A 115,343-nucleotide genomic window follows, 5' to 3' on the forward strand; every position below is an offset into this window, starting at 1 on the left:
TGGAAGCAATTTCTGAGTATATAGGATCACAGCGAGGTTATTCTTCTGCTTTTTTGTTGCCTGAGTATGTTGATGAAAATAGCAAAGGAACGGCATCCGATTCATTTGGAGAAGAAGACCGTGATTCATTGTTTGAAGATGCAGCTCGTTTAATTGTATTGCACCAACAGGGCTCAACCTCCCTTATTCAACGGAAATTGAAATTAGGTTATAATCGGGCAGGTCGAATTATAGATCAGTTGGAACAAGCTGGAATAGTTGGACAGTTTGAAGGAAGTAAAGCACGAGAAGTTTTATACCCAGATGAAGGGTCATTGGAACGGTATTTGGATACATTGCGTAAGGAGGGTTAATATTATTATGAAAGCTTCGTTTGTCCTTACGTTTATATTTTCGACTATTTCCTTTATTTCTACTGCTATTGCTCAGAATAATTCATCGGCAAAATCTGTTTTAGATAATGCTAGCAAGGTTTATTCGTCTTATAAAACTATAATGGCTGATTTCACCTTGCAAGGGAATAATAAGCAGGAGAATTCAAATTTTAGTGAAAAAGGGAAAGTTTATTTAGTTCCAGGTTCAGGGAAGTTTAAAATTGAAATGGATAACCACGCTATAATTAGCGATGGAAAGACTCAATGGAATGTTCTATTAGACTTAGGAGAAGCGCAAATTACAGATGTAAATCCAGCTGATAAATCCATCAATCCATCCAATATCTTTAACTTCTATACAAGTGGTTATCAGATGAATAAACTCGGTGAAACTAAAGTTGGAACGAATGTTTTGTCTATTATAGAACTTGTACCAACCGATCAATCTCAAAATATATCTAAGATACAGCTTCGAATAAATAATTCAAGCGGATTTATTTATGATGCCAGTGTATTTGATAAGAATGGGAATAAATACACATATACATTAACAAATATTGAGGTAAACAAAACTTTTTCATCAGGTATCTTTAGTTTCTATAAGCATAACTATCCTGATATTGAGATTGTTGATTTGCGTTAATAATTTTATTTATTATGCTTCCTTTTACACAACATAGCCTGCATAAGCTTGAAGATTTATTAAAAGCCAGCAATTATAAGATCCGCTATGAAAAGGGAAATTTCAAATCGGGTGTATGTGTTTTACTGCAAGATAAAGTTTTGGTCATCAATAAGTTTTCAGATATAGAAGTCAAGATTAATTCATTGATTGAAACTATTAGAGAATTAGATTTTTCTAATTCAATGCTGGATGATAAACAAAAGAAGTTTTTATATTTGGTTAAACAAACAAAACTAAACCTGTGACCATAACCTTTTTAGGAACTGGTACGTCTCAAGGGGTACCGGTTATAGCTTGTGAATGCCCGGTTTGTCTATCTACAGATAAAAGAGATAAGCGCTTACGATCTTCTATTCTAATTGAAATAAACGGGAAGAATATAGTTATAGATACCGGTCCGGATTTCAGGTATCAAATGTTACGAGAAAATGTGAAACATTTAGATGCTATTTTATTCACACATGAACATAAAGATCATATAGCAGGTTTAGATGACATACGTGCATTTAACTATAAACAGAAGGCTGCTATACCCATATATGCAAGTCAGCGGGTGATTAAAGCATTAGAACGTGAATTTTATTATATTTTTTCAAGTTTAAGCTATCCAGGTATCCCGCAAGTTCATATTCATGAAATAACGAATGATGCTTTTACAATTGATGATATAAAGATAAGACCTATTGAAGTACAGCATTTTAAATTACCTGTAATGGGATTTAGAATTAATGATTTTACATATATCACGGATGCTAAAACGGTTGATGATGATGAATTTCAAAAAATTATAGGAACGAAAGTTCTTGTTATAAATGCTTTACAACGAGAAAAACATATTTCACATTTTACGCTCAGTGAGGCTATTTCTTTTGCTAAAAAGATTAATGCAGAGAGGACCTATTTTACACATATCAGCCATTTATTAGGCAAGCATTCTGATGTTTCCAATGAGCTTCCTGAAGCGATTTTTCTTGCTTATGATGGCTTAAAGCTTACGCTATAAGAGCTTCTGTTTATATTTTTTCTATTCTGGTTAAAACTTTTATGGTGTTTTTTCCTTTATAATGTAATTATTAACATTAAATAGAAAAGATTATGGGAAACTTATTGTACATCATCGCCGTGATATTGGTTATCATTTGGGCGATCAGTTTTTTTGGAGGATATGCATCAGGAGGGATTATTCATATCCTTCTAGTTATAGCTATTATTGCAATTTTATTGAGATTGATTAGAGGAGCAGCTTAATTATTTCACCCAAATAGCCGCGATATCTATATCCGTGGGATAAGTTATCTTAATATTCCGGATATCCCCTTCAATTAAATGAATTGGATATCCGGATTTTTCAATTACTGAGGCATCGTCTGTAAAACTTTCTTCAAACTTATGCTTATAAGCTTCTTGGAGAAGGTCAGCTCTAAAAACTTGTGGCGTTTGTATTATTAATACTGAGTCACGATCAATTGCTTTATTCTCTTTTTTCGCATTGATAATGCGTATTGAATCTCTGCTCTTAATGGCTGGGATAGCTGAACCATTGCTTTCGGCAGTGCTATAGGCTCTGTTTATAACCTCTTGACTAATTAATGGTCTGACACCATCATGTATACCTATCAATACATTAGTTAAAAATGATTCTTGTTTGAAAATGAAATCCAGTCCATTTTTTACTGAATGGAAACGACTTTCTCCTCCATATACAAGATCATACGGGACTTCGAAGGCATATTTCTTGCAAAGGTCTTCCCAGAGCTTTTGATGAGCCTTATTAATTACTAATATTATTTTAATTGATTTATCGTTCCTGTAAAATGCATATAAACTATGCATAAGTATAGGTAAACCATTTAATAGATGAAATTGCTTAGGAAGTGAACTGTCCATTCTGGAACCTGTCCCTCCACTAACGATTATTACGTATTTCGATAATACCGCCACAATCTATCCGACTTTTGTTATATGATTAACATTGCGTCACCATAGCTATAAAAACGATATTTTTCTTTTACAGCAACTTCATAGGCATTCATCACATTTTCATAACCTCCGAATGCACTTACCATCATTAATAGAGTTGATTCAGGAGTATGGAAGTTTGTAATCATACTATTTGCTATACTGAAGTCATAAGGAGGAAAGATAAACTTGCTAGTCCAGCTATTTGCAGCTTTCAAACGAAGGTTTGCTGAAACTGCTGATTCTATAGCGCGCATACTGGTTGTACCAACAGCACACACTCTTCTTTTATTATCGATTGCTTCATTTACAAGTTCTGCTTCTTTTTCACCGACAATGAATTGCTCTGAATCCATTTTATGTTTGGTAAGATCTTCAACTTCTACTGTTCTAAAAGTTCCTAAACCAACATGAAGGGTTACTTCTGCAAACTCTACACCCTTTAATTCCAATCGTTTCATTAACTCCCGACTAAAATGTAAACCTGCAGTAGGTGCAGCTACGGCTCCTTCATGCTTAGCATAAATGGTTTGATAGCGAAATTTATCTTCCGGAACAGCTTTACGATTAATGTATTTAGGAAGGGGTGTTTCTCCCAATATTTCTATGTTTTTACGAAATTCTTCGTCAGTTCCATCAAATAAGAAACGGATTGTACGTCCTCTTGACGTGGTATTATCAACTACTTCAGCCACCAATAAATCGTCGTCTCCAAAATAGAGCTTATTGCCAACGCGAATTTTTCTGGCCGGGTCAACGAGTACGTCCCATAATCTTAATTCTTTATTTAACTCACGCAGCAAAAAGACTTCAATTGTAGCACCGGTTTTTTCTTTATTACCATAAAGGCGGGCAGGAAATACTTTTGTATTATTGAAGATCATTACATCTTTCTCATCAAAATACTCAAGTATATCTTTAAATATTTTATGCTCGATCTCTCCAGTATCTTTATGTAAAACCATTAAACGAGATTCATCACGAGTCGGAGTGGGATGTGATGCAATTAAGGACTGTGGTAAATTAAATTTGAATTGAGATAGTTTCATAATATATATTGAAATAGTATAACCTTTGAAACTCAAATAATAAGAATTTGTTTGTTCATTAATTATTTGATATTAGTGTATAAATCAGCGCGCAAATATACGATTTTTTAACGATTATTTTTAATACTTAATTCTTGATATATATTGTAAATATTTTATAGTATATACATGTAACTAATTTTACTTTTATACGTCTTAGTTATATATGATTGTTTTAAAACTACTAGGCGAAAGCTTTCGTTTTGCATTTTCAGCTTTGCGCGGCAATAAAACTCGTACTTTATTGTCCTTATTAGGCATCACGATAGGTATTATGACCATAATAGCTGTCTTTTCTGCTGTGGATACGCTTCGCTCCAATCTGGAGAGCAGTGTTGAGAAATTAGGCAGTAAGACAATTTATGTTGCAAAATGGCCATGGGATGGTGGACCTGATTTCCCTTGGTGGAAATATGAGAACCGTCCGGAACCTACTTTACGAGATTTTGAACAGTTGCAAAGTCGTTTAACTATGGTCGATGGAATCTGTTATTCAGTTTCTTTAGGAAATAGGACCGTAAAGTTTTTAAACAATAATGTAGAAGGAGCAACAATATCCGGTGCTTCTTATGACTTCTATAAAATAAGAGATCTTGAGTTTGAATCAGGGAGGTACTTTACTTCTTTAGAATCCGACCATGGTACACCGGTTTCAATTATTGGCTCTACAATAGCTGGTGCATTATATCCAAATATGGATCCTATTGGAAAAGAACTTGTAATTCTAGGACGGAAAACTATCGTGATTGGAATATTTAAAGAAGAGGGAGAGGGTATGCTAATGGATGTGTCTCTTGATAACAGTATTTTAGTCCCTTTAAACTTTATTAAAAACCTTATACATGTTGAAGATTACGGCCCTAACATTGTTATTCAAGCTGCAGTAAAATATCCATTAGAGGAAACTGAAAGTGAAGTACGTGGGGTATTACGCTCCATACATCGACTTAGTCCTATTCAAGAAGATGATTTCTCATTGAATAAAACAACCTTAATAACCGCACAGTTAGATGAACTGTTTACAATTATTAATGCTGCTGGTCTATTTATCGGAATCTTTTCAATTTTAGTAGGAGGTTTTGGAATTGCAAATATCATGTTTGTTTCAGTTAAGGAACGTACGCCATTAATTGGAATTCAAAAGTCTTTGGGAGCTAAGAACTACTTTATTCTGGCGCAATTTTTAATTGAGGCTATAATGCTTTGTATCCTGGGTGGCTTAATAGGGCTTGGAATAGTTTATCTTTTAGCATTTATTGTTAAAATGGGCTTCGATTTAGCAATTGTTGTTGATTTTAGCAAAGTTATCTTAACCCTTATATTATCAACTGTTATTGGATTAATAGCTGGTATTATACCTGCAGTAATGGCTTCCAGATTAGATCCTGTGGAGGCGATCCGAAGTTAACCGACTTTATTAGTTTTAGTTTTTAGTTTTAATGAGAAGGGCTGTTCAGATATAATCTGAACAGCCCTTCTTTATTGTTTTATTACATATCCTATTGCAATTTAGCTAAGGCGTTTTTAATTCTCTTTAGAGCTTCTATCAAATTTTCTTCTGATGCTGCATAAGAAAAACGAATGCAATCATTATTGCCAAATGAATCTCCACCTACTGTTGCAACGTGTCCGGTATTTAAAAGGTAAAGAACCATATCTGCTGAATCCTTTATAACTTCACCAGTTTCCGTTTTCTTTCCGAAAAAAGAACTGATATCAGGAAAGAAATAAAATGCACCTTCTGGAAGGTTGGTTTTAACTCCTGGAATATCTTTTAATAAATTATATACAATACCTCTTCTCTTTAAAAAAGCATCTCTCATAAGTAATACGCTTTCTAATCCTCCTTCGTAAGCTGCCAAGGCTGCTCTCTGAGCAATAGAGCATGTGCCAGAGGTGATTTGTCCTTGCAGTTTATCTGTGGCAGCTGCAATCGCAGCGTTTGCAGCTAAATAGCCAACTCGCCAGCCAGTCATTGCATAGGCCTTTGAGAATCCATTTACAACAATTACCCGATCTTTAATAGAATCAAATTGTGCAATAGATTCATGTTTACCTGTAAAATTGATATGTTCATAAATTTCATCAGATAATATATAGATGTTAGGATATTTTTCAAAAACTTTCGCTAATGACTCTAACTCATCCTTGCTATACATACTACCTGTTGGATTGCAGGGAGATGAAAACATAAATAGTTTAGTTTTCGGGGTAATTGCTGCCTCTAACTCTGCAGCACTGATTTTAAAATCGCTTTCAATGGTAGCATCGATAAATACCGATTCTCCATCAGCTAGTTTTACCATTTCAGAATATGAAACCCAATAAGGAGTTGGAATAATTACCTCATCTCCTGGATTTATCAAGCACATAATAACATTCGCCAAAGATTGTTTTGCTCCGGTTGATACTACGATTTGTGAAATATCGTAATCTAAGTTATTCTCTTCCTTTAATTTATTTACAATAGCTTTTCTTAGATCAGGGTATCCAGGTACAGGAGAATAGTATGTGTAATTATCGTCCATTGCTTTTTTTGCAGCTTCCTTTATATGATTAGGAGTAGGGAAGTCTGGTTCGCCAAAGCTTAGGCTGATTACATTTACACCTTTTGCTGTTAATTCTCTTCCTAATTTAGCCATTTTTATTGTGGCAGATTCAGAGAGGTTATTAATTTTGTCTGATAAAACGATTGTATTACTCATTATTATGATCTATATATGATTTACAAATTTACTGGATATGATTTAAATATTTAACTCATTAATAACATTTATCTTTTAAATTTTTCAAAAATATAGCTTTTTTTTAATAAATATAGCATCCTGCATTATTCTTAAACAATTCTCTATTTTTGTTTAAAATCTTTACGCATTGAACAATCAAAGGAATCTGATCTTATTATCGCTTGTCACAGGCATTGTATTAATGTTAGCTAAATTTTTAGCTTACTTTATCACAAACTCTAATGCTATTTTTACGGATGCTTTGGAAAGTATAGTGAATGTGGCAGCCAGTAGTTTTGCCTTCTACAGTATATATCTTTCCTCAGTTCCTCGCGACGAAAACCATCCATACGGACATGGAAAAATTGAATTTTTCTCGGTATTTGTAGAAGGAGGATTAATATTTTTAGCTGGTTCATTTATTATAGTTAAGGCAGTTTATAATATATTTTATCCCTCTGATCTTGAAAACATTTTGGAAGGTATTGGAATAATTGCAATCACAGGCATTGTGAACTATGCTTTAGGTGCTTTTTTGCTTAAAAAGAGTAAGAAACTAGATTCACTGACTTTAATGGCTGATGGAAAGCATTTGATTACTGATGCTTATAGTACTTTAGGACTATTGCTTGGTTTACTTTTATTATATTTTACTGGGATCCGGTTTATAGATACTTTGTTGTCTTTGGTTTTAGGAGTGTTCATCATATATAATGGTTATAAGCTTTTACGAAAATCAGTAGGAGGGCTGATGGATGAATCAGATGCAAAGATTGTAGAAGATGTTGTAGAAATACTCCAGCTTAATCGGAAAGATGCCTGGATTGATGTTCATAATTTAAGAGTGCAACGTTATGGAACAGAGCTGCATTTAGATTGTCATGTAACCTTGCCAAATTACTTTGATTTGAACCAAGTACATAGTGAGGTTTCTGAAATTGATAGGTTAATTAATGAGAATGTAACTTTAAAAACCGAATTTTTTATTCACGCAGATCCTTGTTTACCAAAATGTTGTCATTACTGTAGTGTACAAAACTGTCCTATTCGTTCGGAACCGAAAACGATTGATATAGATTGGAGTAAAGAGTTACTTGTTAAGAATCGTAAACATTTTGAGTATACGAAGCCTAATTAAAGCACATGCAGTTGAAATTTTTTAATATTCGGTCTTATGGCATTATGATTAATCATCGTAATGAGATTTTAATTAGTGATGAAATTTATCATGGACAGCTATTCTCTAAATTCCCAGGAGGAGGAATGGAACTTGGAGAAAGTCTCTCAGATAGTTTAAGGAGAGAATTTATGGAAGAGTGTCAGTTAAATTTGACGAGTTTGAATCTGCTTCATATAACGGATACTGTGGTGGCTTCAATATTTGATAATAGTCAGGTTATCGGAGTGTATTATCAGGTTTTTACAGATGAACTATTATCAATACCAACAAAAACTATAGCATTTGATTTCGAAGAAGATAGTCAGCAGTCTTTCCGTTGGGTTTCTTTACAGAATTTTAAAGCTGAAGATTTAACTTTTGAGATGGATCAGCATGCATGGAATGCCATCAAGGGAAAAATTATCACATAATAAATTATCTTGATATAAAACTAAATCTTTTATTAATATAGCTAAGTATCAGCTATTTGAACTTGTAAAACTTTTTATACCCATTAATTGAACTTAGCTTGCTCATAACACAAGGTTATGAGATTTTTAGTTCTATTTCTTATTTTATTCGCGGAAAAACTTAATGCTCAGATAAATTCTGGTGCCAGATCTATGGCTATGGCAAATGCTGCAACAGCCTTGAATGATGTTTATAGTTTAGGTAGTAATCAGGCTGGTATTGCCTCTTTGAAAAGGTCAGAATTAGCATTCGCATTTCAAGAACATAACTATTCAACTAACGTACGTAGTATTGCTGCTTTTCTAGTATTTCCAAGTAATATTGGTGTATTCGGACTGTATGCAAATAATTATAGCTTAAGTCAGAACTTCAATGAACTTAGAACAGGTTTAACCTTATCCCGTTTGTTGACATCAAAGCTTGCAATTTCCGGAACTCTGAATTATAATCAACTTTCAATTTCTGATTATGGTATAAATAGAACTTTATCATTTGATTTAGGTTTTCAATACCGATTATCTGAAGATTGGGTATTAGGAGTTCATCTTAACAATCCTGCGGCTTATGTGACCGTAAAGAAATCGTCTTATAACGTTCCAGCTCAAATAAGATTGGGTACAAGTTATGTGTTAAGCGATCAAATTTTATTGGCAATAGATTCTGAATATGATTTGGATGACTACTTTGATTTTCGATTTGGATTGGAGTACTCTATTATCAATAGAGTGAATCTGAGAGGAGGGACATCTCTTTTGCCTTTTAAGCAATATATGGGTGCTGGTATAGACTTTAATAAGATTAGTGTAGATGCGGCTTCATCATTTCATCCTCAATTAGGAATATCCTCACAACTCTCCTTAAATTATGCATTTTAGATATATAATATATGCGTTTGTATTAGGACAAATATCTGTGAAAGGTTCTTTTGCACAGCAGTTCTTTGATACTGAAACAATTGTTGAGAGTATTATTGGAGAGATGATTGAAGAGGCAGAGGATGAGTTTGATTATTCAGATATTTCAGAGCGGTTAGAATTTTATATAAGAAATCCAATTGATTTGAATAAGACGGACGAAAAGGAGTTAACTGAACTTTATTTTCTTTCATCTACTCAAATTAGTGAACTTTTGCTTCATAGAGAACTTAGCGGCAGCTTTATTTCGCTTTATGAATTACAGGCTATTGAAGGTTTTAGTGATCAAATTATTCAACGTTTATTACCTTTTGTAAGTATTCGGCAGAGTGTTGATCAATCTGCATTAAATTTTAAAGATGGTAAACACGATCTTATTCTCCGTTATGGCAGAGTCTTGGAAAAACAAAAAGGTTATTTAACTCCTGAAAGACCTGGTCAGTCACATTATCTTGGTACACCTGATCGTTTATTCGTTCGTTATCGATATCAGCTGGGAAACAAATTGCAGTTCGCTTTAAATATGAAGAAGGATGCTGGTGAAGATTTCTTTAAAGGAGATCAGCGATCTGGATTTGATTTCTACTCTGCCAGTTTTTTTATTAAAGATATTGGTAAAATCCAGAATTTAGCTTTAGGAGATTACTCCTTACAATTAGGGCAAGGTCTAAGCTTATGGAATGGGTTTAGTTTTGGGAAAGGGTCGCTTGTTCAGCATGTTGCTCGACAAAATATTGGTTTACGACCTTATACATCTGCTAATGAATCTCAATACTTGAGAGGAGTAGCAGCTACTATCAAATTCGGACAAATAGAAATATTGCCTTTTGTGTCTTATAAGAAATTTGATGGTACATTATCTAGCGATTCATTAAGCTTCAGCTCGATAGGAATTTCAGGTTATCATCGTACACCTGCTGAAAATAAAAACCGGAATTCTGCTTCTCAATTGCTTTATGGATTAAATGTTTTTTATAATTCACGTAATTTGAAGGTAGGTACCATGGCTTTTCAGACTGCATTTGATAAACCTATGTTGCCCAATCAACAGTTATATAATGCTTATGCATTTAGAGGAGAGCGATTAACAAATAGTAGTGTTTATTACCATTATACTTTTAGAAACATATATGCTTTTGGAGAAAGTGCTTATAGTTTTAATAGTGGTATAGGGTCAGTAAATGGTTTAATTGCAAGTCTATCTCATCAACTATCGCTGGTACTGTTACATCGTTACTATCAGAAAGATTTTCATTCATTCTTTAGTCAGGGTTTCTCAGAGAACACGAAGACGATAAATGAAAATGGTTTATATACTGGTCTAATTTTGAATTTGAGTCCTAGAGTTGAATGGGTTGGATATGCCGATTATTTTAGGTTTCCTTGGATGAAATATCAAGTTGATGGACCTTCAAGCGGTTATGACTTGTTTTCACAATTCGTTTATTCACCACGAAAAACATTAAATATTACACTTCGTTATCGATATCGGAATAAGGAGGAAAATGACGCTTTAAAAGGTCCAATTAATAAATTAGAGAACGTTGTTCGACAGCAAGCCAGAGTAGAAGTTAAATATGATATTAACGATGTTATCCAGTTTAGGAACCGGTTAGAGTTAATAGATTATTCTAAAGGAGAGAATCTGAAAGAGAAAGGATATATGGCTTACCATGATATTGTTTTCAAGCCTTTAGAAAAAGCCATAAGCGGAAATGTTCGTATAGCAGCATTTAAAACGGATGGTTATAATTCTAGAATATATGCTTTTGAAAATGATGTCTTATATGGATACTCATCTCCGTCCTATCATAATACGGGGATTCGTTTATATACAAACATACGATATCGTTTACAAAGGAATTTAGATTTTTGGTTGCGCTATGCTTCGTTTTTATATGCAGATAGAGGAATTAGCTCTGGTTTGGACTATATCGAAGGTAATATAAAGTCGGATATTCGCTTACAATTGAGAATGCAATTCTAGAGCAAATGGGTAGCCCAGTCATTCAATTTGGAACAGCTCCATTTGTCCGATTGCTGTTAGTTTATCTCCTTGGTATTGGAATAGGATATCGTTTTGATCCTAATGCCTATGTTTATCTTTGGTTAAATGCAATATCTATTGTATGTATTAGTTCTTTCTTTCTTATTGCTTTAATAAAGCGATTTGAGAATTTCAGACTATACAAATATCTTAGTGTTCTTTTTTATCTGTTTCTGGTTTTTCTTGGATGGAGCTCAGTATGGAAATTACAGCCTAGTATCCTCGCAACTCATTTTTCAAATCAGCAACCGCAAGCTTTAGTTGGCTACATAGATGATGAACCTAAAATAACAAAAACAACAGTCCGTTTTCCATTAAAGATTACTCAAATAATTAAAGATGGCACAAGTTCCGAAAGTGCAGGGAACTTGCTAATAAACATTAGGCTTGATACGCTTTCAGCTAAAATAGTTTCTGAATTTAAATATGGAGACGAGTTTTTGATCCCGTCTAATTATTCATTGATTAATCCTCCCTATAATCCAAACGAGTTTGACTATCAATCCTATTTGGCTAAGCATCTAATCTGGCACCAGGCAAATTTATTTGCCGATGATCTTATCCAGACGGGATCTGGAAGAGGGAGTTTTCTTATAAGCCATGCTTTGCTATTTCGTCAATTAATGATAGAAAAGCTTAGACAATCTTTTACCAATTCAGATGCTTTAGCTATTGTATCTGCATTAGTTTTAGGTTATAGAAATGAGCTTGATCAGGAAATTATCAATACCTTTTCTGCGACTGGTACTATTCATGTTTTATCAGTTTCCGGACTTCATGTAGGGATCATATTTTATGTTTTTTCAACATTGTTATTTTGGATGAAGAAAGGTTCCTGGAAAATAGTAAGAACGCTTATCTTGATTCTTCTAATATGGATCTACGCTTTTGTTACTGGTTTGCCGCCTTCTGTTTTACGTGCATCTATTATGATAAGTTTTGGAATAATTGCATTAACGGTTGCCAGAAGAAATAATATCTATAATACCATTTCTTCATCTGCTTTTTTCTTACTGCTTTATAACCCTAATTTTATTGCCGATATCGGTTTTCAATTATCTTATTTAGCCGTTTTAGGTATTGTCTATCTCTACCCCAAGTTAAATGCATTGGTGATTACTAAGAATAAAATACTTTCAGTGTTATGGTCTTACGCTGCCATCTCAATTTCAGCTCAGCTAGCAACTTTCCCCTTAGTTTTATTTTACTTTCATATTTTTCCCGTTTATTTTTTGCCGGCTAATATTCTAATAATACTACCAGCCACTTGGGTACTTTATTTAGGCATACTCGTATTGTTGTTACCTTTTGGCATAGTTCATTCCTGGTTTTCCTGGATACTTGAAAACTTAATTATGTTAATGAATAAAATACTTCTTGTATTTGAGAAGTTACCATACGCCATTTTAAAAGGAATATGGATAGCGCCATGGCAATATTTAGTAATATATGTTCTGTTATTTTGCTGCATCTCATTTCTATTCTACAAAAAGAGAAATACTATGTACTTCTTTGTTGGTTGTTTGCTTCTCTTAGTATGCAGTAGGGTCATTAAAATAATGGAAAATCAATCTTTGAGTGAAATCAGGATCTATAATGTATATAGAAATCTAGCTATTGGATTTTTCGATCACAGTGGAGTTGTTCTCTTTACAGATTCTCTAACCGAAAATAATAGTCGTTTTCAATATTCAGTAATGCCCAATATAGATAGTTTTTCACATTCATCGATGAAGATCGTAAATCAAGGAGATACGTTCATAGAGAATAATTTGTTAATAGCCGATAATATAATTCAATTTAACAATAAGAGTCTGTTGATTTACTCCGAAGACCAATTGTTGGTAGATTCTATTTTTATTGATTTACTCTATATAAGAAATAATCCCAAAATAAAGCTTCAGCAAGTGATAAAGAGTATCCAATTTAGGAAGATCATTTTGGATGCCAGTAATAATGATTGGTATATAAAAGAAATAGAAAAGGAAGCGGCAATCATAGGTATTCCGGTATATATTCTAAAAAATAATTTTGCTTATGTTTGGTAAGTCAATTGAGGCATAAGTATCCATGACTATTCATCAGATTTTACAGAAGTATTGGCACTTTTCTGCATTTAGGCCATTACAAGAAGATATCATCAATTTTGTCCTAGCTGGCAATGATGCTCTTGCATTATTGCCTACAGGAGGTGGTAAATCTATATGTTTCCAAGTTCCTGCCATGGCTAAACCCGGAATTTGTATTGTAGTAACTCCACTTATTGCTTTGATGAATGATCAGGTCGATGATTTAAAGAAGAGAGGGATTAAAGCAATTTCTATATTCTCTGGAATGAGCAAACGAGAAGTAGATATTGCTTTAGATAATTGTATTTACGGCGATGTGAAATTCCTTTATTTGTCGCCAGAGCGTTTGCGAAGTGAGCTGGTACAAGAGCGCATTCGATACATGAATGTGAACCTGTATGCTGTTGATGAAGCTCATTGTATTTCTCATTGGGGATATGATTTCAGACCTGCGTATTTACATGTTAGGGTTCTTAGGTCAATTCATCCTAAGGTTCCAATAATTGCATTAACAGCAACAGCGGTAGGCCGTGTTATAGTAGGTATTCAGGAAAAATTAGAGTTTAGGGTAAAAGGAAGCCAGGTTTTTAAAAAGAGTTTCTTTAGAGAAAACTTGAGCTATATGGTGCTGTTTGAGGAGAATAAAATGGGGAGGCTGCTAAAAATAATTCAGAGAGTTAAGGGTTCAGGCATTGTATATGTGCGAAATCGTAGAGAATCTCAAGAAGTATCCCGCTATCTGCTATTAAATCAAATAAGTGCTGATTATTATCATGCTGGTTTAAAAACTCCGGATAGAATAGAAAAACAGCGTAAGTGGATGAAAGGAGAAACATCTGTTATGGTTTCGACAAATGCCTTTGGTATGGGAATCGATAAACCAGATGTTCGCTTTGTTATTCATTTAGATTTACCAGATTCTCTGGAAGCTTATTTTCAAGAAGCCGGAAGAGCCGGACGAGATGGCAAAAAGTCTTTCGCTGTTTTGCTCTATCATGAAGCTGATAGGATTAAATTGGAGAAAACTTATAGTATGAGTTTCCCTACCTTAGAGGAAATTGCGCAAATCTATTTTCATTTAGGGAATTACTATCAGCTTGCTTATGGTGCAGGAGAAGGCTTGATAGTTGATTTTGATATAGGTGATTTTTGTAATCGATTCCAATTAAACGCACTTAAAGTGATAGCAGCATTAAAGTTTTTAGAGAATGATGAATGGATAACATTATCGGAGAGTGTGTTTCTTCCTTCCAGAATTCGGTTTGAAATAAATGCAAGTGAATTATATCGCTTTCAAGTTGAGCAAGCAAATATGGATGTTTTAATAAAAACAATCCTCAGAACTTATGGTGCAGCTTTTGATTATTATGTGAATATAGAAGAGACTGATTTAGCTCGGAAACTAAACGTTTCTATGTATCATATAATTACTCTCTTGCAAAAAATGGAAGAGTTGAATGTTATTTCATATTTGCAAAGGACAGATAGTCCTCAAATTCAATTTTTAAGGCCAAGGAGTGATAGTAATCACTTACAGATCGATCACAAATATATTGCTGAACGTAAAGGAATAATGAGACAGCAGTTGGACGGTATCTTTGAATATTTAGTGGATGATCAATGTCGTAGTCGAAAATTATTAGCGTATTTTGGTGAGCTGGATTCAAATGATTGTTTGATCTGCGATTATTGTATAAATGCAAGAAAGCAAGAAAACCTGAGAGATGCTCATATAATAATGAATACAGAAATAAAGAATCTGCTTTTAAATGGTCCTTTGACCATAGATGAATTAGTAAATGGGTTAAGCATAGGAGAGGAGAAAGATAGATTAGATTATATTCGCAAATTAATAGATTCAGGAGAGATAAAAATGAACAATGGGAAATATTATTAAAAACGACAAGCCAACAATCAGGGCTTGGGCAATGTTTGATTGGGCCAATTCAGCATATAATCTTGTTATAACCTCTACTATTTTCCCTGCTTATTATACCATTATTACTTTAACCGAAGAATATGGAGATCAAGTTAACTTCTTTGGCTTTTCTTTTATTAATACGGCATTAGCTAACTATTCTTTAGCTTTTTCCTATTTAGTTATGGTAATTCTTTTACCTATATTTTCTGCAATTGCAGATTATAAGGGAAATAGAAAAAGCATGATGAAAGTATTCACCTATATTGGTGGTATTGCTTGTATGGGCTTGTATTTCTTTAAACTAGAAACGCTTGAATGGGGTATTATTTGCTCAAGTTTAGCCGCAATGGGTTATATTGGAGGGGTATTATTTAATAATTCCTATCTTCCTGAAATTGCGACAGTTGACCAGCAAGATGCAGTTAGTGCCAAGGGTTTTGCTTACGGGTATATTGGAAGTGTCGTTTTACAATTGATTTGCTTTTTGTTTGTACTTAAACCAGAATGGTTTGGCATCGAGGATCCATCTTTTCCTGCAAGGTTATCATTTCTATTGGTTGGAATATGGTGGATTCTTTTCTCGCAGATATCTTTTAGAAAACTGCCGAATAAACCTAGAAATCAAAACAAACTGAACCACCACATTATTAAAAAAGGCTTCAATGAGCTTAAGAAAGTATGGTTTCAAATAAAGATACTCCCTTCTTTAAAAGGTTTCTTATTTGCTTTCTTTTTTTATGCAATGGGTGTGCAAACTATCATGCTTGTTGCAGCTGCTTTTGGCGAAAAGGTTTTACACCTGGGTGCTTCAAAATTGATTATAACTATCCTATTAATACAAATAGTTGCCATTGCAGGTGCCTATCTAATGTCTTGGTTAGCAAGCAAGATAGGTAATGTTAGAGTATTAATGATTGTAGTTACTCTCTGGATTGTAATTTGTATCTCTGCCTTTTTTATTAGTAATGAAATGCAATTTTATATATTGGCTATGTTGGTTGGCCTGGTAATGGGAGGAACACAATCTATCTCTAGATCAACATTTTCTAAATTGATACCCATAAATACAGAAGATAATGCATCGTTCTTTAGCTTTTATGATGTTACAGAAAAGATTGCGATTGTGATCGGTTTATTTTCCTTTGGGTTTATAGAAGAGCTCACTCATAATATTCGTTTATCTGCTCTGTTTCTTGTTTTATTCTTTTTAATTGGGTTAATATTATTATTCCGTATGCCCAAAGCTATTGTTCTTCAACAGAATGATATTCCTGGTTAATACAAAAACTATTTTCTGTAATGTATATTAATTATTATTTTAACTTTGTTTATCTATGATTAAGAGCAATACAGTAGAGCTTTTTATACCTTGTTTTATCGATCAGCTATATCCGCAAACTGCGTTTAATACCATTCGGATCCTTGAAAAAGCAGGTTGTAAGGTTATTTATAATCCGGAGCAAACTTGTTGTGGACAACCTGCTTATAATGCAGGTTTCTTTGATGAAGCGAAAACTGTAGGATCAAAATTTCTAAGTGATTTTTCAGGAGATCACCCAATTGTATCACCTTCAGCATCTTGTACCGGGATGATTAAGCATGGCTATAATGAATTGTTTACAAATACGATGGTTCATAACCATTGTAGGTCTATTCAGGGTAATATTTTTGAGTTGACCGATTTTCTGGTAAACGTTTTAAAAAAAGATTACTTTGGAGCAGAGTTAGAAGGTAAAGCTGTTTATCATGATTCATGTTCAGGTTTGCGTGATTGTCATATTAAAGATGAACCTCGGCAACTTTTAGCAAATGTAGACGGATTGGAGCTGGTTGAAATGAAAGACACAGATGTTTGTTGTGGTTTTGGAGGGACTTTTGCTGTTAAATTCAGTGGTATATCTTCTGCTATGGCAGAACAAAAAGTTAATAATGCTCTTGAAATGAATGCAGATTATATAATATCAACCGATTCATCCTGTTTATTGCATCTGCAAGGATACATAGATCAACATAAATTACCATTAAAAACGATGCATATTGTAGATGTCCTTACCCATGGTTGGGCAAATATTTGAAACGTTCAGTCGGTCGTCTCTGCTTATATCAATGCTTTTTCCTTATATTTGTATTATTAAAAACTAAACAAATCATATTTATTAATGATTGAAATAACTCTTCCTGATGGTTCTATAAAAGAATTTCCTAAGGGAACCAATGCATATCAGATTGCTTTATCAATTTCAGAGGGCTTAGCCCGAAACGTTTTAGCCGCCGAGGTTAATGGTCAGGTGTGGGATGCTAGTCGCCCAATAGAAAACAATGCTCATGTAAAGCTTTTAACATGGAATGACACGCATGGGAAATCTGCTTTTTGGCATTCTTCTGCACATTTAATGGCCGAAGCATTGGAGGCTCTTTATCCAGGAGTAAAGTTAGGAATCGGTCCGGCAATAGAAACAGGTTTTTATTATGATGTCGATTTCGGTGATTATGAGTTCTCTTCAGATGAGCTACCGAGTATTGAAAATAAAATGCTCGAACTTGCCAGAACTAAATCAGAATACATCAGAGAGTCAGTAAGTAAGGCAGATGCTGAAGCTTATTTTACTAATAAAGGAGATGAGTACAAGCTTGACCTAATCAAAGATCTTGAAGATGGAACAATAACTTTCTATAAACAAGGTAATTTTACCGATTTATGCCGTGGCCCACATATACCCAATACTGGTTTTATTAAAGCCATTAAATTAACAAATGTAGCTGGTGCATATTGGAGAGGTGATGAAAGCAGAAAACAACTTACCCGCATCTATGGGGTTAGTTTTCCAAAGCAAGGAGAGCTTGTAGAATACCTTAAGATGATTGAGGAAGCAAAGAAAAGAGATCATCGTAAGTTAGGAAAGGAATTAGAGCTATTTGCGTTTTCTGAAAAGGTAGGAATGGGTTTGCCTTTGTGGTTACCAAAAGGTGCGATCTTGCGTCAAAAACTGATCGACTTTTTACAGCGTGCACAAATAAAAGCCGGATATGAGCCTGTAGTTACACCTCATATAGGACATAAAAATTTATATGTAACTTCTGGTCATTACGAAAAATACGGAGCTGATTCATTTCAACCTATAAAAACTCCACAAGAAGGAGAGGAGTTCTTATTAAAACCGATGAACTGTCCGCATCATTGTGAGATATACAAGGTTAAACCTCGATCTTATAAAGATTTACCGGTTCGATTTGCAGAATTCGGAACTGTATATCGTTATGAACAAAGTGGAGAACTCCATGGATTGACACGTGTTAGAGGATTTACGCAAGATGATGCTCATTTGTTTTGCCGTCCTGATCAGGTTAAAGAAGAGTTTAAGAAAGTTATAGACTTAGTTCTATACGTCTTCGGAGCTTTAGGTTTTGATGATTACACTGCACAGATATCTTTACGTGATCCGGAAAATAAAAGTAAGTATATTGGTTCTGATGAAAATTGGAGTCTTGCAGAAACAGCAATCATTGAATCTGCAGCCGAAAAAGGATTGAAAACTGTAGTAGAATTAGGTGAGGCCGCTTTTTATGGCCCTAAGCTTGACTTTATGGTGAAAGATGCCCTAGGTAGAAAATGGCAGCTTGGAACTATTCAGGTTGATTATAATTTGCCTGAGCGATTTGAATTGGAATATACTGGAAGTGATAATATGAAACATCGCCCGGTAATGATTCATCGTGCACCGTTTGGTTCACTAGAACGTTTTATCGCAGTTTTGATTGAGCACTGTGCTGGTAAATTTCCATTATGGCTTGCGCCTGAGCAATTTATCATTCTTCCAGTATCAGAAAAATACGAAGAATATGCGAAAAAACTTTTGGAATCACTGAATAATAGCGATATTCGCGGATTAATTGATTTGCGTGATGAGAAAGTGGGGCGGAAAATTCGCGATGCTGAGCTCAAAAAAATCCCTTATATGATTATAATAGGGGAAAAAGAAGTAGAAACTGACACTTTATCAGTGCGTAAGCATGGCGATGGTGATTTAGGTACTATGAGTAAGCATGCTTTTAGCGAACAATTAACAAAAGAAATAACTGTTTAAAAATAAATAATTTGGCATTAAAAAGACCAGGATCCAGGGGCCCAAGGCCACCTTTTAAAAAGAAAGAACCCGATCATAGGATTAATAACCTTATACGAGCTACTGAAGTTCGCTTAGTCGGTGACAACATAGAACAAGGAATATACCCAACGCGGGAAGCTATAGCAATGGCTGATGAGCTTGACCTTGATCTGGTTGAAATTTCACCCAATGCTGTTCCTCCAGTATGTAAGATAGTTGACTACAGCAAGTTTGTTTACGAGCAAAAGAAAAAGCTTAAGGAAATTAAATCGAATGCAAAGCAAACGGTTATAAAAGAGATTCGTTTTGGTCCTAATACAAATGACCATGATTTTGATTTTAAACTTAAGCATGCTCAGAAGTTTTTAGAGTCGGGCGAAAAAGTTCGTGCTTATGTTCACTTTAAAGGCCGTGCTATTGTATATAAGGAACAAGGAGAGATTCTGTTATTAAGGTTTGCACAAGCCTTAGAAGACTATGGAAAGGTAGAATTACTTCCTAAATTGGAAGGTAAACGAATGTTCATTACGCTTTCTCCAAAAAATTCTCCAAAGAAATAATATTACCTTCTGGTAATTAATAAAGAAAATAGATAGATAAAAATAAATAGAATTATGCCAAAAATGAAAACCACTTCCAGTGCTAAAAAGCGCTTTAAGCTTACTGGAACAGGTAAAATAAAAAGAAAAAATGCCTACAAAAGCCACATCTTAACTAAGATGTCAACAAAACGTAAACGTGCTCTTGGTCAAACCAGCTTAGTTTCAGATGGTGACATGGGTAACGTTAAACGTATGCTTACAATAGGAAAATAATTAACAAAAATTAGAAACCAGGTAGAGGGTAGTAAGCCCGTTGTGAAACACGGCACCTAGTACCAAAATAATTAACATTATGCCACGTTCGGTAAACGCAGTTGCTTCGAGAAGAAGAAGAAAAAAGATTCTTAAATTAGCCAAAGGCTATTATGGATCACGCGGTAAGGTTTATACCATCGCAAAGAATACATTAGAAAAAGGTTTACAGTATGCTTATCGCGACCGTAAAACCAAAAAAAGAGAGTTTAGGGCACTATGGATTCAACGTATTAACGCAGGTGCACGTCAACACGGAATTTCATATTCTCAATTGATGGGTAAATTGTCTAAAAGCAATATCGGCTTAAACCGTAAGGTTCTTGCAGATTTAGCGATGAACCAACCAGAAGCTTTTAAAGCTGTTATAGACGCTGTAAAATAAATTGAATTTAATCTATCTATTATAAAAAGGGGGAAACGATTGTTTCCCCCTTTTTATTTGTTGTATAGTGTTTTAAATAAACCCTATTCAGCACCAATGATTTTAATTCGCATACCTTGTAACGCAGGAGTAATACGGATCTGGCATGATAACCTGCTATCTGATTGTGCATTATGCAGCGTATCTAACATATCTGCCTCATCGTCTCCAGGCTCAGGTAATTCAAAATCATCCAATACTTGAATGTGGCAGGTAGCACATAATGCCATACCTCCACATGTTGCCAAGATATCATATTCAGAGGCTTTTAAAACCTCCATTAGGCTTAAGCTTATATCGGTAGGGATTTCTAAATCACGTACAGTTCCTTCTTGATCTTCTACCGTAATGTTTATTAAATCGTTTTCCATTTATTAAAATTCGTTGATACCGTTTACTGTGGTGTATTTAAAACTTAATTTTTGATCAGGGAATACATATTTAAAAGCACTTTGAGCCATCAATGCAGCCTCATGGTAGCCACAAAGAATTAACTTAAGCTTGCCTGGGTAAGTATTGATATCGCCAATAGCAAAAATACCTTCTACATTCGTGCTGAAATCAAAAGTATCGACTTCAATAGCAGATTTATCGATGCTTAATCCCCAGTCAGCAATAGGGCCTAATTTGGGGCTTAAACCGAATAACGGAATCAATGAGTCTGCCTCGATAAATGTTTCAATTTTACTTTTATCAAGAACACCTACTTTATTGATATTCCCATTTCCGTGTACAGAATTCAGATTACACTGTAAAAGTAAACGAATCTTTCCTTGGCTTGCAAGGTTAAATACCTTTTCAGCTGAATCCGGAGCTCCTCTAAAGCTATCGCTACGGTGAATCAGAGTAACTTCTTTGGCTATATCAGCCAGGAATATAGTCCAGTCAAGGGCAGAGTCACCACCACCAGCTAATACTACTCTCTGATCACGATAGGCTTCCGGATTTTTGATCATATAGCTTACTCCCTTTCCTTCGAAATCTTCTAAACCAATAACAGCAGGTTTTCTTGGTTCAAAAGAACCTAAACCGCCTGCAATTACTACTACCTTACAAGCAATTACGGTACCTTCATTACTTGTAAGTATAAATGAGCCATCTTCCAGTTTTTCTAGTTTCTCAACACGCTCACCCAATGTAAATGTAGGATGGAAAGGAGCAATTTGCTCCATCTGGTTATCAATTAACTCTTGCGCTTTAATTGTTGGATAGCCAGGGATATCATAAATTGGTTTATGAGGATAAATCTCAGAAAGTTGTCCACCTATCTGAGGAAGCGCATCAATTAAATGACAGCGCATCTTTAATAAACCAGTTTCAAAAACAGCAAACAAACCAACGGGGCCAGCACCAATGATGCAGATATCAGTATTAATCATTATTGTTTAATTCTAAATTTTTATAAATAGTATTTAATATGCGCTGTAGATCTTCAAAATCATTTTCATCAAGATTCTCCCAAGCCTTCATTCTTATTTCACGAACATTCGGCTCTAATTCAGAGACTTTATTCCGGCCTTCTTCGCTTAATTGCACAATAAAAGAACGTCTGTCGTTTTTATGGATGGTACGTTCCACAAAGCCTTTCTTCACTAACAGATCAAGAATACGTGTTAATGTAGGCTGATCTTTCCCACAAAGTTTAGCTAATTCTTTTTGAGATATATTAGCTGTATTATTTAAGTTTTTTAAAACCGCCCATTGATCAACTGTAACTCCGTAGTTGCCCAAATTAAATTGAACTTGTGCGTATTGTTTAACGCGTCTTGCGGTACAGTCTAACAATAATGAATAACGATTAAAAGATTCTTTATGCATAGCAATAATTAGTGTGACAAATATATAAGTTTTTCTTTAATTATTGTTTAGAAGAATCTAATAAAAAACGCAAAAACAAAAAGGATAGTCAATTGACTATCCTTTAAAATTATCAAATATTATATAACTAAGCTTTTACAACTTTTGCTTTTTCTGCTACTACCTTAACTTCGTCTTCTTCATCCTTAGTTAAATCTCCAACAATAGGAGCTGCAGTAAAGATTGAAGAATAAGTTCCTATAAACAATCCTATAAGGATCGCAAATGAGAAGGATCTGATTACTTCACCACCGAATATAAATAAAACACCGATAACGAATATTACTGTTAATGATGTTATAATAGTTCTACTCAGAGTACTATTGATGGCCTCATTAATAATTTCTCCATGATCTTTTTTGCGGTTAGAAGGAATGTTTAAGTATTCACGCATACGGTCAAATACAACCACCGTATCATTTATTGAATAGCCCAGTACGGTTAATATTGCTGCAATAAAGTTTTGATCCATATCCAGCGAGAAAGGTAATATTCCATCAAATATGGAGAAAATACCCAATAGTATAATTGCATCATGCAATAACGAAGCAGCAGAAGCTAAACTGTACTGCCATTTACGGAAACGAATCAATACATAGATTCCAATACCTATGATCGCAAATATCATAGAATAAACAGCTGAAGTCTTGATATCATTAGCAATTGTAGGCCCCACTTTTTGTGAACTAACAATCTCATGAGGATTATTTTGAACCTGGCTAAGACCTTCGTTTAATTTAGCTAATACTTCATCATCAGCAGTATCGTTTGTTTCGTCTACTAAATAAGAGGTTGTTATTCTTAATTTGTCGTTTCCACCGTAGGTTTTAACTTCTGTTTCTTGTCCGAATGAAGTATTTAGATAATCACGAACTTCTTCTAAATTTACCGAATTTTCAAAGTCAGCTACATAAGTTCTACCTCCTTTAAAGTCAACACCTAAGTTAAATCCTTTGGTGAAAATGAAGATAAGACTGATAACAATAGCAATAGTGGAAATTGTATAAGATATCTTTCTATTCTTGTAGAACTTGTAATTCGCACCTAAGAAAGTATGACTGCTCCAAGGATAGGATACACTGATCTTCCAATCTTTTTCTAACATCCATTCGAATATTATTCTTGATATAAAGATTGAGGTAAACAGTGAAGAAATAATACCAATCATTAAGGTTGTTGCGAAACCTGCAATCGGTCCAGAACCAAAGATGAATAGAATAAGACCTACCAGGAATGTTGTTATCTGTGAATCCAGAATAGATGGCATGGCATGTTTGTAACCATCTGCCAGTGCTTGCCTAATCGATTTACCTAATCGCAGTTCCTCTCTAATCCTTTCATAGATCAGTACGTTTGCATCTACCGCAGTACCCATTGTTAACACAATACCGGCAATACCGGGTAATGTGAGTACGGCCCCCAGAGATGCCAGTATTCCCATAATAAAGAATACGTTAAACAATACAGCAATATTTGCAACAATACCAGCCTTGTTATAATAGCATATCATAAATACTAATACTACTATTAAACCAATTACAGATGAATTGATACCAGCATCAATTGCGGCTTGTCCAAGAGTTGGACCAATAATAGCTTCTTCAACAATTTTAGCTGGAGCAGGTAAACGACCAGCCTTTAATACGTTTGCTAAATCTTGTGTGTCTTGAATCTGGAAGTTTCCCGAGATAGATGAGTTACCACTTGGAATTTCATCCTGAACAGTAGGAGCAGAGTAAACCACATTATCTAAAACAATAGCAATTGCTTTCTTATTGTTTGGATCAGCAGAGGCCGCTGCTGTAATTCTTCTCCAGTCACGCGCACCTTCAGTATTCATCATCATGAATACTTGTGGGTTACCTTGTTGGTCAAAGTCTGCACGGGCGTCAGCAATTACGCTACCACCTAAAGCAGCCTGCCCATCAGAAGTAGATGGCTTCAATGCATATAATTCAAGTCTTTTATCTTCCTTACTGATAACTTTTACACTCCATGCTAATTTAACATTAGAAGGAATAATTGATTTTACACTTGGGTTTTGTAAGTAAGAATTTACCAGTGCTGTATCTTTTTGAGCTACATAGCCGATTACTGGTCCGGGTCTAAGAACTGTTTGGCCACCTTCATCTAATCCTACAGAAGGCTGTACAACATTAAAGAAAGGGTTGTTTTGTGCATCCTGTGTTACAGCCGCACTATCATTGCTTAAAGAATCAGTGCTTCCACCAGTAAGAGCTGCTAGCTGACTTTGTTCTGTACTGACTGCAGTAGTATCAGCAACAGCATTAGTGGTTGTTGCTTTTTGATTTTTTAAAGCACTTGCAAGAGTTGCATTAATATTTTCTAAAAGAGAGAAAATCTCTGTATTATCATAAGTTTCCCAGAATTCTAATTTTGCAGAGCCCTGTAATAAATTACGGACACGTTGTTCGTCTGTTACTCCGGGTAATTCAATTAGAATACGATTTGTTCCTTGTTGTTTCTGAATATTTGGGGCAGAAACACCAAATTTATCAATACGAGTACGTAAAATATTAAACGAGCGATCGATAGCACTGTTTGCTTCGGCTCTTAAAAAATCTAAGACCTCTGCATCACTTGACTGCGCATTAATGGTAGCAACATTATCTTTAGTAGCAAAGAAGGAAGCGAAAGAAACATTAGGGCTAAGTTTTTTGAATTCTTCTCCAAATAGAGTAACGAAATCAGTTTGGCTTTCTTTCGTACGGATCTCCGCATTTCTCAAAGCCTCGTCAAAATTTGTATCCTTAGGATTACCAGCTAGGTTACGGATCAATTCCTGTAAAGAAATTTCCATTGTAACGTTCATTCCACCCTTTAAGTCAAGACCAAGGGCAATTTCACGTTCTTTTGCTTCTTGATAAGTGTATTTTGCAAAGCCAAGATTAAACGCGGTTAAGTCAGCAACAGAGTCTAGGTAGGCTCTTTCTTTTTGCATATCACCATTAGCATATGCGGCCGCATCCTTTTCCACACTGCGAGCCACAAATGTGAATGATATAGAATACACACACGCAAGTGTTACTACTCCTATAAAAAATTGAATTATACCTTTCCCTTGCATCGTTTTTTAATTGTAAAAATTGTTGTATATAGTTTGTTAAGTCGGCAAATCTATGAAAAATTTGAATAATGATAAGTTTTATTTTTGGAATGTCATAATTTATGTTTCTTCTTTCTTTCGTAGATCATAAAATTATAATCGAATGGGTTTTTTTCATCGGCTTCATGGTAAGATTCTGAAGTTAATTGCCAGAATTCTTGCAATATAGGTGGAAAAAAGGTGTCAGCCTCAAATTCTCCATAAATTAATGTCAAATAAATACGATCACATTGATCTATACTTAAAGAATATATTTCAGCACCACCTACAATAAAGCTCTCTTCTTCGGGATTGCAGAGGCCTAATGCATCTTGAAGCGAATGAACTACTTCAGCACCTTCCACTTGATAGTCAGGTTTTCGGGTAATGATGATATTTCTACGGTTGGGTAATGGTTTACCGACAGATTCGAATGTTTTTCGGCCCATTATTACAGTATGCCCACTTGTTGTTTCTTTAAAAAACTTTAAGTCGGCTGGCATATGCCACAGTAATTTATTATTATTACCTATCGCATTATTCTGTGCCGCTGCAACTATTATAGAAATCATATTGGTTTTTTTAAACAGCAACAGGTGCTTTAATATGTGGATGGTATTGATAGTTCTCTAATTCGAAATCCTCAAATTTAAATCCGAAAATATCTTTTACCTCTGGATTTATCTTCATGGTTGGAAGAGGGTAGGGCGTTCTCAAAAGTTGAGTCCTTGTTTGTTCCAGATGATTGCTATATAAATGAGCATCACCCAATGTGTGAACAAAATCAGCAGCTTCCATATCGCAAACCTGAGCTATCATCATGGTTAATAAAGCATAGGAGGCAATATTAAAAGGTACACCTAAAAATATATCTGCACTTCGTTGGTAGAGCTGACAAGAGAGTTGTGCTTTTTTCTGTCCTTTAGCTGGATCTGCAGGAGCCACATAAAACTGAAAAAAAGCATGACAAGGAGGAAGTGCCATTTTATCTATCTCAGAGACATTCCATGCCGAAACAATAATCCTTCTTGAATCAGGGTTGGTTTTTAATTGATGGATTACTTGTGCAATCTGATCAATATTATCTCCATGAGGGTTTGGCCAGGAGCGCCATTGAGAGCCATAAACAGGTCCTAAATCGCCATTTGCATCTGCCCATTCATCCCAAATACGAACATCGTTATCCTTTAGGTATTTAATATTGGTATCTCCCTTCAAAAACCAGATAAGTTCATGAATGATGGATCTTAAATGAAGTCTTTTAGTAGTAATTAATGGAAATCCTTCTTTTAAATCAAAACGCATCTGATAACCAAAAATACTTTTTGTTCCCGTTCCCGTACGATCAAGCTTTTCAGTTCCTTCTTCGTACACCTTTCTCATTAGATCAAGATATTGCTGCATTTTGAATTTAAAATTTTATAAAATCTAAGTGTAAATGTAAGAATAATTAAACATTCTATCCAATTGAGCTGTTATTAATTAAAAATAAAGGTTATGGCAAAGTACTCAAAAAAGGCTGGCGAGAAGGTAGAGAAAACCATGCATGAAATGAAAGAGGGGAAATTGAAGTCAGGCAGTGGAGACAAAGTTACCTCAAAAAAGCAAGCTGTCGCAATCGGTCTATCAGAAGCTAGGAAAGAAGGAGCTAAGGTTCCTAAAAAGAAGAAATAGAAAGAATGTTTTATTATAACCTTCTAATTTAAAACCTGAAGATTATATAAAACATTCTTATTGTATATTATAGATGTCTTATTTTTTTAAGACAAAAGGAAGCTTTTAATCTTTCTCAGCGATGAAAACACCTTCTTGATTTAAAATTTCCCTATTCTCAATTAATTTAGAAAGGTTAATTGTACCAATTACATATTTGAAGTTATCTGCTTCATAGCGTTCGCTTATTGATTTAAAGCCAAGCTTTTCAATCAAATTATTATCTTCATAACGTAAATATACATTTAGATCCCAGTTAGAGCTATAGCCTTCTAAGTCTGAATCATCCGTTGTTAAATGCTTTTTATATTCGTAACGGTAATCATAGCGTAAAGCAGCAATATCTGAAAGTACAGCAGAGCCAGTAGGATGACCACCTGCACCTTTACCATAGAAAAATTGTTGATCAGCAAATGCTGCTTGAACCACCACACCATTATATTCATTCTCTACCTGATAGAGGATATTTTCCTTGTCTACCAATTTAGGAAGAACATACAAAATTACTTGTTTATCGTTTATTTTACGGGCAGTAGGAACTAATTTAATCTTTAAGTTTTTCTCCTTCGCAAAACGTACGTCCTTATCATTTAAGGTTTCAATTCCTATGTTTAAAACCTCTTCCGGATCAATAAACAAACCATAAGCATGTGATGCAGCAATTACCAATTTGTATTTAGCATCAAATCCTCCTACATCCAATACCGGATTAGATTCAGCGAAACCTAAGTCTTGAGCTTGTTTTAATGCAACAGCATACTCCAGGTTTTCATTAAATATTTTAGAAAGAATATAGTTAGAAGAGCCATTGAAAATACCACTTATTGAATGGAGTAATTCATTGTCATAATATTCTTCCAGATTACGAATAATAGGTATACTGCCACATACTGCTCCTTCGTATAAAAGAGAAACATTATTTGCCTGTTGCAGCTCAACTAATTCTTTCAAATGAGAGCCAATCATTTTCTTATTGGCAGAAACAACATTTTTCCCATTTTGTAGAGCTTTCGAAACAATTTCAAATGCTACTTCAGCATCATCTATTAATTCGATAACTGTATTTATTTCAGGGTCTTCAAGAATGTCGTTGGGGTTGGTATGAAACAGTTCCTGAGGCAGGGTTCTTTTCTTTTCCGGATGTTTAATAACGAATTTTTTTATTTCGAGATTAAGTTGTTTTGTTTTGATGATATCATAAAGTCCTTGACCGACTACACCGAAACCAAAGATACCTAGTCTTAACCGTTTTTCCATTTATATAAATATAGACGTTGATTGTTGTGTTGAATAATTTTTACTGACAAATTTCTTAATAATTTCAGTGAGCGCTTTAGTTTCAATTAAGAAACCATCGTGGCCATAAAAAGAATCAATTTCTGCATATTGAGCATAGGGGATATGCTCAGCCAGGAATTTCTGTTCTTCAGGTGGAAACAAAATATCACTTCGGATACCAATTACCAGTGTTTTAGCCTTTATGCTTTGTAAGGCTTCAACAATTCCTTTACGCTTTCTTCCCAAATGATGAGAGTCCATGGTTTTGCTTAAAAACCAATAACTATAGGCATTAAATCGTTTAATTAATTTCTCTCCCTGGTAGTTCTGATAAGAAGACGCACGGTAACTGTCTGTTATATCAGCATCCGTTTCAAGTTGTGTAAAACCGTAGGTTTCATAAGCCCGATAAGACAGTAAAGCAATTGAGCGAGCTGTTTTCAAACCTTTTAAGCCGCCTTCTGGCGTGTTTTCGTAAAAAGTCGGATCGCTTGCAATAGCTAAACGCTGACTCTCATTAAAAGCAATTCCCCAAGGAGAATGCTGTGCATTGGTAGCTAAAACAATTAATTTATCAATCTTATTTGGCTCCATTACAGCCCATTCCAATGCTTGTTGCCCACCTAAAGAGCCACCTATAAGAATGGATATTTTAGGAATTTGCAAGTGCTCAGCTAATAGCTGATGAGCACTTGCAAGGTCCCGGGTTGAAAATTGTGGAAATGACAAATAATAAGGTTCCTTTGTTGCTGGGTTAATGCTTAATGGGTTGGTTGTTCCATAAGGCGAGCCCAAAGTATTTGCACAGATAATGAAGTCCTTTTCCGGATTAAAGTAATCGTTTTCTCCAAATAAGCCAGGCCACCATTCCATTACATTAGAATTGGCTGTTAAGGCATGACATACCCAAACTACATTATCCTTTTGAGCATTCAGTTTGCCATAGGTCGTATAAGCTATCTCAAGATTTTCAAGACGCTTCCCATTTTCCAGCTCAAAGGGTTTATTATATTGAAACTTTTTTAAATTCATATTTTTGAAAATGCATATTCAAAATCTGCTTTAATGTCATCGATATGCTCGATTCCAACAGATACGCGAAGCAACGAAGGACTAATACCTGCAGCAAGTTGATCTGCATCACTTAATTGTTGATGAGTAGTTGCAGAAGGCTGAATTATCAGTGTCTTAGTATCACCTACGTTTGCCAAATGGCTGGTCAATTTTAAATTATCAATAAATGCAGTTGCTTTATCTTTTCCACCTTTAACTTCAAAGCTTAAAACAGCACCGAAACCATTCTTTAAGTATTTCTTTGCATTAGCATAGAAAGGACTATCAGGTAAGCCAGGATAATTTACTTTTTCAACCTGAGGGTGGCTTTGTAACCATTTTGCCAAAGCTAATGTATTATCAACATGTCTTTGAACACGTAATGATAGAGTTTCTAAACCTTGAATTAAAAGGAATGAATTGAAAGGTGAAAGAGCCGTTCCTAGGTCACGTAATCCTTCAACACGCGCACGGATGATAAATTGAATATTACCTAAGCTACTGTTTACTCCAAATACATCGCTAAAAACTAGGCCATGGTAACCTTCAGATGGTTCAGAGAATTGTTTGAATTTACCATTTCCCCAGTTATAGTTTCCACCATCTACGATCACGCCGCCAATGCTGTTTCCTTGTCCGCCAATCCATTTAGTTGCAGCGTGTACTACTACATTTGCACCATGATCAAAAGGTCTGAACAGATAACCGGCAGCACCAAAAGTATTATCTACAATTAACGGCAGGTCGTATTTTTTAGCAATCGCTGCAATTTTTTCGAAATCAGGAATACTGAAACTTGGGTTTCCGATAGTTTCTACAAAGATTGCTTTTGTTTTTTCGTTGATCTTAGCTTCAATACTTTCAGGAGAATCGTCTTTAGCAAAACGGGCTTCAATGCCAAATCTTTTAAAAGTTACTCTGAACTGATTGTGAGAACCACCATATAAATTAGGACTACTTACAAAGTTATCTCCATTCTCTAAAATGTTTGTTAATGCAACAAATTGTGCAGCCATACCTGAAGAAACAGCTAAAGCAGCAACACCACCTTCTAAGGCAGCAACGCGTTTTTCAAAAACGTCGGTAGTCGGATTCATGATCCGGGTATATATATTACCGAATTCTTTTAATGCAAAAAGGTTAGCTCCATGTTCTGCACTATTGAAAACGAAAGAAGTTGTTTGGTAAATAGGTACAGCTCTCGATCCGGTAGTAGGGTCTGGAACTTGTCCCGCATGAACTTGTAGAGTCTCAAATTTTAATGATTCTGTAGCCATAATGATTTTATAATTTATAAGTAAGTTAAAATGTAAAATGAATTGCTTGTTGGTTTTGTAAAGTCATCCTGCTAAAAACCTAGCAGAAATTAACTTTTCTATTGAATTTGCTTTGGGATGGCTTAACAGCAACAACAACCATCAAGGCATATACACATCTGAGGCATTCGAGGAATAACGAACGCAAAAGGAGATGTAGATTTAGCTTGTATGCTAAGTTTGGTTTGGTAGATATTGTTTTTTGTTTGCATGTCTTTAAAATTTATATGCTCCCATTAATTTGGGACAGGAATTGGCACCTTTTCTTTTCGGATGGTTGCCAGTGGTTCATCGAGCCAGTCTCTCGCCACTTCTTTATAAATCAAGACTCTTGAAGAGTAATGATCAATACATCTTTTGAATGTACTTCGCAAATATACAATCCATTCTTGGATTTGCAAAAGAGTTTATGTAAAAAACGATTTCTTACATAGATATTACAGGCTTATTAAAGGAATTGCTGACTTAACCGTTCTAAATCAGAGATGATTTCTTGCAGGCGTTGTTCTTCTTTTTTATTGAATTGCTTCATGAAAACAAATTGACAAAGAAAAATCCAAACTATGCTCATTACGATGTAAAATATCAATAGAGAGAGGGGGAGAATGTAATACATTTCGAATGCGAGCAGAACGAGCGCTATGCCAATGAAGATGACATATATCTGATAGGATTGTGTATTTAATTTAAACCTCGATTTTTTATAATCTTTTAGGTAAGCAATATATTCGTCAGGTTTTTTAAAGATAAAGGCAGTTTTATTTATTTTTAGATAATCCTCTAATTGGATACAGAAATAGTAAATTAAGCATCCCATAACAATAACCACAGCTAAATGGGATGTCCATGTAATAAAAGTAGCTGTTAGCCAAACCATAAAAATAAGAAATAAAGCGATAGCCACTATTATTGTTTGTTTTAATAGCTTACGAGCATAACCCCGCTTTTCTTCGTTTATTCTGGTAAATACATCTTCGATACTAACCGGCTCGGTGGGTTGTACTTGCCACAGTCGTTTTATCGCCTCAAAGTCTTTCATATCGATTATAAATATCTGTTAACCTATGCTTGATACGATGAATTTTTACACGTAAGTTTCCTTCAGAAATTCCAGATATTTCTGCAATCTCAGGATAAGGCACTTCATCCAGAACCAGTGTAATAATAATACGTTCGTTTTCTTCTAATTGAGATATGCACTTATATAATAATGATACCTGTTCTTCTTTTTCCGATATGGGTTCTGCCGTGTTTTCTAATATAAAATCACTAATTTCATCGGTTACTTTTCGTTTTTCAACCCTTAAATAAGAAAGACAGGTATTAATAGCAATGCGATAAATCCAGGTAGAAATTTGCGATTGATTTCGAAATCCATCCAGATTCTGCCAAACCTTAATAAATGTCTCTTGCATTAAATCATTCGCAGAATCGCTGTCACCCGTATAACCATAACATAAATGATATATGATCTTCGAGTTTTTATCAAACAATTCCTTAAATTGGGTTTCTTTAGTATCCATTTATCTAAAGACTTTGACAGTTGAAAGCTCTTTTTGTTACATGCAATGTTTTTAATAGGGCAGGGTTAAAGAAGAAAGGCTCCCAAACGGGGAGAATGGGAACCTTTACTAACCAATTATAAACCTACTAGACAATTGTCAATAACTGTGCCAAACTTATTTTTAGTTGATTGTAATTCTTTTTTATGTACAAGGGAGCCGATTTTGGCTAAATTGAAACTATATTGAAATAGTTTCACTCACTTTCTTACGCATCAATTTGTTTAGAAAAGTCCTTAGTTTACATATTAAGTAAATTATTGAACCATTCTTCTATTGTGTCTGCGTTGTTTTGACCAAAACAACGCAGACACAACGCAGGGATTACCCGCTAACGACACACATATGTAAAGCAAGGTATAACCTGCCATACAGTCGCAGATGTATAATTTAATAGACTATTTTGCAGGACATAGGACTATTTTGCAGTCTTTTAGAAACAGCTGAGTGATCAGCCAGATTGTTTGCCTAATATGTGTGCTTAATTTGCACTAAGGTGATACTCTATAAATATCCCAGGAAGAATCTCTCTTTTCATATACAACCCGATCGTGCAATCGTTGAGCGCCACCTTGCCAGAATTCCAAATAATGTGGTGTTAATCGATAGCCTCCCCAGTAATCGGGTAAAGGAATTTCAATATCCTTGAATTTTTCCGTTAAGCGATCTAAATTTTCTTCGATCACAGTTCTGCTTTCAATTTTAGCACTTTGATGCGATGCTAAAGCGCCCAGCTGACTGCCGATAGGCCTGGAATGAAAGTATTCTTCAGATTCCTGGTAAGATGTTTTCTCTACGGTTCCTAAAATACGTACTTGTCTCTCAAGTTCGGGCCAGAAGAACAAAAGGGCGATCTTATTATTTTCTGCTATTTCTTCTCCTTTTCTGCTGGTATAGTTGGTAAAGAATACAAATCCTTTTTCATCTACATACTTAAGCAATACGATTCGGGCATTTGCTTGTCCGCTGGCAGAAGTGGTAGCCAGAGTCATTGCATTGGGTTCCATAACCTTAGCGTGAATAGCTTCTGAAAACCAATTTGAGAATTGTTCTATCGGATTCTTTTCTACATTTTCTTCGTGTAAATGTGCTTTTATATATTCTGTACGGATATCATGAAGATGAGAAAGATCTTTTTCCATGGACTTGTAGATTTAGATAAAGTGATGTAAAGGTAAAGAAAAAACAAATTATAATTATGAATATGGGCTTGATAAGCAGGTAAATCAAAATGTCGTTTTTTTCCTATACCAAACAATGGGAGCTAGTTATCTTTGTTTAAATATTAATTTATGGTTTATTATATTAAGTTAAACAAAAATTTATAAAAATTATTTTTATGAAAAAAGTATTACTATTTCTATCTGTCGTATTACTATCTGTATCCTGTAGTAAAAATACTGTTGATCCAGATCCACCAATAGGGCCTCTGTCTCCGCCTTTACCGCCTGCAACAGAATCTAATACATTACCTGTAAAGGTAGTGTTGGAGCTAGAGGGAAAAACAAAAACGTATAATTTTAGCTATGTTTCAAATACAAAGAAGCTTGAGAAAATAACAACCAGCGAAGAAAGAATTGAGTCTTATGAATATGAAGGTGACTTGATTACTAAAATACAATACAGAGAGGGTGATTATAACACATATGAATATGAAAACAGCATTCTTGTTAGGGAATTTGAATATCGGGGGAGTAAACAAATTAGCAAGCTGGAGTTTGGATATTTAAACAACAATGCCTTTACAATTAAGCCATATGCAAACAAAGATGGAGAATGGATACTGGATAATAGTGAAGGAGGAGATGTTTCTGTGGAATTTGATAGCAATGGTAATCTGCTAAAAGGAGAAACTGAACTCGGGGATATGGGGCATCTTAAAATCAATGTAACCTATGATGATAAAAATTCGCCGATTGTAAATATACCAGGATGGTCTAAAATAAATATATTGGGTGGTGTTCCCTTGGGTGATAATATTGATTTCGTAGATATTATTGGCAGAAGAAATAACCCTTCTAAAGTTACCATCACTTCAGAAGGAGGAAATATGGATTTTACGTACACTTATGAATTTAATGACACAGATAATCCAAAATTCCCGACAAAGATTAGTGGGAAACAAAATAACGTAACATTATTTTCAGCAACAATTACTTATAAAAAGTAAGAGACTGATTGTGGGCAGCCTTGTTGTTCTGAATACAGAATAGCAAGGCTGCTCTGTTTATGTAATATTATCTTTTAAATTATTATCTTTAAATAAAAGTTAAACTAAACATGAAATGTTAACATAGATGAATGCGTCATTTTTTCAATATGTAGCAAAATATCCGCATCCAGCTTTAAGCGGAATTGTGACGCATTATCGATTGAAAAGTGTAAAGCTTTCTACTCCGATAGTTTTCCCAAACCATTCTCCCATTTTTCAAGGTCTTATTTTTAATGTTGATGAAATGGAAGATATTGTTTTCAAAAAAAGAGAACACAGTCAGCTGAAACATAAAGTTTACTATGTAGGCCAGGCGGTATCACCAAGCTATTTATTTAGCAGTTCAATGCATATGAATTTAATAGCCGTGAACTTTACGCCGACAGGATTGCATCAACTTACTGGAATGGATTTACATTACCTTACTGATAGAATTGTTGATGCACAAGTCATTTTTGGAAATGAGATCAATGTGTTATATGATAAAATAATGCATTCAAAATCGCCAGAGAAAGTAATTGAGCTGATAGAATATTTCTTGATTCGTAAGGCCCAGGAAATAAAAAAACAAAATAGGTCTTGTGTCTCAACTTCATTAGATATTCTAAATAATAGTGCTGGAGAAATGACTATCAAAAAGCTTCAGCATTTAACGAGTACCAGCCCAAAAACGTTGGAGAGAGCATTTAAAAGCGAAATCGGTATGACCCCGAAAATGTTTCAGCGTTTACTTCGCTATAATCAAGCCAAGTACTTTATTAAAGAAAATCCCGGAATAGATTGGTTGGAAATGGTTATACGATTCGGCTTTTATGATCAATCCCATTTTATCAGTGAATTCCGAAATTTTTCCGGATTAACTCCTGTGGAATATAAGGAAACATTAGAATTCATTGAATCTTAGAAAAATTTCTCTTTAGTTTTGATAAGCTAATTGGAAAACATTGACTTCATCTTCAAACATCTTCTCAATATAAGTTGAATTCATTAATCGCAGAAGCCCCATATAATCTACTTTAAATTCGATTGTGTCGCCAACTTTGTGTTGTTGCAAATTATCTCCTAAGTCAATAATTGTCATGTCAGAGCTTGCTCCAACTATCTCCATGGTTGAGTCAACCGGGCTAAGATGGTTGACCTCTACATCCAATATACCTATATCTACAATAGCTCTATAAGAATTGATTCCTGCATTCTTTTGGTCGAATACAGGGGTTTCGCCCGTAAGGTTAAGTCCGAATTCCCCGGTAGGAATCATTGGTTTTTCCGTAAGCTCAATGATATCAGCGCAAAGCTTAAATACATCGTTATGCATTGACTCAAGAACTGTATTATGATAAACATCAGTCCCTAAATAAAGAGTTTCTCCCACACGGAAATGATTGATCCCATTAGGTAATAAACCTTTCTTTATGAGGGGAATCGTAACTGATGTTCCTCCCGAAACGTAAGCTATTTTACGTTTGAATTTAGCTTCTACCAATTCCTTATACAAACAAAGTTGAATGAGCTTATCTTGATTTGGCAGAACTCCATATAAACAGGTAAGATTGGCGCCTATGCCTACAACTTCAATATTGGGTAGCTGAAAGACTTTAGAATAAAAGTCTACAAATTGTTCTCGCATTACACCCTCTCTTAACTCTCCAAGTTCAACCATAACTACGATCTTATGCGTTTTATTCACTTCTTTGGCTGCAAGCGATAGCAGTTTGATGGTTTCGAATTCTGTATTAAAGCTGATGTCAGCAAATTCAACAATCCGGGTAATATTTGCTTTAGCAGGAGGCTTGATGTAAATGGTTTCTATTGCTGGATCTATCGATTTAATCATCTCCAGATTGCTTAAACGAGAGTCACAAATTTGTTTGACTCCTAAACCAATAAGCTGTTCCAGGTATTTCTGATTCCCACAAAGTACTTTTGCTACTACAGACCATGAGATATCATTTTTTACAAAAAACCGATCAAGCTTTTGGTAATTATATTTTAGCTTTTCTTTATTTAAGGTTAAATATGCCATTATATAACCTCCTTTATTAAACGCATTTCTAAATATTTATTAGTAAAGCCTAATTTTTCATAGAGCTTCTTTGCAGGATTATTGGGTTCAACATGAAGAGCTATATCTCCTTCTACATTTTCAATGACTTTTTTCATAATGTTTTTTCCAATTCCTTTCCCTCTGAAGTTTTTATGGGTAGCTATATAGACTAATATATTTGCAGGGATATAATCATTCATCCCTGTTTTATTGATGACTACAGCACCTATTAATTCATTCTGCTCTTCGGCGATAAAAACGTGACCGCCCAGGCTATCATTTTTTCCCAGGGCATAGTCAATTGCTTTTTCGATGGCGGCTTGAGGGTCACCGTATTCATCTAAATGCTGATAAAGAAAGGATGAGATTTTAAGTTTTTCTGATGTGGGTAATTGATTGTTTTTATTGAATTCTTTTATTTCAATCATCTTGTAAGTTTGCTCCCAATGGGGAATTAAAAAATACCTACCAAGGAGATTAATCCGATAACAAAAATGCAAGATAAAATACGCGTGATATACGCAAGAATCAGGCTTTTGAAATTCCAATTTTAAAGTGAAATGTATATTTCTATACATTAGAATTGGATCAACGTCCTTGATAGAAGATTTGCAAATTTAAGAAAAATAGGGCTAAAAACAGCAGTTTTATGCGATTTTTAACGAAAAACAGCATCAAATCAGGTAAAAACGTGAAAATCTATTTTTGATATCGCCTATACATTTTAGAAATGCGGAGCATTACTGCTAAAATATCCCGACTCTGTAAAAAGATATTAGTTTGTAAAATAGCTTGTTTTGTACTGAGATTTCTTTGTTGAATTTCTGAAATCTGACGATCTAAATGAGAGTTAATAAATTCTCTTAGTTCATCTCTGCTTTTTCTAACAACATCGTAGTCGATGGCTTGCGGATTACTTAAGCTTTCTATGATCAACTTAAAGAAGACTTCCATTTTACTATTTAGCTTCTCCACTGTTTTTATAAAGCTTTTTTGTGGTGCTTGATGCAGGTTATTAATGTATTCAAGGCTTTCTTCACTTAAGAATTTAGCCGATTGAATCATGTCTTGCAATAAATCAGTGCTATAAAGAATTACTTCAGCAGTTTCTTTGTCGGTTGTCTGAAGTTCTTTAATGTATTTTATACTTTTTGTACGTATTTTAAAACCGTATTGCACCATCTCATCCATATCGGCATTTACCTTTTTTAATTGAGAGGTATTATTCGCATTAAGCGATGTAATGGTGCTATGATAGTTTTGATAAACTTCAATTAATACATTGTTTACCATCCGTTTATTTCTTTCAAATAAGTCTAAATCGGATGCTTCAAGTACGGTGAATTTCCCTTTTAATTTTTGGGCTTTCTTTTCCTTTTGTGCAAACTTAATGTGAGAAAATATAATGTAAACTAAGGTAATCAAGATTAAAATAAATGTACCCGTTATCTCTCCTTTATATAGAATTAAAGCAAATAAACCAGCAACTACAAAGGCAATAACGGCTGTGATAAACCAGCCCCCAATAACACTCAATACTCCGGCAACACGGTATACGGCAGATTCTCTACCCCATGCACGATCGGCTAGAGAACTTCCCATTGCTACCATAAAAGTTACATAGGTGGTTGATAGAGGAAGTTTCATGGAGGTTGCCCATGCAATAATAATACTTGCTATAATTAGATTAGAGGAGGCTCTTACTAAATCAAATGCAGCTGAATCTTCTCCCTGTACATTGGTAGCTTTTTGAATTTTACTTTTCTCAAGATTTAAGCGGTAGTTTTTATAGGTATTGCGCGGTAAGAATACAGATACCAGGTTTCCGAGCATAATAGAAGATTTTACAATGCTTCTTGAAACTGCATTTGCTTTAAATCGTTCTTCGCCTTCATCTTGTCTTCCTAAATTAACCTCTGTTTCTGTTACTTTTTTAGCTTTCGCATTGAACCAGATCGTTAAAGACATAATTACTCCTGCAAGGAGCAGCATAAAATTAGGTACTATAACATCGTCGCTGGCTAAATAGGTTTGGTAGAGTTCGTTAGCAGGAACACCACTCGCTGCCCAGTTCTGGAAGGCTAAATAACCTGTAATAGGAACCCCGATAAAATTAACCAGATCATTTCCTGCAAAAGCCATCGCTAGTGCAAATGTTCCTGCCAAAACTACAATCTTTAATGGGTTTACCTTAGCATAATGTTGTAATAAGAAGCAAATTAAAACAATTATTATAAATATAATAGCTAAGAGGAAGGCAATGTTATCATTTACCCATGTAACGCTATCGGGACTAAAGAGAGTTGTGCCTTTTAATCCTTTTATTAATAAAAAGTAAACGATGGATGTGATTCCGAAGCCTGCGAAAAGTGCTCCGAATTGTTTTAAACGATTGGCATATTCGAATGTAAATAGCTGTCGGAATAGATATTGAAATACAACACCACAGGTAAAAGCAATAAATACCGATAGAAATATCCCTGTTATAATGGAGATGGTACTTTCGAAGTTAATGTATTTGAAAGCATCTGCTATATTGTCATTTTGCTCGATAGAGAATAGGATACCTACTACAGTGGCTGCACCCAATAATTCGAAAACAATGGAAACGGTAGTAGAAGTTGGAAGGCCGAGTGAATTAAAGATATCTAATAAGATAATATCAGTTAGCATAACAGCTAGAAATACCCACATAATCTTATCGAAAGTGAAATATTCCGGATGAAATATCCCTTTTCGGGCAATTTCCATAATTCCACTCGAGAAAAAGGAGCCTAGTAAGATACCGACAATGGCAGTTATAATAATTACACGATAAGGAGCGGCTTTTGAACCAATAGCAGAGTTTAAGAAGTTAACTGCGTCATTACTTACTCCAACAATTAAATCTGAAATAGCAAGTATGAATAGGATAACTACTAGAAATATTATAAAAGTCATTCGGTGTGATTTTGTTTACAGAGAAGCTTGAAAAATATTAAATGATTATAGAGTTATAAAGTTAATTTAATATTAGATGACCATTATTATCGCGACAAAGGTAGTTAATTGAATTGTATTTGAATAAAAGTTATTTAGGTTAAATCAGTTGTAAAACGAATTGAAATAACAATGCAATGGAAATGGCTGTGCCAAAGCTAATAAGTGTGCCGATAAGGACATATTCTGTGAGCTTTCGCTCCTTAGATGCCTTTAAATCACCAAACCGGAAAACCGATTTAGCAGTTATTAAGAAACCAACGGCTTCCCAATGATTGGTAATAATGAATGTAAATACCAACAGGCGCTCCAGGTACCCAATGTATTGACCGGCATCTTCTAATGAATCATTTTCTTTATCCTCGGTATTGGGTGTCCATTTTGAAATAAATATTTTAATGGCGATCGATAATGGCTGAGTAAGTATAAACAGGGTAGTGGCCCAAAGCAATATGTAATTCGGATTGATTGAAATTACATTCAGAGGATGTATTTCATAATAATACCAAACAATAAACAGAACTAAAAGATGTAAGAACTGATCGGCAAAGAAAAGAAGTCGTTTGTATTTTTGCTGCTGTAAATAAAGCTTAATGCTATCTATTAGCAGGTGGCTGGCTGTAATGGCTGTTGCCCAAGGCCAAAAACTCCAATCCCAGATTAAGAGCATGGTTAGAGCAAAATGGATAAAAACATGGAGATAAAGTTGATAGGCTTTCGCCTTTCCAAGTTCCTTTGCTTTGACCCATTTGCTTGATTGGAATAGGAAATCGCCCAAAAAGTGAGCAAGTATCAATTTGAGAAGTAATGTCATAAATTTCTTTTTAATTTAAGCTGATATACTTGAATCATTTCTGATATCTCCTCGAAAGCAGCTCGCTTTAAACGACTGCTAACGGCATTTTGTTTAATTCCAATAATACTGCCTAGTTCTGATTGTGCTTTATTGGGGTTCTCTAAAGAGGTTTTAATCATTTCTGCAGCGCTTTCTGTCCAATGATCCATAATTAACAGAGCAAGTTTTAAAAACAGATTAACATCTAGGTCGAATTGGGGCCAATCTGACCGGAGTGCAAGATTTAGCTTTTCCTTTTTTAATCCTTCAAATCTTTCTCCTGAGTAAATAAAGGCAGTACCGTTTGCTTCAGTAACATTATTGGACGCATGCTTTACGTTACCTATGCCAATAGCCATGCGTACATCCAGCGATTTGATGGTTTTAATTGCTGCCTTAATTTGAATGGCGATGGTTAAAGCAAGGAGAGGGTCTTTTATAAATAGCTGGAAGCTATCTCCTCTGTATATTTCCCATTCTTTGGGCGTTGAACCTGCTTTATTTAAAACGTCTTTTAAAACGGGAAGCCAGATTTTAGGATCCACTTTTGTGGAATTAATGATGTCACCGGTTATTACTGCATGCATCTTAATAAAATTTTATATAAATATATCACATTTTTAAATGATAATTCAAAATATCACACATTTTGTGGATAATTATTTAGTTGAAAGATAAATAATGCTATTTGTATTTATTAAAATTATTCTTCATATTTGACATGAATTAAATGAATAGAAAATTATCATATTTCAGCTGGTGGTGGCACAAAGGATAACCTCTGTGGCATGACTCGTATATAAAATATTTTTTAACAATAATTGAGGCTTGTCTATAAAAGACAAGCCTTTTTTCGTAATTTGAAATGAAGAAAATCTTATCACACCTTTTTGAGCATAAAAGCTTTACACGTAAAGAAGCTCATGAAATACTGACAAATATTGCGACTGGCAAGTATAATAGTTCGCAGATTGCGTCTTTTATGACAGCTTACAGTATGCGTGCAATTCGTGAAGAAGAGCTGGAGGGCTTTCGTGACTCAATGTTTGATTTGAGTGTAAAGCGTGATTATCGTGATTATAAACTGATTGATTTGTGCGGTACAGGAGGGGATGGGAAAAATACATTCAACATATCAACATTGGCTTCATTTATTGTTGCTGGTGCTGGACATAAGGTTGCGAAACATGGTAATTATGGTGTGTCATCAGGATGTGGATCTTCTAATGTGATGGAATACCTGGGTTATCAGTTTAGTAATGATCAGGATGAGATTTATCGCTCCTTGGATGAAGCAAATATTTGTTTTCTTCATGCACCTCTTTTCCATCCGGCTATGAAAACAGTAGCTCCAATTCGTCGTGAATTAGGAATTAAAACATTCTTCAATATGCTGGGTCCGCTAATTAACCCTGCAAATCCTCATTATCAATCTGTAGGAGTATTCAGTCTGGAGTTAGCACGTTTATACGCCTATATTTATCAAAAAACAGATAAGCAATTCAGCATTATTCATGCTTTAGATGGCTATGATGAAGTTTCTTTAACAGGTAGCTTTAAAGTTATTAATAACGGTGCTGAACAAATAACGACCTTAAAAGAGCTTGGTTTTGAAGCAATCAATCCCAAAGATATTAGAGGTGGTGATACAGTGGAAGAGGCCGCTGGTATATTTAAAACAATCTTACATAATGAAGGGAATGATGTGCAAAATAGGGTAGTATTAGCAAATGCAGCCATCGCTATTCATACTATTAAACCTGAAGCATCGTTTCACGAATGTTTCCTTGAGGCTGAAGAATCTCTGTTAAGCGGAATGGCTTTAAAAAGCTTTAAGACTTTATTGAAATTATGAGACCGTTACCAGTCATAAAGATATGTGGATTGAGGGAGCCTTCTAATATTAAAGAAGTTCTTTCATTGGATCCTCAATATATAGGCTTTGTTTTTTATCCTTCTTCTTCAAGGTTTGTTGGAGAATTGGATATTGAATATATTAAAGGGTTAAAAGACGTTAAGAAGACCGCAGTATTTGTAAATGCATCTCTAGAAGAAATTGTTACGGTCGTTAATAAATATCAATTTGATGCGATTCAATTGCATGGGCATGAGAGTGTAGCATTTTGTAAAGATGTAAAAGAGAGTACAGGCTTAGAGATTATTAAAGCTTTTGGAATAGACTCTGAATTTGATTTTAATCAATTAGAGCCTTATTTGTTGGTTGCAGATTATTTCTTATTTGATACAAAAACATCCATATATGGTGGTTCAGGACGTGTGTTTAACTGGGATGTTCTGAAAAGATACCCATTTGATAAGCGCTATTTCTTAAGTGGTGGTATTGATCTTGATAATTTTCAGGATGCATATACATTTGAAGATGAGCGCTTATATGCAATCGACTTAAACTCTCGCTTTGAGTCTTCTCCAGGAATTAAAAATATACTATTATTAAAACAAGCATTAAAAAAATAAATAATGAGTAAATATCAAGTAAATGAAAAGGGTTATTATGGCAAATTTGGAGGTGCCTATATTCCTGAAATGCTTTATCCGAATGTTGAAGAGCTAAGACAAGAATATTTGAAGATCATGAATGATCCTGATTTTCAAGCCGAATTTGATCAGCTGATGCGTGATTATGTGGGCAGGCCTTCACCTTTGTATTTGGCCGAACGTTTATCTGAACGATATGGTGCAAATGTTTATCTTAAACGAGAGGACTTAAACCATACTGGTGCACATAAAATCAATAATACAATTGGCCAGATTCTATTGGCTCAGCGTCTTGGAAAGAAGAGAATTATTGCTGAAACTGGTGCTGGGCAACATGGTGTAGCAACAGCAACTGTTTGTGCCTTAAAAGGCTTGGAATGTGTGGTTTACATGGGTGCCATAGATATTAAGCGACAAGCTCCTAATGTGGCAAGAATGAAAATGATGGGTGCCACGGTAGTTGCTGCAGAATCAGGAAGTAAAACCTTAAAAGATGCTACAAATGAGGCCTTACGTGATTGGATCAATAATCCGGTTGATACTCATTATATTATAGGATCTGTAGTCGGACCGCATCCTTATCCGGATATGGTAGCTCGATTCCAGTCCATTATATCTTCTGAAGCGAAACAACAATTATTGGATAAGAAAGGTAAATTACCAGATTATGTAATGGCTTGTGTGGGTGGTGGCAGTAATGCTATTGGTATGTTTTATCATTTCCTGGAAGATGAAAGTGTTCAATTAATTGCTGCTGAAGCTGCTGGTAAGGGAATTCGCAGTGGTCATTCGGCCGCAACTTCGGTTTTAGGTAAAGAAGGTGTATTGCATGGAAGTCGTACCATATTAATGCAAACTCCCGATGGTCAGGTTATCGAGCCTTATTCTATCTCGGCAGGCTTAGATTATCCTGGTATAGGTCCACAGCACGCTTTTTTGCATGAAAACAAGCGTGTAAAATATGTGAGTATTACTGATGATGAAGCCATGCAGGCAGGTTTATTATTAACACGCCTGGAGGGAATTATTCCTGCTATAGAGAGTGCACATGCTTTAGCCCAATTGGAGAAAATGAAATTTGAAAAGGATGATGATATTATTCTTTGTCTTTCTGGACGTGGGGATAAGGATTTGGATAATTATATGAATTACTTTTCTTTTTAATTTATTATAGCTTAACAATAACATGAATAGATTAGCACAATTATTTAATAATAAGAAAGATAAAAATATATTATCGATATATTTTACGGCAGGATATCCTCATTTGAACAATACGCTTGACATAGCAGAAGGACTTGAAAAGGCAGGAGCCGACTTTTTGGAAATAGGATTTCCTTATTCAGATCCTTTGGCTGATGGCCCTGTAATTCAACATAGTTCTCAAGTTGCTCTACAAAACGGAATGACCTTAGAAGTTCTTTTTGAGCAATTGAAAGAACTTCGTAAACGTGTTTCTATCCCTGTTTATCTGATGGGTTATTTCAATACTGTTTATCAATATGGGGTAGAGCGTTTTTGCAAATCATGTGCTGAAGTAGGAGTAGATGGTGCAATTATTCCAGATTTGCCGATGTATGAGTATGAGGAATTATACGAGGATATTTTTAAAAGCAATGGAATCAGTAATGTTTTTCTGGTAAGCCCTCAAACTACTGATGATCGGGTTCGTAAGATCGACTCTTTGAGTACAGACTTCATTTACTTATTGTCTTCTTCAGCAACAACAGGAAAAGATTTAAAAGTTTCTGACGAGCGCTTGAGTTATTTTCAGCGTATAAAGGCATTAAACTTAAATAACCGTATTGTTATTGGCTTTGGTATTTCCAATCATGATAACTTTAAACAAGCTGCAGGAGCTGCTGATGCGGCTATTATTGGAAGTGCGTTTGTAAGACAGTTAGAAAGTGATGATTATTTGCAGCGTATACCAGAGTTTATACGCAGTATTAAAGAAGGATAAATAATATAAGCAAAGGTTCTTATTTAACCTTTGCTTATATATTGAACTTTATAAATATAAGGCCAGATCACCTTCGCCTTGACGTATTACTTCGAATTCTCCGGTTGTACAATCAACTACAGTAGAGGGAATATTGTCTCCATAGCCTCCATCAATAACAACATCAACCAGGTCACTGTATTTCTCGTAGATCAATTCCGGATCTGTTGAATATTCAACAAGTTCATCATCGTCATGTATTGAGGCAGAAACAATAGGGTTTCCTAATTCTCTTACTATTTCACGAGCAATATTATTATCTGGAACACGGATACCTACTGTCTTTTTCTTTGAACTTAATAGCTTAGGTACTTGTCCGCTTGCATTGAATATAAAAGTAAATGGCCCAGGTAGTGATTTCTTTAACAAACGGAAGGTCACATTATCGAGGGGCTTGGTATATAAAGAAATAGAAGTTAAATCATTGCAAATAAAAGACAGGTTTGCTTTTTCAGGTTTTAACCCTCTAATCTGACAAACACGCTCTATTGCTTTCGGATTTGTTATATCGCATCCTATTCCATAAATAGTATCTGTAGGATAAATAATCACCCCACCTTTTCTTAAAATATCCACCACCTGAGATATGCTCTTCGGATTTGGATTTTCTTCGTAAATTTTAATAAACATTTTTATATATTTTACTATTACTCTAATGAATAACAGAGGGATATTAGTTTTGATTTCATTTATAAGAAATAATTCTGATTAAGAACCTTTAAATGAAATGCTTTGTGCTGTGTTTAAAACTCAGCATTGTTCGGATAACGAGGGAAAGGAATCACATCGCGAATATTTCCCATACCGGTTACAAATAATACCAGCCTTTCAAAACCCAATCCGAATCCAGCATGCGGAGCAGTTCCAAATCGGCGTGTATCTAAAAACCATTCCATTTCTTTTGTCGGAATGTTCATCTCAGCCATGCGTTGCGTTAACACATCATATCGCTCTTCACGTTGTGAACCTCCAACGATTTCACCAATCCCTGGAAAAAGAATATCCATTGCTGCAACAGTCTTTCTTCCATTCTCATCCACTTCGTTCTGACGCATGTAGAATGCTTTAATATCTGCCGGATAATCAATTAAGATAACAGGCTTTTTAAAGTGTTTTTCTACTAAATAGCGCTCATGTTCTGATTGCAGATCAATTCCCCAATCGTCAACAAGATATTTAAACTGTTTCTTTTGATTTGGTTTTGAGCGTTTTAATATATCAACGGCTTCTGTATAGGTAACTCGTTCAAAATCATTTTCTAATATAAACTTAAGTTTTTCTACTAAATCCATTTCAGAACGATCTGCCTGAGGTTTTTGTTTATCTTCTTCAAGCAACCTGTTTCTTAAGAATTCAATTTCATCCGGACAACGATCCAGTGCCTGACGAATTACATATTTCAATAACTCTTCCGCTAGATCCATGTTGTCATGAATATCGTAGAATGCCATTTCAGGTTCAATCATCCAGAATTCTGCCAAATGGCGCGTAGTGTTCGAGTTCTCAGCTCTGAAAGTAGGACCAAAGGTATAGATGTTCCCCAATGCCATTGCAGCAAGCTCACCCTCTAATTGTCCGGAAACAGTTAAATTGGTTTCTTTGCCAAAGAAATCTTCCTTATAATCAATCTTACCGGCTTCATTTCTTGGTAAACTATCTAAATCCAGGTTCGTTACTTGAAACATTTCACCAGCACCTTCGGCATCAGATCCTGTAATGATTGGCGTATGTATATAAACGAATCCGCGTTCATTAAAGAATTGGTGAACAGCGAAAGCGAGTGCGTTTCGAACTTTAAAAATAGCATTGAAAGTATTGGTCCGGAAACGCAAATGCGCAATCTCACGTAAGAACTCCAGGCTATGTTTTTTAGGTTGTAAAGGGAATTTATCAGGATCACTTTCTCCCAGAACCTCCAGCTCAACTGCTTTTAATTCAACACGCTGACCTTTACCTTGCGATTCAATTAAAGTACCCTTTACAGAAACAGATGCTCCTGTATGAAGTTTCTTGATTACTTTTTCATCAAATACATTAAGACCTATTACAACTTGTAGATTACCCAGGCAAGAGCCATCATTAATGGCAAGAAACTGGTTGTTTCTAAATGTTCTTATCCATCCTTTGGCAATAAACTCCTTTCCAAAGTCTGTTGAATTTAATAGGTCTTTTATTCTTGTATGTGTCATGATTGAAAAATATGTAGTATTATTTTAGAACAAATAAACCTCCGAAGTGGAGGTTTATTTGGTTAATTATTTTGGTAAAGTTGCTTCTGCTTATTAAGAAAGTACTTTTGTAACTAAGTCAGCAGCTTCTTTTAATTGAATGGCTGAGAAAACCTTAAGCCCAGACTCATCAATTAGTTTTTTAGCTTCTTCGGCATTGGTACCTTGTAAGCGAACAATGATCGGAACAGGAATATTACCGATTTCTTTGTAAGCATCAATAACACCTTGTGCTACACGATCGCAACGAACAATACCTCCGAAGATGTTAATTAAGATTGCTTTTACGTTTGGATCTTGTAAGATGATATTAAATCCTGCTTTAACAGTTTCTGCATTTGCAGTACCACCTACGTCCAGGAAGTTTGCAGGCTCACCACCAGCAATTTTAATGATATCCATCGTAGCCATTGCTAGTCCGGCACCATTTACCATACAACCTACGTTACCATCTAGTTTTACGTAGTTTAGGTTAGATTTTCCTGCTTCAACTTCAGTTGGATCTTCTTCAGCAAAATCGCGCATTTCTAAATAGTCTTTATGACGGTATAATGCATTTTCGTCTAAATCAACTTTAGCATCAACAGCTAATATTTTATTATCAGAAGTTTTTAGAACCGGGTTAATTTCAAACATTGAAGAATCGGTTGTGTCGTATGCCTTGTATAAAGCGGCAACAAACTTCACCATTTCTTTATTTGCTTCTCCGGTTAAGCCTAAATTGAAAGCAATCTTTCTTGCTTGAAAGCCTTGCAAACCAACTTTAGGATCAATTTCTTCTTTAAAGATCAATTCAGGTGTTTTTTCTGCAACCTCTTCAATATCCATCCCGCCTTCGGTTGAATACATAATGATGTTACGTCCTTTAGCGCGATCTAAAAGTACGCTCATGTATATTTCTTTCGTTTCACTTTCTCCCGGATAGTAAACATCCTGAGCAATTAAAACTTTGCCAACTTTCTTTCCTTCAGGACCGGTCTGCGGAGTAACCAATTGCATTCCGATAATATCTGAAGCTCTTTGTTTAACCTCATCCAAGTTCTTAGCTAATTTTACTCCTCCACCTTTTCCACGGCCACCGGCATGGATTTGAGCTTTTACAACAACCCAATCAGAATTAAAATCTGCTTTTAACTGTTTGGCTGCTTCAACAGCTTGTTCAGGAGTTTCGGCAACAATACCTTCTTGGATACGTACGCCAAAACTTTTTAAAATTGCTTTACCTTGATATTCGTGAATATTCATGCTTTAAAAATTTGCCGTAAAAGTAATTCTTTTAATCCATTTTATCAACGTTGTACATGCTTATTTTGTGGGAATCTGCGCTAAAAAAGAAATTAGTATTATCTTCGCATTATGTTAAGTGCAAGGAATATTTATAAATCATACGGGAAACTCCCAATCCTAAAAGGTGTGGATCTGGAAGTAAATCGAGGAGAAATAGTAAGTATTGTTGGTGCTTCCGGAGCAGGGAAAAGTACGCTGCTTCATATTATTGGTTCTCTGGCTTTGCCTGATCAAGGCACTGTTGTAATTAACGGTGTTGAGATCAATAACTTATCGCCAAAGAAATTAAGCGAGTTTCGAAACAAGAACATCGGTTTTATTTTTCAGTTCCATCATTTACTTCCAGAGTTTAGTGCATTAGAAAATGTATGTATGCCTGCTTTCATAGCTAAAAAGGGGAAAAAGGAAAGTGAAATAAAAGCAGAAGAGACTTTAGAAATGCTCGGTTTGAGCCATCGCTTGCATCATAAACCTTCAGAACTCTCAGGTGGCGAACAACAGCGCGTTGCTGTAGCACGTGCGCTAATTAACAATCCATCGATTATTTTAGCTGATGAACCATCAGGTAACCTGGATTCAGATAATGCACAGGCACTTAATCAGTTATTTATAGAATTGAGAGATAAGCTCAATCAAACTTTTATCATTGTTACCCATAATGAAGATCTTGCATTGATATCTGATCGCAGCATTCATATGAAAGATGGAAAGATTGTAAATGGAGAACAGCTAACAGAGCATATTTCAAATGGAACAGCCGTTGAGTAATACAATTATTATAACCCAGGGTACGAGTGCCAGTGCGCAAAAGCGCGCCAAAGACTATTCAATAGATCATGTGTTCTTTGCTGATTCTGTACCGGTTCCAAAACCTTTATTAAACTCAGGTAAGTTTATTCAGCTTCCTCCGGTTTATGCACAGACTTTCATTCATGAACTTTTAAAAGCTTGCCTTGATAAGAATGCAAACACTTTATTGCTTCTATCTGAGTCTGAAATTGAGCTTGTACTCCCTGAAAAGTTTCTGTTTGAAGAATATGATATTGAAGTAATATGTTAAGTTATTCAGACATCGATACGAACAAAAATGTTTTTATTTTTGAATTAGATGATGTTTTATACCCGCAGCAAGATTATATCTTACAGGTTTATTACCTCTTTGCTAATTTCCTTGAATATACGGAGAGCTTTCCACCAGCAGCAGAGCTCACAGAATTTCTAAAGAAATCTTATTTGCAGCATGGTTCTGAAGGTGTTTTTAAAAAAGCTTCGGCAGTCTTTGGAATTGATACAAAGTATGAAGAGAATTTCAACAGACTTCATAGCAGTGCGCAATTGCCTCTTAAGCTTTTGCTATATCCTTCTGTTTTAGAGCTATTAAAATCACTTTTTTCAGATCAAAAATCTGTTTATATTTTCACAAAAGGCAATCCGTTAATTCAATTGAATAAATTAAAGCATTTGGATTGGCAAGGTCTTGATCGTAAGCTAAAAGTGTATTTTTATGATGAACTAAAACTGCTCCCAGATATTGATCCATTGGATTATATTATCAACGAGAATGGCTTAAAAGCAAGTGAAGTGGTTTTGATCGGAAGAGTCGAAAGTGATCGCAGGGAAGGAGAGCAGAGAGGTATAAGCTATCTGAATGTTTCTAATTTTCTGGAATGAAATAAGGCTTGTTAGCCAAGCAAACCCATGCCTTCATTAAATATTTATTATCTTGTAGCAGATTATAAGCGAATAGTAAAGAATGAAACAGGGGCAAATACCAACTTTAAAGCAAATAGCCAAAAGGCTGAAACTATCTACTTCTACAGTTTCCCGAGCATTAAAAGATCATCCCAGTATTGGGTTGGTTACTACAATGCGAGTTAAAAAACTGGCTGCTGAACTAAATTATGAACCCGATAATCGGGCTATCTTTTTTAAGCAGCAAAAAACCTTTACAATTGGTGTTGTTTTACCTAATCTTTCCGAAGCCTTCTTTTCTACAGCAATCAGTGCTATAGAAGATATGGCCACTGCTCATAATTACACAGTAATTCTTGGACAATCTCTGGATGATGAGGCTCGGGAATTAAAAATACTGGAGTCTTTTAAAAAACATCGGGTAGATGGAATTATTGTATCGCTAAGTAAGAACACCAACAACTTTGATTTTATTGAAACCTTTCAAAAGATGAATATCCCTGTTGTATTCTTTGATTGTGTTCCTGATAGGGAAGATGTATACCGTATTGTTTCTGATTTGGAAACAGGTATGATAGAGGCAATTAATACTTTTGTAAGCTGCGGTCACAATCGGATAGCATTGATCAACGGACCAGAAAGCCTGCTAGCTAGTAAACAACGGGAAGAGGGATTTATTAAAGGCTTAAAATCAAATGATATTAATGTAAATAGAGATTATATATTCCACACTAACCTTTCGGAAAAGGGTAACCAAGAAGCTGTAGAAGAACTTTTATCTTTAGTAGACCGGCCTTCTGCAGTAATCTGCTTTAGTGACTACGTTACGCTTGATGCCATGAAATTGGTTCGGGAAAAAGGCCTGGTCATTAATCAGGACATTTTCTTTATCAGCTTTGCTAATTTTCCAATCTGGAATCATATTGAAAATAAGCCCATGGCTTCTATTGAACAATTTCCTGGTAAGCAAGCTGAGAAAGCTGCTGAAATTCTTTTCGATCTTATTAAAGAAGACGAAACAAATAAAGGCAATCACATTATTTACCCTTCAAGGCTTATCCATTTAGATAGCTCTAAACAGACAAGCCTCTAAAATTTCTCTAAAAACCGCTATCGTCCAGAGCAAATTTCGGTTTCTGTGTTTTCCATTTTCCTCCGGTAAAGTCAGGAAACTCTAAAGTTTTATTACCTTCCTTAATTGATTGAATAGACAGGGGAAATAATGCGCTCATGGTTACTGAATCATAAACGTCTATCGGGGTTTGAACACCTTGTTTTACTGATTCAAAAAAGGCATTATCAACAAACCAGTCCATCCCACCATGACCAGCACCGGTAGCCTTATCTTCGTATTTTTTCCAAAGCGGATGGTCGTATTTTTTAATCCATTCATCAGCCTTATCCCATTGATGGCTTTTAGCTGATTGACCTTCTATATACATGCCATTATTTACATCCATCCAGATACCATTCGTTCCTTGCACACGTAGCCCAATTGAGTATGGACGAGGCAAATGCACATCGTGTTTAATTTCCAAAACCTCTCCATTAGCACAAGACATTAAGGAAGTTGTGACATCCCCACCTTTGAAATTTATTTTTGTGTTGGGGTGCCCTGGTGCATTTGAATTAAGGTAATGAGATAAACCAATGGCTTTGCTTGAAAAAGATACAATGTTGGTTATTCTGTTTCCATGATTGATATCTGCATAATGCATTACTGGGCCTAAACCGTGTGTAGGATACAGGTCTCCATCATAGTCAATGTTAAACTGTGTCCTCCACTGTGCTTCGCTATAGCCCTTTTCACCGAATTCAAAACCGCCCCCGTAAGGTTGTTTTCCATTATTAAATAAAACCTCACGTAAATCGTGTTGATAACCTCCTTCTAAATGTACAAGTTCACCTAACAAACCTTGACGAACCATATTCAATACTGCCATCACATCTCTGCGGTAAGCAACATTTTCTAAACACATGTAAGGAATGCCTGTACTTTCTGAGGTTTTTACCAGGTCCCAATGCTCTTCTAAAGTCAAGCCCGCAATTACCTCGCAACCAACATATACACCGGCTTTCATAGAATCTATCGCTTGTTGATGATGAAACTGCCAAGGAGTAGCTATAATTACTGCATCCAATTTTTCAGCGTCCAGCATCTTTTTATAAGCGTCTACATTTCCAGTATATTCTTTAGGTGCATTTTTATTTGAATCTTTAAATTGTTTACGGCAGCGAGCCAATGAGTCTTCTTGTGTATCACAAATTGCAACCACATCTACATCACTACGCTCTAAAGCAATCGCTACATGATTTCTTCCACGCATACCCATACCAATAAATCCTAAACGAATTACGCTTTTCTCTTTTGCGAATAATTTATTACTATCAAGCACAGTAGTACTGGCTGCAGCAATTGAACTTGTTTTTAAAAAATTTCTTCTGTCCATTGGTTTTTATTAACGAGTCATTTATAACAAACCTATTAAAAACAAATTATTAATAAGTACGCAATCGATTGTCCAATTTTCAAAAAAGTAAACAATCGATTGCGTTTGTTTCAGGATATGAAAATAGGTTTCAATTTATGATATTGCGTAAAATATTCCATCTTAATTATTTTAAGATGATTATAACGTGTAGATATGAGCCAACAAATGGATAGTTCTTTAGTTCTGAAAATAGCAGAGAAATTCTTTATAAAAGGAAATCCAGTTACCGCAAAACGAGTTGGATCGGGCCATATTAATGATACTTTTCAAATCCTTACAGATAGTCTTAATGAACCTGACTATTTATTACAAAGGATCAATCATTATGTTTTTAAAGATGTTGAAGCTTTAATGCAAAACATTCTGATTGTAACAGAACATATAAGAGCTAAGTTAATAAAAGAAGGAGCTGGTGATGTATATAAGAAAGTGCTGACTGTGGTGCCTGCTAAAGACAAGAAACTTTATTATATAGATGAAAACTCAGATTATTGGAGAGTGTATGTCCTGATTGATCCTACTCAAAGCTATGATGTGTTAGAAACAGAGCAGCAGGCCAGGGAAGGAGGCAGAGCTTTTGGCAGGTTTCAAGAACAGTTAACGGATTTAAATAGTAATAGCTTAAAATATACAATTCCCGACTTTTGTAATATCGATTTTCGACTTAAGAACTTTCATCAGGCTATGCAACGGAATGCAGCGCTTAGGAGAGATGAAGTGCAGAACGAAATTGAATATATTATACAACGTGAAGATCAAATGCGCAGCATATTGCAAATGGCAGAACGAGGAGAAATTCCCCTAAGAATCACACATAATGATACGAAATTTAATAATGTTTTATTAGATAAAGGTGATAAGGCATTGTGTGTGATTGATTTAGATACTGTAATGCCAGGCTATGTGGCTTACGATTTTGGAGATGCCATCCGAACTATTATAAACCATGCAGCTGAAGATGAAGCCGATCTGACTAAGATCACACTAAATATTCCATTATTCTCAGCTTATACAGATGGATACTTTGAGAACGCACGTCATTTTCTAAGCCCTCACGAAATAGAATCTTTAATAGAAGGTGTATTGTTATTCCCTTACATGCAAGCTGTTCGGTTCTTAACAGATTATTTAGATGGAGATATTTATTATAAGGTTCATCATAAGGAACATAATCTTCAACGTACACGTGCTCAATTAAAATTAGCTTTTGAAGTAGAAACTCATCGTGAAGAGTTGAATAGTATTATTCATACGATGGCTAACAAGCATTTAATACATATTCAATGAGAGGAAATGTTTTAGTAATTCCTTATTATAAGGATATAAAGGCTGATGAAAAGGAAATAAATATGCTGTTTGAAAGGTGTCCTGCTAATCATATTGGTCAGATTTCATGGAAAGATTATCCATATAAACCTGAGGTGACTTTTAAAATAGCTTATAGTGATCAAGCTATTGTTTTAAAATTTGAAGTCAATGAGAGATACATTCGAATAAATACCTTTCAAACAAATGGACCTGTCTGGGAAGATAGCTGTGTAGAGTTTTTTATATCGTTTCAAAATTCTTCTTACTATAACCTGGAGTTCAATGCTTTGGGTATTGCATTAGTTGGTTATAGCTCTAGTGATCGAAGTTTAAAAAAACGTTTACCAGATGATATTGTAGAAAAGATAAAAAGCTTTTCTACAATTAAGAGCCCGATTGATAAAGAAGGCGTAAATTGGTGTCTAACCCTGTATATCCCTCTGGAAGTTTTTAAATTTGAAACGTTCCAGTCCTTAAAGGGCTTAAGCTGTAAAGCCAATTTTTATAAATGCGGCGATTTACTTCCTCAGCCGCATTATCTATCCTGGTTGCCTATTTCATCTCCTGAGCCCAATTTTCATTTACCAGAATTCTTTGGAAAGATAAAATTCGATGATAAATAGCTAAGGGCGCTCTAAATTATTTCTTAAATACTAATAATGGAGTCTGACTTTTAAAGGAAAGACCTTCCGACATGCTGGATAAGAATAACCGCTCATAAAAGCTTCGTTTCTGATTGGTAAAAAGAATAACCAATGATGGTTTGATCTTCTCAATCTGTTGTTGAAGATTTTTACTCATCGGATGAGTAATATCATTCTTCACGATACGAATGTTTAATGGATATCCGGCTTTACTTTCAAGTTCTTCTTTTTTCAGAGCTTTTTCCAGGTCTTGAGTTAAAGGCGAAGAGAAATGAAGAAGCTCTATCGATAAACCTCTAGGCTTTGCAAAGTCTAATACGCGTTGAAACTCCTGATCCAGATTTTCAAGATCGGTGGCATACAATACATTATGAAGTGGTTTATTTCGGTAATCTTTTGGTATAGCAATAACAGGGATAGGAGATTTTGTGATTAGATTACCAGTATTTGTACCTAAAATCTTATTTACAAAACTTCCTCCACGTGTACTGATGATGATTAGTTTAATATCTGGATGATTTTGGCAATAGTCAAGTAAGCTAATATCTGCCTTGAATCCTTCTAATACTTCACAGGAATACTGACCCGGTTCAACTTTAAGCGAATTATATACTTTTCTTATAAATGCCTCTAGCTTCGATTGAGCCTTATCGGTATGTTCTTTTCTTAAAGCATCTGCATCTCCTAAGTAAGGACGCTTCGGTTGAAAAATATGTACAAATACAAGCGGTGCTTTATTTCTGGCTGCTAAACGAATCGCAAAACGAAGCCCTGGCTTAGAATTGTCTGAAAAATCGGTGGGTACTAATATTGCTTCCATATATAATTATATGCAAAATGTTCTAACTGTGCAAATGCTCCCAAATGATATCATGAATTTCGATAGCAGAAACTGGCTTATCTCCATGCCCGTTTTCTGTTATCAGAACCGGATGGTACTCAGTCGGGGTATTAATACATCCATGAGAACCTTTAATTTGCTTTGCATCTAAAGGTACAATATCCAGTACATATCTGAAACCTAATTTCTTTCTAAGAAGTTTATAAGCAGCCCTTAGTTTTGATGTCATGAAAACTTCCATTGGATCATACCCTGGTTTCTTATGAATATCAACGCAACGCGCATAATCAGGTGCAACAGCATCATCAAGCCAGAAATAGTAGGTAAACCAACTATCTTTATCAGCCATTAAAACAAGTTCTCCTGACCGTTCATGATCAATGTGATATTTCTTTTGCTCTTCCCGGTCTAATATTAATTCAATCCCCGGCACGCCTTCTAAAAGCTGTTTAACCTTCTCTGTAACCGATTTATCATTAATATACACATGAGCTACCTGGTGGTCAGCAACAACAAATGCTTTTGATTCTCCCGCATCTAAAATTTCAAGTCCTCTTTCTACACGGATTTGCAAAAGGCCTGCCTTACGGAAAAGTCGATTAAGATGAACCGGTCTACTTACAGGTGCAATACCATATTCAGACAATAAAATGATCTTCGCATTCTTCTTCTCATAGAACTCAACCAAATCTTTAATTACTGCATCAATTTCGTTTAATTCGCTTGCTATTTCACTAAGACCCGGACCAACACGTTGTTGGCAGTAATCTAAATGAGGAAGATAAATTAATGTAAGAGTAGGATCGTATTTATCATCAGTTAGTTTAGATGCATCAGCAATCCACTGCGATGATTTAATATTTGCTCCTGCACCCCAAAATTGAAATAATGGAAACTGACCTAGTTTTTCTTGTAATTCATCACGCAATTCTCCGGGACGTGTATAACAGTCGGGAATTTTTCTACCATCTGCCAGGTAATTCGGGCGAGGGGTAGCTGTATAATCAGCTGTGGTGTACATATTATACCACCAAAACATTTGCGAAACTGTAAAGCTTGGGTCTTCACGTTTTGCTTTATCCCAAATGCTTTCTGCTTGTACTAATTTATTCGACTGCTTCCAGAATTTTACTTCACTATCTACACGATCATACCAGCCGTTTGCTACAATCCCATGCTCTGATGGCCATTTTCCGGTTAAATAGGTTGATTGTACTGCGGTGGTTACTGCAGGAAGCATAGGTTCAATAGTTTGTAACTTTCGTCTTTTGATATAAGAGGTCAAAAACGGAGTATGTTCACTAATTAAAGATGATGATAATCCAACAATATTCAGTACAACGGTTTTTTGCATTTCTTTCTATTTAAATTCTTTATTCACACATTCACATACAATTGCCTGTTATTCAATTCAAAAGGCTTTATCTAAAAGCGGTTGAACCCATAAGAGTTCACGACTGATAGAAGAGGGTAGTGCTAATTTCAATTCAGGCGATAGTACTCCCCAGGTATAGGTTTCTACCTCAAAATGCTGACATAACTGTAGTTCTTCTTGTAATTTTAAAACTTCAAGTATATCAGATTGAGTTGATTGCAATAAGCCAAAATTGCTTTCAAAGATAGGCACATGAAAATGAGCGCGCCATTCTTTTACATCTGTATCATTTGTATCAGCTAAAGCAGGAGGTAAATCACGGTAGCGCAATAAGCTTTCATCATTTTTCTGTGCAATTACCTGATGCAAATAAGTTGCTTCATTAAACTCTGCAAAGGCAGCCTTTATAGAAGCCCGATCTTTTTGATCTTCCGGAAGACTTGCTTTTAAGGCAGCGCTAATTTGAAATTTACCTATTTTGATTCCATTCTCTTTTAACTGCTGTACAACTTCAGAGTGATTTTCATAACCTAAAGCGAAATGACAAACATCATAACAAAGTCGTACATGTTCTTTGAGTATTGCTTCTGACTCTTCATCAGACAAATTCAGCGTTTCAGAAAAATATTTTTTACCCAAAGGTAGAAGGTAATCATTATACCAGTTTAAAAACTCAGGCCCGGTTTCTAACATACCATCAGGTTCCGGTTCAATATCCAAATGTAAAACCTTAGCTGTTTCCAGCTTTTGTTTATACATATGTTCAACTACTGCAATAATATTTTGGGTAGCTGATATTGTAGCCTTCTCTTTTGCCTCTTCGGTATCAAACCAATAGCGATAGCTAAGAGGAGAAGTAGATATTCCTCCATCCATTCCTTCCGGAAGGAGTTTTAATAAAATATCTGCTAATCTTAAAGTATACGATAAGCGTTCAGGTGTGGTCCAATCAGGCGTATGTACCTGGTCTTTGACAACTGTATTATGAAATTCTCCATAAGGAAATCCATTCATTGTAAAAACATAGGCATCCTCTTGCGCCAACCAACGCTTAAATTCTTCAAATTTTTGCGAGTCAGCTAATGCAACGCTGGCTTCATTAGATAAGCGTAATCCGATTGCCATTGAAGCATTTGGAGAAATGTCATTCTTTATTAATGGAAAGTTCTCTTTTAAGCTTGCAAAATGATCTGGCCAATCATTACCTGCATGAATGTTTGTACAATAAGTTAAATGGCCTTCACTTGTTAGCATTGTGCAGAAAGTTTTAAATCTGATTGATTAAAGTTCTGTAGCTTTTGTGCTGCTTGCATCATTAATTCTAAATCAAGCGCATGTACTTCATAACCTACTCCAATCTCTTTTAACAACATAATGGTTAACTGTCCACCTAAGTGTTCTCTAAATTCTTGCAATCCTAAGAAGATAGGATGATCTATCCGGTCCAGGTGCATTAATTCATGTGTAACCGGTAATCCCATTTTTAATAGAAGCCTAACAATTTTATCCGCATCTTCTTGTGGCAACAGACCCGCTAAGGCAGAATATAGACTGTCAAGGGCAATACCCATAGACACAGCTTCACCGTGTAAAACATCGAAGTTACTTAGCTGCTCTAATTTGTGAGCACTCCAGTGACCAAAATCCAGGGGTCTGGAAGAGCCGAACTCAAAAGGATCGCCACCGCCAATGTGCTCTACATGAAGTTCGGCACATCTTTTTATCAAATACTCCATACTTGATTTATCGCGGTTCACTAAATCTTCAGCATGGTCTTCAAGCCATTGGTAGAAACCTTCGTCTTTTATAAGAGCTACCTTAACTGCTTCCGAAATGCCTGATCTCCAATCACGATCATCCAATGTTGTTAAAAACTCATAGTCATTAAATACAGCAAAAGGAGGAGCAAAGGTTCCCAAAAAGTTCTTCTTTCCTTTATAGTTCACACCATTTTTTACTCCTACACCCGAATCATTTTGTGATAAGACAGTTGTTGGGATACGAATAACTTTAATTCCACGGTGAGAAATTGCTGCAGCATAGCCTGTTAAGTCAAGCACAGATCCACCACCAATTCCTACGATATAAGAATGGCGGTCAATGCGATTACGATTTACAGCATCAATTACTTTTTCTAAATATTGACCATCATTTTTAGAGATCTCTCCGCCGGCAACAATAATCTTTTCTTTGATTAATTGTACATATTCATTTCCAGCAAAATAATCATCGATTTGTTTATCAAGATCCGGGAAATGCTGGATGATCTTATCATCAATTACAAATAATATTTTCTTAGAATAATTTTCTTGATGGTCTTCCTTTAATACCTCATTAAAAATCGGGTTCCTAGAACTGAAAAGTCCTTCTGTAAAGAATACTTTGTATTCGAAACTAACTTTAAAACGCTGTTGTATATAGTTCATGATATAAATTTCAAATCTTAGGTCACTGCGAATCTTCGAGACAACCAAAGAGATAGAGGTAATAAAAATACAATTAATATCGCCAAGCTCCAAGCCCCTGTTGAAGCGGCCCAGGCTGAATTCATTAAGATCAAAGCCATCACACCTGCTTTCACAGATCTTCCTATCGCGGGTCCGGTTGGTGTTTTAATAGCTTTAATCAATGGCTTGAAAATCATAAAGGCAAAAGTAACCAGAAACGGAATAACAAAAAGTATCATATCTCTGTTCCATGCAAAAGCCAGAATCATCAATATTACCAAGCTATATAATGCAACGGCACCATATAATGGCTTTTTGCTGCTTCCATGAACTTCGCCACGACTAATCATTGTAATGGCAGAAATATAAAGAATTGGAACCACAGCAACATACCAAATTCCATTCAAAGCTGCTGGCAAAATACTTACTCCTAATAGCAAATTCAAACCTCTGCATAGTCCCATATTAGGAGGTCCTAATAAAGAATGATGTTTTCCCCATTTATTATAAACGAGAGCAGAAATAGAGATAAATATTGCAAACCAGGCGGCTGTTATGTTTACCAATAAAGCCATGATAATTCCAAAAGCTAATAGGGAAGAGCCTAGAGTACTTGCTCCTTTTAATGATAATTGGCCACTCGGTATTACTCGTTCAGGCCGTTCAACCCGATCAAGTTCATAGTCAAAAACATCATTAAATACAATCCCTCCGCCATATAAACCAATGGTTGCCAGGCATAATAGTACTATATTTCCTATTGTTGCACTAGTAAGGCTTTCTTGTAAAAAGATTCCTGAGATTGCTATTCCTGCTAATACATCTGCGACCGAAGTGACAATATTAGCTGGACGCATTAACAGTAGATAAACACGCAGTCGTTTCAAATCGCTAAGCTTAAATTTTCTTATTTAATAATAATAGAAGATTTATCTACTCTCGGCTGCTGTCCACCTCTCAAAATGGTATTTCCTTCAAATTTCTGACTTTGATCAATTTGTGTTGATGCCACAAAATCATTTTCATCAATTTGTCCACTTTGGGCAAAGGCTGTAATTGCATTGCGATAAGATACCAATTCAATATCCTTTTGGTCAATTCCCATAGCCTTCATAAGAGCAGCAGTTTTTGGCACTGCCAAAGGATCACTTATACCCCAATCAGCTGCAGAGTTAATCATGATGCGTTCTGAACCATATTGTTTCACAACTTCTACCATGCGTTCATTCCCCATTTTGGTAAATGGATAAATAGTAAATGCAGCCCAGAAACCACGGTCTAATACCTCTTTAACCGTCTCTTCGTTGTTATGATCAATAATTACGCTGTAAGGATCTAATCCATGTTCTATGGCTATATCCATACTTCTTGAAGTTCCTTGTTTTTTATCACGGTGTGGAGTATGAACCTGTACAGGTAAAGAGGCTGTTTTTGCCAATTCTAATTGTGCACGATAGTATTTATCTTCAGCAGGTGTTTGATCATCAAAACCAATTTCACCAATACCAACAACGCCTTCTTTATAGATAAAAGCAGGAAGAAGCTCCATCACCTGTTCTGCCAATTCTATGTTATTGGCTTCACGAGAGTTTAATCCAATTGTACAATAATGTTTAATCCCAAACTGAGAAGAACGAAAGCGTTCCCAACCAATTAAACTGTTGTAATAATCTCTGTAACTAGACAGGCCGCTACGAGGTTGGCCAAGCCAAAAGGCAGGCTCAATAATTGCAACAATACCAGCATCAACCATCGCTTGATAGTCGTCTGTAGTACGCGAAGTCATATGAATATGCGGGTCAAAAAAATGCATACCCTGAATATCGTCTAAGTTCAACGGCATATTATCGCCAAAACTCTTTTTATCCCTATCTATTGAATGACTAGAACACATGGTCTTCTTTATTTAGTTTTTAATTTTTTTCTGTTCAAATAAATCCACAATTTCCCATAATTCAGGATTTATTGTTCGTCCTGCAGCTTTGCGTTCATCAGCATAATCACGCAATGCTTTTACCAGGTTTTCATTTACTCTTTTTTCCAGGCCGATGATTCTTGATATATCTTTATCTGTAAAGATAGCTTTCAGAATGAGTTGATTCCAGGCCTCCTCATTTAAATACTCGGCCGGATATGGATTGTCCATAATAACCGCGTCTAATACATAACCTATATTGCTTCGAATACCAACCGCACACTGTTTTTCCCAATGCTCCGGATACGCAAGTATAGGTAATGCTGCATACAGAGTTGCCAGCTCGTTCATATCGGCATCTCGAAATAATTCTTCGATCTTACTGATATAAGAAGCCTCATCGCTTGAATCAATTTGCATAATCAGCCAAACGCGACATACTTTCTTAAGACTCCATTTAGAAATGGAAAAATGAGGTATTACTCCATTTATTGTGTCTGCGTCTTTATCACTTAGCTTCACTTCCTCTTTTGGAACCTTACGGGAAACAATAGAGAATGCAATGATAAATTTACTGAAAGGTTCATTTCCATTTGCTAAATCAGCTTTTTCCTGAAGCCATATAAGAGTTTCAGGATCTACACTGGATTGAATAATAGAATGAAATAGGTTATTTAAAATATTGAAATTATAGTTAAACATGGTTGTTGAAATTATACAGCACAAAATTACATGGCAGCAAAGTAATTGATAGCGATTGCGCCCGTGGCAATTAAGAGTCCGAAGAACTCTCTGGTTTGCTCAATATAAGGTTTTGTAGCTTGCATACTTTGTACGAGACTCTGACTTTTATATTTAGTCATCCAGTCCCAAACTCCGTCTTTTGCAACAAAAAGAATGACAGCATAGACCAGGTAAAGAGCCATGATAACCAGGTATATCGTTGGATATACCATTCCGAATGGAACCAGACCACATAATATAGCTGCGATCACATAAATTGGCACCCAAAGCCAAGAATCTTTATCATTTAAATTTAAGTATCCAAATACAAGGAAACTTAGAAAAAACACAACGTTTAAAATTGTTAGTATCATAAAAACAAATATACAAATTTATAGATTTAATCGAATAGCAAACCAATATAATAATTGTAAGTATCTACCTGAATATTATCGGGATTTACACCCTCCAGGTCGATTTCTTCAAAATGCGTGGACAACTTAAAGAAATTATATTCTTTATCCAAAAAACCAATCTTTATTGGCATATTAAAATTTGCTACATCTGCAATCCATCGCCCGTAAAGCTTTCCATTTTCCCATTTGAGCTCTAATGTTGGTATGTTAGTATGTTGAATATATTGAGAAAATATTTTACTAAGATCGATGCCTGATTGTTTTGAGATATAACTCTCAATATCATTATAATCCACTGTTTTATGGTAAAATTCTGCGTTTAAACCTCGCAATATTGCACGCCATTTAACGTCATCATTAATGATGGTTCGAAGCATGTTCAAAAACACGCCTCCTTTCAAATACATATCGCCTGATCCTTCTTTATTTACACCAAAAGGGCCTTGCAATGGCTTGTCGTTTAAAATACCTTTCCGATCACCATGTATGTATTCTTGTCCAGCCTCTTTGCCATAAAGATATTCTATATAAAGAGATTCCGAATAATTCGTGAAAGCCTCGTGTATCCACATATCCCCCAGGTCTTTAGCTGTTATGCTATTTCCAAACCACTCGTGGCCGCTTTCATGAATAATAATGAAATCCCATTTCAAACCCCATCCTGTTCCAGAAGCATCTCTTCCTAAATAACCGTTTTCATATTTATTTCCATAAGTAACAGCGCTTTGATGCTCCATGCCAACATAAGGCGCATCTATTAATTTATAGCCATCTTCATAAAAAGGATAAGGGCCAAACCAATATTCAAAGGCTTTCAGCATTGATTTTACATTTTTAGGGAAATGCTTCTCTGCCTTTTCTTTATTCTCTTTTAATACCCAATAACTAATATCCAGCAAACCTTTTTCTCCTTGCAAACTGTCCTTAATCAAGGTATAGTTGCCAATGTTCATGGATATACTGTAATTGTTAATAGGTTGACTTACAAACCAATCATAGCGCGTATAACCATTTTCAAGTTTAACCGTATTGCGAAGTCGGCCATTTGATATATCCATTAAACCATTTGGAACCTGAACACTAATAAGTACACTGTCGGGCTCATCCGATTGATGGTCCTTGTTGGGCCACCAGCTACTGGCTCCTAATCCTTGATTTGCAGTAGCTATCCAGGGATTACCCAAAGAATCTTTTGAAAAAACAAAACCGCCATCCCAAGGAGCACGTTTTGCTATAATAGGATTTCCTGAATAGAAAACGCGGAAGGAATCAATCGCACCCTTTTTAATTCCCTTTGGAAAATCAACAAATACCGCATTAAATTCACGTTCAAATTTTAATTTTGCTCCTTTGTATATTACCTTTTCAACTGTCAGGTTACTAAAAAGATCAAACTGTAAACGATTAAAATCCGCTGTTGCTTTAAACCTGAATAAGTTGGAGCCACTGATAAACTTATTTTCTATATCCACCTTTACATCTAAGTGGTAATAAAGAATATCATAAGCCGTACGATAGGGGCTAAGGCTGCCTCTTAATGAATCGGCCCGTGTAAAAGTATTAGTGTCTGTTAGTAATTGTGCATTTGCTTTAAAAGGTATCAAGTGAAGTGATAGAACTCCTATAAACACTAATACTACACGGTAAGCTAATTTCATTCTTCAAAAATCGCAATTTAATTCGGTTAATAAAAAGGCAGGTCTGCTTATTTACTAATATCATTAGAAGCTGATTAACAGTTATTTGAATCGTGGCTATATTCTTAATATTTGTTTTGTATTAAAAGTAAAAGCCATGATTAGAAATCTTATTCCTTCCTTTATTTTCTTGCTGTTGATTAGCGCATGCTCCAAAGATCCTTTAACACCTCATGAACCAGGCAATGAAGAAAAACAACTTCTATCTTTAACGGTGGATGGGTTTTCACAAAGTCTATTGCCCTTTGCCGACAGAATTCAGGCAGCTAATTTGAGTGCATCTCTTCTTCCTGTTGCTCTTTCTTCTTCAGGCACCAATTTAAGTGAGTATATTAATACATTGGAGTTTAAGGTTTATCATAAAGGAAATCTTGTTGATAGTCTTCGTCAATATGATGGTGATCCTGAATTTGGAAAATACGAAAACTATCTTCCACCAGACGGAATGCCATATAGTGTGTTTGTTACCGGCGCCATGTTAGATTTAGATAATGAAGATGATATTGAATTAAAAAGAGGAGTAAATACAGATCTAACCAGTTTGAGAATTTTACCAGATCCAATTGATGCCTTTTTCTTTTTTAATTCTTACACCATGGGCATTGATCCTCAAACGGAAAGTATTCAATTAAAGCGCTTTGTTGGTCGCTTAGAAATCGATCTTATAGAAGAAATACCTAATGATGCTCATCGTCTTGAGGTTACAGTTCATAACACAGCAAAATATTTCATGCCAGTTTCTGAACGTGGCTATCATCTCAGTACTAAGGAAGGAGAAGATTTAACTCCATACAACACGTTTAAAACTATTTTAATTAAGCCCGAAGATCGAGGACGTACAGATTATTCTTTTAATATGTATTTCGTCTTAAAGAGTAAACTGGGGAGCGAAGCGGAAATTACAAATGTTACTATAAAAGCGTTTGATACGCTAAATAAAGAAGTTGCTATCCGTGAAATTAACGACGTAATCCTTCAGGTCAATAAACGTACAAAGTTAACAGGGATAATATTCAGCCATCATCCTAACAGAACGTTTGATATTGAGCTCGATAGCGACTGGGATTCCGAAGTTCCTGAATTCAGATTTTAATAAAATTTTATTAATCCCATACTAAAGCTATACATTTGTTGACAAATTGCAATAACAATTTATTGCAATATTAGCAGTTAACAGATGTTTTCGATATTCAATAAAAAAGAAAGTTTCCGTATAGGAGAGATCCTTCAGGTTGATATGCATTCGCATATTCTTCCCGGGATTGATGATGGCGCAGCTGATGTGGAAACTTCCTTGCGTTTAATAGACGGATTAATAGCAATGGGTTATAAAAAACTGATTGCTACACCGCATATCATAAGTGATATCCACCCTAATACGCCAGAAACAATTGAGGCTGCCAAACAGTTATTGCAAACTGAGCTTGATAAAAAAGGTTATACCATCCCTGTATCTTATGCCGCAGAATACATGTTGGATGAGAACTTCCTTCCATTACTTAAGGCAGGGGATTTATTAACCTTTGGAAATAAAATTATCTTAGTTGAAACCATGTTTTTGGATCTGCCACCAAATCTGGAAGAGATCCTTTTTCAATTGCAGACTCATGGTTATCAGCCATTATTAGCACATCCGGAACGTTACCATTATGTTGATAGAAATCTGACACGTTTAAGTCTCTTTCGAGATCGAAATTGTATGTTCCAATGCAATGCACTTTCGTTCACTGGCTATTATGGTAAAAGAGAGCAGGAAATTGCTTATCGTTTATTAGATGCTGGGTTAATTGATTTTATCGGTAGCGATATACACCACGATCGTCATTTAGAGCATTTGCAGCATTTTACAGTTTCATCAAAAATAGCCAGACAATTAGAAAGCCTGAATTATAAGAACCTTGAATTACGTTAAATCCATAGCTCTTTACATTTTATTCCTTCTTCCGCTTGCAGCTAAAACGCAAGAGCCTGTGAAGATAGTGGATTCTATTGACCAGCATATTTTCTCTTATAAGGAAATCGGTGTATTGATGGATCCAGATGAAGAATACTCATTTGATGCAATTAAAAGCGATGCTCTTCGTTCAAAGTTTCAACCCAGCGAAAGCAGTACTCCTCAAACCTTAGAGCTTAATACAACCTACTGGTTTAAAATTCGTATCCAAAGACCGAACGATCTACAGAACAACTTTGTTCTTGAGTTCTTTGATCAAACAATTGACGAAATAACTGCCTATATTCCTTTAAAAGACGGGAGCTATCGTGTCATTAATTTGGGAGATCATAAGCCCTTTTCTGAACGTTTCTTCAAACACAAAAACTTTGAGATCCCCCTTGAATTTCAACACGATGCAAGCGATGGAATTTATTACTTTAAAGTAAAATCCTCTCAGATCGCAGATATCATCATTGTTTTAAGATCCGTAAAGTTCTTTGTTTCTTATGCTTTAAGCGAGTATTTCTCATTCGGTATATTCTATGGAATGATCCTCGTTTTTAGTTTATACAATCTCATTCTGTTTATTGCTGTACGACAAAAGCAGTATCTTTTTTATGTATTGTATTTACTAAGTGTTAGTTTATATGAAATGAGCTCTGATGGTATTGCCTATCATTATCTCTGGCCAAATTCACCACAATGGAATCAATTAGCTTTTGCATTAACACTAATTTCAGCCAGCAGTTTTGTGCTTTTATTTACCCGGGCGCTGTTTAATTTCAAAGATCGTGCACCCTGGCTCGATAAACTTATTCTCTACACACTCGTTATTCGGGCAGCTTTCTTCCTTTATAGTTTATTCTTTGATAGAAGCCTCTTTAATTATAAATTCATTGAGTTTGTTCCACTCAGTGTCGCTTTCTTTGCAGGTCTTTATATTTATTTTAGCGGCTACCGTGCAGCACGTTTCTTTGTAATTGGCTATGGGTTTGTTTTTATTGGCTTCATTTTCAAGCTGTTTATTATGCTCGGAATCTCAAGCCTTAATTTCGGGGTTATTAGTTATTATAGCTTAAGTTTCTGTTTCATACTTGAAATGATCTTCTTTTCATTAGCAATTGGTGATAACCTTCGAATATTAAAGAGAGAGCAAGAAAAAATGCAAAAGCAGGTTCTTAAACAAATGACCGAAAACGTAGCTCTAAAAGATATATTGAATAGAGAACTCAAGAGCGAAGTTAGAAAACGTAATCAGGAGTTAGAAGAGGCAAACATACTCTTACAAGAGCAGTCTGAAGAGATCTCCCGCATGAATGAACTTCTTCAAATCGATAATCAAGAACTGAAACACGACAAGCAGGAATTAATTACTAATGTGAAAAAGATCTCACGAGATCGGGCCTTGTCGGCAGAAGTTGATTTTGAAGAATTTAGTGCAGCTTACCCCAATGCAGATAATTGCTATGAATTCTTAGCCGAACTTAAATGGAAAGACGGTTATCATTGTCGCAAATGTGCTAATGAGCATTATTTCAATGGGAATACACCCTTTAGCAGAAGATGTACTAAATGCGGTTATGATGAATCAGTAACTTCTTATACCATATTTCATAATATGCGTATTCCGATCAATAAGGCTTTTTATATGATTTTCCTGGTGTATAGCACCAAAGGCAAGATATCTTCCCATAAGTTATCAGAGATTGTAGCCATTCGTCAAAGCACTTGCTGGTCCTTTTCTAACCGAATCAAGAAAGTGATGGTAGAGAGGAAGGTTTTGAAATCGACTGATAAGCACGGATGGAGTCAGTTGGTTCTTGAAAACGATATTTAAGCGTTTCTTATTAGTAAAACCCCTTCATACTATAGTAACATTCAATATCTCTTTGCCCCAATGAGTTTTTATTTATTTCAGAAACTTGTTTTTGGCTACAAAAACTCTTCTGAAATAAATAAAACGAAACCGTGAATGAAGCGTATTAAAATCCCAATCCCTTTTTCCCTATTCTTTATTTAACGTCTTAATAATCAGTTAATAATGTCCGAATTATTCATGTTGCTGAACCGTATCATTTTCTATGTAACAAACTAATATACAGTACTTTACATAAAATTTATATTGCTAAATCCTTGTTAAGGAAATAAAATTGAAATAACTTTGGCTTAACAATTAAAACAATATGCACCTATACATGTATTCATGTAGCAGATCGCGTATCAATTATTATAAACGTTATTAATATTAAAAACATGAAAAGAATCTTAACTTTACTAATGATCCTTTCCTGTTACGGATTTTCCAGCACGTATGCTCAGAACATCAGCATTACCGGAACCGTAAAAGATGGAACAGGACTCACCTTGCCCGGAGTTTCCGTACAAGTCAAAAATTCAACACAGGGAAGCGCCGCTGACGCCAACGGTAACTACAGCATTAGTGCTCCCGCAAATGCCACGCTTGTATTCTCTTTCATTGGTTTTAAAACATTGGAAGAGCCGGTAAATAACAGGCAAACAATTAACGTTACACTTACCGAAGACAACACTACTTTAAATGATGTAATTGTTATCGGTTATGGTTCACAAGCTAAAAAAGATATTACTACAGCAGTAACCTCTATTTCAGCAGATGAAATTCAAAATCAACCGGTAACTAACCCATTGCAAGCAATTCAAGGTAAGGCTGCAGGTGTTCAAATTACTTCTCAATCAGGTAAACCAGGTTCAGGAGTAGCAGTAAGTATTCGTGGTAATACATCTATAACAGCATCAAACAGTCCTTTATATGTTATTGATGGAATTACTTCACGTGATGCAAGTTTCCTTAATCCAAACGATATAGAAACCATTACAGTTTTGAAAGATGCTTCAGCTGCAGCAATCTACGGCTCAAGCGGTGCCAACGGAGTTATTTTAATAACCACTAAAAAAGGTAAATTAGCAGGCAGACCTCAAATCGCTCTGAATGCTTTTACAGGTATTTCTAACCTTTGGCAAAAACAAGATGTTTTAGATCGTGATCAGTATCTTGATTTAATGACCGAACTTGGCTACACAGATCTAGGGGATGAAAATAGAGATTGGCAAGATGAAACTTTCGGAACAGGAGTTCAACAAAACTATCAATTGTCTGTATCCGGTGCTACTAACACAGGCGGTAACTACTACATTTCAGGTGGTTATTTACAAGACAAAGGAATTGTTGCTCCAGCAGTATTAAATCGTTATACTCTTAATTTTAACGGTTCCCAAAGTGCAACAGACTGGTTACGTTTTACTGCTAATTTAGCTGTTACACGTAGCAATTCAGTAGATGTAAGCGATAACGCTGGTGTTGCCCGTGGCGGTACCATTCTTTCTGCTTTAACTACTCCTCCAACTATTGGAATCTTTGAGGAAGACGGTATAAGATATACTCAAAATCCTTATAAAGGTGGTTGGGAAAACCCAATTGCCAATGCATTCGCCGCTGAAAATTCTACCAAAAACACACGCTTCTTAGGAGCATTCTCTGCAGAAGTTGACTTTACCAAAGATTTATCTTTCAAATCAAGCATCAGTATTAACAAATCCAAAAATGATTACGATTATTGGATTGATCCGTTCTCAACCAATTATGGAAGAACACAAGAAGGTGTTGCCCGTACCAATCATACCGATGATCAAGTATGGTTAAACGAAAACTTATTAAACTATAATAAGAATTTTGGAGATCATGCCTTTACTGCTACAGCAGGTATGACTTTGCAAGAATCTGATTGGAAATATAGAAATACAGAAGTAACCCGCTTCTTGGGTGAAGATGGCGAACTATTAGAAGAAGGTACATCAGTTGTTCCAACTTTGCCTCAACGCGCTCAATGGTCTAAACGTTCTTATTTAGCAAGAGTAACTTATAACTACCTTGGTAAATACCTGTTAAGCTCTAACTTCAGAGCAGATGGTTCATCACGTTTTGCACCTGACCAACGTTATGGTTATTTCCCATCAGTTTCCGCCGGATGGCGTATTTCAAGTGAAGATTTTATGTCAAATGCAGAAAATCTTGATGACTTAAAATTACGTGCCAGCTGGGGACAAGTCGGAAATGATGAAGGAATTGGTGATTACGCTTATTTAGCATTGTATAACTTAACCACACAAGGAAGTTATTCTTTTGCACAGTTAGCCAACCCTGATCTTACCTGGGAAAAAACTACACAAAGCAACTTAGGTTTAGACTTAACCATGTTCGATGGCCGCTTAGCCTTTACAGCAGATGCTTACATTAAGAAAACAGACAACCTATTGGTTAATGTACAATTGCCACCATCTTCAGGTTTCCCTTCACAAGCTTTGAACGTAGGTTCAATGGAAAACAAGGGTTTTGAATTCTTATTAAGCACCCGTAATATCCAACGCGATAAATTTACATGGAGCTCAGACATTAACTTAAGTATCAATAAAAACAAGGTAACCAGTTTAGGAAGCAGTACAGAATCATTAGATTTCGGCGGAATTTACGAACGTACTTCTGTTATTAAAATTGAACCAGGTCGTCCGTTAGGATCCTTCTACGGTTATGTTTTCGAAGGTGTTAATCCTGAAACAGGTGATGCAGTTTATAAAGATATCGACGGTGTTGATGGAATTACTCCAGATGATCGTACTTATATCGGTTCTGCCCAACCAAAATTCACTTATGGATTCAACAACACATTAACTTACAACAACTGGGGATTATCTTTATTCTTCCAGGGTGTACAAGGAAATGATATGTTCAATGCTTCACGCATTGATTTAGAAAGCATGAACGATTCAAAAAATCAATCTTCAGCAGTATTAGACCGTTGGAAAAAACCAGGTGATATAACCAATATTCCAGGAGCTAAACTTAGCAATACAGACAACACGCTTACAAGCAGTCGTTTTGTGGAAAATGGTTCTTACTTGCGTCTTAAAACAGCAACCCTGTCTTATAATTTCGGAGATTCATTCTTAGCTAAAACAAAACTTAGCAAGTTTATGGTGTATGCCACCGGATACAATTTATTAACAGTTACAAACTATACAGGTTTTGATCCGGAAGTTAACCAGTACGGTGCAAACGGTCCTTCTATGGGTGTAGATTATGGAACTTATCCACAGTCGCGTACCTTCATGATTGGTATTAATGTTGGATTTTAAATCTTAAGAAAATGAAAATTAAATTAAATAATTATATAGGAATGGCGGCAGTGCTTTTATTAAGCTTGCAGGCCTGTAAAAAGGATTTTCTCGATAAACAACCCATTACACAAGTAACTCCTGATAAGGCTTTTTCAGATGCAGAGGCAGCTGAAAAGTTAATCCAAGGTGTGTATGACGGTATGTATATAGATTATTTTATCTGGGATTATATGACCAATGGCGATGTTACATCTGATAATGCTTATGCAGGTGGTGATAACTCAGCCAACTTTCAAATAAACGATTTTACCACAAACTCTACCAATGGTAACCTCGGACGTGACTGGTCAGGTTTATATACTACCATTAAAAATGCTAACCTGGTACTTGATAACGTGCCTAATATTGAAGATCCGGCATTGGACGAAGGTAATCGCCGTAATCAAATTTTAGCAGAAGCAAGAGCTATCAGAGCTTACAGTTACTTTCATTTGGTTCGTTTGTGGGGGCCAGTTCCACTTGTTGTAAAGGTGCCTGCTAATATCAATGAAATGCAGCCAGCAAGAGCATCGGTTGATGAAGTATATGCACAAATCATTGAAGATCTTGATTTTGCAGTTGCCAATGCCCGTACCTCTGCACCTAATAAAGGCTTTATTACACAAGGTGTTGCTCATGCAATTTTAGCACAAGTATATGCTGCATTACCAACCCCTAACTGGGCTAAAGTTTTAGAAGAAACCAATGCAACTATAGCTAGCGGATATTCTTTATTCGGAAGCTATGATGGATTATTTCAAATGGCAAATGAGAACAACTCTGAGTCTATCTGGGAAATGCAATACGATGGATGGAGTGGTGCTCATGGAAACTGGATGCCTAGCGTTATTGTTGGTAGCGGTTGGAAAAAATTCAACACGCCTTCCGTAGACCTGGTAAAAGCTTTTGATAGTGAGGGCGATGATATTCGTAAAAACTCGTCTATCAAATTTATAGATGCCAGTACAGAAGCATGGTCAGATTCTTATTGGTCAAAGGATAGCTATCCATTTATCAATAAATACCGTTATGACGATAAAAACAATGCTTATTTTATTCGTTTAGCAGAAATTATCCTTCTAAAAGCTGAAGCTCTAAACGAGCTAAGTGCTACCGGATGGTTACAAGCAAAACCATTGGTTGATCAAATCCGTGGCCGTGTAAATTTATTAGGAACTACTGCTATTACTCAAGCAAGCATGCGCGCTGCTATTTTAAAAGAACGCAGACTTGAATTGGCTTTCGAAGGATACCGCTGGTTTGATTTACTTCGTACTAAAACTGCCGTAACAACTATGAATGCTGAGACAGATGCTGACGGTAAAAAGCTACATTCAATTACTGAAGCTGATTTATTGTGGCCAATACCGCAAGCAGAAGTTGACAGAAACCCTAATCTATAATCTTTAATTTTGGACATGAAAATTGCTATAAAAGGAATCATCTTTGCTGCTGTTATTCTCACGTTTGCAGGCTGCAAAAATACCAGTGAGAATAATGGTCCAAACGAAGAACCTATAAATTCAGAAGTTAGCCTATGGCTAACTTCTGCTAATGAAACAACCTTATTAGAGAAGCAAAATGTTGCTTTAAACTTTGCACCAGCCGCACCGGGAGGTACTATCATCGAAATCAATGATAATCAGAAATATCAAGTAATTGATGGATTTGGCTTTACCCTAAGTGGCGGAAGTGCAGAACTTATCAATGCCCTTCAAACTCCTGAACGTGAACAGCTTATTCAAGAATTGTTCTCTCGCAAGGATGATGCTATTGGTATTAACTACCTGCGTGTCAGTGTTGGAGCATCCGATCTTTCATCAGAACTCTTTACATATGATGAAGTTCCAAAAGGATCAACCGATGTAAAACTTGAACAATTTAGCATCGAAAAAGAAAAGAAAGATCTGATCCCTGTGCTGAAAATGATATTGACTGTCAATCCGGATATCCAAATCATGGCATCGCCCTGGACAGCACCCACCTGGATGAAAGACAATGAATCATACATAGGAGGGAGCCTAAAACCAGAATACTATCAGGCATATGCCGATTATTTGGTTAAGTATATCAAAGCTATGGAAGCTGAAGGTATTAAAATTGATGCATTAACTCCACAAAATGAGCCTTTACATCCCGGTAATAATCCAAGCATGTATATGGAAGCAAGCGATCAGGCAGAATTTATTAAAACTGCACTGGGGCCAACCTTCCAAACAGCTGGTATAAAAACCAAGATTGTAATTTATGATCATAATGCTGATCGTCCAGATTATCCTATATCTATTCTGAATGATCCGGATGCTAAAAAGTATATTGATGGTTCTGCTTTTCATTTATATGGCGGAAGCATTGATGCTTTAAGTGAAGTACATAATGCACATCCTGATAAGAATATCTATTTCACAGAACAATGGGTAGGTGGGCCACAAAACTTTGGTGGCGAACTACAGTGGCATGTTGAAAACTTAATTGTTGGTGCTATCCGTAATTGGAGCAAGACCGTTCTAGAATGGAACCTTGCTGCCGATAAAGATTATAATCCACATACAGATCAAGGCGGTTGTACAAATTGCTTAGGTGCCCTTACCATAGATGGGCAAAATGTATCCCGTAATGTTGCTTATTATATCATCGGGCATGCTTCTAAGTTTGTTCCAACTGGTTCTCAACGAATAGAATCAGGTATTGTAGCAGGATTACCGAATGTTGCATTTATTACTCCTGAAGGTAAAAAAGTTTTAATCGTACTTAATACTACGAAAGAAAGAAAAAGCTTCTTTATTCAAGACACGGAAAAAGCTGTAAATACCTCTCTAGCTGCAGGATCGGTTGCTACCTTTGTTTGGTAGGAATATATTATAAATCAATAAACAAAGAATGCTTAAGCTAATCGCTTAAGCATTCTTTGTTTATTGTATAGTTTTTAGCGGTTTGTCATTTCCTGCCCATCGACTCAAATCTGTCCAGATCGAACTGTTTAATTGCTTTGCAGTAACTATGTCTCTTACCTTAGCTTCACCAATTCTTTCGGTTAGCTGTTCTATAAATAAACTTCTTGGTTCTACCGGGTGACCTATACTAGCTGTATAGGAATCACCGGCTACAGTTCCAACACCTCCAACAAGCCAATTAACAGCTCCTGGAGGATTCTCAATCTTAAATGATATGGCAGCTTTGCAGTTCCAGAACATATTAAAAGCTCCCGACCATCCATGGCCACTTCCTCCAGACTCTCTATTTCTTGCTGCAATTACTCCACCATATATATTGTCATAGAGAGTTCCTGTAGCCCAACGATGATGAGGTCCTATTTCGTGAATTGAGGTAGCAGCATAGCCATCTAAAAACACATTTGGGCCGGAAACCCGAGCTGCTGTCACAAAATCATGTCTCCCTCTGTCTGAAAAACACCGTTGAAATAAATTACCTGTACCGGAAATAACATGAAAGGCATATCTTCGATCTCCAACAGCTAGTGATTTTGGTTCAAGCATGGCACAATCCTGTATGGTATTAAAATCAGAATTTCCATAAAGACCTACGGTACTATATGCATAATACATGCTTGTTACGTTCCTTACCCAACAGTCTTGTACTCCTATTAAATGAATTGCACTCCAAATGTGAAGTTCATCTTCATCACTGGTATAGCTTGATTCCATCCTTAGGTTTTCAACTCCTGAATTAGATATTCGTTTTGGATAAGATACCTTAACAATCTTACCTCCACCTTCTATAGCTTTTATTTGATCATCCATCGGGATATTTAGATATATTGTATTCCCTTGAATATTAGAGATTACCCGAGTATGTTCAATTTGATATTGATCAGTTGTCCACCCAAACTGTCGCATACTTAACTCATCTATCCAACTATCATTGGTAGTTTTAATAACCGAAATAGTATCACCTACCGAAAACCCAGGATTTTTATCAATTTCAAATGAAGTAGCAGCTACTTTTACAAAGTCGGTTTTTATCAACGCTGCACGACTGTAATCATAATCTACTTGAGTAGATCCCTGTATGACTAATGAAGACAGGGCTTTTCGTTTCGATACCTGCGCTGATATTACTTTACTACCTGCCCTAGTATCAATAACTACAGTTCCGTTATATCCTTGTCCTTCTCCACGAAGCACAACTCCACTTGCTTTGATTCTGAGGGTATTATTAATTTGATAAGTTCCTGCTTTTAATAATATAGCACCCCTAAAACCATTAACCAATGGCATATTTGACAACACATCAATTGCATTCTGAATGTTTACAAAGTCTTTTCCTTCTTTAGGAAACAGTGTTATCACTTCCTTTACAAAAGGAATAGGAGACTCACTTTGTTTATATCCGGCATAAGAGAAATCCGGGATATTCTCTTTTTTATATTCGATATGTACAATGGGTTCAGGTTCTAACTGGTCTTTTTTACACGAAAATAAGCATAAGAGTAGACCAACTATAATTAGTTTCCGAAGTTTTAACATGAAAAATTAGTAAAGGTTTGTTTTAAGCATCGTAAAGATATACTTTTGTTGCTATTCTTGCAAATATGAAAGATTATGCTTAAAAAATCTAGTTTTAGATATTATGTGATTGTTATTTTATTAATATACGTACCTATAAATCATAGTTTAGCGCAAATTCGCTATTCTGCAAATGCTGAATATCTCATACCATTGGGAGATTTAAAGAATAATTATACTTCTGGAGTAAATGCAGGCTTAGGTGTTAAGTATATATTTAATAGACAGTATGATATAACTTTTAATACAGGGTATACCTATGTGCAAGGTAAAAGTGTTGAAGACGATTATTTTATTTATAGTGTGCGGCCAATTGCCGGAGTACCATTAGGATTAGGCTTTCGCTTTAAGCCAGATAATTTGTTTTTCATTCAAGCTTCTGGAGGGCCAGTAATTGTTATGAAACCAGCAAGTGATTTTGGATGGCATTATTCTGGCGGTGCAGGAATCCATTATAAGATGCTTGAAGCCCAAATCAGATTAATGCAATGGAATAAACCTGAAATTGCTAACTTCGCGGGATTTCAATTATCATTTGTATTTTGAAAACCTAAGTGAATAAGCATACATGTTTCAAGTATCAGTAATAATACCTGTTTATAATGCTGTAAATTTTATTGAAAAAGCTGTTGAATCTGTTGTTCATCAGCATGGAGTAGGAGAAGTAATCTTAATAGACGATGCTTATCCAGATGGTGCTTTAGAGATTTGCAAAGAGCTCGAAAGTAAATATGAACAGGTGAAATTGCTTCAACATCCAAATGCAGAGAACAGAGGTGCTGGTGCTAGTCGCAATCTAGGTATTCAAAATGCTCAGTTTGAATACATCGCTTTCTTAGACGCAGATGATTATTATTTAGCTGATAGATTCAGTATTACAGAGCAAAAATTTAAAGAAAACCTGAAAGCTGACGGTGTTTATGAACCGGTTGGTACAAAATACGAAAATGATCAAGCTAGATTAGGTTTTTGTAATTGGAAGAAGATAACATTAGCTATGTCTGATAAATATCTTACCTATCCGTCAATAGAATCAGAGGGGTATGTGTTTTTTGAAAATTTAATAGCTGGATTATCCTCATACCCTCATTTGAATGGTATTACATTAAAAAAATCCATATTTAATAAAACTGGATATTTCGACACTTCCTTAAAACTTCATCAAGATACTGAGTTAATAATTCGTTTAACTTATTTAGGTTATTTCATTCCGGGAGATTCCAAGCATGTTGTAGCTATCAGGTTTGTTCATTCAGAAAATAGAATAGCACATTTAAATTACAAATCTCGGTATCAGTTAACACAAAAACTTTTAAATTGGAGTATTAGTAATAACATTCCAGAGAAATATATTAAAATAATAAAGAAAAAAAACATCCTTGCTAAAACACACTATTTGTTCAATTCAAATAATATTTTAGTAAGATTTATATGTAGTATCCTTTATCGTATATAAATGAAAATAGTATATGTAGCGCAATCATTTGTACCTTCTAGAAGAGCGAATAGCATCCATGTAATGAATATATGTTCTGCGCTAGCCAAAATGGGACATGAGGTCACTATTTTATTACCAAAGATGGAAAATGATGAAGATCAATCTAAAATATTTGAATTTTATGGATTGGAACCGGACTTCAAAATTGAAAAACTTTTCTTTCCAACATTTAAAGGCAAAACAGTTTATTTTTCTTTGGCTATTTATCGAGCTTTAAATCGAATCCAACCAGATTATGTGGTTGGACGTTTTTTAAACGGTTGCTTCATCTCATCTTTAATGGGAATTCCCACAACTTTTGATTCACATGGCCCCATCTGGGAGAACGGTCGATTAACAACATGGCTTTTTAAGAAAATGCTGAACCTAACAGCATTTAAGAAAATAACTCTGAACTCAAATGCACTGAAAGAAATATATCTAAAATCAGGTATATTCAAAGGATCGCGGTTTGATACAAAGAACTTAGTAGTAGCTCATAATGGAGCGAATATCTATGATTTAAATGAAAAGGTAATTTTACTAGGCAGGCAGGATAAACTAAAAGTAGGGTATTTTGGGCATTTATATGCGGGCAGGGGAATAGAAATTATTTTAGAACTGGCAAAAAGAATTCCGGAAATTGATTTTTATATTACTGGTGGTGAAGATAAAGATATTGAGTATTGGAAAAGTAAAGTTCAGTATGAGAATCTTCATTTTCTGGGTTATGTTCCATTTGCAAATGTTTATAAGTATCGTAATTCATGCGATATTCTTTTAGCTCCCTACCAAAAAATAGTTTCTCCTGGTGAAATAACAGGAGATCAAGGTCCTTATATGAATCCTATAAAGTATCTTGAATATATGAGCAGCAAGAAAGCTATTGTAGCCTCTGATCTACCATCTACAAGAGAAGTTTTAAATGAAAAAAATGCTATTTTAGTAGAATATAATAATGTTGATCAATGGGAGAGTGCTATAAGTACGTTAATCAAAAGTCCTGATTTAAGTCATCAGTTAGCTGAAAGGGCCTATCAAGATTTTGAAAAACAATTTACATGGAAAATACGTGCAGAACGATTGATTGAAGGAGCAATATAGTATTAGATTAATAAAGACTATGGAGAGAATATCTTTTAAAGAACTAACCGAACAAATCCTCAGAGGAAAATATTTATTCATTGCTTGTATGGTAGTATCTCTATTAATAGGTTTTTTTGTATATATGATTAAACCTAAAGAATACGCAAGTTCAATTGAGTTCCTCATCTCTAATAATGAGGAACAATCGAATGCTTCCCGTTTAGGTTCTTTAGCCTCTTTAGCAGGCATTAGTAGCAATTCATCTGCAGGTATACCTGTGTCGGCTTATGAGTTTATTCTATCAAGTACTAATTTTTTATCCGATGTTGTTGCAGAGAAGATCGTATTTGAAGGAGACACCATTTTTATATCCAATTATCTTACACAAAGAATGGTACTTGGTTTTAAGAATCAATTAAAAACATTATCCGATGATGATAATTTAAAAGTAGTTTATAAGAATGTCATTGATTCAAATAATGCTTCAAAAATATCCAGGCTTTCTCCCGGAACATTGCCAGTATTGATATTGAGTGGGGAAATTTCGCAAGCTGTAGGTATATTGAGAGGAAGTATTGTGTTTAGCAATGAAGCTCCCAAACCGATTCTCCTTACTGTAAAACTTCAAGACCCTGAAGCAAGTGCAAAAGTAGCAAAAGTAGTTCTCCAAAAACTAGAGGAATATATTAATCTATACAGTAAAGAAAACAAGATCGATAATACAGATTTTCTTGAACAGGAAGTAGAAAAATCGAAACAAGAGCTTTATCAGCTACAGAATGCACTTGCAGCTGCTCAAGATAGAAATATCAATGCAAATAAAGCCATTGCTAATTTAGAAATTGAGAGGTTAAATCTAAGATATTCTCAGGCTCGAAGCACTTATTCCGGACTTTTGGCACAGTTAGATAATTCAAAGATCCAAGTCGAAAACCAACGTCCTTTATTTATAATTATCGAAGCTCCGATACAGCTTAATGAGCTTTCTCCATCTGAACCACGTTTGGTAAATTATATAATATTATCAATCATACTTGGTGTGTTTGTATCTTTAACTTTAATTTTTGCTAAAAGTTTTTTTGAAAGGAACCTATAAGAATGTTGGAAGAAACAACTTTCTGGGAAAGAGCCAAACTTAGCCATGTCTTTTTGTTGCTTTTTTTTATATTTTCTGTAAAGTTTCTATTTATCCCTTTAAATAGTAGTCGTTTTGTAATATTAGGATGCTTTGTTACACTACTGATTATAAGAAGAAACGAACTGATCTTTTACTTTAATAAAAATGCTTTCAAAGCATTTTCCATTTTGGTTCTTTATGCTCTGTATACCGCTATTATTACATTATTTAATGGTAGTGGAAATATGGCAAACCTGTTTGTGATTATCCTTTTATTATTTCAAATTGCTGGAGGAGCCTATCTATTGTCTGCCTTTTTTATAAAAGAAGATTTGAATCAACTGCTTTATTTATTGCTTCTTGTTTTTGGTATTCAGGGTATTCTTATATTTATTAATTTCATTTTTCCTGCATACAGAGAATTAATGTTCGTCATTATGCCTTTAGAGGGCAATATTACGGAAGATAGCATTACCTCAGTTTTTCGGACTAGGGGATTGATGCAATCATCTGGGGCATCCGTTTCTGCCTATTTAGCTACCGGTTTATTAATGGGCGCCTATTTCCTGACCTCCTTTAAACTCTCCAAAATTGATAGACGTATTATAATTGCCTGCCTGCTCTGTATTGTAATCGGAATCGTTTTTACAGGAAGAACAGGTTTTATTATGATACCTGTCGCCCTTTTAGCATACTATACCTTATTGATTATCAATAATAAGTTTAGTTGGAAGAGCCTTCTCCTTTTAATATATATACCTATTGGTTCTGTTTTATTCTATTTTCTTATTAAGGAAATGTATATCCTTATACAGCCTGAAGGGGAAATCATAATAAGAGCATGGGAAAAATGGGCTTTTGATCAATTCTTAGATAGCTTTAATGGTAGTTCGGGTAAATCAAACACATTGGCTGCTTTACGATCCTTTATTTTTCTTCCAGAAGATGATAGTCATTTATTATTTGGAGATCCGACAAGTTGGGGAGTAGTTCGGACAGATGTTGGCTATATCCGAATGATTTATGCTGTGGGTGTTATAGGAGCAATCTTATTTTATGCCGGTATTATAAGATTATATTTTTTCATGATGGCACACGCAAAAACATTATCCATCCAAGTGTTTTACGGGTTTTTATTATTATGGGGGGTAATTATTGAATATAAAGAGCCTATGTTTTCTCATTTCTACTTTACTTCCACCATAGCTCTGATGGTATTTTTTAATATGAGAGAGGTCAAAGATTAATTGGCATGGTTTTGTAGACCTATCATTGTTTTTGACTTCTTAAACTTTTATGAACATGCATTCAAAAGAATTTAGAATCTTTTATATCGTATTTTTCCTGGTAACTATAGGCTTATATTCATGTTTTGCCCAAACTGCAAACAAATTAAAAATTAAGCATACGGTAGTTGCTCCGGTACCTAATTATTCAAAGAGTGGACAAAGCAGAGATCCACTTATCTTAATTGATGGAAAATTAGCAAGTCATAAAATTTTATGGTTGGACAATAATACATTAGGATGGGAAAATTACGGTCAAATAACGATCGATCTGGAATTACAAGAAACCTCTTCAGTTTCTAAAATAGCTATTCATACAGCAAAGAATGAAGCAGCAGGGGTATATCTGCCGCTTAACATTAATATCTTTACCAGTATAGATGGAAATAATTATAGCTATGCCGGCGATATTAGTGGTTATGATGAAAGTGCAGTCAATACATATAAAGCTGTCGAATTACAAAACGACAAGATTAATAGCAATGCTAAGTTTATTAAACTCGTTATAAATCCACAAGGAAGAATGTTCTTCACGGATGAAATAACGATTACTGGTAAAAGTAAATCATTAAGTCTATTTCAATCTTCTAACATATTATCCAAGGGTCAACTTCAAAATATAATTTCGAAGAATAAATCAGCAGAAATAAACCGCAGAGCCTTAATTGATAAACTCTACTCGATGACGGGAAATGCCAATAATAAGAATGAAATCAGGTTGCAGTTATTGAATGAAAAGGATTTAGCCAATCAACAAATTTATCAAAAATATCAATCTTTAATTTCGGGCTTATCAGTTTCTAAAAATACTGTTGAAGGGTTGAGTTTCGAAGTTTTATCTTCCCCTTGGGGTAATGGCAAAAGTGAGGGTAAGAGTAAACTTATACTTACTCCAACAAATGTAACACATTATGTTGCTGTTCGGGTCAAAAACAATCAAAACAAAGAGGTATCGAGTTCTTTTGTATTAAAAGGAATTAATAATATAGAAACCTCTGTATATGAAACTCAGGAAATTAATACACGCAGTTCGAAAAATGTAAGTGATGTGTTGTTGCCTATTACTGTTAATAGTAAATTAGACTTCAATCCCGGAGAAACAAAAGTCCTAATACTTGCATTAAAGTCAAGTCAGGAAAGAAAATCAGCCATTAATTTATCTTTAACTGGCTCTAATGATCAGGCTTTGGTGATAGATTATCAATCTATTAATTTAGGGATTGATAAAAACTATAAAAATACCCTTAATTTTAATGTTAATGTTTGGCCCTATTATACCTATCCCTTTTTTAAGGGTCGCGAACAGCAGATTAAACAGGATTTAGCCGATCATTATTCCAATATTTTTGTGATACCTGCTAAGGTTCTGGAGCCAAACAATATTACTACAAATCACAACAGTTTAATAAACTATCTTAAGAACTATCAAGCAGGTGATAAGGTGATGCTGTTCATAAATCACAAAGGCTATGTAAAAAGTCCTGGCAACTATATGCAAGCTTCCTGGCAGAAGAAATTTCTAACCTGGTATGATACTATCTATAAGATATTAAAAGATCATAATATTAGTGATCAGGATATCTATTTATATCCTTTTGATGAGATACGGGAGAATGAGCTGCCATTGTTCAAATCTTTCGCAACATGGGTTAAATCTGTTCGTCCTCAATCACAAATATATCTAACTATTTATTATGAAAAGTTCCTTCCACAAGTTCAACCTCTCGCAGACGTTTATCAATTGTTAGTAAAAAGCAATGATTTGGGCTTAATTAAGCCTAATAAAGGCCATGAATTCTGGATTTATGATATCATGGATGATTCAAAAAATGTAGACCCTTATTCCCGCTATCGTTTATTAGCATGGAAAGCCTTTCAATATAATGCCCGAGGCATAGGGTTTTGGGCTTATGGTGATCAGTTTGGAAGTTCTGTATGGGATGATTTTGATGGCGGTCAAGGCGACTACAATGTGGTTTATGACAAAGGAAATTCTATTATACCAAGTAAAAGGTGGGAGGCATTTAAACAAGGTGTAGAGGACTATTTTATTCTCAATAAATACCAGCAGAAATTCGGTGAAGCAGCTGCTAAGAAACTAGCATTGCAAGTACTCTCTGTACCAACTAATCAAGAAAAGGCAGAAGACATACGTAGGATTATGACACAGCAGCTTTCTAAATAATAAGGCTTCTCTACATTATACTCCATCGTTTTTGTTTGTTATATTGTATTTAATATTAATTTTGCTGATAGATGTACGAAATATACCTAACCAACATTCTTTTTGAGAATGAAAAAATCGTTCGCTGAATAGATCATGAAAATACTTTGTGTTATAGATAGCCTCGGTTCCGGTGGTGCACAAAAGCAATTAGTTGAGTTAGCCAAAGGTTTTCATGAAAAGGGACATCAAGTGTCTTTTCTTACCTATCACAATCTTGATTTCTTTAAAGAGGAATTAATAAAGAATAACATCACGGTACATTGTATTGAAGATCCCAGTTATTTAAAACGAGTATGGAAAATGCGAACCTTTATTCGCAGTGGCCGTTACGATGCTGTATTATCTTTTTTAGAAACTCCTAACTTTATCTGCGAAATAGCTGGTCTTCCATTCAGAAAATGGAAGCTTATTGTTGGTGAGAGAAGTGCTAACCCCAACATTGAAAAATCATTTAAACTAAAGTCATACAGGTGGTTTCATTTCCTTGCAGATTTTGTAGTGTCTAATTCGAATACAAATAGAGATATTGTAAAGAGGGTAAATCGATTGATTCCTTTGGAGAAATTGAAGGTTATTTATAATTTAGTCGATACAGGAAGTTATAAAACAATTAAAAGAAGTACTTCCCAGAATAGATTGGTTTTACTGATTGCTGCAAGCCATCAGAAACTAAAGAATTTAAACGGGTTAATTGAAGCAGTAAACCTGCTAACTGAAACTGAAAAGAGCAAACTTCGTATCCATTGGTATGGTGATGAAGCAGACTCCTCTTTTAATAATGCTAAAAATAAGATACAGAAATATAGCTTAGAAGATAACTTTGTTTTTTATAAGGCTACACAGGATATTAAAAACAGAATGTTGGAGGCCGATATAATAGGTTTATTTAGTTTTTATGAAGGCTTTCCAAATACAATTTGCGAAGCAATGTCATTAGCTAGACCTGTTATATGCTCATCCGTATCAGATATACCATTGATAATGACTGATGCAAGATATTTATTTGACCCTAATAAAACCGATGAAATTGTTCAGGTTTTATCTGATGTTCTCAAATTAAACGATGTGGAATTGGACGCAATGGGAAAGGCAAATAAAGAAATTGCCAATTCGTTATTTGATAAAGAACAAATAGTTTCACAGTATTTGAATTTAATGCAACAGAAATGAGATTCATAGCCGTACTTGTTCTTAATTTATTTAGGGCTTATGATAGATTAATTATGATTCTATTTCGAAGCTTATTTAAATCTTGTGGAAAAAAAGTTCGATTTTTTCCAACGAAATCCGATTTCTATTATCAAACTATCAGTATTGGAAGTGATGTTTTTATCGGAACCGGTGCTTCTTTTATTGCAACAAAGAGTTTTATAGAAATTGGGAATAAAGTAATGTTTGGCCCCAATGTTACAATACGAGGAGGCAATCATTCAACACATATTATTGGGAAATACATGGCTGATTATACTCCTAAAGATAAACTCAAGACAGATGATCAACCTGTTATTATTGAAGATGATGTATGGGTTGGAACGGGCGTTATTATTTTAAAAGGAGTTCGCATTGGACAGGGTGCAATTATTGCTGCGGGTGCTGTAGTAACTAAAGATGTGGAAAAATATGCAATTGTTGGAGGTATTCCGGCCAAAAGATTAAAGTATAGATGGACTGATGAAGAGATAAAACAGCATGAATTAATAGTAAACTCTGAATACAAATCTAAATGAAATCTATCCCCAAAATATTACTTGTTTCTCCATTACCGCCTCCGGTAGGTGGCATTGCCAGTTGGACAGTTTATATGCTGGACTTTATAGGAAGGAAAGAAAAGGATTATGAGTTGATTCATTCAAACAGTGCAATAAAAAACAAACGAATTACGGACAAGAGAGTTATTAACCGGCTTGTTAATGGAACCCGAGATTTTATTAGTCAATATAATTCTTTGGTTAAAAAAGTGAAAACAGATAAGCCAACTATAGTTCATTTAACTTCAAGCGCATCCTTAGCTTTGTTCAAAGATTACCTTTTTGCACGGGTACTTAAAAAAAGAGGTATTCGATCTATTATCCATTTTAGATTCGGTCGGATTTGTGAGGTTAAAGAAAGGAATAACTGGGAGTGGTTCTTATTAAAGATGGTAATGAGAGCTTATGATGAAGTGATTGTATTAGATATGAAATCTTATGAATGCCTGTTTTCTTCGGGAATTGAACATATAAATTTGGTTCCTAATCCTCTTTCTAATGATTTTTTAGCTAATGTTAATAAAAACCGAATTATTGGAGAAAGAAATAAGGATGTAATTCTCTTTGTAGGGCATGTTATAGAAGATAAAGGAGTTTATGAGTTGGTTGAAGCTGTGTGTAATTTGAAATCGGTTCGAGAGCTAAGACTAATTGGACCTTATGAGATACATGTTAAAGAAGAATTATTAAGTTTTGCTGGTAAAGAACAAAATAAAATTAAATTTATAGGCACTCAATCGTCTGAAGAAATAGCAAAGGAAATGGCAAATTGTGGAATATTTGTTTTACCATCTTACTCTGAAGGATTTCCAAACGTTATTTTAGAAGCCATGGTGTCTTCGTGCCCTATTATAGCAACGAATGTTGGTGCAATACCTGAAATGTTAAAAAAGGACGCAGGGATAAGTATTCCACCAAAATCCGTTAAAGGACTAAACGAAGCAATTGAAACATTGATAAACGATCCTCCTCTTGCAAAGAAAATGGGAGAATATGCACGCAGAACAGCAATGAGTAATTATAGAATTGAAAATATAGTGAATCAAATGGAGCGTATTTGGTTTAAAAATGAAGATTATGTTTAAAAATAAAGTTTTATTAATAACAGGTGGTACTGGCTCATTTGGTAATGCAGTTCTAAATCGCTTTCTGAATACAGACCATTTTAAAGAGATCCGTATCTTCTCTCGTGATGAGAAAAAGCAAGATGATATGCGTATTCAGCTTAAAAATGACAAGTTAAAGTTTTATATAGGTGATGTGCGTGATTATAATAGTATTGAACGAGCTATGCGAGGGGTCGATTATGTATTTCATGCTGCTGCTTTAAAACAAGTACCTTCCTGCGAGTTTTTCCCAATTGAAGCAACCAAGACAAATGTTTTTGGCACTCAAAATACGATTGATGCAGCCATCGCCAATAATGTAAAAAAGATGATTTGTTTGAGTACCGATAAGGCAGCATATCCTATTAATGCAATGGGTATTTCAAAAGCGTTAATGGAGAAAGTGGCAATCGCAGCTTCTCGTAATGCGTCTAATACAACTGTTTGCTTAACTCGCTATGGTAATGTAATGGCATCCAGGGGTTCCGTTATTCCGTTATTCTTAAAACAAATACAATCTGGTAAGCCTTTAACCATTACAGACCCTAAAATGACCCGCTTTTTAATGTCATTAGAAGAAGCTGTTGAACTTGTGCTGTTTGCATTTGAAAATGGGAATCCAGGTGATTTATTTGTGAATAAAGCACCCGCAGGTACGATTGGTGATTTAGCTCAGGCATTAAAAGAGCTGTGTAATGCTAATAATGAAATAAAAATTATTGGAACTCGCCATGGAGAAAAACTTTACGAAACTTTATGTACACGTGAGGAAATGTTAAAAGCAGAAGATATGGGTGATTTTTATCGTATTCCTGCAGACAATCGCGATTTAAACTATAAACAATATTTCGTTGAAGGCGATATTGACATGGCTTCTGTTCAAGATTATCATTCTCATAATACACAACAACAAGATGTTGAAGGGATGAAACGTTTGTTATCTACGCTTCCTTTAATTAGAAGAAAGGTATTCGGAGAAAAAGATATTGTTCAATACCCTGATTGATATGGAAAACAAACCTGCAATCATAAATGGAGGAGTCCACAAAGATCAAAAAGGGACTTTACGATTCTTTAATGATTTTAATATGGAACCTATAAAACGGTTCTATATTATTGAACATTCTGAGACAGAAACAATTCGGGGCTGGCGAGCTCATCGAATTGAACAGCGTTGGTTTCAAGTCACAGAAGGAGCATTTAAGATTCAATTGGTAAGAATAGATAATTGGGAAACTCCGAGTAAGAACCTTCCCATCGAAGAGTTTATTATTTCAGCATCAGACAATCAAGTTCTGCATGTTCCTGTAGGCTTTGCCACTTCAATACAGGCATTAGAAAATAATTCTAAAGTGATCTTATTCGCTGATTATGGAATCGAAAATGCAAAATTAGATGACTATCTCTATCCTGTTGATTATTTTATAAAGTAATAGAATGAAATTAAAAGTAGGTATAACGGGTCAGAATGGTTTTGTAGGAAAACATCTTTACAACATGCTATGTCTTTTTCCTGACGAGTTTGAAAGAATTGAATTTAAAAAAGAATACTTTGCTGATTTAAGCTCGCTAGATCAATTTACTTCATCCTGTGATGTAATAGTGCATTTAGCGGCAATGAATCGCCATAGCGATCCCAAAGTGATTTATACTACCAATATAGCACTCGTAGAGAGCCTTATTGAATCTTTAATTAGAACTAAAAGCAAAAGCCATATTCTGTTTTCTTCTTCCTCACAAGAATCAAAAGATAATATGTATGGGAAATCAAAAAAAGAGGGCAGAGAACTTTTTATAAAATGGGCAGAGGAGTTTAATGGACAATTTACAGGAATGGTAATACCCAATGTGTTTGGACCATTCGGTCGACCATTTTACAACTCGGTCATTGCAACCTTTTGCCACCAATTAACACATGCTGAAATGCCTGTTATTCAAATTGATGGAGAACTTAATTTAATTTATATTGGAGAGCTGGTTGAAGAGTTTATTCAACAAATAAGAAGTAAAAAAAGCAATTTGAATTATCAGGTTATTCATACCGCTCATTCAAAAGTTTCAGAGATCCTGTCTTTATTAAATCGATATAAAGAAGATTATTTAGAGAAAGGGGGCATTCCTGCAATAAACTCACGATTTGAACTAAACTTATTTAATACTTTTAGGTGTTACATAGATACTGAGAATCACTTCCCGGTAAAATTCACGCAGCATATAGATCCACGTGGAGCCTTTGTGGAGGTAATTCGATTAAATGTAGGTGGACAAGTTTCTTTCTCGACAACTGTACCTGGAATTACAAGGGGTAATCATTTTCATACTCGTAAAATAGAACGCTTTGCCGTAATTAAAGGGAAAGCGCTTATTCAGTTACGGCAGATCGGTACAGATCAAATATTAGATTTTTATCTTTCCGGAGAAGAACCGGCCTATGTTGATATGCCTGTATGGTATACGCATAATATTAAAAATATTGGAGAGGAAGAGCTCTTTACTATTTTTTGGATTAACGAATTTTTTGATCCAAATGATACTGATACCTACTTTGAAAATGTTTAGCTTAAATTGAAATATAAGGAAATAGAATGGAAAAGAAATTAAAGGTAATGACTGTTGTGGGTACTCGCCCTGAAATTATTCGTTTAGCACGAGTAATGGCAGCATTAGATGCTTCCGAAGCGATAGAGCATATCATCGTCCATACTGGTCAGAACTATGATTATGAGTTAAATCAGATTTTTTTCGATGATCTTTCTATCCGTAAGCCTGATCATTTCTTAAATGCTGCTGGAAAGACTGCAACTGAAACAGTTGGACAGATTCTAATAAAAATAGACCCCTTGCTTGAAGAAGAAAAGCCAGATGCATTCCTAGTTCTAGGAGATACCAATAGTTGTTTATGTGCTATTCCAGCCAAGAAGCGTCACATTCCAATCTTCCATATGGAAGCTGGAAATCGCTGCTTTGATCAACGCGTTCCTGAAGAAACCAATAGAAAGATTGTTGATCACATTTCCGATGTTAATATGACCTATAGTGATATTGCCAGAGAATACTTGCTAAGAGAGGGTCTACCAGCCGATCGGATTATTAAAACGGGGTCTCCGATGTTCGAGGTTTTAAACCACTATTTACCTGAAATAGAAAAATCTGATGTTTTAAGTCGATTAAAACTGGAATACGGCAAGTATTTTGTTGTTTCTGCCCATCGAGAAGAGAATATTAATAGCGAAAAGAATTTCAATGGCTTAATGACTAGCTTAAATCTGATTGCTGAAAAATACGGTTATCCAATTATTGTTAGTACCCATCCTCGTACACGCAATATGATTGAGGCCAAAAAGGTTGAAATGAGATCTGAAGTTCAATTCCTAAAACCTTTAGGTTTTAATGATTATAATGCACTTCAAATGAATTCATTGGCAGTTCTTTCTGACAGTGGCACCATTTCTGAAGAATCTTCTATTTTGAATTTCCCAGCTTTAAATATACGCGATGCACATGAAAGGCCAGAAGCAATGGAAGAAGCTTCTGTAATGATGGTTGGAATGAATACAGAACGAATATTGCAAGGTTTAATTCAATTAAGCTCACAAAAAAGGGGTAAAGAAAGAACATTTAGACCTGTTGCAGATTATTCTATGCCCAATGTTTCAGATAAAGTAGTACGAATTATCATTTCTTATGTTGATTATATCAAACGCGTAGTTTGGTCTGAATAAGTATTTACCCATTTTGAAGAAAAAAGTCTTAATCCATAGCATCGTATTTAGTCCAGATGGTGTATCTACCGCCTATCTATACAACGATATTGCTTTGAAATTTAAAGAAAGTGGTTATGATGTCACAGTATTAACAACTACTCCACATTATAACGTATTAGCTGATGCTTTGAAAAAGCAGCCTATGCAAAGTAAGCTCTTTGGTTTATTTTATGAGAGCAATTTTAAGGGAATTAAAGTAATACATGTTCCTCAGAAGAAATTCAAGCAAACTTCCTTACGAATTTTAGGGTTCATATATTGGCATATTTTATCTTTCTTCTTAGGACTTTTCGAAAAAAGAGTGGATGTTATAATTTCTCCTTCTCCACCATTGAGCATTGGCTTAATTAACATAATCCTCTCAAGACTGATTGGGGCTAAAGTAATTTATAATGTACAAGAAATCTACCCTGACTTTTTGATAGAACAAGGAAGTCTAAAATCGAAACCTCTTATCTTAGTTTTGAAATGGATTGAACGTGTAGTATACAATCAATCCGATGCTGTAATTACCATCGATTCAGTTTTTTATGATAGTATTATTAATAGGTTTAAAAATAAAAGTAAACTTCATGTAATACCGAATTTTGTTGATACCGATCTTTATAAGCCCATGGATCCAGTCTCAGTAATCCTAGATAAATCCCTGTTTCCTGATAATCCGGAAACCTTAAAGGTTATGTATGCAGGAAACATTGGGCATGCACAAGATTGGAAGCCTTTAATTGAGGCTGCTATTCAATTAAAGGAGGAATCTATTGAGTTTTTTATTATTGGTGAAGGAGTATTAAAGGAGTATGTTGAATCACAAGTGAGGTTGCATAAGCTTAGCAATGTCCATGTTTTGCCCTATCAACCTAGAGAGCTAATGCCGAGTCTGATTGCTTATTCTGATTTACAGTTTATTTTTATGGCTCCAGAGATGGAAGCTAATGGATTCCCTTCCAAAGTATACACCATTATGGCTTGTGCAAAACCCTTGTTAATCTGTTCAGGAAAGGACACACCTATCTATAAATTCTTAAATGATAAGAATTGCGCGTATTTGGTTCAGGATAGGGAACTAGCAACTAAAGTTGAAAAGATTGTCTCAATATTAAGGAATGCAGATAAAAGTACTTTAAAGGAAATGGGTTGGTTGGGCCTCCATGAGATTGATACTAATTATTCAAAACATCAAGTTACTATTAAATATGTTAATCTTGTTGAAGAGTTGTTTACTAAACAATAAAATCATTAGTAGCTTATGTTTGGAATAGGAAATGATAATAAAATAATCTTAACAGGTTATTCGGGGTTTGTTGGTCAAAATATTTTGAGCTACACCGAAAAAACCCGGAATGACAGCATCATTTCTCTTAATCTTAGAGAAAACTTGCCTAATATACTTCCACAGGCAAATTCAATTATCCATTTAGCTGGTAAGGCACACGATTTAAAAAATAGCGCAGATCCACAAGCGTACTTTGATATCAACTACGGTTTGACGAAAGAACTGTTTGATCGCTTTTTGAAGAGTAATATTAATGATTTTGTCTACTTCAGCAGTGTTAAGGCTGTAGCAGATACTGTGGATGGTAAATTAACAGAAGATGCTGAGCCAACACCAGAAACTGCTTATGGGCAATCAAAACTACAGGCAGAACGATATTTATTAAGTAAAGAATTACCACAAGGAAAACGTTTATTTATATTGAGACCCTGTATGATTCACGGTCCCGGCAATAAGGGAAATCTCAATCTTTTATACAAAGTAGTGAAGCTGAGAATACCCTATCCTTTGGGTGCCTTTCATAACAGCCGTTCTTTTCTTTCCATTGAAAACCTTTTGTTTATTCTAGATCGAATTCTTACAAATGCATCTATCCCGGGAGGAATATATCATTTAGCCGATGATGAAGCTCTGTCTACAACCGAAGTAATAAGGATAATAGCAAAGGCGGCTAAAGTCAGAGCCAGAGTATGGAACATATCGTCTAGTTTTATAATAAAATCAGCCAAGATTGGAGATAAAATTCATTTGCCACTAAACTCTGAAAGATTGAAAAAACTTATCGAAAGCTATGAGGTAAGTAATGAAAAAATAAAGAGAGCATTGGCGATTAAAAAATTACCGATAAGCGTGCGAGAAGGCTTAGCTAAAACCATCAGAAGCTTTTCAAATTCATAATTTTTAATATCCCGATTTTATCCTATTTTTGCCAATATAGGGGCCAACAGGAATCAATGATCTATATTATCGTATTCTTAATACTTTTTGCAGGGATGTTACTATACATAAAGCTAGCAAATAAGTATTTGATTATTGATAGACCGAATGACCGTAGTTCCCATACTACGCCTACCGTCCGTGGGGGAGGAGTCATTTTCGTTTTATCCATTCTTATTGCAGGTGTTTATTATTATTCAGATTACGGAATACCTGTATTAGGAGTTTTACTTATTGGTACCATAAGTTTTTTGGATGATAATATGAATATCTCTAAACTGTTGCGTTTCTTCTTTCATCTATTGGCTGTGACACTCCTTTTTGCTTATGATCAAGTCTTTGTTCTACCTATCTGGGCTATTATAGCACTTTACATTCTAGTTGTTGGTATTATTAATGCCTATAACTTTATGGATGGAATAAATGGCATTACGGGTTTGTACAGCCTGGTTATTCTTGGCGCACTCCAGTATGTAAATATCTATCAGTTCTCTTTTATCGAACCAGATCTCATCTGGTTTCCAATGCTTGCCTGTGTTGTTTTCTTATATTTTAATTTCCGTAAAAAAGCCTTGGTCTTTGCAGGAGATGTAGGAAGTATTGTTATGGCATTTTGGATTGTCTTCCTTCTTTTAGATTTGATACTAAAGAGCAGCAATTGGTTATATATCCTATTTCTTACAGTTTATGGAGTAGACAGCATCTTAACTATAATTCATAGATTAATTTTGAGACAAAATATTTTTGAAGCTCATCGTTTACATTTCTATCAGGTATTGGCAAACGATCAAAAAATGTCACATCGTTTAGTTGCGTTTATCTACGCATTCCTACAAGTCGCTATCTGTGTATTTGTAATTCAATCAAATCTGAACCCAATATTAACTTTCCTCTTAACCCCCTTGTTTTTAGTAATTATTTATATCATAGTTAAGCCGAAATTAATGCAACAAAGCATGTAATATAAGTGAATTTAACACGTTTGCTTTACCCCATAATATATGATAATACAAAAAAAAACCGTTTCTTTGTTAGAATTACACGCTTTTATTAAAGTGAAAAATAATTATTCGTTTTTACAGTTAGATATAGTAAATAAGATTTCTTTTATGCGGAAAACACTTCGATTAGCCAGTCTGTTACTATTTATTTTTATAGGTGTAGGCACGCACTATTCCTATGCTCAGGATATGTCAAATATTCGTGTAGATGAACTTTCAGATACACAGGTCCGAAATTTTGTAAATCAGGTGCAGGCTTCAGGCCTTTCTGAGGCACAGTTAGAGCAAGTGGCAATATCTAGAGGGATGAGTACTACAGAGGTTCAAAACCTTCGTCAGCGTGTTGATAAAATGAAATTAGCTAATCAGAAAACTGACAGCCTTTCAACTCGTGCTCAACAAAACCTTCGTCAACCTTTGCAAGATACTCTTAACTCCATATCCTTTCTTAATCCAGAACAAGTAAAGACAGAAGCAGAGAAAGCATTGGATGAATTAAAATCTAAAGTATTTGGTGCCTCTTTATTTCAGAATGCCGATCCTCAGTTTGAGCCCAATCTTAATTTAGCTACTCCAAAAAACTATGTAATTGGTACTGACGATGAAATAATGATAGAGATTTATGGCTATTCAGAAGCAAGCTATAAATTAACAGTAAGTCCGGAAGGAAATATTAATATCCCTAATATAGGTGTAGTATCTGTTGCCGGTTCTACCATCGAAAGTGCCAGTACAAGAATCAGAAACAGTTTGTCAAGTATTTATTCTGGTATAAGTAACGGAACCACTAATGTAAATATTACTCTAAGTAATATTCGGAGTATTAAAGTAATTCTTACAGGATCAATCGTTAAACCAGGAACTTATACATTACCATCTGTAGCTTCGGCTTTTAATGCACTCTATGCTTCCGGAGGACCAACTTTAAATGGAACGATGCGTGATATTCGTATCATTCGTAACGGACAAGTAATTTCGACTTTGGATGTTTATGATTTTTTAGTTGATGGAAGTTTAAAAAACAATATTACCCTTCAAGATCAGGATGTTATATTCGTCCCTCCCTATTCCAAGAGAGTTGAATTAATCGGGCAAGTTAAACGTCCGGCACTATTTGAATTAAAGGCTGGAGAAACTTTTGATGACTTATTGAAATATGCAGGTGGTTTCACTGAATATGCTTATCAAGATCGTATTCAGGTACTAAAAAATACAGATAAAGAAAGACGTATTGAAGATTTGCTGTCTAGCCAGTTTAATCAGTATGAACCTGTGAGTGGCGATAAATTTACAATTTCCAGAATATTAGAACGCTTTGAGAATAGAGTAACTATCAATGGAGCTGTATTTCGTCCAGGTGACTACGAGCTTAGTCCAGGTCTAACACTTTCTATGCTTATTAAGAAAGCAGATGGTGTAAAAGAAGATGCTTTCTTAAATCTTGGATACATTACGAGATTAAAGCCTGATTTACAGCCCGAACAAGTTACCTTTAATGTGGCTAATATCTTAGCAGGGACGGATCCTGATATTCAGTTGAAAAAAGAAGACAAAATCTTTATCTCTTCCATTTTTGACTTAAAAGATGAATATTCTGTAAGTATAGATGGAGAGATTCGTAATCCGGGAACATATAATTATGCAGAGGGGAGAACAGTCAAAGATTTGATCTTAGAAGCTGGTGGTTTTAAAGACAGTGCTACACCTTTAAGGATAGAGGTATCCAGAAGAGTTACTGATACTGATATTACTTTGAAAAATGGTGAATCAGCTGAAATATTCCAGATTGATTTAAATAAAGATTTCGAAGGTACCAATGCAAATTTTCTATTGAAACCTTTTGATATGGTATTCATTAGAACAGCTCCGGGTTATGAAACTCAAAAAACTGTTCGGATTGAAGGAGAAGTGCTTTATCCTGGAAGCTATGCTATTAGTAAAAAAGATGAGCGTATTACCGATATTATAAAAAGAGCAGGAGGATTTACTCCCTTTGCTTATATTAAAGGAGCTTCGCTTAAAAGGGTGGGTACTTTAAGTCTACAGGCGGGTGCAACCAGAGATGATCAAATAGCCTTACAAATGGAGAAGGAAGAAAGTCAACAAACCTTACAGACTCTTACAGCTATACAACAAGATCAAAATGTAGCTTTAAATCAAGGAGAACTTCAGCAAAAAACTAAAAATGATTATGTTGGAATAAACTTTACAAAAATTCTTGAAAAACCAGAAGATAAGGAGAACCTTTTATTACATGACGGAGATATTATTTTTATTCCGAAAGAACTCCAAACCGTAAAAGTAGGAGGAGATGTCTTATCGCCAGTAACGGCTGTTTATGTACCTAATCGTGGTCTTAAATATTACATCTCACAAGCAGGCGGATTCTCAGAGCAAGCCTTAAAGAAGCGTTCTTATGTAGTTTATGCAAATGGCTCTGTTAAAAGCACAAATAACTTTATAGGAATTCGTACATATCCTCAGATAGAACCAGGAGCAGAGATCTTTGTTCCAAAGAAAGAATTTCGTCAACGGCAGACAATCAGTCCACAGGCATGGGTAGGTATTGGTTCAACCATTGCATCCATGGCTGCAGTTATTTTCTCCATCATAAACAGCAGTAAATAATTTTAACGTAATAATGATTATAAAGAATATATGTTGCATTGGGGCTGGCTATGTAGGTGGTCCTACCATGACTGTAATTGCGAATAAAAATCCGAATGTTAAGATAACCGTTGTAGATTTAAACCATGCCCGTATTAATGCATGGAATGATCCTGATGTGAATAATATTCCTATCTATGAGCCTGGTTTATCCAAACTGGTAGAAAACGCCAGAGGAAAAAACCTTTTCTTTAGTACCGATGTAGATAAAGCTATTCATGAAGCAGAAATGATCTTTATTTCTGTTAATACGCCTACCAAAACCTATGGTAAAGGGAAGGGGATGGCAGCCGATTTAAAGTACATTGAACTGTGTGCAAGGCAAATTGCCCGTATAGCCACCTCAGATAAGATTGTCGTAGAGAAATCTACTTTACCTGTTCGTACTGCGCAAGCTTTAAAAGCAATCCTAGATCATACAGGGAATGGTGTAAAGTTCCAGATCTTATCCAATCCTGAATTTCTGGCGGAAGGAACTGCAGTACAAGATCTATTGAGTCCAGATCGTGTACTAATTGGGGGAGAACAAAGCGAAGAAGGAATTGAAGCAATTCAGGCATTGGTTGATATCTACGCAAGTTGGGTGCCCTTAGAAAGAATATTAAGAACCAATGTTTGGTCATCTGAGCTTTCTAAACTTACCGCCAACGCTTTCTTGGCACAGCGAGTTTCTTCTATCAACGCTATCTCTGAACTTTGTGAAGCTACCGGTGCAGATGTTGATGAAGTATCAAAAGCCATTGGTATGGATAGTCGCATTGGCCCTAAATTCTTAAAAGCTTCTGTTGGGTTTGGAGGTTCCTGTTTTCAAAAAGATATCCTAAATTTAGTTTATATCGCAAAAACTTATGGTTTGAATGAAGTAGCTGATTATTGGGAGCAGGTAATCATTATGAACGATCACCAAAAAGGAAGATTTGCTGATAAGATTGTAAGTACCTTATATAATACTGTTTCTGGCAAAAAGATAGCTTTTTTAGGTTGGGCATTTAAAAAGGATACCAATGATACGCGTGAATCTGCCGCTATTTATGTAGCCGATGCTTTATTGCATGAGCAGGCAGAAATAACGGTATACGATCCGAAAGTTACTGCAGAACAAATCTACGCCGATTTGGACTATCTAAACTTACGGTCCCCAGAAGAAAACAGAAAATACGTTAAAGTAGTTAACGATCCATACGAAGCTTGTAAAGCTGCCCATGCAGTTGCAATCTTAACTGAATGGGATGAGTTTAAAACCTACAATTGGAAGAAAGTATACGATGCAGTTATTAAACCTGCGTTTTTATTTGACGGAAGAAGTATTTTAAATGCAGATCAATTATCAGCGATCGGTTTCAAATATACCGGAATAGGAAAGTAATTATAAAACAATGAATATCCTGAATCTAATAGGGAGAGACAAAGAGCTTTTCCAACATGATATTGAAGAACATGAACTTGACTTAAAGAATAAAATATCAAATTCACGTTTTTTAGTTATTGGAGGAGCAGGCTCAATCGGACAAGCTGTTACCAAAGAAATATTTAAGCGAAAACCAAAAAAACTTCATATTGTTGACATCAGTGAAAATAATATGGTTGAATTGGTACGAGATATCCGCAGTTCTTTTGGCTACATTGATGGCGATTTTCAAACTTTCGCGCTCGATGTAGGATCTATTGAATATGATGCTTTTATCGAGGCGGATGGTCGGTACGATTACGTTCTTAACCTCTCTGCATTAAAACATGTAAGAAGCGAAAAAGACCCCTTTACCTTAATGAGGATGATTAAGGTGAATATTTTCAATACCGATAAAACCATACAGCAATCCATTGATAAAGGCGTCAAGAAATACTTCTGTGTTTCTACCGATAAGGCTGCTAACCCGGTTAATATGATGGGGGCTTCTAAACGAATCATGGAAATGTTTCTTATGCGGAAAAGCAAGGATATTGCTATATCTACAGCCCGCTTCGCAAATGTTGCCTTTTCTGATGGTTCATTACTCCATGGTTTTAATCAACGTATCCAAAAGCGTCAACCTATCGTTGCTCCCAATGATATTAAGCGTTATTTCGTTGTACCAAAAGAATCGGGCGAGCTTTGCTTGATGTCTTGTATTTTAGGTGAGAATAGAGATGTGTTTTTTCCAAAATTAAACGAAAACTTACATTTGATTACATTTGCTGATATTGCAATTAAGTATCTCAAAAACCTTGGTTATGAGCCTTATTTATGCAATAATGAAGATGAAGCCAGGTCTTTAATGGCAACCTTGCCCCAACAAGGAAAATGGCCTTGTTTATTTACAGCGAGTGATACAACTGGTGAAAAAGACTTCGAAGAATTCTTTACTGATGAAGAAGTACTTGATATGGAGAGATTTGAGAACCTGGGTATTATTAAAAATGAATATAAGGTTGAAGATGATAAGTTGAACTTATTCAGCGAAAGGATCAATGAACTTAAATCACGTAAGTCTTGGACTAAGAAGGATATTATAGATTTATTCTTTCAAATGATTCCTGGTTTTGGACATAAAGAAACTGGTAAATATTTAGATTCAAAGATGTAATGAAACATATTCAAGATATTATATCGTTTATCCGAGATTCTTTCCAAACCAAAGAGTTTATTCCCTTGCATGAGCCCCGTTTCAGAGGAAATGAAAAAAAGTATTTAATAGATACAATTGATTCAACCTTTGTTTCTTCAGTTGGTGCCTATGTTGACCGATTCGAAGAGATGATGGAAACTATTACCGGAACTCAAAAAGCAGTTGCAGTAGTCAATGGTACTGCAGCTATCCAGGTAGCTTTACGCTTAGCTGGTGTTAATTCGGGAGATGAAGTCATTACGCAGGCTTTAACTTTCATTGCCACAGCAAATGCAATTGTGTATAATGGAGCTATTCCTGTTTTTGTGGATGTAGATCTTGATACCATGGGTCTTTCGCCCAATGCTCTGAATAATTTCTTAGAAGAGCATGCGGAACTTCGTGAAAACGGGTGCTATAATAAAACTACCGGAAGAAAGATAGCTGCCTGTCTCCCCATGCATACTTTTGGGTTTCCTGTTCATTTAGATGAACTGATAGAGGTTTGTAAAAAATGGAATATTGCCATTGTAGAAGATGCTGCAGAATCCCTTGGAAGTAAGTATAAGGGAAAACATACAGGTAGTTTTGGCAAACTTGGCACATTTTCCTTTAATGGCAATAAAACAGTAACTTGTGGTGGAGGTGGTGCAATAGTTACCAATGATACGGTGTTGGGTGAAAAAGGAAAGTATTTAACTACTACTGCAAAGAAGCCACATCCTTATGAGTTTTATCACGATGAATTGGGTTATAATTATCGAATGCCAAATTTGAACGCAGCTTTAGCCTGTGCTCAATTAGAGCAATTAGACAGTATGTTGGAGAACAAGAGAGAGCTTGCCAATTTATACAGTAATTTCTTTAATGAGAAAGGCATTATATTTAGAACAGAATTACCAAACACAAAAGCTAATTATTGGTTAATGTGTGTTGAGTTAAAGGATAAAAATGAGCGAGAGCAATTCTTAAAAGAAATGAATTCCAATAAGATCATGTCCCGACCTATTTGGCAATTGATGTTTCGATTACCAATGTATGCTACATGTCAGCGAGATGAGCAAGTTAATGCTCAGTTTTTAGAAGATAGAATTGTAAATATTCCAAGCAGTGTCAGATAAAAATAAAAATGTAATCATTATTGCCGAAGCAGGTGTTAATCATAATGGAAGTATTGAAAATGCTTTTAAGTTGGTTGATGCTGCAGTAGAGGCTGGAGTTGATTATGTTAAATTCCAAACATTTAAAGCGAATAAACTTGTATCAAATAAGGCAAAAAAAGCCGATTATCAAATTGAAAACACAAACAACAATACAGAATCTCAATTAGAAATGCTTCAACGTTTAGAGCTTTCTGAGTCTGCACATGAACAACTGATTAAATATTGTAATTCAAAGAATATTAATTTCTTTTCTACAGCTTTTGATCTCGACTCATTAGATTATCTGTTAAGCCTGGGAATGCAGATGGTAAAGATTCCATCTGGTGAAATCACCAATCTTCCTTATCTGAGAAATGCAGCTAAGCTATTTAAAAAGATAATTCTTTCTACTGGTATGTCAACCTTAGAAGAGGTTAGAGATGCTTTAAAAGTATTTTTAGATAATGGAATACTAAGAGAGAATATTACCATTCTTCATTGCAATACAGAGTATCCAACTCCCATGAAGGACGTTAATTTAAAAGCGATGCTCCACATCCAGAAAGAATTTGGCACCCTTATAGGATATTCTGATCATACATTAGGCATTGAAGTGCCTATTGCAGCAGTGGCATTGGGAGCAACTATGATTGAGAAGCATTTTACTCTTGATAAGAACATGAAAGGTCCTGATCATAAAGCTTCCTTAGACCCCGATGAGTTAAAGGCCATGGTTTCTGCAATCAGGAACATTGAATCAGCTGTTTCTGGAACAGGATTAAAAACACCATCAGAATCAGAAATGAAGAACATTACAATAGCCAGAAAAAGCATTATTGCAAAAACAAGGATTGCAAAAGGAGATATCTTTTCTGAAGAGAATTTGACAGTAAAGAGACCAGGCAACGGTATTTCCCCTATGTTATGGGATACAGTTATTGGGAAAATAGCTACCCGTGATTTCTCCGCGGATGACTTAATCGTTATAGAAAACTAATGGCTATGAAGATCGCTGTATTAACAAGCTCAAGAGCTGATTTTGGCATCTATTTACCTTTGTTGAATCGGTTAAAAAGCGACTCTTCCTTTCAATTGGAAATTATCGCTTTTGGAACACACCTTTCTAAATTTCATGGTTACACGGTCGATCAGATCAGAGAATCAGGTTTCACTACTATTCATGAAATAACGTCCTTACTTACCAACGATGATGAAGTTGCTATAGCAACTTCGTTTGGATTAACCGTTTTAAAATTCGCGGATTTCTGGAATAATAATCAGTATGATTGGGTTCTATGCTTGGGCGATCGCTATGAAATGGCTGCTGCCGTTCAAGCTGGAATTCCATTTCGTGTCCGTTTTGCTCATCTACATGGTGGTGAAACAACACTAGGTGCAATAGATAATATTTACCGCCATCAAATATCTTCAGCATCTCAACTTCATTTTCCTGCCACTGAAGATTTTGCAGAACGTATAAAGGCGATTACAGAAACTTCCGAAAACATATTTACGGTCGGCTCCTTATCCATTGATGAATTAGAAAGTATGGATATTCCTTCAGAAGGAGACTTTCGCAAAAAGTATCAAATTAATGATGAATTTGCATTGCTAACCTTTCATCCGGAAACCGTATCTCCTGAAAGAAATAATGAATATGCTCGCGAATTGCTTGATGCTTTACTAAATATATCTGAAAAGATATCCTTGGTTATAACCATGCCTAATGCCGATACTTTCGGATCTATATTTCGTAGAACCCTAACCAAGTTAAATGAGAAGAGGCTTACACAGGTAAAACTCATTGAAAATTTCGGAAAATTGAACTATTTTGCCGCAATGCGTTCCTGTAAATTCCTATTGGGCAATACCTCTAGCGGAATTATTGAAGCTGCTTCCTTTGGAAAATATGTAATTAATGTGGGCGATCGACAGAAGGGGAGAGCACAAAGTAAAAATGTAATTAACTGTCCCTTTGATAGCTTAAAAATTCAAAATGCAGTCAAAGAGGTCTCAAAATTACCTGCATTTACAGGAGAAAATATCTATAAGAAAAGCGGTACTGCTGATTCAATTATAAAAATATTAAAACAATATAAATGAGTGATTTCGATAAACATATAATTTCCCAAAGTGAATCAGTAAGAGATGCCTTAAGTAAATTAGATGCATTAGCTTCGGATGCGATTTTATTTGTTGTTGATAATGAATTGCATTTGATTGGATCTTTAACAGATGGAGATTTGCGCAGAGGCTTTATTAAAGGGCTCGGCTTTGAAGATTCCTTACTTCAGTTTATTCAAAAGAATCCAATTTATATTACTCGTACAAATTATACTTTAGAACAATTAGAGGCCTATAAGGAGAAGCATTATAAAATTATTCCAATTGTTGATACCGACAAAGTAATTATAGACGTTCTAAATTTTCGAATACAAAAAACGATTATTCCAGCAGATGGAGTATTAATGGCAGGAGGACAAGGTAAAAGGTTAAGACCTTTAACTGCAAATACTCCAAAACCGCTATTGAAAGTAGGAGATAAGCCCATTATTGAATATAATATAGATAGGTTGGTTCAATATGGGATTAGAAATATAAATTTAAGTATTAATTATTTAGGCGAACAGATAGAAAGCTACTTTGGCGATGGTGAGCGAAATAAGGCCAGAATAAGTTATGTATGTGAAAGTAAACCATTAGGTACGGTTGGTTCCATTCATCTTGTTGAAAGCTTTGAGCACGATGATATATTGATCATGAACAGTGATCTGTTGACCAATATTGATTTTGCAGATTTCTATGTAACCTTCAAAAATTCAGGAGCCGATATGGCTGTAGCCGCAACTTCATATCATGTTGATGTTCCTTATGCCGTATTAGAGGTTGATGGCAAGAACCTGGCAACTTCATTAAAAGAAAAGCCACGTTATACTTATTATTCAAACGCTGGAATTTATTTTATAAAGAAATCTCTTTTAGAGATGATTCCTAAGAATGATTATTTTGATATAACCGATTTAATGGAGGCTGTATTAGCACAAAATAAAACCATCATAACCTATCCCATTACAGGATATTGGCTAGATATTGGCAAGCATGAGGATTTTCAAAAGGCTCAAGAAGACATTAAACATATAAAATTTTAATCTTCCTGTTTTAAATATAATTGAATGTTAGCAATAATTCCTGCAAGATCGGGTTCTAAAGGTTTACCAAACAAAAACATAAAACCATTATTGGGCAAACCATTAATCAATTATGCAATTGAAGCCGCCTTAAAATGCCCTCAAATTACAGATGTTTTAGTTTCAACCGATAGTGAAGAAATAGCAAATGTTGCAAGAGAGGCAGGAGCTTGGGTTCCTGAATTAAGGCCAGATAGCCTTGCCGGAGATAAATCATCCTCATTGGATGTTATTATCCATACATTAAATTATCTGAAAGAGCATTATTCAAAAGAATACGAGGCAATCGTTTTTTTACAACCAACAAGCCCATTAAGGGAATCAGACGATATTAATGCGGCAATCAATCTTTATCAAGAAAAAGAAGCAGATTCTGTTATCAGCTATACACAAGAAGCCCATCCAATTTTCTGGCATAAATATATTAATGAGAATGGTACAATAAGTGATCTCTTCGAAGGGAAAGACTTATTTAATCGACAAGAATATCAGCAAACCTATTTTCCCAATGGTTCCATTTATGTTGTTAAAACTAAGTTAATTCTAGAGGAACGTAAGTTTTATACACCTAAAACCTATGCCTACATCATGCCTAAAAACAAATCGGTAGATATTGATGATATCGATGATTTTCAATATGCCGAGTACCTGTTAAAGACCAAAATCAACCCATAGAATGCTTAAGAAGCTTTTCTCACATACCGCAATATATGGGTTAGCTCCTCAAATCCCTCGGATTGTCAGTATTTTTACACTGCCAATCATAACCAAATATTTAACCGAAATTGATTTTGGTATATATGGAGTCATTACCGCCGTTGCCGGAGGCGTAGCTGTGTTAGGGAATTTAGGGCTTAATGTTATACTTTCAAATAGTTTCTTTAAGAATCCCGGTCAATATAAATGGGGCTGGAGACAGATCTATGGTTTCCTGATGTTATGGAATTACCCGTTTGCCATACTGCTGGGCATTCTTTTATATTTCTTTATTCCGGTTGAAGCAAGCGAAAATGCTTTATATATCATTCTGTTGAATGTATTGCCGGTTGTTTTTTTCGGGCCTACCATGGTGCTGGGTAATATGTATTATCAGTTAAAACAACAACCGACACAAATTGCAGTCCGCTCAATAATTGCCGGTATTTTGGGTATTGTGTTAAACGTATATTTCATTGCTGTATTAAAACTGGGCTATATGGGCTGGTTTTTGTCTGGTTGTATATCAACTATGCTTGTTCAGGTATCTTATTGGTGGCCATTGAATAAAAAGCTTGGAATTAAACCCATCTTCAATTTTAAATGGCGATATATCCGTAATTCTTTAAAAATTGCACTTCCAACAGTTCCTCATTATTATTCTTCCTATCTGTTAGATATATCCGATAGGGCAGTCATGAAAATCGTGGGAGTAAACACAGGAGATATTGGAAAGTATAATGCTGCCTATACCGTTGCCAACATTGTTCAAAAAATTGGGGTCGCTGCAGGAAAGGCAGTTAGTCCAATGCTATACCAAACCTATAAGGACAATGATGAATACTCAGCCAGAAAATTGATCTTTATTTTGCAAATCATTTTTCTTTGCATGACTTTCATTTTATCAATCTGGCTTAAAGAAATCTTCATGTTTCTGATCAAAAATGAAGAGTTAGCTCAAGTCTATCCATTAGGTATTATTATTATTATGGCTTACAACTATAGGCCCATGTATTTAGGAGCAAATAACAGATTGTTTTATCATGAGAAAACAAAAGTTCTATTGAAAGTAACCTTTATTGCCGGATTCATGAATCTACTTTTGAATCTCGCTTTAATTAAATACTTTGGCTATCAGGTTGCAGCCTATACAACTTTTGCGGCGCTGATGTATATGGGCTATGCAGGCTATTTTCTTAAAGATTACAAACAAACAGAAACTCTTAATTACTATCCGCTACTTTGGTTGTTTTTAACTATTTTGTTAACTGTAATAAGTTGCTATTTTGTTGAGGTCAATTATATATTCAAGATTGCAATAACAGTATTACTACTACTATTAAGCGTTATTTTATTAAAAAGATATCGATAGGATGACAAGAAAAGAAGTGCTCTTATTATTGGCGTATTTAGAGAAAACCTTTCCTGTTTGGGATTGGAGATATGGAAGTATAGAGATATGGCCGCTAATTAAAAGGGATATCTTCTTTATATTTTTTAATCAGAAAGAAAAGAAACAGTCTCCAACTGAATCAAAGTCAAGTAGAACACTCATCAGAATCTATAATATATGTAATTCTCTTTTATATTTCCTGAAGATCAAGTTCCGAAAGAAAGGAAAGGTTGCTACGTTTTACTGCGGGTCAGCTGCTCATCGAGTTGACTTTCAATCAAATTTTATTAACAGATATTTCTTCCCATATATACAGAACTTAAAGGAGACAGAGTATATTCAATATGAATATGGCCCCGTTCTTAAAAACAAGAACTATAAGAATGAAAAATCAATAGTATATGCAAGTGAGCTGTATACAATCTTTAATCTATTTAGAAGGTTCAAGAGCCAACCAAATTTAAACCTTTTTAAGTGGGATGAATTTCATTCTTGTATACTAGAACGCTCTGGTCTAGACCTAAATACCTATTATAAAAGATTACCTGTGCGCTTAGAATCTTTAATGGTATACGCAGATATTTCATCTTTCCTGATTAAAAAGTATCAGCCGAAGGAAGTAATAGGTTTATGTTATTATAATAATAGCATGTTTGCCATGCACTATATGGCCAATAAAATGGGGATTGAAAATTTAGATGTTCAACATGGCGGACAAGGAAGCTTACATTCCATGTATACCTTCACTAATCTTCCTAAGGGCGGATCCAATATGATACCCAAAACCTTTTGGTGCTGGGATCAGGTTTCAGCAAATCATATATTATCATGGTTAGGTTCTCAAAATTATCATCATGTAGAAGTGAATGGAAATCCATGGATCGAATTCCAATTAAAGAAGTTTTCTAGTCAAGATGATCTTTCAAAGCAGAAAATCATCTTATATACCTTACAAGAAAAGGAACTGGAAGAATATATCCTACAAGCAATTAAATTAACACCAAAAGAATTTGTCTGGTGGATCAGACTTCATCCCCGAATGTTAGATGCTCAAGCTATTATTGAAAGTCAATTGGAAAATATTGGCTGTAAAGATAAAGTTGAGATATCAAAAGCAACTAATTATCCTCTTCCGGTTCTATTAGAAAAAAGCTATGTTCATCTGTCAAAATTCTCCGGTTCTATTATAGAAGCTGTACTTGTAAATACACCTAATATAATAATTGATGAAGTCGGTTTAGAGATATATAAAGATTATGTAGATAATCAGGATGCTTCCGTAGTTTTAACAAAGAACGCAGACGATTTACTTAAAAGCATTCTGGAAATTGAGGGTAATATTTAATAATTGTAAAATGATACCTATACAAATATGCTAAAGAAATTAATTGTATATACACTGAAGGCTCTAAACTTAAAGAGGTTATTTCTTGATCAAAATGAAATTGATAGAGCGGTAGTTATTGATCCCAGATCAATCGTTAAGGGATGCCATATACGTGGTACTGTAAATATTGGTAGAAAGAGTAAGATCATGTACACTGATATAATTGGAGATGTTAAAATAGGTAAATATACTTCACTTTGGGGACCGAATATTTTTATACGTTCAGCATTACACCCGATTTCTATTGGTAATTTTTGCTCAATCGCAAGAAATGTAACAATCCAGGAATATAATCATGATTACAAAAGATTTAGCACTTATTTTATGGAGCAAAATTTTTTACAAAATGGAAGCTATAAGAATGAAGTCGTTTCAAAAGGAGCTATAACAATTGAGCATGATGTTTGGATAGGAGTAAATTGTGCTATTTTGAGTGGATCTCATATATCTACAGGTGCTATTATCGGAGCCGGGAGTACCGTTAGTGGTTATATTCCACCCTATGCAATAGCCGTTGGCTCACCAGCTAAAGTAATTAAATACCGATTTGAAGAATCTGTTATCGAAGCCTTGCTCAAAACTCAATGGTGGGAATGGGAGGATGATAAATTAAAAGATAACCTGGATATCTTAAATAATATAAACAATAATTGATTATTGCATTATTTACCAATTAGCTATTGATAATTATGTTCAAGAAATTATACCAAAATTTTAGCCGACTCTACGATAAGCAAATCGACGCAAAAGGTTTAGCTCTATTCAGAATAGCCTTTGCACTGGTTTTGCTCGGAGAAGTAATACAGCTCTATTATTTCAGGCATTTAACCTTTGATAAAATTCCCTATGTAGTTCCCGGCGAAATAGAAATGTGGCCGGTTCTCTTATTTTGGATGGGTGCCTTGATATTTGTAATCTTAGGGTTATTTACCAGAACAGCAGCCATTATAAATTATATTTTAACAGTAGTTGTTGTTGGTACTATCTCGTCTTTTGAATATCACATGTTTTATTCATACCTAATCATCAGCTTTCTGTTTATGTTCTTGCCTTTATCCAAAACATTTTCGCTTGATCGCTTAATTTTAAAACTAAAATATTCAAATACCCGCTTTCGATACAATCCACCACAAACAGTTTCTGTATTGGCATATTATCTCCCTCTTCTGATGGGAATAGGTTTTGTCTATTTTGATTCATTATTTTTCAAGTATACATCTCACCTTTGGTTAAACGGTTTGGGAATGTGGTTACCTGCATCTATGCCTCAAGCGGTCTTATTTGATATAAGCTTCCTCTTAAATATTAAGTTTTTAGTAATAGCTCTCGGCTACATTACTTTAATCTTTGAAACTATTTTTCTGTTTACATTCTGGAAAAAAAAATGGCGGATTCCTGTATTAATTGTAGGTATTGGTCTGCATATTGGCATATTAATTTGCTTTCCAATACCCTTTTTTGCATTAGGAGTAATTGTTCTTTATTTATTAATGATTCCTGTTAGTTTCTGGGAGAAGATCTTTAATAGAAATAAAGAAGCAAAAAAGAGACTCCAATTTTACTATGATGGAGAATGCCCATTATGTAACCGAACCCGTATAGTCATCAATCATTTTGATTCACGTAATAGCATTGAGTTTTTGACCGTACAGGAAAACGCCAAAAAACAAGCAGCATTAGCCAATATATCCATGGATAAGCTCCTGGATGATATTCATTCTGTAAATAATAAAGGAAAAGTTTTCGTTGGTTTTGACACCTATATCCAGGTTTTTAATGCTATCTGGTATTTAAAACCCTTATCTTGGATTTTACAGATACCAGGAATATACCATCTAGGAACAAAAACTTATAAATACATTGCAAGCAACCGCACAACAGAACGATGTACAGAAGATAACTGTGGCTATGTGTTGCCTGAATTACCAGCGAATGATGCTCGTTTTAAAATCCTAACTAATTATTCGATGAGAGACCTAAAGATTGGTTCTATTTATTTAGGTTTAATAATATTAACATTACTTCAAATTTGTGTTACTTACAACTCGCCACTTATATTTCAGACTTATAATAGATTAGGCATCTCAGATTCTAGAATAATTAGACTTTCAAAGCAAATCACTACAAGTGTATTTGTTCCAGCAAAGACATTCTTTGGGATTACTCACCATGCAGTTTTTATGGATAGCCATTTTAAAGGATATAATCATTCAATTGCCGTTTTGTATAAAACACCCGATGGTAATGAAGCTTGGTTACCATTTACTGGCCCTGACGGTATACCAGGTAATTATTTATTCGGTCCTAATTGGATTAAATGGACATTTAGAACCAATTCACCACTTGTAAATCAAAGTCTATTACAAACAAGTATTCGTGATTTCACAGCTTTCTGGGCACATAAAAATGGTATTAACCTAGACGATGCTGAATTTTTAATAAAAGTCAAGAAAAACGAAGACCCTACGGAATGGGAATATGACTTCTTGCATAAACAACTGGCCAATCCTTGGTTAGATGGAGGGACTGTTCAGTGGAGAAACAAAGAATTCTCCTCCGATATTAAGAACATAGAAGAATTATAAAAACTGAACTAGATAGTGTCAATTCTTAGAGATATACAACAGGAATATCAGATTATTAATAGTGTATAGTTATGTCAGATTTAATTTTTTATTCAAAAAATAGTTATTTTTCAGAGGATCACTATACTATAGGTACAAGTACATTTACAGGTGGGGCAGCCTCAGCATCTCGAACTATATTCTTCGATTATATTATTCCAACAAAAATTAGTATTAATAAAATTAATGTTGCTGTAAATGGAAATGGTCTATTGTATATTAAAAAATTTACTAAATCTGCAGATGGTTCAACATATATTTTTAAACAGCAGATACAAATTAAAGTTGTAGCAGGAATTAATAATATAGAAATACTGGAACCTCTATCGTATTCAAATGATGATATTATTGCTGTATTTACTGTTGCAAATATAAAGTTCTTAACTGGTGCTACATGGAGTCCATATAAGTATGAGTCTACTGGATTAAATGTCTCCAGTGATATATTAACATCAAATTTAATATCAAGTTCTGCCAACCTATTAATATCATTTGAGGTTTCCACACTATTAGTTGCAAATAGAGGTAATGTATTTGATAGGGAAGAATCTAGAAATACTCTTTTTTTAGATGATGACTATACTTCATTGTTATATTATGATTCTGATGAATATAGAGATGCATTAGGACGGAGAAAATATGCTGAACCTGTTGGGTTGAATTTTAAATGGGAGTTTAAAGGAAGCTTGGGGTTGGATGATGTATCTAAATCTACAGGTTTTACTTCTGGATTAATATCAGAAATGTATGATTCTGGAAATAGTTATACTGTTGATATGGGGTTGTCCTATTTAGCTTATTTGCAATTTGACAACCCTAAATCATTGAATTCTTTTAATTTCTCGATGGAGATTTTTGAGTTTGAATTAACTAGATTTAGCAGCAATTCCGCAATATCATCTATTTTCTGTGGTCAAACACTTTATAGCAGAAAATTAGCTCATACTTCCACCTTTTATCCTGGAAATGGTGGTGAAATAAGAATTCTTGAAGGCAGGATGGAAACTCAAAGTTTCACAATCGGGGCACGTGCATATTTCCCACTTAGTCCTGTAATAGGTCAAGAATTTCGAATAGTGCAGAAATTTAATGGAAGAACGATCTTTTTTGAACTGTATCAGAAAGCTGGCCAAGATTATAAATTACTGTCTAATATAACTTTTAGCTATGGTGATGGTGAGAATAGACCTTCAAATAGGAAGCTAGGAATTATGTTATATGATGTAGGTGTTAAAATAACGAAGTACGAGAACTATAGTTTTGAGCCTTTGGTAACAAGATTATTGTTTATTGGAGATAGCATACAATCCGGTTTTTCTTGTTCTGATTTTTCAAAATCATATACCAGATTAGCATCAAGATGGAATGGTATAGCTGGAAGTGTGAGATCAGGTCACGGTTGTACAACAGATGACTTTATGCCTATGATACCAGAAATATTAGAAAGAAAACCTGAAGTTGTTATATTAGGTCTAGGTCTTAATGATATTAGATATGGAGTTATTGATTATCAGCTAAAGTATAAAAGTATAGTCGATCAATTATATAATATCGGCACAAAAGTTATATTATGCAATTTGATTCCAAATAATGTTGATGATGTATTGCCATTTAATACATGGCAACAAGTAACATTTGGAGCGGATTATATCATAGTAAATTATTATGATTTAATGAAGGACCCCAGTAATCCTACGAAATTAAATCCTTTATATAGTACAGATGGTACACATCCAAATGACTATGGTAATTTATTAATGTTTAATAGATTAAAGCAATATTTATAATGAAGCATAAAAATAAAGAATTCTCTTCCGATATTAAGAACATAGAAGAATTATAAATACTCAACAATGGAAAAAGCATTAATCATTGGTATCAATAGTTTTTTAGGCGAAGCGATTTATAAGCAGCTGAAAGGCGTTTATCATGTTACTGGTATATACAATAGAAGTAAAGAGAATATTCCTGAGGATATCAAAGCAATACAGGTTGATGAAATTGATAGTTTAGAAGGAACCGAATTTAAACACATCTATCTGGTTAGTTCTTTTATCCCTACTGGGGATAAAAGCATCGAAGATGAAAATCTCATTCATGCGAACCTGCTCTTACCTGCAAAAGTAAGCAAGCTATTTCCACAATCCCGAATAGTTTTCTGTTCCAGTGTATCTGTTTATGAAAACTCAGCGAATACAAAGGATATTTCAGCAAAACAAGCACCGACACCCTATTCAAAATATGCACTTAGCAAATTATGGGGTGAGCGTAGCATTGAAAGTCATTCTTCCTATGCAATCATACGAATCTCATCCATGTACGGTATTGGCATGAAAAAGATAACCTTTCTCCCTAAAATCATAGAAAATGCTTTATCTTTCGGTGAAATTAAGCTTTTGGGTAAAGGAGAGCGATTGCAAAATTATATCCATGTAGATGATGTCGCGAAAATTGCTATCAAAGCAGCTCATCAAGATGATAATTTTACCATCCATGCTGTGAGCGAACATTCGTATTCAAATAAAGAAATTGCAGAAAGAATTGCAGAGATTACTCCATGTAAACTTATATTAACAGGAGAAGATAATTCCAAATCATTTAGCTATGATAGTTCTTTCACCAAAGAAAAATTGGGTATCATCAATTATAAAAAAATAGAAGAAGGAATAAAAGAGATTATTGAATGGATCAAAAAGTAGTATTAGTAACCGGTATCGGAGGGAACGTAGGTCAGGGGATTATTCGAAATATAAGAACATTACAATTGCCAATAAAGGTTGTAGGCTGCAATGTAACCGAATTCTCTGCCGGCAATCATCTATGCGATAAATTTCATCTGGTGCCATTTTCATACGAAGAAGAGTTTATTCCAGAAATAATCAAGATAGTTGAAAAGGAGAAAATCGATCTGATCATCCCTTCAACAGACTATGAAGTATATTATTTAGCAAAACACGCTAATCGTATTCCATGTATCATAGCTACCTCTGCTTTTGAAACAACTGAAATCTATTTAGATAAATACAAATCATTCCTACATCATCAAAAACACGACATCCCCTTTGCTAAAGCATACCTGCCTTCTAATTACAACAATGAATTTGCTGAATTTATAGCAAAACCAAGAGAGGGCAGAGGATCGAGGGGTTTAGCTATTAATCCACCATCCTATAAAGATTTCTCAGATGAATATATGATCCAGGAACTTTTCAAAGGAATTGAAATAACCACTGCTTTTTACGTAAACAAGCAAAATAAGCTACATGGCTTTATTAACCTTGAACGTAAATTAGACAATGGAGCAACCAATGAATGCCGGGTCAATAGAGCCTATGATGAACAGCTAGAAGTTATCTTAGAGAAGATCATTCGAAATTCTAATATAAAGGGCAGTGCAAACCTGCAGTCCATCGTTACGCCAGAGGGAGAAATTATGCCTTTTGAAGTTAACTGCCGCATATCAGGCACCAATTCAATCCGCTCTAATTTTGGTTTTGAGGATGTGAAGTATACGTTGGAAGAATATTTATATAATTCACCACTTTCTGAACCTAAAATTATAGATGGTGTCGCTATCCGGATCATGATGGATGTTATTTATCCCAATCAGGAGTCAAATTCAAGTTTATCAGATAATTCCAGTAAACATTTTATCTATTAATCAATTATGGACAAATTAAAATACGAAGTTGTTCTCTTTGATGCAGCCAATACCTTAATACACAAGCCTGCTTTATGGGATAACATGATCCGTGTATTGAAAGATCATGGTCAGGATATAAATCAAGCTGAGTTAAGAAAAAAGCATAAACTGATCTCGGAAATAATTCATTTCCCCGATCGTACCAATTCTGACTTCTATAGAAAATTCAATAAGGAGCTTCTTTTATCTTTAGGGATTATTCCGGACGACACACTTTTAGATGATATCTTTAATGCCTGCACCTACCTTCCTTGGCAAGCTTTTGAAGATACCGAATACTTGAAAGAGATCAATCTTCCAAAAGCAATTCTCTCTAACTTCAATTCTTCTTTAAAAGACCATTTGGATACTTTATTCGGTGAGAATGTATTCAGCGAAATCATCGGATCGGAAAAGGAAAAAGTAGGTAAACCCAGTGTTGAGTTCTATCAACGTGCCCTTGAAATATTAGCTATTGAGCCAGCAAAAATATTATATGTCGGTGATTCGCTGAAGCTGGATGTTATACCTGCGAAATCACTTGGAATTGATGCCTGGCTGATAGACAGAGATGATAATTTTACTTACTTTGATAAACGAATAACATCCTTAAATGAACTAAAAGATATTATTTAAAAGGGAATGAAAAGACTAGCCATTATTGGATCCGGAGATCTAGGTCAGCAAATAGCATATCATGCTCAAACTGATAATCATTATGAGGTTATCGGCTTTTTTGATGACTTTAGAAATAAAGGAGAGCGAATTAACGATTTGCCAATCTTAGGAAAAACCAATGCTATTATTGATGCTTTTCAACAAAAAATTTTTGATGAATTGTTAATTGGAATAGGCTATAAACATCTCGTCTTTAAAAGAGAAATCTATCAAAAATTTAAGAATAAAATCCCATTCGGAAAATTAATTCATTCAAGTTCTATTCTTGATTCTTCTAGTATAATCAAGGAAGGTGTAGTTATTTACCCCGGTTGTATAATCGACCAGCAGGTTATAATAGAAGAAAACACATTAATAAATGTAGGTTGCTGTATAGCGCATGATACAAAGATAGGTGCACATTCTTTTCTTTCTCCGCGAGTAGCCATTGCTGGTTTTGTAAAGGTTGGAGAGTCCTGCATTTTAGGAATCAATTCTACTATTATTGATAATATCCAGTTGGTTAATAATACTCAAATAGGAGGGGGAGCCGTTGTAATAAAAAACATAGAACAAGAAGGTTTATATGTTGGCAATCCTGTAAGATTTATAAGATAAAACAATATGATACCATTTAACAAACCATATTTAACCGGAAAGGAAGCACATTACCTGTACGATGCAGTTTATACAGGCAAACTATCGGGCAATGGAAAATATACGCAGAAGTGCCAGAACTTTTTGAAAGAACAATATGGATTCGGCAAGTGCCTATTAACCACGTCTTGTACAGATGCTTTAGAAATGGCGGCTATATTAATTGATATACAGCCTGGTGATGAAGTCATCATGCCATCCTATACCTTCGTTTCGACCGCTAATGCTTTTGTTTTAAGAGGTGCTAAGGTCGTATTTGCTGATAGCAGAAAAGATCATCCGGGAATTGATGAAGACCTATTAGAAGCGTTAATAAATAGTAAAACCAAAGCCATTGTTCCAGTACATTATGCAGGTGTAGCTTGTGATATGGATAAGATCATGGATATCGCAAACAAGCATAATCTGTTTGTCATAGAAGATGCAGCACAGGCTATCGATAGTTTTTATACTGGGAAAGACGGTATTAAAAGAGCATTGGGTTCTATTGGCCACCTTGCAGCCTTTTCCTTTCATGAAACCAAGAACATCATTGCAGGTGAAGGAGGGATGTTAGCTATCAATGATCCTCAATTTGAAAAGCGTGCTGAAATTATATGGGAAAAGGGAACTAACCGTTCCGCATTCTTCAGAGGTGAAGTAGATAAATATGGCTGGGTAGATATGGGATCTTCATTTTTGCCTTCTGAACTAATATCAAGCTTTCTATGGGCTCAAATTGAAAACATACAAGATATTCAAAAAGTAAGGGTCGAGCACTGGAATCAATATTACGATGGGTTAAATGAATGGGTAACCAAACAAGAGATACAAGTACCGAAGATCCCTGATTCTGCAACCAATAATGCTCATATGTTTTACATAGTCTGTAAAGACGGAGAGCAGCGTGCTGAAATATTAAACAAACTAAAAAGCAATGACATCTATGCTGTTTTTCATTATTTAAGCCTTCATACCAGCCCGTTTTATGCTGAAAAACATGATGGAAGGCATTTACCTGTGACTGATCATTATTCAGAATGTTTGATCAGACTACCCATGTATTATGAATTGGAAGATACACAGATAGAGAAAATCATACAAATCTTAACCTCTTCTTAGATTATAAAGGTTTTATTGTAAACTCGAAATATTTGATCAATTCATTTTCTTTTCCGCTCAGAAAGCTGCTATAATAGCTAAAGACCGGAAAGCGAGGACGCATTTCTGTCGAGTAGTTTATCTCTAATACCGAACTAGGTTCTACTATTTCATAATTAGAAAGGTTATACTGATAGAAATAAGGCTCTAAATGTTCGAACTTATTATTATTAAGGTTTTTTATATAATCCTCTTCCCAAACCAGCATAGTGTTTTCTTTAGTAGAATGTAGCTTTAAAATTCCGCTGTATTCATAGAAACTTTTGACGTTTCCTTTTTGGGTGAAACTTCCTGTATTGTCTATTATAAAGATGGTTTGAGGGAATTCCTTTTCAGGATTATGAGAAACAAAATAATCATCCAGTACTTTATACTTTAAATAGCCTTTAAAATAGCTGTATTGAATAAATACATTGAAGCTTACAAATAAACCCAAAGATAAAGCTAAAATAACCTTCTTAACAGTAGCTGACTTAATAAGAAACAGTAAATTACAGAATAATAAAGCTAAACCAAATCCAATTAATAATTGATGTC

The 115,343-nt window shown here is 35.0% G+C and carries 106 protein-coding genes and 1 riboswitch (2 of these 107 cut by a window edge); of the genes, 71 read left to right on the forward strand and 35 right to left on the reverse strand.

What is annotated here, in order from left to right; all coding sequences use genetic code 11:
* From C8N28_RS00465 to C8N28_RS00485, 5 genes are all read left to right on the forward strand, one after another.
* Positions 1-353 carry the 3' portion of an FtsK/SpoIIIE family DNA translocase gene (locus C8N28_RS00465; RefSeq protein WP_132220457.1) on the forward strand. 2,173 nt of this gene lie to the left of the window's left edge, so only the last 353 of its 2,526 coding nucleotides appear in the window; its start codon lies off the left edge, out of view; its stop codon occupies positions 351-353.
* A 7-nt stretch (positions 354-360) separates the two neighbouring features.
* Positions 361-1,017 (forward strand): LolA family protein, encoded by a 657-nt coding sequence (locus tag C8N28_RS00470; RefSeq protein ID WP_165870275.1) that lies wholly within the window; start codon positions 361-363, stop codon positions 1,015-1,017.
* Positions 1,018-1,031: 14 nt separating this feature from the next.
* Positions 1,032-1,304 carry a hypothetical protein gene (locus C8N28_RS00475; protein WP_132220461.1) on the forward strand — a complete coding sequence of 91 codons (273 nt, stop codon included), beginning with the start codon at positions 1,032-1,034 and terminating at the stop codon, positions 1,302-1,304.
* A complete protein-coding gene (locus C8N28_RS00480; protein WP_132220463.1) occupies positions 1,301-2,062 on the forward strand; it encodes an MBL fold metallo-hydrolase in 762 nt (253 codons plus the stop codon). The genes C8N28_RS00475 and C8N28_RS00480 overlap by 4 nt, the downstream gene beginning before the upstream one ends.
* Before the next feature lie 92 nt (positions 2,063-2,154).
* The gene (locus tag C8N28_RS00485; RefSeq protein ID WP_132220465.1) at positions 2,155-2,307 is read left to right on the forward strand and encodes a lmo0937 family membrane protein; all 153 of its coding nucleotides are present in this window, start codon (positions 2,155-2,157) and stop codon (positions 2,305-2,307) included.
* Here C8N28_RS00485 and C8N28_RS00490 read toward each other — a convergent pair whose 3' ends face one another.
* Positions 2,308-3,000 (reverse strand): 2-C-methyl-D-erythritol 4-phosphate cytidylyltransferase, encoded by a 693-nt coding sequence (locus C8N28_RS00490; protein WP_132220467.1) that lies wholly within the window; start codon positions 2,998-3,000, stop codon positions 2,308-2,310. It lies immediately after the preceding gene.
* A 17-nt stretch (positions 3,001-3,017) separates the two neighbouring features.
* Positions 3,018-4,067 carry a tRNA preQ1(34) S-adenosylmethionine ribosyltransferase-isomerase QueA gene (queA, locus tag C8N28_RS00495; RefSeq protein WP_132220469.1) on the reverse strand — a complete coding sequence of 350 codons (1,050 nt, stop codon included), beginning with the start codon at positions 4,065-4,067 and terminating at the stop codon, positions 3,018-3,020.
* Positions 4,068-4,272: 205 nt separating this feature from the next.
* Between queA and C8N28_RS00500 the strand changes: the two genes are divergently transcribed.
* Positions 4,273-5,514: an ABC transporter permease gene (locus C8N28_RS00500; RefSeq protein WP_132220471.1), complete on the forward strand. Its 1,242-nt coding sequence runs from the start codon at positions 4,273-4,275 to the stop codon at positions 5,512-5,514.
* A 91-nt stretch (positions 5,515-5,605) separates the two neighbouring features.
* On the opposite strand, the gene C8N28_RS00505 is transcribed toward C8N28_RS00500, so the two are convergent.
* A complete protein-coding gene (locus tag C8N28_RS00505; protein WP_132222456.1) occupies positions 5,606-6,748 on the reverse strand; it encodes a pyridoxal phosphate-dependent aminotransferase in 1,143 nt (380 codons plus the stop codon).
* Between the two features lie 232 nt (positions 6,749-6,980).
* Between C8N28_RS00505 and C8N28_RS00510 the strand changes: the two genes are divergently transcribed.
* The 12 genes from C8N28_RS00510 to rplT all read left to right on the forward strand — a co-directional run bounded on the left by C8N28_RS00510 (position 6,981) and on the right by rplT (position 20,758).
* Positions 6,981-7,970: a cation diffusion facilitator family transporter gene (locus C8N28_RS00510; protein ID WP_132220473.1), complete on the forward strand. Its 990-nt coding sequence runs from the start codon at positions 6,981-6,983 to the stop codon at positions 7,968-7,970.
* 5 nt (positions 7,971-7,975) lie between these two features.
* Positions 7,976-8,422, forward strand: a complete 447-nt coding sequence (locus C8N28_RS00515; protein ID WP_246012676.1) for an NUDIX domain-containing protein — start codon at positions 7,976-7,978, stop codon at positions 8,420-8,422.
* 117 nt (positions 8,423-8,539) lie between these two features.
* Positions 8,540-9,337, forward strand: a complete 798-nt coding sequence (locus tag C8N28_RS00520) for a PorV/PorQ family protein (protein ID WP_132220475.1) — start codon at positions 8,540-8,542, stop codon at positions 9,335-9,337.
* A complete protein-coding gene (locus C8N28_RS00525; RefSeq protein WP_132220477.1) occupies positions 9,327-11,363 on the forward strand; it encodes a ComEA family DNA-binding protein in 2,037 nt (678 codons plus the stop codon). Before C8N28_RS00520 ends, C8N28_RS00525 begins: the two co-directional genes overlap by 11 nt.
* Before the next feature lie 5 nt (positions 11,364-11,368).
* On the forward strand, positions 11,369-13,471 hold the full coding sequence (locus C8N28_RS00530; protein ID WP_132220479.1) for a ComEC/Rec2 family competence protein: 2,103 nt from the start codon (positions 11,369-11,371) through the stop codon (positions 13,469-13,471).
* 22 nt (positions 13,472-13,493) lie between these two features.
* A complete protein-coding gene (locus C8N28_RS00535; RefSeq protein ID WP_132220481.1) occupies positions 13,494-15,389 on the forward strand; it encodes a RecQ family ATP-dependent DNA helicase in 1,896 nt (631 codons plus the stop codon).
* Positions 15,373-16,692: an MFS transporter gene (locus C8N28_RS00540; RefSeq protein ID WP_132220483.1), complete on the forward strand. Its 1,320-nt coding sequence runs from the start codon at positions 15,373-15,375 to the stop codon at positions 16,690-16,692. Before C8N28_RS00535 ends, C8N28_RS00540 begins: the two co-directional genes overlap by 17 nt.
* A gap of 55 nt (positions 16,693-16,747) precedes the next feature.
* Positions 16,748-17,488 (forward strand): (Fe-S)-binding protein, encoded by a 741-nt coding sequence (locus C8N28_RS00545; protein WP_132220485.1) that lies wholly within the window; start codon positions 16,748-16,750, stop codon positions 17,486-17,488.
* 84 nt (positions 17,489-17,572) lie between these two features.
* Positions 17,573-19,498 carry a threonine--tRNA ligase gene (thrS, locus tag C8N28_RS00550; protein ID WP_132220487.1) on the forward strand — a complete coding sequence of 642 codons (1,926 nt, stop codon included), beginning with the start codon at positions 17,573-17,575 and terminating at the stop codon, positions 19,496-19,498.
* An 11-nt stretch (positions 19,499-19,509) separates the two neighbouring features.
* Positions 19,510-20,079 carry a translation initiation factor IF-3 gene (gene infC, locus C8N28_RS00555; RefSeq protein ID WP_132220489.1) on the forward strand — a complete coding sequence of 190 codons (570 nt, stop codon included), beginning with the start codon at positions 19,510-19,512 and terminating at the stop codon, positions 20,077-20,079.
* Between the two features lie 54 nt (positions 20,080-20,133).
* Positions 20,134-20,334 (forward strand): 50S ribosomal protein L35, encoded by a 201-nt coding sequence (gene rpmI, locus C8N28_RS00560; RefSeq protein ID WP_132220491.1) that lies wholly within the window; start codon positions 20,134-20,136, stop codon positions 20,332-20,334.
* Between the two features lie 79 nt (positions 20,335-20,413).
* The gene (rplT, locus tag C8N28_RS00565; RefSeq protein ID WP_132220493.1) at positions 20,414-20,758 is read left to right on the forward strand and encodes a 50S ribosomal protein L20; all 345 of its coding nucleotides are present in this window, start codon (positions 20,414-20,416) and stop codon (positions 20,756-20,758) included.
* 83 nt (positions 20,759-20,841) lie between these two features.
* Here rplT and C8N28_RS00570 read toward each other — a convergent pair whose 3' ends face one another.
* From C8N28_RS00570 to C8N28_RS00595, 6 genes are all read right to left on the reverse strand, one after another.
* Positions 20,842-21,168, reverse strand: coding sequence for a 2Fe-2S iron-sulfur cluster-binding protein (locus C8N28_RS00570; RefSeq protein ID WP_132220495.1), 327 nt, complete (start codon positions 21,166-21,168; stop codon positions 20,842-20,844).
* 3 nt (positions 21,169-21,171) lie between these two features.
* Positions 21,172-22,176 (reverse strand): NAD(P)/FAD-dependent oxidoreductase, encoded by a 1,005-nt coding sequence (locus tag C8N28_RS00575; RefSeq protein ID WP_132220497.1) that lies wholly within the window; start codon positions 22,174-22,176, stop codon positions 21,172-21,174.
* Complete coding sequence (locus tag C8N28_RS00580) at positions 22,169-22,615, reverse strand: MarR family winged helix-turn-helix transcriptional regulator (protein WP_132220499.1); 447 nt, start codon at positions 22,613-22,615, stop codon at positions 22,169-22,171. Before C8N28_RS00580 ends, C8N28_RS00575 begins: the two co-directional genes overlap by 8 nt.
* 127 nt (positions 22,616-22,742) lie before the next feature.
* Positions 22,743-25,742, reverse strand: coding sequence for a protein translocase subunit SecDF (secDF, locus tag C8N28_RS00585; RefSeq protein WP_132220501.1), 3,000 nt, complete (start codon positions 25,740-25,742; stop codon positions 22,743-22,745).
* 92 nt (positions 25,743-25,834) lie between these two features.
* Complete coding sequence (locus tag C8N28_RS00590; RefSeq protein WP_132220503.1) at positions 25,835-26,332, reverse strand: dihydrofolate reductase; 498 nt, start codon at positions 26,330-26,332, stop codon at positions 25,835-25,837.
* Positions 26,333-26,342: 10 nt separating this feature from the next.
* Positions 26,343-27,164, reverse strand: coding sequence for a thymidylate synthase (locus C8N28_RS00595; RefSeq protein ID WP_132220505.1), 822 nt, complete (start codon positions 27,162-27,164; stop codon positions 26,343-26,345).
* 93 nt (positions 27,165-27,257) lie between these two features.
* Here C8N28_RS00595 and C8N28_RS13760 point away from each other — a divergent pair, with 93 nt between their 5' ends.
* Positions 27,258-27,434, forward strand: coding sequence for a DUF6496 domain-containing protein (locus C8N28_RS13760; protein ID WP_165870276.1), 177 nt, complete (start codon positions 27,258-27,260; stop codon positions 27,432-27,434).
* A gap of 105 nt (positions 27,435-27,539) precedes the next feature.
* Here C8N28_RS13760 and C8N28_RS00600 read toward each other — a convergent pair whose 3' ends face one another.
* The 6 genes from C8N28_RS00600 to pdxH form a co-directional block, all read right to left on the reverse strand.
* Positions 27,540-28,730: a homoserine dehydrogenase gene (locus tag C8N28_RS00600; protein WP_132220507.1), complete on the reverse strand. Its 1,191-nt coding sequence runs from the start codon at positions 28,728-28,730 to the stop codon at positions 27,540-27,542.
* Entirely contained in the window at positions 28,731-29,783 is a 1,053-nt protein-coding gene (locus tag C8N28_RS00605; protein WP_132220509.1) for a homoserine O-acetyltransferase family protein, read from the reverse strand.
* A complete protein-coding gene (locus C8N28_RS00610; protein WP_132220511.1) occupies positions 29,780-31,081 on the reverse strand; it encodes an O-acetylhomoserine aminocarboxypropyltransferase/cysteine synthase family protein in 1,302 nt (433 codons plus the stop codon). Before C8N28_RS00610 ends, C8N28_RS00605 begins: the two co-directional genes overlap by 4 nt.
* Before the next feature lie 259 nt (positions 31,082-31,340).
* Positions 31,341-31,444: riboswitch (SAM riboswitch) on the reverse strand.
* A gap of 124 nt (positions 31,445-31,568) precedes the next feature.
* A complete protein-coding gene (locus C8N28_RS00615) occupies positions 31,569-32,159 on the reverse strand; it encodes a hypothetical protein (RefSeq protein ID WP_132220513.1) in 591 nt (196 codons plus the stop codon).
* A complete protein-coding gene (locus C8N28_RS00620) occupies positions 32,146-32,643 on the reverse strand; it encodes an RNA polymerase sigma factor (protein WP_132220515.1) in 498 nt (165 codons plus the stop codon). The genes C8N28_RS00615 and C8N28_RS00620 overlap by 14 nt, the downstream gene beginning before the upstream one ends.
* A gap of 530 nt (positions 32,644-33,173) precedes the next feature.
* A complete protein-coding gene (gene pdxH / locus C8N28_RS00625) occupies positions 33,174-33,824 on the reverse strand; it encodes a pyridoxamine 5'-phosphate oxidase (protein WP_132220517.1) in 651 nt (216 codons plus the stop codon).
* Between the two features lie 197 nt (positions 33,825-34,021).
* Between pdxH and C8N28_RS00630 the strand changes: the two genes are divergently transcribed.
* Together C8N28_RS00630 and C8N28_RS00635 are read left to right on the forward strand one after the other, a co-directional pair.
* Positions 34,022-34,852, forward strand: a complete 831-nt coding sequence (locus C8N28_RS00630) for a hypothetical protein (protein ID WP_132220519.1) — start codon at positions 34,022-34,024, stop codon at positions 34,850-34,852.
* A gap of 127 nt (positions 34,853-34,979) precedes the next feature.
* Positions 34,980-35,798 carry a helix-turn-helix domain-containing protein gene (locus C8N28_RS00635; protein ID WP_132220521.1) on the forward strand — a complete coding sequence of 273 codons (819 nt, stop codon included), beginning with the start codon at positions 34,980-34,982 and terminating at the stop codon, positions 35,796-35,798.
* A 12-nt stretch (positions 35,799-35,810) separates the two neighbouring features.
* On the opposite strand, the gene C8N28_RS00640 is transcribed toward C8N28_RS00635, so the two are convergent.
* The 5 genes from C8N28_RS00640 to C8N28_RS00660 form a co-directional block, all read right to left on the reverse strand.
* Positions 35,811-36,917, reverse strand: a complete 1,107-nt coding sequence (locus C8N28_RS00640) for an alanine racemase (protein ID WP_132220523.1) — start codon at positions 36,915-36,917, stop codon at positions 35,811-35,813.
* Positions 36,917-37,366, reverse strand: a complete 450-nt coding sequence (locus C8N28_RS00645; protein ID WP_132220525.1) for a GNAT family N-acetyltransferase — start codon at positions 37,364-37,366, stop codon at positions 36,917-36,919. The genes C8N28_RS00640 and C8N28_RS00645 overlap by 1 nt, the downstream gene beginning before the upstream one ends.
* A 271-nt stretch (positions 37,367-37,637) precedes the next feature.
* Positions 37,638-39,878, reverse strand: coding sequence for an inorganic phosphate transporter (locus C8N28_RS00650; protein ID WP_132220527.1), 2,241 nt, complete (start codon positions 39,876-39,878; stop codon positions 37,638-37,640).
* Between the two features lie 139 nt (positions 39,879-40,017).
* A complete protein-coding gene (locus tag C8N28_RS00655; protein ID WP_132220529.1) occupies positions 40,018-40,731 on the reverse strand; it encodes a DUF3307 domain-containing protein in 714 nt (237 codons plus the stop codon).
* The gene (locus C8N28_RS00660; RefSeq protein WP_132220531.1) at positions 40,728-41,339 is read right to left on the reverse strand and encodes a SatD family protein; all 612 of its coding nucleotides are present in this window, start codon (positions 41,337-41,339) and stop codon (positions 40,728-40,730) included. The genes C8N28_RS00655 and C8N28_RS00660 overlap by 4 nt, the downstream gene beginning before the upstream one ends.
* A gap of 278 nt (positions 41,340-41,617) precedes the next feature.
* Here C8N28_RS00660 and trpD point away from each other — a divergent pair, with 278 nt between their 5' ends.
* Genes trpD through trpA form a run of 4 tightly spaced genes read left to right on the forward strand, consistent with a single transcriptional unit; the run spans position 41,618 to position 45,211 of the window.
* Complete coding sequence (trpD, locus tag C8N28_RS00665; protein ID WP_132220533.1) at positions 41,618-42,607, forward strand: anthranilate phosphoribosyltransferase; 990 nt, start codon at positions 41,618-41,620, stop codon at positions 42,605-42,607.
* Positions 42,604-43,227: a phosphoribosylanthranilate isomerase gene (locus tag C8N28_RS00670; RefSeq protein ID WP_132220535.1), complete on the forward strand. Its 624-nt coding sequence runs from the start codon at positions 42,604-42,606 to the stop codon at positions 43,225-43,227. The genes trpD and C8N28_RS00670 overlap by 4 nt, the downstream gene beginning before the upstream one ends.
* Before the next feature lie 3 nt (positions 43,228-43,230).
* On the forward strand, positions 43,231-44,412 hold the full coding sequence (gene trpB, locus C8N28_RS00675; protein WP_132220537.1) for a tryptophan synthase subunit beta: 1,182 nt from the start codon (positions 43,231-43,233) through the stop codon (positions 44,410-44,412).
* Positions 44,413-44,434: 22 nt separating this feature from the next.
* On the forward strand, positions 44,435-45,211 hold the full coding sequence (gene trpA / locus C8N28_RS00680) for a tryptophan synthase subunit alpha (protein ID WP_132220539.1): 777 nt from the start codon (positions 44,435-44,437) through the stop codon (positions 45,209-45,211).
* 48 nt (positions 45,212-45,259) lie between these two features.
* On the opposite strand, the gene C8N28_RS00685 is transcribed toward trpA, so the two are convergent.
* The 3 genes from C8N28_RS00685 to sucC all read right to left on the reverse strand — a co-directional run bounded on the left by C8N28_RS00685 (position 45,260) and on the right by sucC (position 48,723).
* Entirely contained in the window at positions 45,260-45,880 is a 621-nt protein-coding gene (locus C8N28_RS00685) for an L-threonylcarbamoyladenylate synthase (protein ID WP_132220541.1), read from the reverse strand.
* Between the two features lie 113 nt (positions 45,881-45,993).
* Positions 45,994-47,439, reverse strand: a complete 1,446-nt coding sequence (gene asnS, locus C8N28_RS00690) for an asparagine--tRNA ligase (protein ID WP_185140110.1) — start codon at positions 47,437-47,439, stop codon at positions 45,994-45,996.
* 93 nt (positions 47,440-47,532) lie between these two features.
* A complete protein-coding gene (gene sucC / locus C8N28_RS00695; RefSeq protein WP_132220545.1) occupies positions 47,533-48,723 on the reverse strand; it encodes an ADP-forming succinate--CoA ligase subunit beta in 1,191 nt (396 codons plus the stop codon).
* Between the two features lie 111 nt (positions 48,724-48,834).
* On the opposite strand from sucC, the gene C8N28_RS00700 reads away from it, so the two are divergent.
* The 4 genes from C8N28_RS00700 to C8N28_RS00715 all read left to right on the forward strand — a co-directional run bounded on the left by C8N28_RS00700 (position 48,835) and on the right by C8N28_RS00715 (position 51,550).
* Entirely contained in the window at positions 48,835-49,533 is a 699-nt protein-coding gene (locus tag C8N28_RS00700; RefSeq protein WP_185140111.1) for an ABC transporter ATP-binding protein, read from the forward strand.
* The gene (locus C8N28_RS00705) at positions 49,514-49,825 is read left to right on the forward strand and encodes a hypothetical protein (RefSeq protein ID WP_132220549.1); all 312 of its coding nucleotides are present in this window, start codon (positions 49,514-49,516) and stop codon (positions 49,823-49,825) included. The genes C8N28_RS00700 and C8N28_RS00705 overlap by 20 nt, the downstream gene beginning before the upstream one ends.
* Positions 49,819-50,436, forward strand: a complete 618-nt coding sequence (locus tag C8N28_RS00710) for an HAD family hydrolase (protein ID WP_132220551.1) — start codon at positions 49,819-49,821, stop codon at positions 50,434-50,436. The genes C8N28_RS00705 and C8N28_RS00710 overlap by 7 nt, the downstream gene beginning before the upstream one ends.
* A gap of 82 nt (positions 50,437-50,518) precedes the next feature.
* Positions 50,519-51,550 carry a LacI family DNA-binding transcriptional regulator gene (locus C8N28_RS00715; protein ID WP_132220553.1) on the forward strand — a complete coding sequence of 344 codons (1,032 nt, stop codon included), beginning with the start codon at positions 50,519-50,521 and terminating at the stop codon, positions 51,548-51,550.
* 7 nt (positions 51,551-51,557) lie between these two features.
* Here C8N28_RS00715 and C8N28_RS00720 read toward each other — a convergent pair whose 3' ends face one another.
* A complete protein-coding gene (locus C8N28_RS00720) occupies positions 51,558-52,907 on the reverse strand; it encodes a Gfo/Idh/MocA family protein (protein WP_132220555.1) in 1,350 nt (449 codons plus the stop codon).
* A 195-nt stretch (positions 52,908-53,102) separates the two neighbouring features.
* On the opposite strand from C8N28_RS00720, the gene C8N28_RS00725 reads away from it, so the two are divergent.
* On the forward strand, positions 53,103-54,236 hold the full coding sequence (locus C8N28_RS00725; protein ID WP_246012678.1) for a phosphotransferase enzyme family protein: 1,134 nt from the start codon (positions 53,103-53,105) through the stop codon (positions 54,234-54,236).
* Entirely contained in the window at positions 54,233-54,880 is a 648-nt protein-coding gene (locus C8N28_RS00730; protein ID WP_132220557.1) for a carbohydrate-binding family 9-like protein, read from the forward strand. The genes C8N28_RS00725 and C8N28_RS00730 overlap by 4 nt, the downstream gene beginning before the upstream one ends.
* A gap of 16 nt (positions 54,881-54,896) precedes the next feature.
* Here C8N28_RS00730 and C8N28_RS00735 read toward each other — a convergent pair whose 3' ends face one another.
* The 9 genes from C8N28_RS00735 to C8N28_RS00775 are packed head-to-tail and all read right to left on the reverse strand — an operon-like array spanning position 54,897 to position 64,276.
* Positions 54,897-55,721, reverse strand: a complete 825-nt coding sequence (locus tag C8N28_RS00735) for a universal stress protein (protein ID WP_132220559.1) — start codon at positions 55,719-55,721, stop codon at positions 54,897-54,899.
* Between the two features lie 22 nt (positions 55,722-55,743).
* Positions 55,744-57,096, reverse strand: coding sequence for an alkaline phosphatase family protein (locus C8N28_RS00740; RefSeq protein WP_132220561.1), 1,353 nt, complete (start codon positions 57,094-57,096; stop codon positions 55,744-55,746).
* A 57-nt stretch (positions 57,097-57,153) separates the two neighbouring features.
* Entirely contained in the window at positions 57,154-58,371 is a 1,218-nt protein-coding gene (gene eboE / locus C8N28_RS00745; RefSeq protein ID WP_132220563.1) for a metabolite traffic protein EboE, read from the reverse strand.
* On the reverse strand, positions 58,365-59,543 hold the full coding sequence (locus C8N28_RS00750; protein ID WP_132220565.1) for a 3-dehydroquinate synthase: 1,179 nt from the start codon (positions 59,541-59,543) through the stop codon (positions 58,365-58,367). Before C8N28_RS00750 ends, eboE begins: the two co-directional genes overlap by 7 nt.
* 17 nt (positions 59,544-59,560) lie before the next feature.
* On the reverse strand, positions 59,561-60,421 hold the full coding sequence (gene eboC / locus C8N28_RS00755; RefSeq protein ID WP_132220567.1) for a UbiA-like protein EboC: 861 nt from the start codon (positions 60,419-60,421) through the stop codon (positions 59,561-59,563).
* Positions 60,422-60,471: 50 nt separating this feature from the next.
* On the reverse strand, positions 60,472-61,458 hold the full coding sequence (locus tag C8N28_RS00760; protein ID WP_132220569.1) for a TatD family hydrolase: 987 nt from the start codon (positions 61,456-61,458) through the stop codon (positions 60,472-60,474).
* 12 nt (positions 61,459-61,470) lie between these two features.
* Positions 61,471-62,181: an EboA domain-containing protein gene (locus tag C8N28_RS00765; RefSeq protein ID WP_132220571.1), complete on the reverse strand. Its 711-nt coding sequence runs from the start codon at positions 62,179-62,181 to the stop codon at positions 61,471-61,473.
* A 26-nt stretch (positions 62,182-62,207) separates the two neighbouring features.
* Positions 62,208-62,576, reverse strand: a complete 369-nt coding sequence (locus C8N28_RS00770; protein WP_132220573.1) for a transmembrane 220 family protein — start codon at positions 62,574-62,576, stop codon at positions 62,208-62,210.
* Positions 62,577-62,602: 26 nt separating this feature from the next.
* The gene (locus C8N28_RS00775; RefSeq protein WP_132220575.1) at positions 62,603-64,276 is read right to left on the reverse strand and encodes a M1 family metallopeptidase; all 1,674 of its coding nucleotides are present in this window, start codon (positions 64,274-64,276) and stop codon (positions 62,603-62,605) included.
* 136 nt (positions 64,277-64,412) lie between these two features.
* Between C8N28_RS00775 and C8N28_RS00780 the strand changes: the two genes are divergently transcribed.
* The 6 genes from C8N28_RS00780 to C8N28_RS00805 all read left to right on the forward strand — a co-directional run bounded on the left by C8N28_RS00780 (position 64,413) and on the right by C8N28_RS00805 (position 74,293).
* Entirely contained in the window at positions 64,413-65,408 is a 996-nt protein-coding gene (locus tag C8N28_RS00780; protein WP_132220577.1) for a hypothetical protein, read from the forward strand.
* A gap of 84 nt (positions 65,409-65,492) precedes the next feature.
* Positions 65,493-66,227, forward strand: coding sequence for a tyrosine-protein phosphatase (locus C8N28_RS00785; protein ID WP_132220579.1), 735 nt, complete (start codon positions 65,493-65,495; stop codon positions 66,225-66,227).
* The gene (locus C8N28_RS00790) at positions 66,214-68,088 is read left to right on the forward strand and encodes a 7TM diverse intracellular signaling domain-containing protein (protein ID WP_246012680.1); all 1,875 of its coding nucleotides are present in this window, start codon (positions 66,214-66,216) and stop codon (positions 68,086-68,088) included. The genes C8N28_RS00785 and C8N28_RS00790 overlap by 14 nt, the downstream gene beginning before the upstream one ends.
* Positions 68,089-68,504: 416 nt before the next feature.
* Positions 68,505-71,420, forward strand: a complete 2,916-nt coding sequence (locus tag C8N28_RS00795) for a SusC/RagA family TonB-linked outer membrane protein (RefSeq protein ID WP_132220581.1) — start codon at positions 68,505-68,507, stop codon at positions 71,418-71,420.
* An 11-nt stretch (positions 71,421-71,431) separates the two neighbouring features.
* The gene (locus C8N28_RS00800) at positions 71,432-72,844 is read left to right on the forward strand and encodes a RagB/SusD family nutrient uptake outer membrane protein (protein WP_132220583.1); all 1,413 of its coding nucleotides are present in this window, start codon (positions 71,432-71,434) and stop codon (positions 72,842-72,844) included.
* 15 nt (positions 72,845-72,859) lie between these two features.
* The gene (locus C8N28_RS00805) at positions 72,860-74,293 is read left to right on the forward strand and encodes a glycoside hydrolase family 30 protein (protein WP_132220585.1); all 1,434 of its coding nucleotides are present in this window, start codon (positions 72,860-72,862) and stop codon (positions 74,291-74,293) included.
* A 60-nt stretch (positions 74,294-74,353) separates the two neighbouring features.
* Here the strand turns inward: C8N28_RS00805 and C8N28_RS00810 are convergent, their stop codons facing one another.
* Positions 74,354-75,928: a hypothetical protein gene (locus C8N28_RS00810; protein ID WP_132220587.1), complete on the reverse strand. Its 1,575-nt coding sequence runs from the start codon at positions 75,926-75,928 to the stop codon at positions 74,354-74,356.
* A gap of 75 nt (positions 75,929-76,003) precedes the next feature.
* Between C8N28_RS00810 and C8N28_RS00815 the strand changes: the two genes are divergently transcribed.
* The 34 genes from C8N28_RS00815 (at position 76,004) to rffA (ending at position 114,767) form a co-directional block, all read left to right on the forward strand.
* The gene (locus C8N28_RS00815; protein WP_132220589.1) at positions 76,004-76,513 is read left to right on the forward strand and encodes a hypothetical protein; all 510 of its coding nucleotides are present in this window, start codon (positions 76,004-76,006) and stop codon (positions 76,511-76,513) included.
* A 22-nt stretch (positions 76,514-76,535) separates the two neighbouring features.
* Entirely contained in the window at positions 76,536-77,423 is an 888-nt protein-coding gene (locus tag C8N28_RS00820) for a glycosyltransferase family 2 protein (RefSeq protein ID WP_132220591.1), read from the forward strand.
* On the forward strand, positions 77,424-78,548 hold the full coding sequence (locus tag C8N28_RS00825; protein ID WP_132220593.1) for a glycosyltransferase family 4 protein: 1,125 nt from the start codon (positions 77,424-77,426) through the stop codon (positions 78,546-78,548).
* Positions 78,549-78,567: 19 nt separating this feature from the next.
* Complete coding sequence (locus C8N28_RS00830) at positions 78,568-79,626, forward strand: Wzz/FepE/Etk N-terminal domain-containing protein (RefSeq protein WP_132220595.1); 1,059 nt, start codon at positions 78,568-78,570, stop codon at positions 79,624-79,626.
* Between the two features lie 2 nt (positions 79,627-79,628).
* Positions 79,629-80,894, forward strand: coding sequence for a hypothetical protein (locus C8N28_RS00835; RefSeq protein WP_132220597.1), 1,266 nt, complete (start codon positions 79,629-79,631; stop codon positions 80,892-80,894).
* Between the two features lie 55 nt (positions 80,895-80,949).
* Positions 80,950-83,118, forward strand: a complete 2,169-nt coding sequence (locus C8N28_RS00840; protein ID WP_132220599.1) for a glycoside hydrolase domain-containing protein — start codon at positions 80,950-80,952, stop codon at positions 83,116-83,118.
* 135 nt (positions 83,119-83,253) lie between these two features.
* Positions 83,254-84,330: a glycosyltransferase family 4 protein gene (locus tag C8N28_RS00845; RefSeq protein WP_132220601.1), complete on the forward strand. Its 1,077-nt coding sequence runs from the start codon at positions 83,254-83,256 to the stop codon at positions 84,328-84,330.
* The gene (locus C8N28_RS13860; RefSeq protein ID WP_132220603.1) at positions 84,327-84,887 is read left to right on the forward strand and encodes an acyltransferase; all 561 of its coding nucleotides are present in this window, start codon (positions 84,327-84,329) and stop codon (positions 84,885-84,887) included. The genes C8N28_RS00845 and C8N28_RS13860 overlap by 4 nt, the downstream gene beginning before the upstream one ends.
* A complete protein-coding gene (locus C8N28_RS00855; protein ID WP_132220605.1) occupies positions 84,884-85,993 on the forward strand; it encodes a glycosyltransferase family 4 protein in 1,110 nt (369 codons plus the stop codon). Before C8N28_RS13860 ends, C8N28_RS00855 begins: the two co-directional genes overlap by 4 nt.
* Positions 85,986-87,020 (forward strand): polysaccharide biosynthesis protein, encoded by a 1,035-nt coding sequence (locus C8N28_RS00860; protein ID WP_185140112.1) that lies wholly within the window; start codon positions 85,986-85,988, stop codon positions 87,018-87,020. The genes C8N28_RS00855 and C8N28_RS00860 overlap by 8 nt, the downstream gene beginning before the upstream one ends.
* A 1-nt stretch (position 87,021) precedes the next feature.
* Entirely contained in the window at positions 87,022-87,447 is a 426-nt protein-coding gene (locus tag C8N28_RS00865) for a WxcM-like domain-containing protein (RefSeq protein ID WP_132220609.1), read from the forward strand.
* A gap of 4 nt (positions 87,448-87,451) precedes the next feature.
* Positions 87,452-88,573, forward strand: a complete 1,122-nt coding sequence (locus C8N28_RS00870) for a polysaccharide biosynthesis C-terminal domain-containing protein (RefSeq protein WP_132220611.1) — start codon at positions 87,452-87,454, stop codon at positions 88,571-88,573.
* 26 nt (positions 88,574-88,599) lie between these two features.
* The gene (gene wecB, locus C8N28_RS00875; RefSeq protein ID WP_132220613.1) at positions 88,600-89,736 is read left to right on the forward strand and encodes a non-hydrolyzing UDP-N-acetylglucosamine 2-epimerase; all 1,137 of its coding nucleotides are present in this window, start codon (positions 88,600-88,602) and stop codon (positions 89,734-89,736) included.
* Positions 89,737-89,749: 13 nt separating this feature from the next.
* Positions 89,750-91,009 carry a glycosyltransferase family 4 protein gene (locus tag C8N28_RS00880; protein WP_132220615.1) on the forward strand — a complete coding sequence of 420 codons (1,260 nt, stop codon included), beginning with the start codon at positions 89,750-89,752 and terminating at the stop codon, positions 91,007-91,009.
* Between the two features lie 15 nt (positions 91,010-91,024).
* Entirely contained in the window at positions 91,025-91,948 is a 924-nt protein-coding gene (locus C8N28_RS00885) for an NAD-dependent epimerase/dehydratase family protein (RefSeq protein ID WP_132220617.1), read from the forward strand.
* Positions 91,949-92,004: 56 nt separating this feature from the next.
* A complete protein-coding gene (locus C8N28_RS00890) occupies positions 92,005-92,949 on the forward strand; it encodes an MraY family glycosyltransferase (protein WP_132220619.1) in 945 nt (314 codons plus the stop codon).
* 147 nt (positions 92,950-93,096) lie between these two features.
* Positions 93,097-95,616: an SLBB domain-containing protein gene (locus C8N28_RS00895; RefSeq protein WP_165870278.1), complete on the forward strand. Its 2,520-nt coding sequence runs from the start codon at positions 93,097-93,099 to the stop codon at positions 95,614-95,616.
* A 13-nt stretch (positions 95,617-95,629) separates the two neighbouring features.
* Positions 95,630-97,021, forward strand: coding sequence for a nucleotide sugar dehydrogenase (locus C8N28_RS00900; RefSeq protein WP_132220623.1), 1,392 nt, complete (start codon positions 95,630-95,632; stop codon positions 97,019-97,021).
* A gap of 10 nt (positions 97,022-97,031) precedes the next feature.
* Positions 97,032-98,219, forward strand: coding sequence for a UDP-N-acetylglucosamine 4,6-dehydratase (locus C8N28_RS00905; protein ID WP_132220625.1), 1,188 nt, complete (start codon positions 97,032-97,034; stop codon positions 98,217-98,219).
* Positions 98,219-99,361 carry a LegC family aminotransferase gene (locus C8N28_RS00910; protein ID WP_132220627.1) on the forward strand — a complete coding sequence of 381 codons (1,143 nt, stop codon included), beginning with the start codon at positions 98,219-98,221 and terminating at the stop codon, positions 99,359-99,361. The genes C8N28_RS00905 and C8N28_RS00910 overlap by 1 nt, the downstream gene beginning before the upstream one ends.
* Positions 99,351-100,379: an N-acetylneuraminate synthase gene (gene neuB / locus C8N28_RS00915; RefSeq protein ID WP_132220629.1), complete on the forward strand. Its 1,029-nt coding sequence runs from the start codon at positions 99,351-99,353 to the stop codon at positions 100,377-100,379. The genes C8N28_RS00910 and neuB overlap by 11 nt, the downstream gene beginning before the upstream one ends.
* Positions 100,379-101,485 carry a UDP-N-acetylglucosamine 2-epimerase gene (gene neuC, locus C8N28_RS00920; RefSeq protein ID WP_246012682.1) on the forward strand — a complete coding sequence of 369 codons (1,107 nt, stop codon included), beginning with the start codon at positions 100,379-100,381 and terminating at the stop codon, positions 101,483-101,485. The genes neuB and neuC overlap by 1 nt, the downstream gene beginning before the upstream one ends.
* A complete protein-coding gene (locus tag C8N28_RS00925) occupies positions 101,482-102,531 on the forward strand; it encodes a nucleotidyltransferase family protein (protein ID WP_132220633.1) in 1,050 nt (349 codons plus the stop codon). The genes neuC and C8N28_RS00925 overlap by 4 nt, the downstream gene beginning before the upstream one ends.
* 24 nt (positions 102,532-102,555) lie before the next feature.
* On the forward strand, positions 102,556-103,245 hold the full coding sequence (locus tag C8N28_RS00930; protein ID WP_132220635.1) for an acylneuraminate cytidylyltransferase family protein: 690 nt from the start codon (positions 102,556-102,558) through the stop codon (positions 103,243-103,245).
* A gap of 1 nt (position 103,246) precedes the next feature.
* On the forward strand, positions 103,247-104,638 hold the full coding sequence (locus tag C8N28_RS00935; protein WP_132220637.1) for a lipopolysaccharide biosynthesis protein: 1,392 nt from the start codon (positions 103,247-103,249) through the stop codon (positions 104,636-104,638).
* A gap of 1 nt (position 104,639) precedes the next feature.
* The gene (locus C8N28_RS00940) at positions 104,640-106,004 is read left to right on the forward strand and encodes a hypothetical protein (protein WP_132220639.1); all 1,365 of its coding nucleotides are present in this window, start codon (positions 104,640-104,642) and stop codon (positions 106,002-106,004) included.
* 27 nt (positions 106,005-106,031) lie between these two features.
* Positions 106,032-106,700, forward strand: coding sequence for a CatB-related O-acetyltransferase (locus C8N28_RS00945; RefSeq protein ID WP_132220641.1), 669 nt, complete (start codon positions 106,032-106,034; stop codon positions 106,698-106,700).
* Positions 106,701-106,735: 35 nt separating this feature from the next.
* Positions 106,736-108,631 carry a DCC1-like thiol-disulfide oxidoreductase family protein gene (locus C8N28_RS00950; RefSeq protein ID WP_132220643.1) on the forward strand — a complete coding sequence of 632 codons (1,896 nt, stop codon included), beginning with the start codon at positions 106,736-106,738 and terminating at the stop codon, positions 108,629-108,631.
* A 71-nt stretch (positions 108,632-108,702) separates the two neighbouring features.
* Positions 108,703-110,457, forward strand: a complete 1,755-nt coding sequence (locus C8N28_RS00955) for an SGNH/GDSL hydrolase family protein (protein ID WP_132220645.1) — start codon at positions 108,703-108,705, stop codon at positions 110,455-110,457.
* A 66-nt stretch (positions 110,458-110,523) separates the two neighbouring features.
* Complete coding sequence (locus C8N28_RS00960) at positions 110,524-111,369, forward strand: NAD-dependent epimerase/dehydratase family protein (RefSeq protein ID WP_132220647.1); 846 nt, start codon at positions 110,524-110,526, stop codon at positions 111,367-111,369.
* On the forward strand, positions 111,354-112,331 hold the full coding sequence (locus C8N28_RS00965) for an ATP-grasp domain-containing protein (protein WP_132220649.1): 978 nt from the start codon (positions 111,354-111,356) through the stop codon (positions 112,329-112,331). The genes C8N28_RS00960 and C8N28_RS00965 overlap by 16 nt, the downstream gene beginning before the upstream one ends.
* A gap of 6 nt (positions 112,332-112,337) precedes the next feature.
* A complete protein-coding gene (locus C8N28_RS00970; RefSeq protein ID WP_132220651.1) occupies positions 112,338-112,988 on the forward strand; it encodes an HAD family hydrolase in 651 nt (216 codons plus the stop codon).
* Positions 112,989-112,994: 6 nt separating this feature from the next.
* Positions 112,995-113,627 carry an acetyltransferase gene (locus C8N28_RS00975; RefSeq protein ID WP_132220653.1) on the forward strand — a complete coding sequence of 211 codons (633 nt, stop codon included), beginning with the start codon at positions 112,995-112,997 and terminating at the stop codon, positions 113,625-113,627.
* A 6-nt stretch (positions 113,628-113,633) separates the two neighbouring features.
* Positions 113,634-114,767: a dTDP-4-amino-4,6-dideoxygalactose transaminase gene (gene rffA, locus C8N28_RS00980; protein ID WP_132220655.1), complete on the forward strand. Its 1,134-nt coding sequence runs from the start codon at positions 113,634-113,636 to the stop codon at positions 114,765-114,767.
* A gap of 1 nt (position 114,768) precedes the next feature.
* Here rffA and C8N28_RS00985 read toward each other — a convergent pair whose 3' ends face one another.
* Positions 114,769-115,343 carry the final stretch of a hypothetical protein gene (locus tag C8N28_RS00985; protein ID WP_132220657.1) on the reverse strand. The gene runs 1,009 nt beyond the window's last position, so only the last 575 of its 1,584 coding nucleotides appear in the window; its start codon lies off the right edge, out of view; its stop codon occupies positions 114,769-114,771.

The organism is Albibacterium bauzanense (genome assembly GCF_004339765.1).
GTDB lineage: Bacteria > Bacteroidota > Bacteroidia > Sphingobacteriales > Sphingobacteriaceae > Albibacterium > Albibacterium bauzanense.

What these genes read in the sequence shown, in the direction of transcription:
- C8N28_RS00470 (WP_165870275.1), top strand. Translation starts at nt 361, where the DNA reads ATGAAAGCTTCGTTTGTCCTTACGTTTATATTTTCGACTATTTCCTTT.
- C8N28_RS00475 (WP_132220461.1), top strand. Translation starts at nt 1,032, where the DNA reads ATGCTTCCTTTTACACAACATAGCCTGCATAAGCTTGAAGATTTATTA.
- C8N28_RS00485 (WP_132220465.1), top strand. Translation starts at nt 2,155, where the DNA reads ATGGGAAACTTATTGTACATCATCGCCGTGATATTGGTTATCATTTGG.
- queA (WP_132220469.1), bottom strand. Translation starts at nt 4,067, where the DNA reads ATGAAACTATCTCAATTCAAATTTAATTTACCACAGTCCTTAATTGCA.
- C8N28_RS00500 (WP_132220471.1), top strand. Translation starts at nt 4,273, where the DNA reads ATGATTGTTTTAAAACTACTAGGCGAAAGCTTTCGTTTTGCATTTTCA.
- C8N28_RS00505 (WP_132222456.1), bottom strand. Translation starts at nt 6,748, where the DNA reads ATGGCTAAATTAGGAAGAGAATTAACAGCAAAAGGTGTAAATGTAATC.
- C8N28_RS00515 (WP_246012676.1), top strand. Translation starts at nt 7,976, where the DNA reads ATGCAGTTGAAATTTTTTAATATTCGGTCTTATGGCATTATGATTAAT.
- C8N28_RS00520 (WP_132220475.1), top strand. Translation starts at nt 8,540, where the DNA reads ATGAGATTTTTAGTTCTATTTCTTATTTTATTCGCGGAAAAACTTAAT.
- C8N28_RS00525 (WP_132220477.1), top strand. Translation starts at nt 9,327, where the DNA reads ATGCATTTTAGATATATAATATATGCGTTTGTATTAGGACAAATATCT.
- C8N28_RS00530 (WP_132220479.1), top strand. Translation starts at nt 11,369, where the DNA reads ATGGGTAGCCCAGTCATTCAATTTGGAACAGCTCCATTTGTCCGATTG.
- C8N28_RS00535 (WP_132220481.1), top strand. Translation starts at nt 13,494, where the DNA reads ATGACTATTCATCAGATTTTACAGAAGTATTGGCACTTTTCTGCATTT.
- C8N28_RS00540 (WP_132220483.1), top strand. Translation starts at nt 15,373, where the DNA reads ATGGGAAATATTATTAAAAACGACAAGCCAACAATCAGGGCTTGGGCA.
- C8N28_RS00545 (WP_132220485.1), top strand. Translation starts at nt 16,748, where the DNA reads ATGATTAAGAGCAATACAGTAGAGCTTTTTATACCTTGTTTTATCGAT.
- thrS (WP_132220487.1), top strand. Translation starts at nt 17,573, where the DNA reads ATGATTGAAATAACTCTTCCTGATGGTTCTATAAAAGAATTTCCTAAG.
- rpmI (WP_132220491.1), top strand. Translation starts at nt 20,134, where the DNA reads ATGCCAAAAATGAAAACCACTTCCAGTGCTAAAAAGCGCTTTAAGCTT.
- rplT (WP_132220493.1), top strand. Translation starts at nt 20,414, where the DNA reads ATGCCACGTTCGGTAAACGCAGTTGCTTCGAGAAGAAGAAGAAAAAAG.
- C8N28_RS00570 (WP_132220495.1), bottom strand. Translation starts at nt 21,168, where the DNA reads ATGGAAAACGATTTAATAAACATTACGGTAGAAGATCAAGAAGGAACT.
- C8N28_RS00575 (WP_132220497.1), bottom strand. Translation starts at nt 22,176, where the DNA reads ATGATTAATACTGATATCTGCATCATTGGTGCTGGCCCCGTTGGTTTG.
- C8N28_RS00580 (WP_132220499.1), bottom strand. Translation starts at nt 22,615, where the DNA reads ATGCATAAAGAATCTTTTAATCGTTATTCATTATTGTTAGACTGTACC.
- secDF (WP_132220501.1), bottom strand. Translation starts at nt 25,742, where the DNA reads ATGCAAGGGAAAGGTATAATTCAATTTTTTATAGGAGTAGTAACACTT.
- C8N28_RS00590 (WP_132220503.1), bottom strand. Translation starts at nt 26,332, where the DNA reads ATGATTTCTATAATAGTTGCAGCGGCACAGAATAATGCGATAGGTAAT.
- C8N28_RS00595 (WP_132220505.1), bottom strand. Translation starts at nt 27,164, where the DNA reads ATGCAGCAATATCTTGATCTAATGAGAAAGGTGTACGAAGAAGGAACT.
- C8N28_RS13760 (WP_165870276.1), top strand. Translation starts at nt 27,258, where the DNA reads ATGGCAAAGTACTCAAAAAAGGCTGGCGAGAAGGTAGAGAAAACCATG.
- C8N28_RS00600 (WP_132220507.1), bottom strand. Translation starts at nt 28,730, where the DNA reads ATGGAAAAACGGTTAAGACTAGGTATCTTTGGTTTCGGTGTAGTCGGT.
- C8N28_RS00605 (WP_132220509.1), bottom strand. Translation starts at nt 29,783, where the DNA reads ATGAATTTAAAAAAGTTTCAATATAATAAACCCTTTGAGCTGGAAAAT.
- C8N28_RS00610 (WP_132220511.1), bottom strand. Translation starts at nt 31,081, where the DNA reads ATGGCTACAGAATCATTAAAATTTGAGACTCTACAAGTTCATGCGGGA.
- C8N28_RS00615 (WP_132220513.1), bottom strand. Translation starts at nt 32,159, where the DNA reads ATGAAAGACTTTGAGGCGATAAAACGACTGTGGCAAGTACAACCCACC.
- C8N28_RS00620 (WP_132220515.1), bottom strand. Translation starts at nt 32,643, where the DNA reads ATGGATACTAAAGAAACCCAATTTAAGGAATTGTTTGATAAAAACTCG.
- pdxH (WP_132220517.1), bottom strand. Translation starts at nt 33,824, where the DNA reads ATGGAAAAAGATCTTTCTCATCTTCATGATATCCGTACAGAATATATA.
- C8N28_RS00630 (WP_132220519.1), top strand. Translation starts at nt 34,022, where the DNA reads ATGAAAAAAGTATTACTATTTCTATCTGTCGTATTACTATCTGTATCC.
- C8N28_RS00635 (WP_132220521.1), top strand. Translation starts at nt 34,980, where the DNA reads ATGAATGCGTCATTTTTTCAATATGTAGCAAAATATCCGCATCCAGCT.
- C8N28_RS00640 (WP_132220523.1), bottom strand. Translation starts at nt 36,917, where the DNA reads ATGGCATATTTAACCTTAAATAAAGAAAAGCTAAAATATAATTACCAA.
- C8N28_RS00645 (WP_132220525.1), bottom strand. Translation starts at nt 37,366, where the DNA reads ATGATTGAAATAAAAGAATTCAATAAAAACAATCAATTACCCACATCA.
- C8N28_RS00650 (WP_132220527.1), bottom strand. Translation starts at nt 39,878, where the DNA reads ATGACTTTTATAATATTTCTAGTAGTTATCCTATTCATACTTGCTATT.
- C8N28_RS00655 (WP_132220529.1), bottom strand. Translation starts at nt 40,731, where the DNA reads ATGACATTACTTCTCAAATTGATACTTGCTCACTTTTTGGGCGATTTC.
- C8N28_RS00660 (WP_132220531.1), bottom strand. Translation starts at nt 41,339, where the DNA reads ATGCATGCAGTAATAACCGGTGACATCATTAATTCCACAAAAGTGGAT.
- trpD (WP_132220533.1), top strand. Translation starts at nt 41,618, where the DNA reads ATGAAGAAAATCTTATCACACCTTTTTGAGCATAAAAGCTTTACACGT.
- C8N28_RS00670 (WP_132220535.1), top strand. Translation starts at nt 42,604, where the DNA reads ATGAGACCGTTACCAGTCATAAAGATATGTGGATTGAGGGAGCCTTCT.
- trpB (WP_132220537.1), top strand. Translation starts at nt 43,231, where the DNA reads ATGAGTAAATATCAAGTAAATGAAAAGGGTTATTATGGCAAATTTGGA.
- trpA (WP_132220539.1), top strand. Translation starts at nt 44,435, where the DNA reads ATGAATAGATTAGCACAATTATTTAATAATAAGAAAGATAAAAATATA.
- C8N28_RS00685 (WP_132220541.1), bottom strand. Translation starts at nt 45,880, where the DNA reads ATGTTTATTAAAATTTACGAAGAAAATCCAAATCCGAAGAGCATATCT.
- asnS (WP_185140110.1), bottom strand. Translation starts at nt 47,439, where the DNA reads ATGACACATACAAGAATAAAAGACCTATTAAATTCAACAGACTTTGGA.
- sucC (WP_132220545.1), bottom strand. Translation starts at nt 48,723, where the DNA reads ATGAATATTCACGAATATCAAGGTAAAGCAATTTTAAAAAGTTTTGGC.
- C8N28_RS00700 (WP_185140111.1), top strand. Translation starts at nt 48,835, where the DNA reads ATGTTAAGTGCAAGGAATATTTATAAATCATACGGGAAACTCCCAATC.
- C8N28_RS00705 (WP_132220549.1), top strand. Translation starts at nt 49,514, where the DNA reads ATGGAACAGCCGTTGAGTAATACAATTATTATAACCCAGGGTACGAGT.
- C8N28_RS00710 (WP_132220551.1), top strand. Translation starts at nt 49,819, where the DNA reads ATGTTAAGTTATTCAGACATCGATACGAACAAAAATGTTTTTATTTTT.
- C8N28_RS00715 (WP_132220553.1), top strand. Translation starts at nt 50,519, where the DNA reads ATGAAACAGGGGCAAATACCAACTTTAAAGCAAATAGCCAAAAGGCTG.
- C8N28_RS00720 (WP_132220555.1), bottom strand. Translation starts at nt 52,907, where the DNA reads ATGGACAGAAGAAATTTTTTAAAAACAAGTTCAATTGCTGCAGCCAGT.
- C8N28_RS00725 (WP_246012678.1), top strand. Translation starts at nt 53,103, where the DNA reads ATGAGCCAACAAATGGATAGTTCTTTAGTTCTGAAAATAGCAGAGAAA.
- C8N28_RS00730 (WP_132220557.1), top strand. Translation starts at nt 54,233, where the DNA reads ATGAGAGGAAATGTTTTAGTAATTCCTTATTATAAGGATATAAAGGCT.
- C8N28_RS00735 (WP_132220559.1), bottom strand. Translation starts at nt 55,721, where the DNA reads ATGGAAGCAATATTAGTACCCACCGATTTTTCAGACAATTCTAAGCCA.
- C8N28_RS00740 (WP_132220561.1), bottom strand. Translation starts at nt 57,096, where the DNA reads ATGCAAAAAACCGTTGTACTGAATATTGTTGGATTATCATCATCTTTA.
- eboE (WP_132220563.1), bottom strand. Translation starts at nt 58,371, where the DNA reads ATGCTAACAAGTGAAGGCCATTTAACTTATTGTACAAACATTCATGCA.
- C8N28_RS00750 (WP_132220565.1), bottom strand. Translation starts at nt 59,543, where the DNA reads ATGAACTATATACAACAGCGTTTTAAAGTTAGTTTCGAATACAAAGTA.
- eboC (WP_132220567.1), bottom strand. Translation starts at nt 60,421, where the DNA reads ATGCGTCCAGCTAATATTGTCACTTCGGTCGCAGATGTATTAGCAGGA.
- C8N28_RS00760 (WP_132220569.1), bottom strand. Translation starts at nt 61,458, where the DNA reads ATGTGTTCTAGTCATTCAATAGATAGGGATAAAAAGAGTTTTGGCGAT.
- C8N28_RS00765 (WP_132220571.1), bottom strand. Translation starts at nt 62,181, where the DNA reads ATGTTTAACTATAATTTCAATATTTTAAATAACCTATTTCATTCTATT.
- C8N28_RS00770 (WP_132220573.1), bottom strand. Translation starts at nt 62,576, where the DNA reads ATGATACTAACAATTTTAAACGTTGTGTTTTTTCTAAGTTTCCTTGTA.
- C8N28_RS00775 (WP_132220575.1), bottom strand. Translation starts at nt 64,276, where the DNA reads ATGAAATTAGCTTACCGTGTAGTATTAGTGTTTATAGGAGTTCTATCA.
- C8N28_RS00780 (WP_132220577.1), top strand. Translation starts at nt 64,413, where the DNA reads ATGATTAGAAATCTTATTCCTTCCTTTATTTTCTTGCTGTTGATTAGC.
- C8N28_RS00785 (WP_132220579.1), top strand. Translation starts at nt 65,493, where the DNA reads ATGTTTTCGATATTCAATAAAAAAGAAAGTTTCCGTATAGGAGAGATC.
- C8N28_RS00795 (WP_132220581.1), top strand. Translation starts at nt 68,505, where the DNA reads ATGAAAAGAATCTTAACTTTACTAATGATCCTTTCCTGTTACGGATTT.
- C8N28_RS00800 (WP_132220583.1), top strand. Translation starts at nt 71,432, where the DNA reads ATGAAAATTAAATTAAATAATTATATAGGAATGGCGGCAGTGCTTTTA.
- C8N28_RS00805 (WP_132220585.1), top strand. Translation starts at nt 72,860, where the DNA reads ATGAAAATTGCTATAAAAGGAATCATCTTTGCTGCTGTTATTCTCACG.
- C8N28_RS00810 (WP_132220587.1), bottom strand. Translation starts at nt 75,928, where the DNA reads ATGTTAAAACTTCGGAAACTAATTATAGTTGGTCTACTCTTATGCTTA.
- C8N28_RS00815 (WP_132220589.1), top strand. Translation starts at nt 76,004, where the DNA reads ATGCTTAAAAAATCTAGTTTTAGATATTATGTGATTGTTATTTTATTA.
- C8N28_RS00820 (WP_132220591.1), top strand. Translation starts at nt 76,536, where the DNA reads ATGTTTCAAGTATCAGTAATAATACCTGTTTATAATGCTGTAAATTTT.
- C8N28_RS00825 (WP_132220593.1), top strand. Translation starts at nt 77,424, where the DNA reads ATGAAAATAGTATATGTAGCGCAATCATTTGTACCTTCTAGAAGAGCG.
- C8N28_RS00830 (WP_132220595.1), top strand. Translation starts at nt 78,568, where the DNA reads ATGGAGAGAATATCTTTTAAAGAACTAACCGAACAAATCCTCAGAGGA.
- C8N28_RS00835 (WP_132220597.1), top strand. Translation starts at nt 79,629, where the DNA reads ATGTTGGAAGAAACAACTTTCTGGGAAAGAGCCAAACTTAGCCATGTC.
- C8N28_RS00840 (WP_132220599.1), top strand. Translation starts at nt 80,950, where the DNA reads ATGCATTCAAAAGAATTTAGAATCTTTTATATCGTATTTTTCCTGGTA.
- C8N28_RS00845 (WP_132220601.1), top strand. Translation starts at nt 83,254, where the DNA reads ATGAAAATACTTTGTGTTATAGATAGCCTCGGTTCCGGTGGTGCACAA.
- C8N28_RS13860 (WP_132220603.1), top strand. Translation starts at nt 84,327, where the DNA reads ATGAGATTCATAGCCGTACTTGTTCTTAATTTATTTAGGGCTTATGAT.
- C8N28_RS00855 (WP_132220605.1), top strand. Translation starts at nt 84,884, where the DNA reads ATGAAATCTATCCCCAAAATATTACTTGTTTCTCCATTACCGCCTCCG.
- C8N28_RS00860 (WP_185140112.1), top strand. Translation starts at nt 85,986, where the DNA reads ATGTTTAAAAATAAAGTTTTATTAATAACAGGTGGTACTGGCTCATTT.
- C8N28_RS00865 (WP_132220609.1), top strand. Translation starts at nt 87,022, where the DNA reads ATGGAAAACAAACCTGCAATCATAAATGGAGGAGTCCACAAAGATCAA.
- C8N28_RS00870 (WP_132220611.1), top strand. Translation starts at nt 87,452, where the DNA reads ATGAAATTAAAAGTAGGTATAACGGGTCAGAATGGTTTTGTAGGAAAA.
- wecB (WP_132220613.1), top strand. Translation starts at nt 88,600, where the DNA reads ATGGAAAAGAAATTAAAGGTAATGACTGTTGTGGGTACTCGCCCTGAA.
- C8N28_RS00885 (WP_132220617.1), top strand. Translation starts at nt 91,025, where the DNA reads ATGTTTGGAATAGGAAATGATAATAAAATAATCTTAACAGGTTATTCG.
- C8N28_RS00890 (WP_132220619.1), top strand. Translation starts at nt 92,005, where the DNA reads ATGATCTATATTATCGTATTCTTAATACTTTTTGCAGGGATGTTACTA.
- C8N28_RS00895 (WP_165870278.1), top strand. Translation starts at nt 93,097, where the DNA reads ATGCGGAAAACACTTCGATTAGCCAGTCTGTTACTATTTATTTTTATA.
- C8N28_RS00900 (WP_132220623.1), top strand. Translation starts at nt 95,630, where the DNA reads ATGATTATAAAGAATATATGTTGCATTGGGGCTGGCTATGTAGGTGGT.
- C8N28_RS00905 (WP_132220625.1), top strand. Translation starts at nt 97,032, where the DNA reads ATGAATATCCTGAATCTAATAGGGAGAGACAAAGAGCTTTTCCAACAT.
- C8N28_RS00910 (WP_132220627.1), top strand. Translation starts at nt 98,219, where the DNA reads ATGAAACATATTCAAGATATTATATCGTTTATCCGAGATTCTTTCCAA.
- neuC (WP_246012682.1), top strand. Translation starts at nt 100,379, where the DNA reads ATGGCTATGAAGATCGCTGTATTAACAAGCTCAAGAGCTGATTTTGGC.
- C8N28_RS00925 (WP_132220633.1), top strand. Translation starts at nt 101,482, where the DNA reads ATGAGTGATTTCGATAAACATATAATTTCCCAAAGTGAATCAGTAAGA.
- C8N28_RS00930 (WP_132220635.1), top strand. Translation starts at nt 102,556, where the DNA reads ATGTTAGCAATAATTCCTGCAAGATCGGGTTCTAAAGGTTTACCAAAC.
- C8N28_RS00935 (WP_132220637.1), top strand. Translation starts at nt 103,247, where the DNA reads ATGCTTAAGAAGCTTTTCTCACATACCGCAATATATGGGTTAGCTCCT.
- C8N28_RS00940 (WP_132220639.1), top strand. Translation starts at nt 104,640, where the DNA reads ATGACAAGAAAAGAAGTGCTCTTATTATTGGCGTATTTAGAGAAAACC.
- C8N28_RS00945 (WP_132220641.1), top strand. Translation starts at nt 106,032, where the DNA reads ATGCTAAAGAAATTAATTGTATATACACTGAAGGCTCTAAACTTAAAG.
- C8N28_RS00950 (WP_132220643.1), top strand. Translation starts at nt 106,736, where the DNA reads ATGTTCAAGAAATTATACCAAAATTTTAGCCGACTCTACGATAAGCAA.
- C8N28_RS00955 (WP_132220645.1), top strand. Translation starts at nt 108,703, where the DNA reads ATGTCAGATTTAATTTTTTATTCAAAAAATAGTTATTTTTCAGAGGAT.
- C8N28_RS00960 (WP_132220647.1), top strand. Translation starts at nt 110,524, where the DNA reads ATGGAAAAAGCATTAATCATTGGTATCAATAGTTTTTTAGGCGAAGCG.
- C8N28_RS00965 (WP_132220649.1), top strand. Translation starts at nt 111,354, where the DNA reads ATGGATCAAAAAGTAGTATTAGTAACCGGTATCGGAGGGAACGTAGGT.
- C8N28_RS00970 (WP_132220651.1), top strand. Translation starts at nt 112,338, where the DNA reads ATGGACAAATTAAAATACGAAGTTGTTCTCTTTGATGCAGCCAATACC.
- C8N28_RS00975 (WP_132220653.1), top strand. Translation starts at nt 112,995, where the DNA reads ATGAAAAGACTAGCCATTATTGGATCCGGAGATCTAGGTCAGCAAATA.
- rffA (WP_132220655.1), top strand. Translation starts at nt 113,634, where the DNA reads ATGATACCATTTAACAAACCATATTTAACCGGAAAGGAAGCACATTAC.